Here is a 115,343-nt window from a genome sequence, read left to right on the forward strand (position 1 = left end):
GCCAGCTCCGCTGAGGTCTGGCCCTGAATTCTGCCGCTGATCAGACTGCCGCCGAAGGCACCGTGGTTTAGTCCAAAATCATAAATATGGTACACCGGAACACTGCTGCTCTTGCCCAGTTCACTTGAGAACCTGTCAAACTCAACAATCCTTCCGGTCGAGTCACTATAGTATGTAGTCATCAGCACAATACTGTCCGGAGATAGGGCGGATGCCGTTGCTTTAATTTGTTCAATAGAAAAGCGGTTCATAGGGAGGATCTCCAGCCCCAGGTTCAGCGCGTCAATCTGATCCATGACCATTTTGCCGGTCGACAATCCGCTCTCCGAATTATCAAAAACAACATAAACCTTCTTCACGGAAGGGTTGATCTCCAGCGCCATTTGGATCGTACGCGTAGGATCAATCTTCTCGATAACACCTGTGATGTTGTGAGTGTCCGGGATGCCGGCCACACCCAGCTCATTGACACCGCTGAAGATGATCGGAGCATTATCCAGAATCTCCCCTCGGTATTTCATGGCAAAGCTCAGGGCTGCATCATCTGTGGTGAGAACCGCATCAATACGGATATTCTGATACTTGAATTTGATCGTTTCGTAGAAGTGTTCGAGGTTCTCCTGATTGGGATACCGTTTCCAATCCATATACTCGGTATAGATTACGGGCAGAGCGGCTGCGCTTTTGAGGCGTTCTTCAATTCCGGCACTCTGTTCATCGCTCCAGGCAAAGCCTTTCTGATAGGAATGCAGCACCAGCACATTCTGAGCGGGAAGTTCTTCGGCGTAGGCGTGTGTGCCTTCTGTCGTACACAGTAAGATAAACAGCGGCAAGAGCAAGCTTTTTAACAACCTGAGATGAATTTTATCTACACCCATTCGCACACTCCCGTTCATCTATCTCAAAGTCAGATTTCGATTATAAAACGAGGAATTTCGACATTATACTAAATACTAATTCGTTATACCCATTTCCCATCCCTCTTTTGAGTGAAAAAAGCACCCCATTCTGCACCGGCCGGTATCAGCGTAAAAGATAAGGATAATTTATTGCATAAAGCAAATGAATTCTTATCTTTTAAATTTGCCGCTTTCTTATAATTATAGGGGGAAACGATATTTTAATAAACAACAAATAGAGCGGAGCGGCGGCCTTTGTGGACAGAGAACAGCGCTCACGTTAGAATGAATTTGCAGTTGACTGCTTAGACAGGAGGCCAGGCCATGCCGACCATCAAGGACGTTGCGCTGAAGGCTGGCGTATCGGCAACTACCGTATCCCGGGTATTGAACAACAGGGGTTACTTAAGTGAAGAATTGAAGCAGAAGGTGCACCAGGCGATGGACGAGCTCAATTACCGCCCGAATGAACTGGCCCGCTCGCTCAGCCGCTCAAAATCAAACATTATCGGACTGATTATTCCGCATGTTTCCCTGCCCTTTTTCGGGGAATTGACCAGTCATATTGAAGAACATGCCTACCGGAAAGGCTACAAGCTGCTGCTGTGCAACTCGTGGCAGGACAAGCAGAAGGAGCAGGAGTATATCAACATGCTGCGCGCAAGCCGGGTGGATGGCATTATTATGGGCAGCCACACGCTTGAAGTAGAGGATTACCGGCAGATGAACCTGCCTCTGGTTACCTTTGACCGGCAGATTTCGCCGGATATTCCGTATGTATGCTCGGATAATTACGCGGGAGGACGGCTGGCCACGACCCTGCTGATTCAAAAAGGCTGCCGCCGCCTGGCCCATATCGGCGGGCATCCCAAGCTGAATATCTTATCGCATCTGCGCTGCGTCGCCTTCGAAGAAACTGCGAAGCAGCACGGCGCCCAGTACGTTTCGCTGCATACGGACAACAACAGCTTCGACTTCGAAGCCTATGAGCTGCTGCTGGCCCAGCTGTTCCGCGAGCATCCTGAGGTGGACGGCATCTTCGCCGGCAGTGACATCATTGCCGCCTATGCCCTGAAGGCCTGCCAGATCAGAGGGCGGCGCGTTCCCGAAGATGTGCGGATTATCGGCTATGACGGCATCTCCCTCCGCAGCCTGCTGTATCCGGCCATCAGCTCTATCCGCCAGCCGATGGAGGCGATGGGCAAGCTGGCCGTCGATCTAATCCTGCGGCAGGTGCAGGGTGAGCATGTCGAATCAGCATACATCCTGCCCGTGGAGCTGGAGGAGGGCGCTACGACTTAGGGATAGATATAGATATAGGCAGAGGCATAGATATAGGCATTTCCTCCTTGGGTGCGTAACTGGTGAAACCAAGGGCACTTTTGCCCCTCATTTCCTCCTTTGGGCCACATCTGGTGGAATCAAGGGCACTTTTGCCCCTCATTTCCTCCTTGGGCCCGCAACTGGAGAAATCAAGGGCACTTTTGCCCCTCATTTCCTCCTTTGGGCCACAGCTGGCGGAATCAAGGGCACTTTTGCCCCTCATTTCCTCCTTGGGCCCACTTCAAGCGGGGATTAGAGGGATTTATCCCCTTCTTTTCCCCATTCCACCCGCTTCCGGCGGGATTAGTGGGATTAATCCCTTTCTTTTCCCCATTTCGGCCACTTCCGGCGGGAATAGAGGGAATTATCCCTTTCTTTTCCCCATTTCGCCCACTTCCGGCGAGATTAGTGGGATTAATCCCTTTCTTTTCCCCATTCCACCCGCTTCCGGCGGGATTAGTGGGATTAATCCCTTTCTTTTCCCCATTCCCCCCACTTTCGGCGGGGATTAGAGGGATTTATCCCTTTCATTTCTCCATTCCGCCCACTTCCGGCGGAATTAGTGGGATTTATCCCTTTCATTTCTCCATTCCGCCCACTTCCGGCGGAATTAGTGGGATTTTTCCCTTTCTTTTCCCCATTCCGCCCACTTCCGGCGGAATCAGAAATACAGCAATAGTTTCTCAATAGTTTCTATATAGTTTTTATATAGTTTTTATATAGTTTCTATATTTGAATTCAGGGATAAACTCCTTATCCAATCCTATTCACACTTTATAGTTGAAAGGCAGGGATGGTTCGATGCTAACGCCTACGATTGCTGAGCTGCAGCAGCTGCTGGCAGCAGTACCCGCTGCGTATAACCGTTTCACTCCAGAGGAAGCCGCCGCACCGCGTCCGGGAGGCAAATGGTCCTGTTTGCAACTACTTGGACATTTATGCGATTCGGCGATCAACAATCTCACCCGGTTTATCAAGGTCCAGTACGAACCGCAGCCTCTTCAGCTGGCTTATTACGACCCAGAATGAATGGATGTCTGCCCAGCAGTATGCCTCGGCTCCGCATGATGAAATACTGACCCTGTGGATCAGCCTGAATCAGTCGGTCCTACGCGCAGTTTCACGCATGTCTGCTGAGCAGCTGGCACTCCTCTTCCTGCGGAATGATGGCACTACGGTCACCCTGCAATGGCTGGTTGAGGACTACGTGGATCACATGAAGCATCACTTGCGGCAAATGCTCCCGGACCAGGACTGGGATAGCCCAGCGAAAAATAACCCTGACCAGTAAGAAATAGCTTTGCCGTCCTTTAATAAAGACGGTCCATTCCAGCGGGAAATAGAAGGAGAAGCAACCGTGTGTACCTTATACATTCCTGAATTTCAACAAAGACGCCCGTGTTCCCCCACCTACTGAGGAGAACACGGGCGTCTAATATCTCACTTAAATGAAAAGCGGAGCACTACAGCATACTACGCCTCCCTTTTCTTGCCGTACTTCCGTACTTCCGTACTTCCATCCTTTCCACCACCGCAGCCAAGCCTATCTGCCACTTATCTCGCACACAGCTCCAGCAGCTTCCCGGCATCCAGCGCCGAGGTAGACGGCAGCAGCAGGTCAGCCGCACCCAGCTGCGCCGCGTTGCCAATGCCTACGGCCTTCATGCCCGCCGCTTTGATCGCGGCGACCCCTGCGGCCGCATCCTCCACGCCGATGCAGTTGCCCGGCGCGGCCCCAAGCAGCTCCGCCGCCTTGAGGAAGATCTCCGGGTCGGGCTTGCCCTTCCGGAGCTCAGCCGGGTCGGCGACCGCCTGGAACCAATGGGCTGCGCCGAGGCGCTCCAGAATCAGCGGCGCATTCAGGCTGGCCGAGGCCAGCCCTGCAGAGATCCCCCGCTCGCGCAGGGAATCCAGCAGCTCAGGAATCCCCGGCAGCAGGTCAGCCGGGGTGATACGGCCGATCATCTGCTTGTAATGATCGTTCTTCTTCTCCGCCAGCCGGAGCTTCTCGGCTTCTGGCAGCAGCGCAAGTCCGCTGCCCTCCAGCACTATCTCCAGCGATTCCATCCGGCTGACCCCTTTCAGCCGTTCATTCTTCTCGCGGCTGAAGGGAATGCCCAGCTCATCGGCGAGTGCCTGCCAGGCCAGATAATGATATTCAGCCGAATCGGTAATGACGCCGTCCAGATCGAAGATTACCGCCTGAAGCCGGCCCGCAAGCGAAATCTTCACCGGCTCCTGCGGAAGCAGCCTCAGCGGCTGGTCCTTATGCAAGATCTCGAGACCTGTGCCGGCCAGTAGCGTATATACGGCATCCTCACGATCAATGAATATATCCAGAAGCTGCCCGCGCACGGTGATCTTGAAGCGGTAGCTCTCCCACTGCTCCGGCAGGGCCGGATCAAAGCTCAGCTTCCCTTCATACAGCCGCAACCCTCCAAAACCGTTCACGATCGACATCCACGAGCCGGCCATCGCCGCCATATGCAGCCCGTCCTTGGCGTTGCGGTTAATGTCATCAAGATCCATCCGCACGGTGCGGTCGAAATAGGCATATGCCCCGGTTAAATCGCCGATCTCAGCAGACATGATGCTGTGAATACAAGGCGACAAGGAGGAGTCGTGGGTGGTTAGCGGCTCATAATAATGATAGTTGCGGATTTTATCCGCCAGGCTGAACTTGTTCCCGAGCAGGAACATAGCCATCACGAGATCCGCCTGTTTCAGCACCTGGTGGCGGTAGATCACCAGCGGATGATAATTCAGCAGCAGCGGATATTTATCCGGCGGTGTGTGCTCGAAATCCCATTTCTGCTTCGCCAGGAACGTATCATCCTGGGCATAGATGCCGAGATCATTGTCAAAAGGAATAAACATCCTCTCGGCGGCTTCCCTCCAGCCCTCTGCCTCTTCCATGGACAGTCCTATAGCCAGCTGCAGGCGTTCATAGTCAGCAGGATATTCCTCCTGAAGAAGCAGGGCGGTCTCATAGGCATACATGAATTGGTCCTGAACCATGAGATTGGTATAGGCATTGTTATTCACAATCGCCGTATATTCGTCCGGTCCAGTCACAGCATCAATGCAGAAGGCGCCTCTGCGCGCCGGGTTGTAGTGACCGAGATCGGCCCAGAAGCGCGAGGTCTCAAACAGAATCTCCGCCCCTTGGGCAACCAGAAATTCCGTGTCGCCCGTTGCCAGCACGTATTGCTTCAGCCCGTAGGCAATATCGGCATTGATATGGGCCTGGGCGGTCCCGGCAGGGAAGTAGGCGGAGTTCTCCTCGCCGTCTATCGTCCGCCATGGATACAGCGCCCCCTTCTGGGACATGACCGCCGCACGCTCCCGCGCCTTGCCGAGCGTAGCATAGCGGAATTCCAGCAGCGCCCGGCTGACTTCAGGCTGGGTGAAGGTGAAGAACGGCAGCATGTACATTTCCGTATCCCAGAAATAATGGCCTTCATAGCCTTCTCCGGTTAAGCCTTTGGCTCCGATATTGGTCGCGCCGTCCCGGCCTGCCGATTGCAGCAGCTGAAAAGCATTGAAGCGTATACCCTGCTGCAGCGCCGGGTCGCCCTTGATTTCGACATCCGTATGCGCCCAGAAGGTATCCAGATATTCCTGCTGCTCCCCGGCCAGACCGGTGAATCCAAGTTCTCCGGCCATCTCCAGCACCCTGTCACTCCGGCCCTGCAGCTCCTCCTCCACGTAATCCTTGGAGGTGTGATAGGTTATATATTTGGTGAGTCTTACGGTCTCACCGCTGCGCACTGCAGCAGCATAACACACCGATATCCGCTGTCCGATCAGCTGGTTGCTCATCTCGCGGCCGGACTTTGCCTGCAGCGCATGGCTGACTGCGGTCAGCAGCGCAAACCGCGTATGCCGTGTCCGCTGCTTCATCCACAGCTTTCGGGTGGCAGCATCGTAGCCGGTATCTTCCAGCAGCAGGCTGGGCTCGGCACTGCCTGCGCCCAGCCGCGGATCATCCGTGGCCTCCGGCCGCCGGATCTCGCCGTCCACGGCAGACTCAAACTTCAGCGTGCCGGAGAAGTTCAGCGCGGTCACTGCATAGTCGATTGCGGCCAGATGCTTGTGCGCAAGCGACACCATCCGGCGGATCTCCAGCAGCACCCGGTGGCCGGCAGGAGATTCCCACTCCACCTCCCGGTGCAGAATACCACTCTGCATATCCAGACGGCGTTCATACCGGTGAACCTTCCCTTGGTCCAGCCGGAAATCATGTCCTTCAATACTGAGTTCGATCATACGCGCATCAGTCACATTCAGCATCGCCTGATTCCGGGAAGGGAACCCGAAGGCCCCTTCGGGATAGACAATCGGCTCAGAATCATAGAATCCGTTCAGATAGTTCCCGGCTACGGAAGTGCCCGCCTTGCCGTGGTAGCCTTCCTCGAAATTACCGCGCATACCTATATATCCGTTGCCGAGCGCGAATACGCTCTCGCTCCGCTGATTATACTCATCCTCGTAGTGTTCCTCACCGAGACTCCACTCGCGGTAAGGATATAATGCCGGCGGATGTTCATAGGGCTTCATCTTCATCTCTATATTCTCCTCCTGATTGCGAATTTCTCCTGACCGCCGCATCGGATCTCCGGGGGACAGACCTCCGCTCTTTACATTGCCGCCGGAAATGGCGGTACTCATGCACACCCGGTACCTGCTCTGAGCCACAGGCTCAGCCTTTCACCGAGCCGCCCATCAGACCTCTGACGAAATACTTTTGCAGCAGGAAGAAGATTGCCAGCGGCATCAGCATTGAGATAAACGCAGCCGAAGTCAGCAGATGCCAGTCATTACCGCGTGAGCCGACCAGATCGGCGATCTTCATGGACATTACCTGCACCGACGGCTGGTTGCCGATGAAGATCAGCGACACCAGATAATCATTCCACACCCAGAGGAACTGGAAGATTCCGATGGAGGCGAGCGCAGGTACAGAGAGCGGCAGAATCAGCCTGCTGAAAATGGTAAAGTGGCTGGCCCCGTCAATGAAGGCTGATTCAAACAGATCCTTCGGCAGCTGGCTGATGAAGTTATACATAAAGTACGTAACCAGCGGCAGGCCGAAGGCCGTGTGCGCCAGCCAGATTCCGAGATAACTGCCGTTGAGTCCCAGCGACGTGTAATCCTTCAGTACCGGAATCAGCGCAACCTGTATCGGAATGACCAGCATCGCGATAATGATGACGAACAGTGTTTTGCGTCCAGGGAAGCGTAGCCAGGCGAAGGCGTATGCGGCAAAAGAGGCGATCAGCACCGGAATCACCGTAGCCGGTACAGCAATCGTCAGCGTATTCCAGAACGCCTGCGATAATCCGCTGCCCTTCTGCACCGTCTCACTGCCATCGGCTTCCTTAAGCTTGTATTCCTTGCCGGACAGTACATTCTTATAATTATCAAGCGTCAGGTCAGGCGTAGTCTTCCAGCCCTGTTCCTGCATATTGACCGTGCGCGCTCTGCGGTTCTCCCACATCAGGCGGCTGTCATCCGCCTTTACACCTGCTTTGAGCTGATCATCACTGTAGGTTTTACCGTTCACCTCAATCGGCTGCCGCAGATCCACATCCTTGGACAGCTGCAGCGTTTCGCCGGCCTTCCACTCCTGATGGGGGAAGACCTTCCACCAGCCGGTGTGCAGAATATCCGCAGCCGGACGGAAGGAGGAGGCAAAGAGCCCGAACGTCGGCAGAATCCAGATGAAGCAGATGACGCCCAGTATCAGGTTAACAACGGTTTTGCTGCTTTTTCTCTTCTTTTTGCCGACCATTAGAATCCCCCCTGCTTGCGGAACTGACGCAGATTAATAAGAATAACAGGCAATACCGCGATCAGGAGTACGATAGCCAGTGTTGAGCCGTAACCGAAGTTGCGGTACATGAAGAATTGCCGGTAGAACTGTGTCGCTACTACTTCTGTATCGTATTGACCTCCCGTCATCACCATGACGACGTCAAATATTTTCAATGTAAAGACAATAATGGTTGTGGTTACCGTCAGAATGGTCGAGGAGATAAACGGAATCATGATACCGAAAAAAATCTTCACCTCACCGGCGCCATCCACCCGTGCGGCTTCCAGAATATCGTCAGGAACACCTTTGATCGCTGCAGAGAAGATGACCATGGCAAACCCCGTCTGCATCCAGATCAGGATAATAATGAGGAAGAAATTATTCCAGGGCTGCAGCATACTCGTCCAGGCCTGCGGTTCGCCGCCGAAATAGGTTACGATCGCATTCAGCAGTCCGATCTGCTCATCGCCCGGCTGATAATAATAGACAAACTTCCAGATCACGCCTGCGGCAACAAAGGATATGGCCATCGGCATGAAAATAATCGATTTGGCGATACGTTCATAACTGCTGCGGTCGGCAAGGATGGCAATGAGCAGCCCGAAGCATACACAGGCCAGCGTCCCCACAAACACCCAGAGCAGATTGTTGCGCAGTGCGGTTGCCATCAGATGGTCGCTGAAGATTGCAGCATAGTTGCTGAGTCCGACGAACTTCTCCGAAGAAGCATTGAAGAAGCTTAAGTACAGGGTCCGCAGCGCAGGCAGGATTAGCAGCCAGCCGAGGATAATAACCGCGGGTCCGACGAATACGTAGGGCAGCACTTTCCTGCGGATACGGTCGGGATATTGCTCAACCGCCCAGGTCAGAGTGTAATAGATCAGATATACACCCAGTACACCCCATAGCACGGCAAGCACCGCAGTTAGCAGCGGATTAAGCGTAGAATCGCGGAAAAACAAGAAGATCAGCCCGTTGATCACAATGTTAGCGAGCAGCACCCCCAGCGATAAAAGCACCGCCCGGCCGCTGATTCTCTGCTTGACCTGCGTACCTGGGGCACCGGCCTCCGGCTTTATTTGTGCATCCATATCAGTTCCTCCTAATAAGTTTTGCGCAGCAAAACTCTCTACATAAGCATTCTTTAACAAGTGGAAACGGCTTTGCCGTCCTTATAAGGACGGTATCGTTTCAGCGAGAAATAGAAGGATAAATTATGGTGTGAAACATATAAATTCTTATATTTCAAGAAAAAGAGGGGCAGGATTCATCACTGCTGCCCTGCCCCTCTTCATCATTTGCGTCCCCCTAAGTCCCGCTTACACGCTCCTTAGTTGTTCCAGCCGGACTGGATCTGCTCCAGTGCCTGATCCAGAGTAGCCGTTCCGCTCACATAGTCGGTCATGCCTTTCCAGAACGTGCCTGCACCCACCTTGCCCGGCATCAGGTCAGAGCCGTCAAACCGCAGGGTTGAAGCATCCTGCACCAGCTGCGCCATCCGGCGGTCGGATTCGGACTGGTACCAGTCCAGCGGGGCATCATTCATTGGCGCCACTACACCGCCGGATTGTACCCAGCTCTTGATCGATTCACCGGTGGTGAAAAATTCCATGACTGCACGTACTTCAGGACGGTCATTGAACATCGCGTAGATATCGCCTGCTACAAGAACCGGCTTGCCGTATTGCTCATCAATCGGCGGGAGGTAGAACCAGTCATAATCTACATCAACCTTGGCGGTTTCCGGGAAGAAGCTCGTAATGAAGTTCCCCATCAGGTTGAACCAGGCTTTGGGAGGATTCTCGAACATTGGTTTCGGAGCATCCCCGAAAGCCGTGGTTACGATGGATTTAGCGCCGCCGTATACATAATCCTTGTTCAGCCAGATTTTGGACATCACATCTACTGCATTCTTCACTTCAGGAGAAGTGAACGGCAGTTCTCCGGCTACCCACTTGTCATAGTTCTCAGGAGTTGTGGTACGCAGCATAATGTTCTCTACCCAGTCGGTGGCTGCCCAGCCGGTAGCCGCGCCGCTCTCAATACCGATAGCCCAGGCAGGATCACCGTCTTTGGCAATTTGCTCTGTCAGCGCCATCATCTCATCCCAAGTCTGCGGAACCGTGTATCCGGCATCATCGAATTGCTTCTTCGGATACCAGACCAGACTCTTCACATTGCTGCGGTTCCAGATCCCGGCCATAATCTTGCCGTCTTTACCGTCCATGGTGGACATATCCAGCCAGCTCTTATTGTAATTGGCTGTCAGCTTCTCCTGATCCAGCACACCGGTCAGATCGACTACCTTGCCGGTCTTCGCAATGGAAGCCAGGAGACCCGGCTGCGGGAAGTCAGCGATATCCGGAGCATTGCCGCCGTCAACACGGATATTAATCGTAGCTTCGAATTCCTTGGAGCCTTCATATTGAATATCAATGCCGGTTTTTTCTTCAAACTCTTTGATGCTGCTCTCAAATTTCACCTGGTCGGCGTCCACAAACGGGCCGAACATCGTTACCTTAGTCCCTTTATATTCACCTTTCATCGCTAAGTCCAGCGGGCTGCCGTCAGCTGTAGCCTCTGCATTATTTGTCGATTCCTGGTTGTTATCAGCTGCTGTTGCTGCCGGAGCTTCTGTTGCCGCCGGTGCATCCGTCGGTGCCGCATTATTGTTATTCCCGCCGCATCCGCTGAGCATCATGGTGAAGGATAAACACAGCACCATAGCGAGTGACAGTTTACGTCCTGGAGCTTTCTTCATTGTTTCATACATCCCCTTTAATTGTTTTTAGAGACTGCATTAGGTCAGCTTAATTCCCGGAATGACTACCGGCTGAGCACTGGACCACCTCCTTGCAAAGCTTTTCAGAGTATGATAATTTGTACAGTTTAATGTCAGGGATTCCTGAGTCAGCAACATTAATATAGCGCTTACATTTCCATAATATCACATAATGAATGCGTTTCCAATACTGCAAATTCATCTTTTCCTATGTTTTATTTTTAATTTGTGATATTCCTGCACCTTTCTACCTCTGGCAACCGTATTTATAGCGGATTCCCGTGTAAACTAACCATAATAACTTGCATTAATCTGCTGAACCCCTGTGAAAAGCTTTTCAAATTTAGAAAAAGAGACCGCTCTGCCCCTCCACAATCCAGGCAGCAGCGCTTCAACCCTGCCCGCAAGCAGATTTCATTTCTCACGTGAGGATTCTCTTACAACCAGCTTATGCTCCATCTTTTCTTTCATGACAGCCACAGAGCCGGTCGTTAATAACTCATGCAGCTTCTCTGCAGCCCGGTAACCCAGCTGATAAATCGGCTGGGCGATCGTCGTCAGCTTCGGAATGAACATGCCGGACATCCGCAGATTGTCGAAACCGATTACCGACACCTGACCCGGCACCAGAATATTGCGGTCCTTCAGATAAGAGATCGTTCCCATGGCGAACTCATCGGCTACGCAGAATACAGCAGTCAGCTCCGGATACTCACTGAACAGCTCATGCGATGCCTGATACGCCTGTTCAAAGCGGTGATTGGCGTATTTGACCTTCTCCACATTGCGCTCCAGACCGAATTCCTTGAGCGCTCTGACGAATCCGGCAACACGCGGCGGCCCGGACACCGAGTTATCATGATTGAAGCCGATCATTCCGATCTCCTGGTGACCCAGCTCAATCAGGAATTTCACCGCATCATACGCTGCCTTCTCATCATCGACCTCCACCGAAGCCACCTCATACTCATCGGAATGGGAGGAGACCAGCACGAAGGGAATTCTGCAGCCTACCAGCTTCTCATAATACTCCGGGTACAGCACATCACTGGCGAACACGACTCCGTCCACCTGCTTCTCATGGAAGGTATCGATATAAGACAGCGTCCGCTCCTTGTCACGGTCTGTATTGCAGATCATCAGACTGTAGCCGAGCTTAATGCAGGCATCCTGCATCCCCCGGATCACCCCTGCGAAATACAGGTTCTCAATATCGGGAATAAGCAGGCCCAGTGTAAAAGACTTCTTGTAAATCAAACCGCGCGCAAACGCATTAGGCTGATACTTCAGAGCTTCTATGGCTTCTATCACCCGGCTGCGTTTACTCTCAACTACTGTGTCCGGCGCATTCATTACACGGGAAACCGTGCTGATGGATACACCGGCCATTCTGGCTACATCTCTGATTGTTGGCTTCATAGCTCTGACTTCCTTTTTATAAAGATAAGAGTTTATATGCTTACGCAATAAATGTTCCTTATCTTCCTCGCTGAAACGGATACCTGCGCCGATATGTAATAGCGCTGCTCCGGAAGCATCGGCTTCCTGAAGCACAGCGTAGCCGTTTTTATTTAGAAAAGCTTTTCAAAGCGATTATAGCAAGGCTCCCGTAAATTGGCAAGACCTTTGTTATGCGCTTACATTACGCTTTCCCCGGAAGGAATTTCTGATAATTAATCCCCATCATGCTATTCACCGGCTGCGGATTTTGCCTGTTTGGCTATTGGACAACGCCTCTTTTTTAATCACCTCCGTCCATCTGAAAAGCTTCTCAATACACTTTTGCACCTTACTCCTAACTCTGCAGAACATATGTAGCTATAACACATTAATCGCTGTACCTATATGGAGTGAACTTATGTATATGGATCTAACTTGCTGAACAACGCCTGCATATCTGTTGAGAGTAGCGAGTGTGGAATGCAGCACCGCAATGAGTGTTCGCTTTAGTTGCACAAAATACAGTTAGATAAACCGCACTTGATACAAGAACCATTCAAATTACCGGTCAGTCACTGCGGGACTGGCGGAGTACGTCAATGCCTTACACTTGATTCTCCAGCGGCAGAGTGGAGACTTCTTAGGAAGCACTGTAAATACTGTAGAACTGCAGACACTGCAGAACTGCAGACAGAAATGTTGTACGTTTTACAACTTTGATTGATGGATAGCCGGGTGATCGGGCGGATTGTTGTAGGAAATACAACAATAATCCTGCTGAGCCGCTTGAACAAGGTGAAATGTTGCCTTTTGTACAACAATTTTGGATTAGGACCGATAGGAGAGGAGAAATGTTGTATTTGGTGCAGGATTTTGCAGGATTTTATAAAAAGTTACTGGATCTCTGCCCCAGAAAGCGGATAAAATCGGGAGATTCCTGCGTCATCAGTTGCCGCCTAGAAGTTCAATTCACAGAATAACGGATTAGCCAGGATTGGTTTTATGTTGGAGTTTTATGTTGGAGTTTTATGGTGAAATCTTGAGTTCAATCTAGACAATGCTTAGGATAAGGGGCCGTCGCAGCCAGCCTGCAGATCAAGCAATGAGCCCGGTGCTAATCCTGTGCTGATCCTGTACTGATCCGGAAGAATACCGGATCAAGCGATATAGATTCTTCATCCGTAATATCCCTCTATCCGTAATATCCCTTCATCCGTAATATCCCCTCTTCCTCCATACCGCTTACTTAAAGTGTGTAAATAATATTATTTCATGTTATAATTGGCGGGTAGATCAATCTATAGCTGCAAATACTGCTTACTGATGCTGAAGCATCCATTATGGGAGGGATTATGGTGAAGCAATTGCACGACATTCCGTTCTCCGTGCTGGATTTAGCCCCTATTCGCGAGGGCGGAACAGCGGCGGATTCATTTCATAACACACTTGATTTAGCACGTCATGCCGAAGAATGGGGATACCACCGTTACTGGCTGGCGGAGCATCATAATATGCCCGGCATTGCCAGCTCTGCCACGTCCCTTGTGATTGGACATGTAGCTGGAGGAACCAAGCGTATCCGCGTCGGCTCGGGAGGCATCATGCTCTCCAACCATGCACCGCTTGTTATCGCCGAGCAGTTCGGCACGCTGGAGTCCTTATATCCCGGACGCATCGATCTTGGCCTCGGCCGGGCCCCCGGCTCCGACCAGGCGGCTGCCAGAGCGCTGCGCCGTGGTCTTGGCAGCGACGGCAGCGAATTCCCCGAGCAGCTCAGCGAGCTCCGGGCTTATTTCGACGCTAACGGGGCAGGCGGCCGCCCGCTCGGTGTACGCGCCGTTCCCGGCGAAGGACTGAATATTCCGATCTGGCTGCTGGGCTCCAGCGGCTTCAGTGCCCAGCTTGCGGGCCAGCTCGGTCTTCCGTTTGCTTTTGCCAGCCACTTTGCACCGGATTACCTGCTGCCGGCACTGCATTTGTACCGCAGCAGCTTCAAGCCTTCCGCAGTGCTCGATAAGCCCCATGTCATGATCGGACTGGGAATAACCGCCGCAGATACGGTGGAGGAAGCGCGCAGACTGGCTACCTCACAGCAGCAGCAATTCCTGAATATCATCCGCGGCCGTACCGGCAAGCTCCAGCCTCCGGTGGACAGCCTGGATGGAATCTGGACACCGCAGGAGAAAGCCATGCTGCTAAGCAAACAACAATATTCCATTGCCGGCGATCCTTCGCTAATCAAAGAACGGCTGCTGGAGATTCTCGAGGAGACGGCTGCCGACGAGTGGATTATTGCATCACAGATTTATGATCACTCCGCACGCCTGCACTCTTATAAGCTGGTATCCGAGCTGCTGCAGGAGCAATAAACCGATACCGCCCATCAAATACCCGGCCCATTTAACTACACACGGAGAGATCCGTGCCTGTAGCTTAAATGGGCTATTTGTATGCAAGAAATACCGCTAGTCTCTTCATTTACATATTAACAATGAACCGTTCTCTATAAAATACTACGTATTTATTAATATACGGAGAAATAATGAGTGAACAGCAGTAAACTGTAGAAAACAAATTATAATGTGAATCAAACCTCCATTTATACCTCATTTAGACCGATTTGAATGTTTTTATTTATCTTTAAATTTGATTATACTGTAGTTATTCGTTATAACGAACAAATGCGCAATTGCATTCTTCAGGTTCGTTCTTTCGGGTACTATCGCCCTGTTTCGTAGTAGTTCTATTAAAAACCACTTTATTCGACATGACATGCGTAATAAGCATGAATTGCGGCGAATCGCGGCTGGAAACTGCAGAATTAGGCGGTTATAGGCTAGGAAATACGGGTTGTAGGCGGGCGAGTGAACTAGAAATAGAGTAAAGATGACTTCCCAGAAGAGAGGGGCGGGAATGTGAAAAAGAGCTATCGCGCGTCCTTGCTAGGCGCTTATATTCTAGTTGTTCTGGCTGGTGTCGTATGGCATGCCGGTGGGGCCAGCGCCGAGGACACGATTAAGCTGACCGTGAATTCGCATACGACCAGCACTGCGACCATGAACAACATGCAGCCGGGAGATACTATGGCTTCAGACTATACGGTGATCAACGACGGAAATGACCCGTTTGATTATTCTGTAGACTTCAAATTCCTCTCCGGGGACGCAGAATTGTACAAAATCCTGCAAATGACCCTGCAAAAAGAGGGAGTAATCATCTATACAGGGGTAATGAGCGAGGCAGAAGGCCGGGTGACTATCGGCTCGCTTGAGGGCGCTGCGCAAGAGGACATCCAGATGGATGTGTTATTCCCGCCTGAAGCCGGCAATGAATTTCAGGGGAAGACGGTGAGCGTAGCCTTTGAATTCACCGCCACGGCAGATCCTGCGCCGACAGCTGAGCCAACAGCAACGCCGATACCAACCGCTACACCAGACCCTACAGCTGAGCCAACAGCAACGCCGATACCGACTGCTACACCAGACCCTACAGCTGAGCCTACGGCAGCACCGACTGCAACGGCAACACCAGAGGGACCAGGCAGCACACCAACAGCAACACCGGCTCCGACGGATCTGCCATCCAGCAGCACGGCACCTGCCCTAACGCCATCTCCTTCACCAACCGCTGCGGCAACACCGGCAGTAGATGAGGTAGCTGTAAGTGAAGCACCGGTACCGCTGGGCGGCGGGGATAACAATGGAGGCAGCGGCCCGTCTGCTACACCAGATGCCGGAGCTGTCACCGCCGGCAGTACACCAGCGCCTTCACCGGATAACGGGGAAACCCTTACCGATGACGAGCTTCCGCTCGCCGGACCGGATGAGGACGGCAAGCTGCCGGATACGGCCGAACCTTGGTACAATCTGATTCTGGGCAGCATGGCCGTAGCCATTCTCAGTCTGATCGCCATCCGCAAGCTCGGATCGAAGAAATAATATTTCACACAAGGCTGGAGGAGAGAGTATGAAGAAGCGTTCCGGTATATCTTTAGCCGTGAAGCTGATCTTCATACTCTCTTTATGCGTCATGCTGTATTCGGCCGTCCAGATCTTCAAAGCGCCAGCAGAAGCCCGGAAAGCCCTGCAAACCTGGGAGAAAAAGAGGGAGGAAGCCCAGCCATCCCCCGCAACAGAGGAAGAGACTCCGCTGCCTGACGGCATGATCAGCCCCCCAGCAGAACAAGGCAGCGTCAACCCCGAATATACGGAGGGGGAGGTTATTGGAGAGATCTATTTTCCAAAGCTGGACAAACGGGCGGCTATTCTGGAGGGGACGGGACGGACAGCCCTAAAAAAAGGGGCAGGGCATGACGAAGGGAGTGCAGCCATAGGCTCCCCCGGCAACAGCGTACTGGCAGGACATCGCGACACAGTGTTCCGGAGCCTTGGGGATCTGGAGGTGTCCGATATCATTGAACTCGAAACGGCGGAGGGGAAGTTCACCTATGAGATCACAGGGAGCAGGATTGTAGACGCAGAAGCACGGGGAGCGATTAAGCCAAGCGAAGAAGCTGTCCTTACCCTGATCACCTGTTATCCCTTCTCCTACGTTGGTTCAGCTCCTGACCGCTATCTGCTCTCGGCCAGGCTGATTGCAAGCAAGCCGCTGGTACGGCAGCCGTAAGCAGACATTTCTCTCTTCGGAAGTCCGCACGGGGATGAGACCTCTGGCGGATCGTGATAATATAGACATACGAAGATGAAGAGGAGATGACCTGAATTGAAACAAGAGCTGATCAAGCGTTTTATTTCTTATGCTGAAATGGATACCCAATCGAATGAGGACAGCGAGACCTGCCCTTCCACACCCGGCCAAATGGTGCTTGCCCATAAGCTGGTAGAGGAGCTGCAGGAGATCGGGATGACGGAAGTCACAGTGGACGAGCACGGGTATGTTATGGCTTCACTGCCGGCGAACACGGACAAGGATGTTCCGGTAATAGGCTTCCTGGCCCATTTGGATACGGCGACTGATTTCACCGGCACGGATGTGAAGCCGCAGATTGTCGAGAACTATGACGGGAATGATATTGTGCTGAATAAGGCGCTTAACATTGTTCTGACTACGAAGAGCTTCCCGGAGCTGAGCGGCTACAAGGGGCATACCCTGATTACCACCGACGGCACTACCCTGCTGGGGGCAGATAACAAGGCTGGTATTGCGGAGATCGTTACGGCGATGGTGTATCTGCTCGCGCATCCGGAGATCAAACACGGCAAGATCAGAGTTGCTTTTACCCCGGATGAAGAAATCGGACGCGGCCCGCATAAGTTCGACGTTGCAGCATTCGGCGCTTCCTATGCCTATACCGTTGATGGCGGCCCGCTCGGAGAGCTGGAGTATGAGAGCTTCAATGCCGCTGCCGCCAAAATCAGCTTCCATGGGGTCAACGTACATCCCGGTACAGCCAAGGGCAAGATGATCCACTCTTCCAAAATCGCCATGGCCTTCCATCTCCGGCTTCCTGCCGGTGAAGCGCCTGAATTCACGGATGGGTACGAGGGCTTTTACCACCTGATCTCCATGCAGGGCAATGCCGAGCACAGCAAGCTGCAGTATATTATCCGTGACTTTGACCGCGAGAATTTCGAGAACCGCAAAGCCCATATCGCTGCCATTGTGGATGAATTCAAGTCTACTTACGGAGCAGACAATGTAGTGCTGGAGATGAATGACCAGTACTATAATATGCGTGAAAAAATCGAGCCGGTGCGCCACATCGTTGATATTGCCCGGGAAGCGATGGAGGGTCTGGGAATAGCTCCGGTGATCCGCCCGATCCGCGGAGGGACTGACGGCTCACAGCTGTCCTATATGGGCCTGCCGACACCGAATATCTTCACCGGCGGCGAGAATTTCCACGGCAAATTCGAATACGCCTCTGTAGACGTAATGCTGATGGCTGTTAAGGTTATCGTAGAGATTGCCCGTCTGGCTGAGCAAAAAGCTTAACGCCTCCTGCATAGCACAAATACCCCCGGATAAAGCGCATCCCGCTTATCCGGGGGTATTTGTGCTGCGCGGAGCTGCTTCCACGGAGTCTTCTCCGGCCCGGCCGCCGGCAGCCTGCAGCTCAGGTTCACTCTGGGCCAGCACCTCCCTGTATCCTTCTCCCCAGTGTTTAATACTAAGCAGGCCGGATTCCAGGCCCCGGGCCCACTCGGTCAGAGAATACTCTACCTTCTGGGGCACCTGCGGGTACACCTCACGATGAACCAGACCGTCACGCTCCAGCTCCCGCAGCTGCATGGCCAGCATCCGCTGGGTAATTCCCGGACATAATCTGCGCAGTTCATTGAACCGCTTTGTACCGCTGATTAGATGGTAGAGCAGGACTCCTTTCCATTTACCGCCGATGACCTCGAGCGTCCGCTGAAAAGAATCCATTTCTTCATCACGCCTCATCTCTTCCGCATCGCCGGAACTATCGTTTCTCCCCTGTACATTCATATCTGCAAACTCCTCATTGTAGGATGTTCCGTTAATTAATACGATTGTATCATATATACATTTCCACGTTTATGCCAATATGGCAAAAAACCTCTGGAAGCCTTAAATATAGGCACCCAGAGGTCATGAATAGGTTACAGGCGCAGGACAGACGCCCTCCTGCTATTTACTGCTTCACCGGCAGCCAGCCCGGCGTATGAATCAGTGCATTCCAGAGCGGGTCCGGGATTACAAGCTCAGCTTGGGCGGAAGGGTCCAGCTCAGTCTTAATCTCAGCTGCACGCCCTTCGGCAACCTTCTGAACCCAGTCCGGTTCAATCAGGAGCGGACGGCCCAGAGCGACCAGGCTGATCCCGCTGTCCAGACCCTTCAGGGCATCAGCGGCGGTATAGAGCGAGCCTACTCCAATTACCGGAGCCTTGCCTCCCACGCGGTCTACAATCTGCTCGATCCGCGGACGGCTGTCCTCGGTACCCCGGCGCGGCTGCGACCACAGCTCCATCAGGGAAGCATGCAGATAATCAAGCCCTTCCCCTGTCAGTGCATCGATTAGCGCAAAGGTATCAGCCATCGTAATTCCCGGTGTTTCCGGCTCTTCAGGCGAGAAGCGGTACCCTACAAGGAATTCCCCCTGTGCATGCTGCTTCACCGCATCCTTGACACTGCGCAGAACAGCCAGCGGGAAGGTCAGACGCTTCTGCAGATCGCCGCCCCAGCGGTCTTCGCGCCGGTTCGAATGCGGGGAGAAGAACTGCTGCAGCAGATAGCCGTTGGCACCGTGAATTTCCACACCATCGAATCCGGCTTCGATCGCCCGGCGTGTAGCTTCTCCGAAATCAGCGATAATTCCGGTAATTTCTTCATCCGTCAGTGCGCGCGGAACCGGTCCTTGCCCGCCGCCCGGAAGCTCCGACGGCACATCACTTGCGCTGACCGTCTGTCCGTCAGGCAGCTGTGCCGGGGGGCATTGGCGCCCGCCATGGAAGATCTGCAGAACCGCCTTCGCCCCTTCACCCTTAATGGCCTCGGCCAGCCCGCGCAGGCTCGGAATCAGCCCGTCATGGTCAGCACCGAATTCACCCGGGAAGCCTTTCCCGCCGCGTGATACATATACACAGGCGGTAATAACCATTCCTGCCCCTTTGGATCGGCGGATGTAGTAATCAAGCTCCGGCTCTGAGACGGTTCCATCCTCATTCGAGGAGAAATTAGTCATCGGCGCCATCACCACACGGTTCTTCAGTTCAATGCCGTTCGCGAACTTAAACGTCTCCAGCAGCGGGCTATATTCTGTCTTCAGCAGCATAATTATCAATCTCCTCCATTTGTCTAAATCTATATGAATTTCATTTCATCGATCTGTCGCGGTCAGGGTCATCTTTCCAAATGACGTTCTCCCCGTAATTCTTGCCCCAGTCATACATCATGCGCAGCACAGGCATCAGCGTATGCCCATACTCCGTCATAGAGTATTCTACTCTCGGCGGGACTTCAGCATACACCCGCCTGAATACCAGCTGATCTTCCTCCAGCTCACGCAGCTGATTGGTCAGCATTTTCTGCGTAATATGCGGAATCAGCTTCTTCAGCTCGCTGAAGCGTTTGGTCCCTTCCAGACCCAGGTGCCACAATATGATAAGCTTCCATTTGCCGCCGATGACAGCAAGCGTAAGCTCCTTCTCGCAGTTGATTTCCTTCAGATTGATACGGTCTTTAATCTCAGTCGCCAATATAAGTCCCTCCTTTCGTTCTTTAATATCATACTACAATACACCCGGGGGCTGCACATCGCCAGCAGACGCCCTGGGGCAGACCCATATAACGTAACAGACCGCAGGCCTATGGCCTGCGGTCTGTATGCTGCATGTGGTATTATTCTTCCCTTGTTATTCCTTGACCAGGCTTCCCTGCAGGCTGGCTGCACTGAAGTCCGGCTGGGCTTCAATCGTAGTGTCGCCTGCAGCTTTGGCTTTGTCCAGGGCGGCGTTATAACGCGTGTTCAGATCCTGAAGATCCTTGTCCAAATCTCCGCCGGTAAAGATATATCTGTTGAACACATCCATCTTCTTCGTTCCTTCCAGACGTCCTTCGGTAGCAGTGAACGGAGTTGCCGGATAGATTCCGTCATACTTGGTCGGCAGGAAGTCCTCAATTCCCGGGATATCCGGAGCTTTCGCTGCGGCAGCAACAGAAGGAATAACAGAAACCCCGTATCCGCCTTCCTGGTAAGCGATCTGCACCTCATCGCTGTACATCCACTCGATAAACTTCCAGGCGGCCTCTTTCTGCCCGGAGTCTTTGCTCATCGCCAGATAGCTGCCGGAGATGACCTGGCTGGCGCCGTTCTGCTGGCCGTCCACGGTTGGCGGCAGTGCTGCCGCCCAGCGGATTTCGGTCGGGAATTGAGTTTTGTACACACTAGGCTCAACAGAATGGTTGAAATACATCCCGATTTTACCTTGAGCGAACTGTGCCCGCAGCGGGTCAATATCAAGCGATTCCGAACCCGGCATCATACTGCCGTCCACTACGATCTGCCGCAGGGCTTCAAGCGTCTCCTTGTACATGCCGAAGTCGAACTTAGCGGTCTGGAAGTTGAAGCCTTCCGTTCCTTCTGTCTTACTGAGGGTTGTGATCGGATGGGCAATGCGTTCAAACCCGCTTCCGCTCTTGAAATTACCGGCGAAGCCGTAAGCACCGCTGTCTTTACCCGCCTCAGTAATCTTCTTGGCATCCTCCACCATTTCGGCAAGTGTAGCTGGCGGCTCTGTAATCCCGGCCTTCTCGAACAGATCCACGTTATAGATCAGGCGCCAGAATTGGCCAATATTCGGCAGGGTGTAGATTTTGCCGTCAACCATATTCTTCTCATTAATGAGCACGCTCTCGAACCGGCTCTTCATTTCCGGTGTGATGTAGCTGTCGAACGATTCCAGATACCCTTTCTTGACCCAGGCCGGTACATTGCCTGTATCCACGCGCAGAATATCCGGCGCCTGTTTACTGGAGAAGGCGATATCCACTGACTGGGCGTAGTTGTCAGCCATCACTTTGAATTCAATATCCACATTAGGGTTAAGCCCCTCGTACTCACTGATCTTCTGCTCAATAAAATCTGAATCATGACGGTCGATGGACCAGTAGACCAGCTTGGTTTGCTCAGCGGAGGTATCCCCGCCCTCCGCCTTTGTATTATTTGAAGCAGTTGACGAGGAGCATGCAGCCAGCGATCCTGCCAGCAGCAGCGAAGCTCCTGCCAGCATCCATTGATTTCTTTTCATCTTGAAACCCTCCCTTTTCTTTGTGTAATCGCATTCATTTCATATAAAAATTATAGAATGACTGCGCGTTTGTAAGTGAAGGAGAAAACAACTATTCAGGGGAGACGAAATCACTGTTTCCGCGCTGCACCTCCGAAGTGTATTTGGAGCGGAAGTCGGTCGGCGTCATGCCGGTATATTTCTTGAACAGTTCAGTGAAATAAGGACGGTCCTCGTAGCCCAGCGAGATGGCGATATCCTGAACCTGCATGCCCTCAAGCACCCGTTCCTTGGCCTTCTCCATTCTGCGGCTGATAATGTACTGGGCGAGTGTCATCCCCATTTCTTTCTTGAACAGATTGGAGAAATAACTGGGGCTCAGATGAACCTCCCTCGCACAATCAGCAACCGCAAGGTTGCGGTGCAGATTCTCATTGATGTAGGCGATGGCACGCTCCACCAGCACACGCGCTTCACTGAACTGGCGTATCTGCACGTAGGAGCAGCCCTGGCGGCAGAATTCCCGGATCTGACCCCGCAGCTCCTCGAATGAGGCGGAGGTATTCATATCGGCCAGCTTCTTCTCCAGCAGCTTGACCTCTGCGTCTGAAGCTTTGTCGGAGAAGACACGGTGGACCGAATGGGCCAGCTCCAGACACATCGTCTTGACGATCGCCGGATCGGGCAGCACGGGGGCACTTAGCCACTCATTCCAAATATTGTCCAGTTGCTCTTCCGCCTTAGCCAGATTAGCCGAACGCAAGCAATAGAGCAGTTCTTTCTCCTTGTCAAAAGAGTATCTAGGCAGCGCAGCATCCCTCTCCGGCGATTCCACATAGCGGTATACACTGTTCCCGCCGGTCAGGAACGTATTGGTCAGCGCAGACAGCGCCTGGGCGTAGGATACCGACAGCTGGCCTGCCTCCTCCACTTCCCCGCCGAGTCCGATTGACACGGTCTGGTACGTATGCCGGCAGACATTCTCCCGGCATTGCTCGGCCAGCTGCTCCGCATCAAGCTCCGCCGGGGGATTCATCACGATAATGAACTGATTAACACGCTCGCGGAACACGAGACCCTGCGTGTACCCGCCAATCGTCTCCTCCAGAATGTTCTGCACCGCGAATCGGATCAGCTCAACCTCAGAGACCGCCAGCGCGGCCGTACGCTCGGCAAAAAAGTCGATCTCCGCCACCATCACACAAAAGTCGCGGCTGTTCATTGTAATCGCATAGAAATCCCACTGCTGGCTGCGGTGCTGCTGCCTGCTGCCGTAACGGATCAGGAGACGCATATACTCCTGACGCAGATAAGGCATACTCTCCCGCAGCTTCTGCTCCATCCCCCGCATCTGTTCAGCCTGCGAGCGTTCACGCTCCAGCACCTCTTTGGCCTTCAGGACGGATTCAAGCACCTGCGGCTTGGTAAAGGGCTTGACGATCAGGTCAAAGGCCCCGAGCTTCACCGCCTCCTGGGCATAAGAGAAATCGGAATAACCCGTCAGGAAGATCAGCTTGATCCCCGGCTGCTCCGCCAGAATCAGCCTCATCATCTCCAGCCCGCCTACGAACGGCATCCGGATATCCGTCAGTACAATATCCGGACGGTGTTTGCGGATCTGCATCAGCCCTTCTTCCCCGTTGGCCGCCGTTGCAGCGACGGCGATCCCGTGCTCCTCCCAGGGAATCCGCTGGGACAAGCCGCGGACCACAGCCGGAATATCATCTACAATGCATATTTTTACAGGTTCAGCGTGGCTCAGGATAAACTCCACCTTCCATTGGAATTGAGAGGACCGCTTCAGTCTCTATGTGCGGACGGCTGCGGAAGGTTAACGAGGCTTCCTTGCCGTAATATAACTGCAGACGGCTGCAGATATTGGTCAGGGCATAGCCCCCGCTGCCGGCCGGCTCTTTCAGCCGGGCATTCAGCTGCTCCGCATCCATGCCCGAGCCGTTATCAGCCGCCCGGATTACGAGATGCTGCGCCTCTATGGCCACAGAGATCGTAATCATGCCTTCGCCCCGAAGCTCCTTCAGCCCGTGCAGAATGGAATTCTCCACAAGAGGCTGAATGATAATTTTCAGGACAGGCAGCTCCAGCAGCTCCGCTCCTGCGGTTATCGTATATTCGAACAGTCCCTCATAACATTGCTGCTGGAGGTTCAGGTACTGGCGGACATGCTCCAGCTCCTTGCCCAGCGTTGTAATCTCCTGCCCGTTGTTCAGGCCCAGCTGGAACAGCGCGGACAGGGAAATCACCATCTGCTTCACATCTTCATATTCGTCCATTTCGCATTTCCATAAGATTGTATTGAGCGTGTTATATAAAAAATGGGGTTCAATCTGCGCCTGCAGCGCTTTGATCTCCGCTTTGCGTTTTTCCTTCTCCGTATCCCTGACCTCAAGAATCAGCCCGCCGATCCGGTCCAGCATCTGGTTGAATTTGCGGCCCGCTTCCCCGATCTCATCCTGGAACGGACTCTCGAAGCGGGCATCCAGATCCTCATGCTCCACCCGCGACATCGTCTTCTGCAGCTTCAGCAGCGGTCCGAGCAGCAGTGCCGAGAGGTATCTCGCCAGCAGCAGCGCGATGACAATGCACACGGCCATAATCATCAGCACCAGCCACTGAATGCTGCGTACAGGCTGAAGAAGCTCCTCCTTCGACTGGTAGCTGACCAGCAGCCAGTCCCCCGCATACCGCGAGTCTGCATAGCTGACCAGCATCGTCCCGCCGCCGGCAGCATATTCGAAATTGCCGCTGTCCGCCTGAAGCAGCTTGTTCATAAATAGCGCCGAGCGGGACCAATCCGGCCGTTCCTTATCTCCGAAGACACTGGCTCCGCCCTTGTTGATCAGCAGAAACTTCGCACTGCCGAGACTCGCGCCTCCGCTGACGGTATCCTCCAGAATGTCCTCCTTCACATTAACGGTCAGGAAGACATCGGGCACATAGCTCTCCGTCAGCGGCTGCAGCAGCAGAGAAATTACATAATGCTTGCCCGCGAACAGCTCGTCCTCATGGCTCTCCACCCAGTTCGATTCCGGATTATCCTTGATCCGCTGATACAGCAAAGACTCCATAAATGGAGTCGCTGTTCTGCGCAGATTGCCGGCGGAGTAGAAATCCCCGTCCGGTGTACTGACCAGGATCGATTCAATGGAGTTCTCTGTCAGCTCCGCCTGGGTGAAGGGGCCCTGCAATAAGGAGAAGTTCGCAAAGAACCGGTCGGTATTATCCGCTTGTATATCCCGCATCGTCTGCTTATACGCTTCACTCAGCATCATGGTGGAGGACGCCACAATGATCTGCTTCAGCTTCTGATCCAGCACGTTAACGGACTGGTTCAGCACATTGCGGTTCAGGTCGATGGAGTTGCGTTCCATGGCCCGCGAAGCAATCGAATAGGCCCACAGGCCGGTGACCGAGATACAAAAGACGGTCAGCCCGGTGAATGTCAGCCATATTCTTTTCTTCAGCGAGGTCCGGTACAGCCAGGCCTTCAGCATGATTCCACATCCTTCGTTAAGACTGGCTGCCGGTGGACCGCCGCGTTAGCCTTAGCCCGTTTAGCCCTTCACGGAGCCAGCTGTCATCTGCATGAATGATTTGTTGGCAAAAATATAGACAATGATCATCGGCAGCATCGACAGGCATGCGCCGGCAAGCATTAATTGGGGCTGTGCCGCATCACCAACACCATATTTCAATCCGGCCAGGCCTACGGTGAGCGTCTGTAATCCAGGCTGCGTCATCGTAAATACCAGCGGCAGAATGTATTCATTCCAGGCGCCGCGGAAGGTCCAGAGCGCTGTGACCCCAAGGGCCGGTGTCAGGAGCGGCAAGATAACACGAAAGTATACGCTATAGAAGTTGCAGCCGTCAATAAACGCTGCCTCGTCCAGTTCCTTCGGGATTGCCCGCACAAACCCGATCAGCATGAAGAATGCTGTGGCATGACCGCTGATCAGGATGATGATGACGCCCCAGAGCGATTTTTGCAGATTCAGTGAGACCATGAGATCAAACTGTGGGCGCAGCACAACGGCACCGATGGAGATGAACAGGGTGCAGGACTGAATGACCACATACAGGCGTTTCCCGTAGAAATCCACCCTCGCTACCGCATAGGCAGCCATCGTTCCTATCAATAAAGTCCCTAACGTCGTAAAGGTGCTTATAAATACGCTGTTCCAGGTAAACCTTGCGAAATTGGCGGATGTCCAGGCCTGGGCATAGTTATCGAAGATCCATTCCTTCGGCAGCAGAGTAGTTCCTGTAGTCAGCTCCAGATTTGATTTAAGCGATCCGAAGAACGCCAATATGATGGGGAATAACGCAAACGCTGCTACGATCAGCAGGAAAATCCACAACAGTACCCGGGACAGCAGCGCCTTGTTCTTTAAGGAACGGCTGGTCTGCGCCGAAGCCATTTTCGTTTCCGCATGCATTGTGCTCACTGTTCATTCTCCTCTCTTTTAGTAGATATCATTCAGTTTCTTGGAGACATAGAAGTAAATCAGGGTAATGATGCCGACGATAACCGCCGTAGCAAATCCGACCGCGCTGCCGTAACCGAACTGCTGGATGCTTGATCCTCCGCTGGATACCGGGAAGAACAATTTATAGAGATAGAGATACATGACTTCCGTCTTGCCGTAAGGACCGCCCTCGGTAAGCACCATAATGCTCTCGTAGCCCTTAAGCGATACAGTAATCGCCAGCATGATGATCATCTGCAGCACAGGTCCCAGCATCGGGACGGTAATACTCCACATTTTGCGCAGCGGCCCGGCACCGTCCAGGGAAGCGGCTTCATACAGATCCTCCGGAATATTCTGCAGCCCCGCGATAAAGAGCAGCATATAGTTGCCGACTGCGCCCCAGATCGCGATAATAATTGCCGTGACCAGGGCATGCTTGGCGCCCAGCCAGTCTATGGGAGCGGATACAATTCCGGCGCCCATCAGCAGCTGATTCACCATTCCGTTGTAGGAGTTGAAAATAACGTAGAACACAATCGCCATTACCGAAGCACTGATTACGGTAGGCAGGAAATAAATGGCCCGCAGCAGCTGGCGCCCCTTCAAGGCGCGGTTGAGCACTACAGCCAGCACAAAGGACAGCGGGATCGTAATGATCAGCTTGCCGCCTGCGTAAACGAAGGTGTTCACCACTGACTGCCAGAAATCCTTATCCCGGAACAACCGCTCGAAGTTATCGAGGCCGATGAAGAGCGGTGTACCGAAACCCTGATAATCATAGAACATGTACTTCAATGCCCAAAAGACGGGATACACTCCAAAAATCAGCGTCAGAATCAAACTGGGTGCTACAAAGGTCCAGGCGTTTATTTGCCGTTTCGTTCCATTCATTGATTGTTCCTCCTGTCTATTCGGCTCGCGTTTCTTTCCTTAATCATAAATCCCGCTGTGCAGACACAGTTAGGGAGAAAGCAACTGCTCTAAGGGGGAGAAATTCACTTTTTCATGAAATCCGGCTTCAAAGCCGGGGGCCCTGCCTTGAAGGGTGATTTCAGTTGCTTTGTCCCCTCTCCTCCCTCCGTTTACCCATCCCGGGTCCCGTCCCCGGGCAGCTATACTTATGGTAGAAAGAAATTAAGTTAGTTTAATTAATGAACTCGCATTCACAGGGAGGCCGCAAATTTGCCTATGCATTCATCTAATCATGGCACCGCCGGTACCGGCCCCTTCGGCGGCAAGGACCAGGAGCAGCAGAAGGGGCTCCGCGCCAGAATAGAGCAGTATCCGGCGATCTCGCAGGAATATGTAAGACAGCAGCAGCTGTCCGCACAATTCGCCGCACGCGAAGAAGCGGTTCCGCTTAGCCGTCTCGGTGTATTCCGGGTGGAGCCGTTCGTCTTCAAGGTGCCCGCCCAGGCCGCTTGTCTGCAGCTGTCCGTACAGGTCCGGGGGCAGGGCGTTGCCCGGATCGGCGGTGTACAGCTGACGCATTCCCAGCTCGGCTTGCCGGTGACGCTGATTAATGGAAGCTTCCGCCAGTCGCTGAAAGGCTGGACGCAGGAGCCGGGAAGCGGCAGCAGAGTGGCGCTTGAACGGCTGGCCGGGGGCGGAAGCGGACTGCAGCCTTCCGGCGTCACTCCGGCTGGAGGTGCGCAGGAGGAGGATGTGCTCTGTGTACGCATCAGCAATGAAGCGGAGGAAGGCATTACCGTGCTGCGTTACGAAGAACGCCTGCCGGTAACCGCAGGCGATTATTACGGCATCCAGACGGAGCTCAGCCTGGAAGCTCCGCTTGGCAGCGGCGGCGTATGCACTGGAGTTACGTTCCTGGACGAAGACGGACAGCCGCTCGGGCCGGAGCAGTCCGGAGCGCTTTTCAACCGGCCCACGCTGACCAACTGGGCTTATCTGCTGGAGGCTGCCGGTGCTGACGCCAACCTGTATAGGGTGAGCGGTGAAGATCATTATGCCGCCCGGGCGGGGCGCAAGCTGCAGTACATGCTGGCCGATATGCGGCAGGGCATGGATATCTTCCGCCGGGACGGCTGGCATGATGATGATACTTATGGCGCTGTGCATATCGGACGCGGTCTGGCCGCCGTCTCGGTCATCTATGACCAGATTGCCGGAAGCGGAGTGTTAACTGCCGGGGAAATAGAGGCGCTGCTCTCCGATCTACGCTATATTGCGGCGATGATGATGGACACTGCCTACTACCGGTTCGATCTGGAGACCTTCCCTGATGAGAAGGGCGGCAAACGCAGCAACTGGAATGCGGACCGGGCGACCGGGCTTGGTGTCTATGCGCTGCTCTTCCCGCAGGAGCCTGAGAGTGCTGGCTATCTGAAGCATGCCTGCTCCGTAATTGACTGGCAGCTGACAGAGGTAGTGGATCAGGAGGGGGCCTGGCCGGAGAATGTACGTTATCACGGCGCCGTGCTGCACCGGTATTTCCTGTTCTTCGTGCTGCTGAAGCGGCTGCAGGGAGCGGATTACTTCAGGCACCCTAAGGTAAAAGCAATGTACCGCTTCCTGAATGGCATCGTCACCGCAGAGGACATCATCCAGGGCGGTCACGATGCCGGACCTATTCTGCTGACTCCTGCCGTCGGCGATGCCAATGTACAGGAGAAGTGGTTCCGCCTGCTCGGCTACGCGGCCCCGTTCTATGCAGAGGAAGATCCTCAGTTGTCGGCGGAAATGGTCTGGACCTGGAAGCACGGCGGCGCACCGGTCCAGGATACCGGGGCTTTCCCGCTGCCGCTGGTCGCCCTGCTGTATCCGCGGCCGGATCTGCCGGAGCAGCAGCCCGCCCTCCGCTCCGTGCATTATCCCGGCATCGGCTACGTCATCTTCCGCAGCGGGGAGCAGAACCTGCGGAACTATGCCATCTACGAGGCTTCGCCGCTGACCTATCACGCCCATCATGACGAAGGCCATTTCTCCATCTGGGCAGACGGGGTTCCGCTGACGCTTGATGCCGGAACCGGCGGGTACTACAACGGGGACCGGCACTGGTATGTATCAGGCGCGGCGCATAATATCGTCCAATTTGCTGATGGTTCAGGCGGCTATGCTGACGGTCCGCTGCAAAGCGTCTGCCGGGAGGTTATCTTCACAGAAGAGCTGGATTATGTCAGAAGCCTGATCCCGGATATACGTGCCGGTGAGTATGAGCGGAATTTCCTGTATATCAAGGCAGGCTTTGACGCTTATCTGGTATGGGACCGGATTGAGGGCGGAGCAGACAGCGTATGGAATCTGCATACACTGAGTACAGAGGCTGAGATCACGGGGCAGAATATTGAGGTAGCAGCCTTAGGCGGCATGAGGCTGAGTGCGCATATTGCAGAGCCGTCCAGTCCGGTCATCACTGCCGGAGAAGGTGCCGTAGGCGGAGCCTACCCGCTGGCGGCGCAGCAGCATTTCCGTGCGCACGGCAAGGCGGGCGAAGACTATGTGGTGCTGCTGCATCCGCGCACAGCAGCAGCTCCCCCGCTGCGGCTGGAGCCGCTGCTGTGCGAAGACGCCGGCGGAGGCGTGCGGGTATACAAGATTTCCCGCGCAGACGGTGCATGGTTCGTTGCCGCCATCAACGGCTCAGGGCAAAGCCGCCGCGTCCGTATTCCCGGCGGCGTCCCGCTCCGGGTACTCGGCACGGAGGGTGCGGAAGCAGAGGGCGGCGGCCACGCGGCGGACGATACCCTGATTCTTAAGCCGGGAATGATTCAGATTGCCGTTCCGCAATAAGGAATTTCCCGATTCATCTGCTATTCACGGCAGAGCTCCAGTACCTTCTATAAAATCCTGCACGGAATACAACATTTTCCTGATAATATCTGCCCAAATCCAAAATTGTTGTATAAAAGGCAGTATTTCGTCCCGTTCACGCGGCTTGGCAGAATTATTCTTGCAGTTTCTACAACAATTGTCCCGAACACCCGGCCTATCAAGGAAGCATTATTGCAAAACGTACAACATTTATGCCTATAACACTTACAAGGAGGAAATAAAGTATGAGTAATCTAGGAGTATGGGAACCGGCGGAGCCGGGCGTCAAACGCTGCATTCTGAATGCGGCAGCCAGTCTGATGATGATGGAGGTTCATTTCGAGGAAGGCGCCGAGGGCTACGAGCACAGCCATGTGCATGAGCAGATGAGCTACTGTCTGCGCGGCAGCTTCGTCTTCCGCATCGACGGCAAGGAATACGCCTTGTCCGCAGGCCAGAGCATAGCTATTCCGTCTAACGCCAAGCATGGGGTAACCGCACTTGAAGCCAATTCGGCGCTGCTGGATGTGTTCACACCGATCCGTGAGGATCTGCTTAAGCGTTAAGCTGAGTGCAGGGGCAAGGACAGGCACATCCCGCCTGCACCTGTCATAATAGACAGTGCTGCTGCCAATTCCGGCAGCAGCATTAGCATCAGCAGCGCCATCGCCTGGCACCCTTACAATGCAGACAGCCTGCCCGGAAGTTCCGGACAGGCTGTCTTTACGTTACGTTATTCCAGATTCGCATGTTTGCCGAACATCTTGCCGGTGGTCTGCCCCGTCTGCTCCATCATCCGCAGGATGACGGCATCGTAGAATACCAGCAGCGTCTGCTCAAACAAGGAGGCCATCGGCTGGATCGTAGCATAGCTCCCGCCTGTCTGATCCTTGGGCGAACCCGGCAGCTTGACGATATAATCAGCGAGACGCCCCAGTGACGAATCAGGGCTGATGGTCACGAGCACCACAGCTGCCCCGATCGCCTTGGCTTTCTCCGCCATGGATACCAGCCCCTTGGTCTCGCCGGAGCCGGAGCCCAGCACAAGCACATCACCGGGGCCGATCCCCGGGGTGACCGTCTCTCCGACGACAAACGCAGCCTGCCCCGCTTGCATCAGCCGCATTGCGAACGCCCGGCCCATCAGGCCGGAGCGGCCGGCACCGGCTACAAAGATCTGCCCGGAGCGCAGCAGCAGCTCCGCCATGGCTTCACCTTCTGCGGCGTTCAGCCCGGTGACTGAGCCCTGCAGCTCCTTCACAATTTCACGTGCGTAATCCAGCGTATCCATAGCTGCTTAGGCCTGGCTTACAAGGCGCTTCATTTCCGCCGCAGCCGCTCTCTGATCCGCTTCGCCGGTAATGCCGCCGCCCACGATTACCAGATCAGGATTCGCAGCAATCACTTCAGGCAGCGTGCCCAGTTTAATCCCGCCGGCAATCGCTGTTTTTGCTTTTGTAACCACACTCTTAATCGCTCTCAGATCCTCGAAGGAATTCTTGCCTTCTGCCTGATGATCATATCCCGAATGTACACAGACATAATCAACGCCAAGTGCGTCCACTTCCGCGGCTCTGGCCTTCAGATCCTTCACGTTGATCAGATCAACCAGGATTTCTGCACCGGTCTTCTTGGCCTCTTCCACCGCACCGCGGATCGTTGAATCATCGGACACGCCAAGCACGGTAACGATTCCCGCTCCCGCTTCTACAGCTTTCATCACTTCATAGCCGCCGGCATCCATGATTTTGAGATCGGCCAGGACCGTAAGTGCCGGAAAAGCGTCCTTGATCGCTTTTACCGCATGCAAACCTTCATTAATAACAACCGGTGTTCCAATCTCCACAATATCTATAAATTCGGCCACTTCCGCAACAATGGCCTTGGCTCCCGCAATATCCACCAGATCGAGTGCTAGCTGTAATTTCATAGGTTTAGAATCTCCTCGTCATTAATATATTTTAGTAAGTGATGTACTAAGTTTAGGGATATACTGCCGATAAGGGAAGTAGGCACTTTATTGTGATGTAGTTACCTGAAGGATACTATTGGGCGGGGGCCGGGCTGTCTGGTGCGTCTTTTTGAAAAGGAAGGTTGAATTTATTCAGGATTTTCTTAAATTTACTGCATTTTCACAAAAGCTGTGCTACCATACATTAGATTTACAAATTCTCCGGCGGCAATCCTATTTCAACAACAAGAAGGTGTACAGTTTATTATGGAAGCAAGCAAACCCAAAGAGTTCAATTTAATTAAGCTGACCTGGCCGATTTTCCTCGAGCTGTTCCTGTTTATGCTCATGGGGAGTGTAGATACATTCATGATCAGCTCCGTATCGGATGATGCAGTCTCCGGTGTCGGGGCGGCCAATCAGATTATTGCCATAGCCATTCTCGTGCTCAGTGTTATCGGGAACGGCGCGGCCATTGTCGTGTCGCAGTATCTCGGTTCCAGGCAGCCCAAAGAAGCAGCTAAGGTAACGGGCAATGCCATAACGCTCAATCTTGCGGTCGGAATTATTCTGAGTACAATTCTGCTGCTGTTCGGAGGCAGTCTGCTGAGCGCGCTGAACGTGACGGGCGAAATTCTCGTCTACGCCAAATCGTATATGCATATTGTCGGGGGCGGAATCTTCCTCCAGGCACTGCTGAACGCCCTGGCCACCACCATCCGGACGCACGGGTTCACGAAACAGACGATGGTAGTCTCTCTGCTGATGAACGTGATCCACGTCGGGGGCAATTATCTGCTGATCTTCGGACATTTCGGACTGCCGGCACTCGGTGTCGAAGGCGCAGCCATTTCAACGGTTGCCAGCCGCCTGATCTGTCTGGTCCTGTTCTTCCTGCTACTCTACCGGATCATGGATGTGCGGGTTAAATGGACCTATTACACTCATCTCTCCAAAAAATATGTGCTGCAGATTCTCAAAATCGGTATCCCGTCCGCTTTTGAATCGGTGATCTATCAGTGCTGCCAGCTGGTCTTCACTTTATACATCACTTATCTGGGTGCTGAAGCCATGGCTACCCGCCAATACGCGCTGAATATCTCCAGCTACATCTTCCTCTTCAGCGTAGCCGTATCCATGGGCACCTCGATCATTGTCGGCCATCTCGTGGGCGCAAGGCGGCCGAAGGAAGCTTACACGCGGGTATTCTCCAGTGTGAAATGGGCGCTGCTGGTCACCGTAATTATGGACGCGGTTGTTATTCTGTTCCGCGCACCGCTAATGGGCCTGTTCACGGATAATCAAACGATTATAACTATGGGCGCACAAGTGATCCTGCTCAGCTTCTTCCTTGAGACCGGACGCACCTGCAACCTGGTCATTATCAACTCGCTGCGCGCTTCCGGCGATGCCAAGTTCCCGGTCTACATGGGCCTGATCTCCATGGTCTGCATGAGTCTGCCGCTGGGCTATTTCCTTGTGTTCACGCTTGATCTCGGTCTGGCCGGAGTCTGGCTGGCCACTGCATTCGATGAATGGGTGCGGGCGGTCATTATGTACTTCCGCTGGAAGAGCAGAGCCTGGGAGAAGCACGGCTTGATCCAGCATGAACCTGCAGAACCGCTGAGCGCTGCGCCGGCGCATTAATCTGCAGCAACAAACAGGCGGTTCACCTTGATCTCTGCGACTCAGGCGGGCCGCCTTTTGAATACATAATCCTATTCATTTGGCAGGAAGGATGAGGAAGACAATGACAACGCGTCACGTCTGCCCCCCTTAATCATCCGCCTCCGCAAATAAGGGATGCCCCGGCCGTGTAATCCGGCCAATTGGCATCCCTTTGTGATAAGGATGTACGCTTATCAGGTTCCTTTGGCTACTGCTTCTTTATGCTTGGCGGCGAACTGCTCTGGTGTAATCGCTTTGCCGAACAGCGCCTGAATCATATCCAGATGGACCTGGGCGGCGTTCGGCTTCATCTGGATATCAGCAAACAGGGTGATGCTGCTCGCATGGTTTAATTCATTCAGCAGTTCGACATACAGCTGCGGCAGCTCTTCATTCGTGGTATCCACTTTGGTCGCCGGAATTACACCTGCACTGGTTACTGAGGCCTCTCCCCATTTGTATACGAAATATTCGACAAATGCTTTCGCTTCTTCCTTAACCTCGGAAGCTTCGGCTACGAACAGTCCGACACCGGGACCGCCAACCCAGCTGTTGATATTGCCCTTTCCGCCTTCCACAGTCGGGAACTTGAAGAACCCTACCTTATCCTTGAAGTCTTGCGGAATCTCCGGATTCGTTGTGAAGTTGGGAAGCTCCCAGGTACCCGTCAGATACATTGCCGCCTTCTCATTCAAGAATTCCGATTTGCCCTCATCATTGGATAGCCCGTTGAAACCGCTGTTGAAGGTGTTCATATCCACCAGCGTCTGCACTTCAGCCGCAGCCCGGACCAGGCCGGGATTATCGAAGTAGCTTGTCCCCTTCGTTGCGCGCTTCAGTGTATCACTGCCGGCGATACGGTCAGCAAGGTACATATACCATAACGAGCCGGTCCAGCGGTCCTTGTTGCCAAGGGCAGCCGGAGCCACGCCATGATGGGATAACGTTCTTACCACTTGCTTGAACTCCTCGTATGTAGCAGGCACCTGGAGATTATATTTCGCAAAAATATCCTTATTATAGTATATCGGTGAAATGTTCAGCTCAATCGGCAGTGCGTAGGTCTTATTATCGACCACGTAGGCTTCGGTAGTGCCTGTTACGAATTTACCCTTTAACCGCGTACCATTCAGGATGTCATCCAGCGGAGCGAATAATCCGCCCTTTACATAAGGCTCCATGAAGCCCGCTGCCCAGGTGATTCCTACATCCGGCAGGTCATTCGAGGCAGAGAGCACCTTCAGCTTATTCTTGTACTGTTCATTCTCCAGCACGCCCTGCTGGATTATAATATTAGGATTCTCTTTCTCGTATTCCCCGATGATCTGGCTAACCAGCTTATTCTGCTGGGCGGAGAGGCCGGCCGGCCATAAGTGCATCATATGAATCGTTATTTTTGGGGCCGAAGCATTGGTGGCTGCCGCCGCACTACTATTATCCTGTGTGAAGCTGCAGCCTGTCAGAACAAGGGCCAATGTAATTGTCAGGAACAGTCCCTTGATTATGTTATTCCTCAACATTGCTATAGCCTCCCATTTCACATTACGCGGCCTGATGTAATCGCTACCAATCAAATTTTAGCATCGTACCCGGAGGGATATAAGACTACACTTATTGGCTAAAATTCCACATTTAATGGATTTCCTGCGATCCGCCCTTCATCTTATGCCTATAGCGGCTTGGGCTTAACTGTTCCAGCGATTTAAACACCTTAATGAAGTACTTATCCGTCCTATAGCCTACACGCTCCCCGATCTCCCCTATAGACAGTGTGGTCTGCAGCAGTAATTCCTTAGCCCGCTGAATTCGCAGACGTGCCAAATATTCGCTGAAGGATACTCCGGCCTGCTCCTTGAACAATACGCTGAAGTAGCTGGCATTCAGATGGATGAGGCCCGCTACCTCTGCCATTGTCAGCTGTTCATGCAGGTGCTGCTCCACATAGGCGATCGCTTCTTTGACCGGCTGCCCCATTCGCGCCTGATCCGGGTCAATCTCCATCAGCTTATGATCCACCAGCTTCTCCAGCTTCACGTGGCGCTGCTGCTCTTCCTCCCGCTTCAGCGCATCCTCAACCACGGACAGCAGCTCGGACTTGTCCAGCGGCTTAAGCAGGTAGTTGACCGCCCCCAGCCGCATAGCCTGCTGCACATAATCAAATTCGGCATAGCCGGATATGACAATAATAACGGGCTTCCAGGCTGACTCCTGCAGGGAACGGATCAGATCCAGTCCGCTTACTTCGGGCATGCGCACATCTGTAATCAGCAGATGGACCCGCTCCTGCCGCAGCCGCTCGCGCGCCTCAACCCCGTTGTCACAGGTCTCCACGGCATACCGGCCGGCTGCCCATACTTCCAGCGTCTGCTTGATGCCCTGTCGTGTTCTCGGTTCATCATCCACGATTAGAATCGTCCTATTGCTCAGACTCATAGGTATATCCTCCATTGCTTGGAATTTCAAAAGTAATAACGGTCCCTTCCGATAATCTGCTCTCAATGATCAGACCCTCCGACTTGATGCCCTCTTGCCCGTAATACAGCTGGAGCCGCCGCTGCACATTCACCAGGCCGACCCCGTTGCCTTTGGCGGAGATCGGCGGGCCGCCCTCCAGTGTATTGCGCAGCGCCCGCAGAGTATCCTCATCCATGCCGGGACCATTGTCGGATACCTTCACCGAGGTCCAGCCGTCGCGTGGCGATGGGGTGATCGTAACCTCCACACTGCCGCTGCCGACACGGCTCTCCACTCCATGAAGAATGGCATTCTCCACAATCGGCTGAATCAGCAGCTTGGGTACCGGAACAGCCGCCTCGCGCGGGTCCAGCACAATATCCCAGGACAGGCGCTCGCCCATCCGCATCTCCATGATCTTCAGATAACGCCTGATCTGTTCAACCTCTTCACTAAGCGCAACCCACTCGTCTTTATTATTGGGACGGCCAATAATATAGCGGAACAGCCTGGACATTACTACGACCAATCCGGCCAATTCCTCCTCCCCCTTCTCCTCAAGCGACCAGTTAAAGGCTTCCAGGGTGTTGAACAGAAAATGAGGGTTGATCTGCGCCTGCAACGCCTTGAGCTCGGTCCGGCTCTGTAATACTTCCTTCTCGTAGACGACCCGGATCAAATCATTCATATTGGCCACCATGCCGTTATAGGTATAATTCAGCTCCCGCAGCTCCATCGTAGATACCTTCTGCGAGTTGGGCGTCAGCACGCCTAAGCGCGATTTGCGCATAGCCCGGATCAGATGAATAATCGGCCTCGTGATCATCGTTGACAATAGAAACGACATGATCAGGAAAAGCAGGGCTCCCAGCCCCCCTGACAGCAGCAGAACCGTCCGCAGCACAGATAACCCCTTGGTGACATAGCTGACAGGGGTCAGCACAAGCAGTGTCCAGCCGGTCTTGTCCGAGCGCAGCTTAACCTGTACATACTCCTTGCCGTGAAAGCTGACCGTCTGGTCCACACTTTCCAGCAGCGGCAGCAGGTCCGCCTCCGGTGTTCCGCTGCTGCCCAGGAGCCGGCCTTCATCATTCACCAGCAGCACAGACTCGCCTCCTTCACTGCCGGAGATCGGATCATCCAGCTGGAAGTAGCTGCGCTGGATGCGCGCCATCAGATACCCTCCCCGCGAGAACCAGCGGTCCATGAGGCTAACCTGGCGGATGGCCAACAGGCTCTGGCTGTCATGCGGATCGACGCCGATCCAGACCAGCCGCCCTTTCTGGATATTAGCCTCGCTGATATATGGCTCGTTGATTCTCGTCCCCAGACTGCCGTCCTTAATCGGGAAGAGCAGCCGGTAATCGGCGGTATACAGCTCAAGAGACCCTACGCTCGGCATATACGCCTGATAGCTGGAGATAATCTGCAGCAGCGACTGCCGCTGATTGAATGACACTTCATTGCCGTTCAGCTCCTCCAGCAGCAGCTGCTGCACCGTAGGATGATTAGCCACCTGCTCCATCAGGCTGTCAATCTGGCCAATCAGCGCATTCAGCCGTCCGTTCGCCTGAACCGCCGTCTGCTGGATATGCCGCTCGGCATTATTTTTGAGCAGAATAGATACCCGGTCATATACAAACGCCCCTGAAACCAGAAGAATGATTAGCATAACCAGCACAAAGCCGATAAATATTTGATTGCGCAGCGTGTTGAGTTCTTTGAATCTCTGGAACATCGGAATTCCTTCTTTCCTTGGCAGCGTTTCCAACTCTATTCTCCAAAAGTCCCGGGGTTTGTCAAGAGAAATTAGTTGCCCGGCACAGGGCAGCAAAGAGCCCTTAAGCAGTGCTCCTTGTTCCAGGAGCTGTTTAAGGGCTGCAGCAGAAGGGACTAGATGAACATTAGCGGAGTGATCCACTCCCGGTCCAGGGCTATCCACAGTAAGGCCAGCAGGACGGCGCCGATGCTGTACATCAGTACCTTCCGGCGGGTGGGCTCCAGGTAAATATCCAGAATAAAGATTATAATTGCTATAGCAGGTACGGCAACAAGCAAAACCGGATTGCGATATTTAATATTTACTGTATTCAAGATAACCATAATCAGAAGAAGAAGCCTAAGATATTTGTTCATAGCCATACCACAACCTCCTTGCCGTTGAGACCATTTTCCAATTATGTATTCTTCATCCTCATCTCTAATATCCCTTGATTCCCCGCTATTGTCAACCCCGGACACCCATCCGCTGCCAAGACAAAAAAAATAGCCCGTTCCCCACAGGGAACTGACTGCTATGGTGTTACTGCTATAATCTGATTCTGTACAGAGCGTTCAGGAATTGGCAGATTACCGGATGGTAATGCCCTTCTTGATCGCCTTCATGTCAAAATTCGTATTCACAAGCATAGGCAGTATCTTCATGCTTCTGGTCATCGGCGAGTTGCATTGCCAGCAGGTAGGGACATATTGGAAAGCGAAGTTGTCGCGCATCCACCCGGAGCAATCTTCCTTAGTGCAGGACCAAATGGCTGTGTCTTCTTGGGGAAGATCCTCCAGCGCTTTTTTACGAAAATACATAAGTACCCCTCCTAATAGCTTTGTTAGCATATACTTCCTGAATCGGTTCGTACAAAGCCCGCTTCGGAAGCATACCCTTCGAATAAAGACATATTTCCAGCCCAACCGGACTGTTATGGCAGGATGGTAGCTTGTTCTGGCCTGTTCAAAAAAAAAGCTGCCCTCAACTTGTGTTAAGGGCAGTCTATTTTTAATACTACAGTTTTACAACGTTTTCGGCTTGTGGTCCACGAGCGCCTTGAGTTACGTTGAACTCAACGCGTTGGCCTTCGTCCAAAGATTTGAAGCCGTCGCCAGTGATTGCGGAGAAGTGTACGAATACGTCGCTTCCGCCTTCAACCTCGATAAAACCGAAACCTTTGTCTGCGTTGAACCATTTTACTGTACCTGTTTGCATGATATTACCTCCAAGTTTTATTTAACACATGTCCTTTTATTCCTACGTATTGTACGAACAAATAAAAATTCACACATTGGAAAAGGATTCATACGCACAAATGATAACCTTTTACAATATGTGAATTAAGGGTTAAATTTATGATTGACTTCATTGTAGCACACTATTTCTCTAAAAGCAAAGGATTACTTAAAATTACTTAAAATTACTTAAAAACAAGTGGAATTATATCGTACCCGGCGCACGGTGCTCCATGAACAACCGCACCGCGCACCCGGCAGCTGCAGGGTTTAGTCGATATATCCGGCCAGTCCCTTGTCCATCAGATAGTCCATTTCCGCATCGAGAATAGTCTCTACAGTCAGCTCATCCAGCTTAACATCGCGCTGCGCAGTAACATAATCGACCAGATCATCATTATCAATATCAATCTCGCCCTTGGCATTGGCCTTGGCTTTGTTGATGAAGGCCTGCTCATGCTTCAGCACCAGCCGGATCACGGCTGCATCCACCTTCGTCTGTGCAGACAATACTTCCACCAGTTCCTGCTCGTTCACTTCGTTACTCATATTCGTTAGTCAGCTCCTTGGCATTTATGCACAATGATTGTACCACAAGTCCCTTCCGGCCGCGCAGCCTCATCTCCACCAGGGAAGAGCAGGATACTCCGCAGCTCCGGCCACTACAGTCTCCCCTATTCTTGGTGTAGCCAGCCGTACCCCTTTAGCTGCAGCCGCAGCTGCAATGCGCTCCACCGGATCGGTCCAGTCATGCATCGACAGGGTGAACGCCCCCCAATGAACCGGAATAAGCAGACCTCCCCGCACATCTATATGTGCTTCAACCGTCTGTTCCGGCAGCATATGGATATCGGCCCAGCGCGGATCGTATTGGCCGCATTCCATCAGCGTGAGATCGAATGGGCCATACTTGCGTCCAATCTCGGCAAAATGCGGCCCGTAGCCGCTGTCCCCGCTGAAGAAGAGCTTCGTATCCGCTCCTTGGATTATCCATGAACACCACAGTGTGGTGTTGCGGTCCAGCAGACTCCGGCCGGAGAAATGCCGGGCCGGCGCGCTGGTAAAGGTCAGGCCTGCATACGCAAGCTCGTCTCCCCAGTCATGCTCGCGGATCTTCTCTCCGCTTACCCCCCAGCGGCGCAGATGGGCGCCGACACCGAGCGGCACAATGAACAGGCCTACCTTATCCTTAAGCTTGCGGATGGTGCCGTAGTCCAGATGATCATAATGATCATGGGAGAGCACAACCGCATCAATCTGCGGAAGCTGGGAAATCTCCAGCGGCAGCTGCTTGCTGTAACGGCGGCCGCCGATGAACGGAAACGGAGACGGGGCGTTACCCAGCATAGGGTCCAGGAACAGTGTAACCCCGTCCATCTCCAGCAATACCGCAGAGTGGCCGAACCAGGTAACGCGGGTGCCCGGGCCTTGGCCGATGGATGCAGGCGGCAGCGGCAGCGGCTGCAGGGGCTCGGCCGGTCTGGACCGGGGATTGCCTTTAATGAAATCCTTCAGAATGGACAGGCCGCTACCGCCAGCTCTCTCGCCGATGAGTTCAGCCGTCTGCGGATAAGCGAATTTGCCCTTGCTATAATTAAGCGAGCGGCTGTTCAGCGCCTTTTCCTGCTTCCCCGCCCTCCGTCCAAACGCCGGATAGAGGGTCATAAGCAGATACGCCGCTGCAACAAGTATCACCAGTGAAGCTGCAATATCTAAAATAATCAGAGTCATGCGGTAAACCTTCTTTCTGCCAGTTCATTTCTACAGGCTCCAGCCCGGAATTTTGCGCAGATCCCCATCCCAGATCTGCACCGTGCTCTTCACCGGAACGTTATCCGGAGAGGAAGCTGTATGAATATAACACGAATCCATGCCGATCGTGTCCGCTCCGGCCATATCCGTACGCGGATCGTTACCGATCATAATTGCCGAACTTAGCTCGGCACCATAGTTATCTGCTAAATACCGGTAAAATAGCGGGTCCGGCTTGCTTACGCCGGCTTCGGAGGAAATGGCTATCCCATGGAATAAATGCAGAATGTTCAGCATGGTTAATTCTGCCTCAATGAAGGTCTTCTGGCCATTCGAGAGCAGATAGACCTTCTTGCCGTGCGACCGCAAGGTCCGGAGAATCTCCGGGACTCCGTCATAGAGCGCGATATGGTTCATGGATAAGGTCCGCAGCCAGCGGACAGTCTCATGCAGCCAGGCCTGCCCGGGATTCCCGCCTAAGTCACGGGCCACGGCACGGAAGACCTCTTCCATGACGAAATCGGGAAACTGGCATTTCTGTGCAGCAGCTTGAAGCTGACGATCACGCTCGGCAAGGAAACGGGACTGCAGCTCCGCCCCTGCCGTGCGCAGCCCGTGATAGCTGAAATGAAGCGCCAGCCGCTCCCATACCTCCGGATGCTCTTCATCTGTCTCAATATCAATTAAGGTTCCGTATAGGTCAAAAATATAAGTCTGGTACATAGATCCGGCATCCCTTCCTATTTAGTCCGGCCCAGCTTACGGGCCACGATGAGAATAAGCAGCAGGGAGACCGCGATAATAATAAGGTTGAATCCCCATTCACTCTGAAACCATCCGCCTTGTGCCGGAGACTCTGACGGTGCTTCGGGTATCATATTCTCTGCACCAAGCGTAGCTGTAACCCGCTTGTCCCCGGCAATCTGGTCTTTGAAATTAATAATATCATACTGCGGAGCAAGTGCCAGGGCATTGCCGTAGATCAGCGAATACGTTCCCTGCTCCTGCTCTCCTCCTGCAAAGACAAGGCGGTCCACCAGATATTCTATTTTCAGGCCGGTAATTGATATCGGGGTATCATCCAGATTATAGATTATAATCCGCAGGGCAGCCGAAGAGGAGGCCTGAAGCGGCTGGATGTCCGTCCGCGAAATCCGGGTATCCTTGAAATCGAGCCGGTACAGCTCCCCGCTGCCCGCCACCGGCAGCCTTATACCGTCACTGTCATACAGCTCATACCGCCGCGAGAAGTTCCCGGTGCTGCCGAGTGTCAGCCTGGCAATCTTCAGCCGGTCCTTGTTGCTGATGACGATCTCGGTGCGGTTCTCCACCTGGCGGATCTCATACTCCGGCGTCTTCTGCCTCATGAATCCGGCCATCTTCACCTCCCGGCTACTGTCCACCAGGGTCAGGCCGGGAAAATCCAGCCTCTCCGGATTACTCTTTACCACGAGCCGGTAAAAGCTGAACTTGTAGCTGCCTTCCAGCTCAATGCTGTCCGCACTTAACCCGTTCGTAGCGTACAAATCCCCTGTGGCCAGCGGCTCCCAGGCATTCCCGTCATAACCTCCCCACACCTCCACATGCTTCAGGAAAGACTCATCCGGAAGCTCAAACACCAGCTTGTTCCCCTGAATATCCACATGCTCGGCAAGCGGTGTAATCCGGTAATCCAGCAGGGTGTCCGGCCCTTGATCCGCGTGGCGGATCAGGATCGATGAATAGGCGGTGCTGCGCTCCTCTACCGTTCCCTCTCCGCTCTCCAGATAATAAGGAACCGGCTTGCCGGCGCTGCCGGTAATACGCAGATCGCGCAAATCCTCTGCTGCCGAGCCATACACGCCTTCATCCAGATATACCTCATAATAAGGGGCCGGCTCCGGAATTCCGATGGCCCGCGAGAACTTCCACTGCCCGCTGTCAGCCTTCTCCGCCAAGCCACCTGCTGCCGCTGCCGTGCCCTCCGCCGGATAAGCGGAGGTGAACAGCAGAAATCCTCCCAGCCCCGCGAGCAGCACTGCCGCCCTAGCTCTCCGGCTGGTCTTTCTCTGCGAGCGCATAGGCTTCCTCCATTCTGGCCGATATCCGCTGATAGAGATACGAAATCCCCAGCAGGCAGAGTCCGAAGCTGAAATAAGCGATGATCTTGCTGCCCGTGTTCAGCAGGGTCAGATCATAGAGCAGCAGCTTGCCGGTTGCCAGCAGTGACAGACCCAGTCCGAAACGGCGGATGTACAGGTACCGCTTGCGGAAGCCGTATATAATGAACAGCACCGAGAGCAGCAGGTAGACCAGACTGAAAGCCAGCCCGCCATCATGCAGCCGGATCTGCACACCCAGGAATGCAGTAATCATCACCAGCAGATAGATGCCCATAGCGACCGGGACCAGCTCCATATTCTTGTAGTCGCGCAGGAGCGTTGTCCGCAGCAGTCTTCCGCCGCTGAACCACACGAACAGATTGAAGAGGATAAGCAGACCCAGCACCAGAAGATCTGCCCCGGAGCTTCCGGACAATCCGCCTTGCAGGCTGGGCATCCCGAGCGTGATGCCGATGCAGATAGCATAAGTGATCCCGTACATCAGCATAACCACGTAGCCGACCACCGCATCATAGAGCACCTTAACCTTCGGCAGCACATAGGCAAGGCCGGCCGTGAGCAAGGCTGCCAGCAGCAGCTTGTAGAATGTACTGTGTGCCATATCTTCCGGGACTGCACGGTCGTACAGACGTAAGGCTTCATACACCAGATATACATAGAAATTCAGGATCGCCGCATATTTGAACCAGACTACACCCTGCACCTCGGCAGGTGAGCTGCGGAGCAGAATCTCCTCCCGGGAATGGCGGACCGCATAGAACAAGGCTACAGTAGCCATCCCCGCAGTAATAAAGGTATATTTCAGCTCAAAATACGGATTGCTGTAGTTGACCACAGGATTAAGCTCGGACACGCGCAGCAGCCCGTCGATGCCGAAGAACGTCCCCAGGCAGAGCAGGAGAATCCCCCAGCCCGAGCGTTCCACTGCCTTGAAGCGGTACAGCTGGCCGTAGACCGTCAGAAGCACTCCCTCAATCAGCCAGCCGATGGACCACCAGGCCGTTCCTAACTGGAACGGGATCATCAGTACAGCAAAGGTCAAAGAGGTGGCGTAGAAGAGCAGTCTGCTCTCCCGTTCCTGCGGCATCCGCTTCTCCAGCAGAACGCCAAGCCCCAGGTACATCAGACAGAAGAACAAGGCAAGCGCGCCTTTGAACTCGCCCAGACCTGCATCCAGGAAAAGAATATACAAGGTTGCGCAGCTGATGGCCGTATTGCAGCCCAGCAGGCAGAAATCCAGCCAGGCGAGCTTCGACTTGTATTTGAACGGGTACCAGAGTGTGATGCCCAGATACATGACAAAGGTTAATATAGCGCAGAGCATGCCCGCTGCACTGCTGTCCGACAGATTAATCAGCAGCAGCATGGAGGGTATATTAAACAGGAAGCTGATGTAATTGACAATCACCCAGCGCTTGCGCAGGGAGACCAGCAGAATGAGCAGGTTCAGCACGAACAGATAGCCCATAGCCGCGTACACTGCGCTGCCTTCCAGCCCGAACGCCCCTATATAAGAGAACAGCGGCAGATAACCGCCGACAAGCCCCATGGAACAGATCGTCCGCGACTCATAGCGCAGCGATAACAGCACAGCGGATAGAGTGACCAGTACGGATAGACCGATCCCGGCCCATAAACCGATAATCTCCAATAAAAAATAGCTGTAAAAGACCGAGCCGTAGAGTACGGATACCCCGCCTCCGATCAGACCCAGGGCAAAGGCTCCCCTGCCTTTGCGGAACAGCCACTCGCCGCCGCCCAGCATGATAGCGCCAAGCAGAAAGAAGGCGCTGCCCTTCATATAGTCATTGAACCAGGTGGAATAACTGTATCTGAACCCGGCCCCCACTGCCAGAATCAGCAGCAGAATCCCCAGGCGGTTGATCCAGTTCAGACCGATCTTCATTTCAATCCGGTTCTGCTTGCGGCGGCGCAGCAGCGTTTCCTCGCTGACCCCCTCAGCGGCAAAGACATCCATACGGCTGTCAAGCGCCCCTGTCAGTGACTGCTCCACCTCACGCTGCCGCTTTCTGCGCAGGAGAATACTCTCATTCAGCCTCCCTTGCACTTCTCCCAGCATGGCGGCTATCTGCGCCTGGTCTTGCCCCAGCTCAGCTTTGGCACGTCTGAACGTGACATCAATACGCTGCCTGGTCTCCAGCTCGAAGGAAGTCAGCCTGTCGAGGTAGGCATTATTCTGCGAGCCAAAGTAGGTCTGCAGCTTCTGCCGCGATACCCGCAGAATACCCAGCTTCTCATCCAGAATCTGCTCCGTCAGTGCCGTCCGCAGCTCGGAGTTATCCTGCCGCAATATTGAAGCCTGAATTTTCAGTTCCCTGAGGATCAGCTTGTTCTCTTCATTCTCCTTCTTCAGCGCTTCATTCTCATGAACCAGATCGCTGCTCTCATATTCCTCAATCAAAGCCTGGTATTCTTTCAAAAGCCCGTCCTGCTGCTGCTGTACAGCCCTCAGCCGATCTCTGAAATCCTCCATAGCGCCCCCCAGTGCCTGCTATCAGCAATTGTTAATATTTTCATTTTACTATATCTGCCCAGGTATTCCAGTGCAACATAATGGGTCCAACCGGCGTTAGAGAAATAACACATACTTACCTACTAACATAACCAAAGGAGCTGTCCCATGAAAACTTCTCTCAGAACAAGCGCAGCGCTCCTGACGCTGTCGCTGGCCCTCACTACCGGAGTGGTCTCCGCTGCCCCTGCAGCAACCAGTTCAAACCAGACCAAGGCTGCCCAGAAAAAAGCCGGCGCCTCACTAAGCACGTACGCCATTGCCATTAACGGTACAGCCATCACAGAGACCGGCTTTCTGCCTTCCGGCACCAAGGAGCCGCTGATTCCGCTGCGTACCGTCGCTGAGTCACTGGGCTTCAAGATAACCTGGAACACGGCAACCAAAGCTGTCGACTTGAATAAAGGAAATATATACACAGCTGTGAAGAGCGGCGAAGACCGCTATGTGATCAATAAAATGTACACCTCACTCGGAACGGCTCCGCTGACTAAGGCAGACAAAATGTATGTCCCCGCATCCTTCGTAAGTGAGGTACTGCATCAGACCGTTAGTGTGGAGGGGAAGAATATCGTGATCACTTCAGCCGCAGAGCATGTCCTTGAGACCGGCGTCATCACCGCCATCCGGAATTCCGGCGGCACTTCCTCCATTCAGATCAAGGGTACCGGAACCGCAGGGCTCGTACTGAATGTCAGCGGAGATACGGTATATGAGAAGACCGACGGCACCAGGCTGGCCTTAGCCGATCTTCAGATCGGTATGACGGTAGAGGCCGAGCACGCAGTGTTCTCCACCCGCAGCCTGCCGCCGCAGACGCCCGCTTACCGGATAACGGTCCAGGATACCAAGGCTCAGGCTGATATGCTGGGTACGGAAGGCACTCTTGAAGAGATCATCAAGGCCGAAGACGGCTCACTCAGCCTCCGTATCAAGGGCAGCGCCCTCAGCGATCTGTCGCAAAGCGAGATCGTGCTTCGCCTGACGGAGGATACTCTGCTGGTGAACGCGAGCGGAGAAGCTGTAGAACAGTCTGCTCTGGTGCAGGGCGCTACGGTTATGGGCTTCTACTCCCCTGTAATGACCCGGAGTCTGCCGCCAATCGGAACCGCGCTCAAAGTTGTTGTGGAGACCGTTCAGCCTTAACTCAGCCACCGCACCTGTAAAACTAAGTGGATTTATGACATCTATTGCTCTCGCCGCAGCATCTTTTTGGATAACAAGTGGATTTATGGCACCTAATTCACCCCAAATGTCCACCTTAAGCTGATTAGGGCAGAATTAAATGTTCTTTTTCCAACTAAACCACCCAAATCAGACATTTCACATGAAATAGATGTCATTTATCCATCTGCTGCTTAACTGTATGGCAGAGGAACAGGCCTCTCGGGAGTGCGATCCATCGCAGTGACTAATCACAACAACAGAGCATCCCTCCAGCCTACGGAGAGATGCTCTGTTTGTATTTATCCCGAACTAACCCTTGGCCGCCTGCCGCACGACAGGCTGCCGGCCGAGGGTTACTCTGTTCTTGCCCTTAGCCTTGGACTGATACAGGGCTTCGTCCGCCTCGCGGTATAGATCCTCGAAGGTCACATCGCTGCGCTCAGTGAAGGCGATGCCAATGCTGACGGTCAGCTGGATGCTGTGCCCCCCGTCCAGCAGGACGATGTGCTCGCCCAGGGAAGCGCGGAAACTCTCCGCTTCTCTCAAGGCCTCGGCCTCGCTGCCGGCAAAGAAGCAGACCGCGAACTCCTCGCCCCCCACCCGGCCGGAAATCCCGTTATGTTCGTACACCTTCATAATCTTCCGGGACAAATCTACCAGCGCCTGATCACCGGCCAGATGTCCGTATGTATCATTAATTAACTTGAAATCATCGATATCGAACAGCAGCAGCGCCATTCCCGCCCCGTGCTGCGCAGAATAATTCTGCACCAGCCGCATGAAATGCCTGCGGTTGTACAGGCCGGTCAGATCATCAACGGTAGCCTGATGCAGCAGCTCGCGTTCATACCTCTTCTTCTCACTAAGATCACTGAAGACCATCAGCATGCCTGTGTTCTCTGTGCGGGTCCGCTCCGTGGCAATAAGTGCGACGCCGAAACAGGCACCGTCCTTGCCGGAAGGCTCGATCTCGAACTGGCCTTCCAACCGCTTGGCATAATGGTCCGAAATCTGCCCGTACTGCTTCAGCAGCAGATGTATGCTTCGGCCCCTCCAGGTGTCCGCCTTCTCTTCCAGCAGCCCGGAGAGCATCGCATCCGCAGCTTCATTGACATCAATGATATGGTCATAGCGGTCCGTCAGTACAATGCCGTCTTTCATATTCTCGAAGATTTTATTCTTGGCAAGCGGATACAAGGAGAGCCGTGGATCACGGAACAAGGAGAGGTACGCCACGATGATGGGCGGAAGATAGGTAAACGCTGTGAACCCGGTAATCGTAATTTTGAGCAGCGGAAGCAGAAGGACCGTCAGTACCGGAATTACCAGCCCGAGCAGCAGCATCAGATTACGGCGGAAATAATATGCAGGAGCATTCAGGAGGGAGATCGCCAGTAAATAGACTGCATACAACCCGAACAGCTGGTCATATGCAATAAGGATCATGCTTAACACTGTAGGCTTCACTGCAATTCCGGTAACATCTGCCACTGTTGCGAGCCCAACCTCACTGCGCATCAGATGATGATAGGAATCGGTGAAGATCAGCACAACATCGAGCACGACCGGAATACAAAAGAAAATAAGCCTCTTGGCCAAACCCTCAGAGGAACGGGAAACATACTCTTTAATAACGGCATAGGTAAAGATAGCACTCAAAAAAAGCGGGCCCTGCTGCAAGTTCTTCCACCATAGCTTGGCTTGAAAGGAATCCGACAGAATCTCTCCGGCCGTAGCCGCGAATATCAGGCTGACCAGCAGCATCAATATCCATAAATAGCATCTTCCCGGTGTGTGGCGGTGCTTGAAAGAACCGATGCCCATGTAGAGACTTAGAACGCTGCCCATTACTAAATAATAAGGATAACCCTGCATCCACGGCATGTCATATTTCTCCTATTTTTGAGATAACTTTGCCTTATTATATCCTACTCTTTCGTACAAATGAATCTTTCTTCCAAAAATACTATCTGTACCCAAGGTATAGGCGTCCGCCCGCCGTTCCATGGAGATGCCTGAACATACACGAAGACCCTACGGGCAGCCCGTAGAGTCTTCAAAAGGTGAGAAGCGAATTTATAGTTATGCAGGATTCCAGTTGCTAGGGTGCTAAACCGGAGTAGAATCGGCGTAATCTCGATCTTCTCCGTCTTTTCAAGTAGTACATGGGTTAATCAACTACCTTTCGGAAAACACGCAGGCATGCCCTTCCAAACGTCTAATTGATACCTTCCACTTCCCACCTAAGCATTAATACCCCCTACGCAGGCCGCTTAAACAGGCGTGCATAAACAAAACAAAGAGGATACTCCTTCACCATCTGCATGGATGCGGGAATATCCTCTATAGTAGGAATACCATTATTTCTTCTGTGCCAACCGTTGTTTGAACTTGTCAACACGGCCGCCAGTTTCGGTATCTCTTTGTTTACCTGTGTAGAACGGGTGGGATGCGGAGCTGGAGTCTACACGGATCACTGGATAAGTGTTGCCGTCTTCCCATTCCATCGTTTCACCGGAAGACTTGGTGGACGAGCTCAGGAATTTGTAGCCTACGCTTGCATCGAAGAAGATAACCTGGTTGAACTTAGGGTGTATGCCTTCTTTCATTGTAATAACCTCCTTTCCGTACTAATACAACTTCTATGGTATTATGAAGCCATCTCTTGGTCTATTTAATAATTCCGGTTAGACGAAGGGAGATGCGTAAATCTTCCGATTTTTACACGCCATACTATCATACGTGAAAGCGGGCCTGGAGTCAACCTTTTGAGCCGGAAAAAAGGGGGTTTGTCACCCTGCAATCAGGCACCGCGGACCGGGTTGTCCTGCAACCGGCTTAGGGATGAACGTTAGAGCGATTTCACCATTCCGCCGTCGATAAGCAGGGATTGGCCGGTAATATAAGTATTGGCAAAAGAACCGAGAAATACTGCCGCTTTACCGAACTCCTCCGGGGTTCCCGTTCTGCCGAGCGGAATCCCCTTCAGCGCCTCCGCCTGGACTTGCTCAAGCGAAGTCCCCAACGCTTCCGCCCGTTTGCCGTCGAGCTGGAGAATCCGGTCTGTACCGATGCGTCCGGGCGCCAGACTGTTGATCAGAATGCCTTCGGGTGCAAGCTCCGTGGCCAGGCTCTTGTTCAGCGCGTTCACCCCTGCGCGGAACACATTCGAGAGAATCAGCCCCTGGATCGGCTGCTTGATCGAGACCGAGCTGATGCTGACAATCCGCCCTCCGCCAGCGCTGCGCATATGCGGCAGCGCTTCGCGGATCAGGCGGACCGTGCTCATCAGCGTAAGCTCGAAGCCGCCGCTCCAGTCCGCGTCGGCCATATCCCCGAAGCTGCCGCCCGGAGGCCCGCCGGCGTTCGTGACAAGCACATCGAGGCCGCCTCCATATTCGGCGGCCGTCCGGACCGCCCGTTCAATATCCTCCGGGCGGGTCACATCCATCTCCGCCACGGCAACCTCTTGCCCCGTGGCCTCCAGAATCGCCTGCCGCGCCGCCTCCAGCTGCGGCAGGCTCCGGCTCGCGATCGTCACGCGCGCGCCTTCACGCGCATATTCCAGTGCGGTTGCCAGCCCCAGCCCTTTGCTGGCGGCGGCTACGAGCACTGACTTTCCTCCAAGACCCATATCCATGATAATGTCCTCCTGTCAGATTGGATTGAAGCAAGAACCCTAATCTGCATTATACATCGTATTCAAGCTGATTTTTGGCTTGAACAATGAAATCGAGCGGATTCTCAATCTTGTCCGCCTCATACTCCACTGCCCCAATCTTCAGCCCCAGGTTCACTTTATACTTGCCGGAGAACTCGGTATCATTCAATTCCTGCAGCCGGAGCTTGATCCGCTCAATGACAATCTTAGCCCCTTCACGGTCCGTGAAGAGCAGGAGCCCCCAGGTAGCGTCCTCCTTGTCCAGCAGATACAGCGCATCATTGGTGCGGATACTGGACTGGCTGAGCTGGGAGACATCATAGATCGCTTCGGACAGCTGCTCTTCCGGAATCAGACGGCGGATCTCATTCCAGTATTTCACCTTGACGACAAGCAGTGTAAGCGGAATGTGATACCGTGTCGATATCCCGGTGAACAGGCTGGCATCCTTCTGAAAAGAGATACTGTTGCGCAGATCCGTATTCTCATCCACCGTGGCGAGATTGGCCGTCCGCTTCTGCAGGCGCTCATTCTCGGCCTGCAGCTCACGGCTGCTGGACGTGAACACCCAGAGGACGACTGTAATCAGCGGAGTCATAATCAGCCAGAAGTACGTATTAACGCCAATAGATGCCCCTTCGGACACCGTTTGATAGACCACGAAGAAGCCGTAGCCGAAGATAAACGCCAGATTCAGCGTCAGTCCCGCAGTTACCGTGGTGAAATACGTGACCAGCGCCAGCAGGAAGGCCACATTCAGAATAATGATGTTCTGGATATAGTGATCCGGAGAGCCGGCAATGAATACGGTGCAGGCAAACATCAGGACCAGGAAGGCCAGAAACCCGAGATCAGAGATTAGGCTGCTGCGGTTACGTCTCACGCTTATCACCACGTTTCTTCATATGTTTGCGGAGCAGGAGCAGCAGCGATACAATGACCAGCGTGATCATAAGAACAGCCGCAACCACAAAGCCCAGCACATCTGAACGCTCAATAATCTGCGCCACTGTTGATTCTTTCGCCGCGCCTGAGAGGGTTTTGAAGCGGTACGCGTTAACCTGGCCGTCTTTGTCTGCAACCACACCGTCCCCATAGACCTTCCAGCGGTCTTTCTCGCTGGCAATCAGCTTCGAGACCAGGTAGTAGCTCTCCGAGCTGACCGCTGTAACCGCAAGCAGGCCCCGTCCGCTCTCATAGGGTGAGTCCAGCAGCTGCAGCGTACCGATGCCGGCACCGTACTGCTCCTCAATCGCTATTTTCTCATTGGACAGCAGGGTCGAGCCGTCTTTGTTGTATTTGAAGAAAAGCTTATCGTTGTTGTCGCGGATCACCTTGTTGTTCTTATAAGTACCGATGGCAATGATATTGTTGTCCTTCAGATTATCCGCAGCTACATCATCGCTGTAATAATGGACATCCCCGGTGTTGCCTCCGGCATATTGGCCAAGCATGTTGAAGATATTGCCCAGACTCTGATAGGCATAGTCATCCATCTCCTGCGGGAGAACGACCGCCACACGGTTGAAGATGCCGTCGCGCAGGAACGGGTACGGATAGTTGCTCAGCAGCAGCTCTGTGCGGTCCTTCGTGTTCAGGCGCATCATCGATTCCTTGCTGACATAGGCCCAGGGCATCTGCTCCGTATTAGGGGTACAGATGGCATTCGCCATCTCCAGATCAAACGCCACCGTGATCGAGAAGTTGCCGGAGATGTTCAGGCTCTGCGGCACATCCAGAGTCAGCACATCACCGTTAGCCAGCTCCTTCGTCAGCTTCTTGCTGCCGACCGGCGTATTATTGATGCTCACCGTCACCAGTGAACGCTCAAAATCCAGATTCCCCGCATAGCGGAAATCGAGGCTGATTTTGCCGTCATCCGCAATCGAGCGGTTGGACGGCAGCGAAACGAAATAAGTCTGCTCCTGATGATTCGGTCCGGTCAGCTTATCCCCGGTCTCCGTGAACGTAACATTGGAGCTGATGGGCGGCGCCGGGTCTGCTACATCGGTAGCATCATCCACAAGCTTCAGGTCTTCGCGGATCTGGCTCAGCAGCTCCCCGCTGGCCATGAAGCGTCCGGCCTTGATCAGCAGGCTCTCATCCCTGGAGGTAACCACCAGCACCGGTGAGGAATCCTTGTTCACCAGCTGGATCACGGCATGGGTGCTGAGATCAGCTGTAGTGCTTACCAGATTCTTCAAGGTGGCCGGAAGATGGTCATACATCGCTACAAGCACCACTGCACGCTTGTCCTTCAGGGTATCCTCACGGTAGGGCAGCAGCGGAATCGTCTTATCGTTCAGCGTATTGCCTTTGGCGAAGCCCGACAGGGCGTAGGTCGCGCTCTCCAGTTCAGAGCCGGTGGCATTCTCCGGCACGGCCAGCAGGCTTTGTCCTCTTTTCACCGTATCCATTCCCGAGAATCTGGCACTGAAATCCGCAATCCCGCCCGTAATCGCCTTAGGCGCGTACTTCACGGATATATTGGAGGTATTGAACAGATGCAGCCAGCTGTCCTGCGTATTGTCTACACTGCAGAGCTGATAACCCTCCGTATCGGTCTTCAGATTCCCCTGGATACTCAGCGTGTTGCTGCCTTCCTTAAGGAAGCCCTTAGGCGCCGGAACGCTCAGGCTCTGCTCCCCGTTATTCTCAGCGGACGGTCTGAAGGAGTAGAACGGAATGCCGTTAAGCGACAGTGTCACACTTGACTGCTGTTCCGCATTAATCTGTGACACCTGAAAATGCAGCCTGATGTTCACCGCATCGACGTTCCAGTAATCCATGACTGTGAAATACTGCTGCTGGGAGCTTGTCCCCGTTAGAGAGATCTCGCTGCCCGTAAATGAAGTCTCGTAAGTCATCGTGGCGTCACCGGGAAGCACTGCTGCTGCCAGTGCCGCAGGAATTTGAACCAGGAAAAGGGAGAGGCAAATCAGCCCTATCATTATCTGTTTTTTCATCATGTTCCGTATCTCCTGTATCGCTTATTTCTTCTCCTCCGGCGCTTCAGTAGCGCTCGGTTTTGTACCATTTGGCTTCCCGTTTGAAAATGACGTCTTTGAGATAGTTATACAGTCCATAAGCGGCGACCACCATCCACAGCTGGCAGTACGAAACATACATCAGCAGAATGATCCACAGGTTCGACAGGCTCATCTCGCCTTTCTCCGTAGTCAGCGTAACGAAGATTCCGACCACGAACAGAACAATGGCGAGCAGCCACAGGAAGCTGCTGAGCCCGGCAATGGTCGTATGGACATACCCCATCGCATGGAGGACAAGCAGAACATCAGAGGTGACCAGCGAGATCAGGAGCAGGAAATAGATCGACACATAATACAGGATATCGAAGCGGATCTTCGCCGCCTTCCGGTCGAAGAGGAGCGGAAGATTCTTCACAATGACATAGATATTCCCCTTCGCCCAGCGTGTCCGCTGCTTGAACCAGACCTTCACCGTCTGCGGCTCCTGCTCCCAGGTGACCGATTTCGGCTGGAACTTGATCCGGTACCCCATCATATAAATGCGGAAGCTAATCTCCGTATCCTCGGCAATTGCCTTGACATCCCAGCCGCCGATACTCTCTACAATAGACCTGCGCATAATGAAATTCGTTCCCGGAATCGTACAGAGCTTAAACAGCTTCCAGCGGCCGGCCTGCGCCATCCATTGAAACGACAGGGTCTCAATATTAATAAACCGGGTCAGCAGGCTTGCATCGCGGTTGCGGGTTCTGAACTTGCCGATCACTGCTCCCAGGGTGGAGTCATTCATGATCTCAGCCACAAGATAGCGCAAAGCGGTACGTTCCGGTGTATTGTCGGCATCATAGATGGCAATGAGCTCCCCCTTGCTGCGGGTGAAGCCGATGTTCAGCGCATTGGATTTTCCTTTGCCGCCGGTAATAGCATCCGTATTAATGATGATCAGATTGCGCTGCGGATTCCTCCGCTGGATATCGCCCAGCAGCTCCGCGCTGTTATCCGAGGAATTATCGTTGATGACGATGATCTCATACCGGTCATGCGGGTAATCCAGCGCCAGCAGGGATTCCACGGTTTTGCTGATGACCACGCCCTCGTTATGCGCAGGGACCATAATCGTCACCATCGGATACTCACCCCTGATCTCCGGCACTGCCTTATTTTCAGTTTCAATATAGTACAGGTAGCCCGCTATAATCAGCGCTACATTCACCAGCAGCAGTGACCAGATGCAGATCACCGCAATGACCATCAGCACGTCTGAGACCGTCATATTATTCTCCTAATGTTGTTTGATTTTTCCGGGTTCCTTATTTCAAATATTTCCTCCGGTAGAGCCTGTAGCCGATCGTAAGCAGCCCTCCGAACAAGAGCAGTGCAATCAGGATCACAATAATAAAAAACCGGTTCTGCACGCTGAACAGCCTGTTGAAGCTTGTAGCCTGCTTCTCCTGGTACTGGTAATCGGCTGCGACTGTCTGCGGGGTATAGTCAACATTCAGATTGTTGCCGTTAATGTAAATTACCCCATCCGCTGATTCGATGGTATTGATGTCTGTAACAACGTTATGGGCCTCTCGTTTATAGTCGGCGAACGTATACCACTCTTCCCCCAGATTCTGCATCAGACTGTCCAGTGCAGCCTCATCCTCAGGCAAGTCGACAGTAACTGCCGCATTCAGCGGAAGCTCCGGCATCGCCTTGCCGGTCCTGCTGATCCCTTGCAGGAATTCCAGCGGCAGACTGTACAGGGTGGACGGGAAGGTCACCGAGGTGTCCGTCTGTTCCATATATCTGGCTTCTTCATCCGCGTAGAGTACCGCCGAGTCGAAGAAGCCCATACCCGCCGTAGAATACTCCTTGTCATACGTCCAGTAGCCTTCTGCAGCCATACCCAGCGGAGCTACACCGCCCTCTGCCAGCACATTGATGAAGCTGTTCATCTTGTCATGCAGCGACCGGTCACTAAGGCTAATCGGCGGTCTGACCGCCGGAGCATTGACTACAATGCTGCCGTTGCGGGACTGCACCGTTCTCAGGGCTTCCAGATACCGCTTCATCGCCGGAAAATCAGTATTTCCGAATACCGGCCGGACACTGGCGATGAATGGAATTCCGCTCTGGTACAGCCTGTCTGCCGTTTGCTCAAGCAGCTCGAGATCAGAGAAGGGATAGATCTCCTTGAGCACCAGATACGTACGGGGCCGGGCGGAGGATTTCAGCCAATCCTTCAATACATAAGCCGCGGCCATGCTGCTTAAATCGCCCTGCTTCAGATAGGGCATATAAGTAAATTCGCCGCGGCTTACCGCGTAGGGCATTTGCACCCCGCCATCTTCAAAAGACCACCCGCCGTACGTACGGCCGCCCTGTGAAGCAGTAATATAAGGCATTTCTTCCACTTCCAGCGGAATGCCGGTGAACCCGCCGATGGAGAGGCTTGCGCTGGCTCCATGCCAGATGTCTGTCTTCAGCTGCAAGGCTTGCTGCACGCGGTCCAGCGGCCGGTATCCGACATACATCACAGATCCTTTATAGCCCGCTGCGTCCTGCAGATAAGCGCTATTCGTAATCTTCAGCTCCGCACTGTTAATGACGGTGATCATTCCGGAGTAGGCAGTCAGGCTGCCTTGCTCATAATCGGATATATTCTTAAGCGTAACCTGTGCACTGTAGGCGGCAAGCAGCCGCTGCAGCTCTGCCACATTCCCTTCCTTCCCCGTGCCTTTCGCCAGGCTGTCATAGAGCAGCAGAATATGCTGCGCAGCGGCAGGTGACGCGGCGGCGGCAGGTGACGCGGCGGCGGCAGGTGACGCGGCGGCGGAAGCCGCCGGGGCGGGCAGCAGGAGGTTCCCTGCCAGGAGCAGCAGCAGAACGATAATTCCTCCGCGTTTCAAATACTCACCCCATTATTCAGGGCAGCGTATTCTGGGGCCGGCACGGAAGGCGGTGCAGCCGGCATGGATTTCCGGGAGGAGATTCCGCGGCCAATGACGCTCGATATAACCTGGAAAGTGATCAGGTCAAAGGCTAAGGTAAACAGGAATTCATGCTTCGCAATATCGGCATCGCCTGCTCCGATAATGGAGACTACAATGCCGGACAATCCGACTAGCATTGTAGCCAGAATCACGAACAACCGCTGCATTCCCCGGTAGTCCCGCGCCCGGACCGCGCTCACGAAGGAAGGCATATAGACACCTGTAATCACAGCCATCCAGAGGAGGATGAAGGCAAAGGTGCGGGGAGCCAGCTTCTCCTTCAGCGTACTGTACACGTTGAAGAAATGACTCTGCGCCCGAAACTCCTTGCCAGCAGATTTCTCATAATTCCCCATCGCCGCCGGCTTGATCGTATAGGCGCTTTCGGCAGCCGTATCGAGAATCGAGCCCAGCTGGTCCGGATGCGTAACATAATATTTCAGAATCGAGACAAAACCGTATTGGCTGTAGAAATCCTTTTCCAGCAGATCCGATTTCACATCCACGGTCCCGTATTGGTCATAATAGGTATTCTCTTTGAGGATTGCGTACTGTTCATTAATCCCGAAGGATTGAAGCGCGGTCTCCGGATTCTCTGATTCCATCAGTACTCCGCGGGTCATGGCATGATACTGGTTAATATTCACGAATTCTTTGGAGATATTAAGATAGGTGGCAATACCGGCGAACATCATCAGGGCTGCGGACAGGAGAGTGACCCAGCGGAACAATTTATCCCGGCGGATCCAGACAAGTGAGATAGAGAGCAGGGAAATCACCATGCCCACAGGAGCATTTTGCTGCTTGGAGGTCGTTAGGATCAGCGTGCTGACCAGAAGTACCGCCAGCATGGCGTAATCGTTGTATCGTTTGCGGTACAGCAGCAGCCATGAAGCGAACACCAGAATCATCGTGACCATTACCAGGCTTTCGCCGAAGAACGAATTGAAGTAGGCGGTATATCCCGTGTCCCCGAAGATAAAAACTGCCAGAGCCGCAACAATCATCCCCCGCTTCCGGGACATCTTGAACGTAACGGCTTCAATGAGCAGGTAGACAGCAGCCACATACAGGAGCGTATAGATCGCGGCCTGAAACCGGATATCGAACACTTCCTTGCTGAATACCAGCTTATTGACGAACAGCGCCAGCTTGATAAACAGGGACTGGGAGGAGACCAGCATCGAGCTGTTCTCGTTATAGTATTGGTAGATTCCAAACTGCTTGATGAAATACCCGAAATACTGGCTGTCATAATCCGGGAGGTTGAAGTACAGTCCATTGCTATATATAATCCGGAAAAAGTCACCGTTATCTGCCATTCCCACATAGGGAGCGGTAAAGAGCGCGATGACTGTTACGAGCAAGACGCCAAAAGCCGCGGCAAACGCCGGGGTAATCCGAAGGCTGGCAAGGGTTATGCCGGGCCGGGTTGATGTTTTCACTGGGTTGTCTATCATACCGATTCACCTTCGTTACTATAGTTGTTGGTTGGAATAGGAATAAGCGAGGAGCGCCATCAGATTGTCAAAAGAATATGCCTGCCCGGCAGCCTCATCACCGAATCCGCCATACAGCGGACTTGCAGCATTCACGGCTCTGAATTCATTCATCCGTTCAATACTGGCCGTATAGAGAGACTGATCGCCCAGCACAGCACCGATCATGGCCGTGAGCGCATAAATCGCCGTAGAATGGATATCATTCGTCCGCTGGCCGTCACGTGTATACTGCCCGTACAGTGTGCCCGCCGTAACCTGCTCTTTGATATAACGGATGCTCGCCGGCTTCTGCCGGTTGCTCTCGGCCAAATGAAGAATGGTCAGCAGCGACTCTACGGTGTTGATGTGTTCGGAGCTGTACTGGCCAGTCTTGTAATCGAACCTTGTCTCATAGAACGGGAAGGAGTCAGACAAATATCCGTCTTCCAGAATCCCGCCCATATTATTCAACAATATCCCGCTTAATTCGCTAGATATCGACAATTTTCGCAACACACTCAGATCAATATAACACAAAGTTACGAACCCGTTGGTGGTTTTGAAAATATTGTCATAAAAATCATACATGTATCCATCTTTTACATTATTATCATAGAATCTCCGGCTATATTTATCGGCTGCTTCCGTGTACTCCGGCTGATGAAATGCCTGTCCTGCTTCATACAGCGCGCCGATCAGCCGCAGGTCGTCTACCGCTGCGTTCACAGTGTATTGCTTCTGCTGCTTGGGACTGAACCGGTAGCTGAAACCGCCCTCCATATCGAAGGTATCGCGGGCCAGCGTCCACTGCTGGTCAAATCTCTCCTGATCGCCGTTAAGCACGGCCGCCCTCATCAGAAGCGAGGCCGATTCGCTCAGAACCTCATGGCCTGTAGCCATCTCCGCCGCTTCACCGGTTTCCTGCAAATTCGTATATACCCCATAGGGTCCCGTGAGCTGCGTATCTATGAATTTCAGTAATTGCTGTTCTTCGTCCGCTGTGTCAAGCAGCGGCTCCTCCGGCACGTTCGTTCCCGCAGGAGTAACTGCCGGAGAAGAAGTAGCCGCGGAAGGTACGGGCCGGGCCTGATTACTGCTGCATGAGGTGATTAGAAGCAGCGATATACCCACTGCAGCCGCCTTGCTGAGTGTACTCCCCAATTCATCACATCCTTAAAAGACAAGTCCTTATATTGGCCATAATAATATAACGGTAATTTATGTCACATTGTTTACTGTTTCTGCGAACATTATGTGTCTAATTCATAAATTATGCCATTTCTTCAAAAAAAGCAGAGCTGCCCGGATCATTCCGATCCGGGCAGCTCTGCTTATGGTATATAGTTCAGCCTCTTGTGATCCTGCGGTAAGTCTCCTCATCGGCGACGATATAAAGCCTGGCATCATCCGGGATCGGCTGCCCCAGCTTACGGTTAATGCCAAGGTCACCGCGGTCGGACAGCAGGGTAGCCCCCTGCCGCAGCAGATCCTGAAAGGCATCTCCATAGGTATTCCACGCACGGCTGCGCGGAATCTCATAGATATCATCACCATGCTGGCGGCTGAGCAGCTGGGTAATCACTTCAGAATTGCCTTCCTGCAGGGCAGATCTTACCGCGAGTCTGGAGATGGCATCATGGGAGAGTACGAACTCGTTCACCTGAACATGCTTGAAGTTCTGAATGTTCTTCTCCTGCATGATTTCTACGGTGGTATGTACTTGCGGGGCGATCCGCTCAATACTGGAGGCGATCAGCAGCGTCTTGCCGTCGCTCAGCGAGGCCTCGTCTATACGGGTATCGCCGAACACAATTGCCGCTCTGGCGCTCCCGATATTCGCCTTCAGCAGGATATCATCACTGGAGGCATCACCGTTAATAAAGTGGACCTGCTCCAGCTGTTCCAGCGGATGACGGCCGTTCTCATCGATAATTACGATCTTGCAGTTCCCGTCATAACACAGAATTTCATCCACAGCCGCCTGTGTTTTGCGGTTCCAGTTAATCAGTACGACATGATTATGCCCGTGAAAGCTCAAGGTTCCGGCTCCTCTCCTGCGCTGCATCTCTCCCATGGCATCGATAATCTTACCGATAACCAAACTGAGCAGACCGATGCCAAAGATATATAAAAATATCGTAAACACCTTGCCGGTGACTGTAGTAGCGAAATAATCACCGTAGCCTACGGTTGCCATGGTGGTCATCACCCAATAAAAGGCGTTGAACCAGCTATGAAAAGTATCCGGCTCCAGCAGGAAGGCAGTGGATGCACTCAGAATGACAAAGGCCAGGATGATCAGACCTATAGACTTCTTTTTTAGATGAAGCAGCTTACCGGAAATTCGGATTAGAAAGTGCAACGCTCATCCCTGCTTTCGGGTAGTTAGCTTAAACCGGCCGGGCAGCTGCTGCCAGAACATCCGAGGCACGGCAGCTGCCCTGCTGTCTGGCCGGTCCTTTTAAATAATCAGGCTGCTGACCGCAAACGCTGTTCCAATGAATACCATGCAGAGTGTTACGCCTACTGCAACATTCCCCTTCTGTAGCTGTTCCGAAATCCGGAAGCCCGGAGTGAACAGCTCAAAAATCCAGTAAGAGGCAACTAGACAGACATAGCCTACCGCAAACCAGAGCATCATGAACCAGATGGAGGTATTGGTATATGCCGCTACGCCGAGAATGATCGCCGTGGCCAGGAACTTGCCGCCAAAGGCCAGCGATACAGCGACATTCCCCTTCTTCAGCTCTTCCATATCCTTAAAAGGAGTCATCAGGGTGAATATAACCATACCCAGCACCTGAAGCAGAACAATGGTCAGAATACTAACCACCAGATTAATAACGATCGTCAATTAGCCCACCCCCGGAATTTCGCATAGGCCGAATCATAGTCGGCGAAATCATGTACTTCCTCCAGCACCACGGAGGCTGTTTTTTGTTTCTCCAGCGCGGTATAGCGCTTGTCATCAATCGGCTGCTTAATCCGGTTGCCGGAAGGCAGCTCGAGTACGGCAAAGTTTCTGGTTTTGTCCTGATACTGGGTTTTGTACACCCCGACAAGATCCACATCCGTTGTGATGGACACCTTCAGATTCGCCAGATCCTCCGTTGCCGTCTTCTGGTCACCGTATGATTTCAGCGTGGTCCAGGAGGACAGCCGGATCTCATTCTTCTGATCAGCATCTGTTACCAGCTCCGCATCCATGAACTGCAGTGTCCATACGGTGTCGCCTGTAGCATAATTGCCGTCGTTCGGCAGCAGCTCGTTATCCGGCAGTACGGTCATGTCGCTGCCGATCAGATCACCCACCTTGCCTTCGACTACCCGGTAATCCCACGGCACCCGCGACACGCTGTCCGTTGTTTCGGTATCGGTGTGGAACACACTGTTACTGTTTCCCGAGCATGCGCTTAGCAGCATGACTGCCAGAAGCAGCATTGCAGTCAGCGCCCCGGCCCGGAATCTGCGTCCGGCGGCACGTCCCTCTCTACCCTTGTTCATCTTCAAGCCCCCTCACTCCTAGCGCGATAAAATGACTGGCATTGCCTGTAATCGGTCCGCCAGCCCGGCCGAGCAGCCCGCAGGGCTTCCCGTTAATCACGAACATACCGGTCAGCAGGTGAAGCTCCCCTTCGCTGGTCTGAATCCGGGCCATTTCGGCTCTTTTTTGATAGACCACCGGGAACAGCTGACTGCTGTCATACCCTTCCTCATCCTCTATTTCAAGCGTTCCGCTATCATCAAAAATCCGCACGGACCCGCCTTCCCGGCCGAAGACAGACTTGGACACAAAGCTTTCGGAGAATACCGCCTTATTGTACGTAGGCAGTATGTAACGGGAGATGACCTGGCGTTCCTCTTCGCTGAACAGCAGACCCAGCTCATACATCCCCCATACCGCAGCAATCAGCCCCTTGGATTGCAGGATAATACTATGCGGCCCGTTGAACAGCTGTAGCTTCCCGGTCTCGATGGCGTAAGCCAGGGCGTCGCCGCCTTCATCCACTGCCATCCACTCCTTCGGATAGAGCGCGAACATCCGCTCAATGATCCGGTCCTCTGCGTCCTTCACTACACCTTCATCAATCCACAGGTCCAGACAATCGACGCAGCGGATATCCAGTCCGCTATGCGCTGCAAGGGCATCTATCGTTCCGGTATCCTCCTGATGGCTGCCATAGGCAACACAGGCTGCCGTATCCGGACGTTCAGCGCCCCAGGCTGCTGCAAGCTGCTGCTTCATTGCGGCATTCGGATTCCCGATACCCGCCTCTGCGCAGATCCACGGCGTGGCGATAGAGGCCTCCACATAGCCGGTCGGTGTATCCGCATTCAGCTCCAGCAGCTTAATGGTTCCGTCGCCGGCTACAGCAAAGTCAAATCGGGCATACCGGCTGATCAGCCCCGGCTCCGGCACAGGACAGTCGTCGAGCATCTGCCACAGCACCGGGGGAATTCCCAGCAGATCATACAGGTCATGCTTAAGATGGACGTAGCGGACCGCCTTATCCAGAATCATCCACAGTCCTGATGAGGCATCCTTCAGTTCCCGGTAGGTCTCACCGCGCATCACAGCTATAGCATCCAGCCAATATTCCTCTTCCTCCAGGTCAGCCCAGGTGAAGCCCAGCTCATGCAGCTGCTGTACCCGGGGTGCCCGCTCCAGAGCGGACTGGTCCAGATATTCGAAGACGCTCTCTGCCGGGATCATCCGCCGAAGCCGCTCTTGCTTGAGCTTTTGCCGGAGCTTTTACTGGAGCTGGATTTGGACGTGGATGAGCTTGATTTGCCCGAGCCCAGCCCGCTGGAGGTGCCGCCGATTCCGCCTGATTTCGAAGAGGTTTTCCTTCTGGTGATGGAGCCGGTCGATGAAGTCGAGGTCTTCGGTTTCACCACTGATCCGGCTACAGGCTTGTTCTGGAAGCTGCCGCTGCTGTAGGTTGGCGGCTTATAGGCAGTGCGTGTGCCTCCGTAATAAGTCGGCCGGTCATTGTACCACCCTCTTGAAGAGTAGAAAGAGCCGCTGTTGAACAGCATGTGGTACAGAAGCACATCATCCCAGCCGAATCCCGAGTTATAACCGCCATAGTTGTTGATTACTGTTGTCCCGCCTGATGTTACCGCTCCCTGTCCTTCCTGGACAGTCTCTTCCTGATTCTCATCCGGATAGGGAATATTCCAGTCAACATTTTTGTCGAAATAATTCTTAACTTCCTCGGTAGACCAGGACACCAGCTTCGGTTCATCCCCTGTACCGCCGGTACTCCCGCTGGCACCAGCGCCTCCGGGAATAAATAACGCATTGGCCAGCAGGGCAATGCCGAGCGAGGTCGACAATACGCGGATCGGCTTGCCGTCAGGGGTGAACAGCCTGCTTACAGCAGGTTCTTTAACATTTTCGTCTTTTGCCAACTTGGGCCCTCCTTTCCTGATAATGTTCTTTAACCTTCGGTACGCATCGGAACCAGCAGAAGCTCAAGCTTCCCTTCGTCCACATTCAGCCGGCCCTCTACCGCCTCGAACTCACGGCCGCCTACGACTATATAATTCACATGCTCCAGGGCCGTAATCATGTTCATGCTCCAGACGCGCTCCTCAATAATCTGCAGCTCGCCTTCGGGCATCTTCTCAAACAGGATGACATTCATTCCATTATCCACTCCATACCAATCCCTTCTGAACGATCTTATGCTTCTGATACGCTGCCGCTATTATTTCGTTTCAACTCGCGCAGCCTGGAATATCTGTACCACAGCACCAGGCTTAATGAACATAAACTCACCACAAACAGCAGAATGTAAACATGCTTGTAGGCGGCGGCAGGCTCCAGGTTCCGCTTAGCATGCAGCAGCAAGCCGAGGGCGGCGACAGAAACGGAGCCGCCGAAGAACTGGATCAGCTGCAGCAGCCCCATGCCGGAGCCGATCCAGCTGCGGGGAAGAATGCCCGACGCCTCATTGTTCAGGGAAGCCATGGTCGCCGAGAATGACGGCGAGAAGCACAGATAACCCGCGAGCAGAATGAACGGGGAAACGGACAGCTTCATGGCAAAGACGGCCAGGACAGCGGCAAGCACCCCGTGGCCGATAACCAGGAACCGGAGGTTGCCGTAGCGGTCTATCCAGTGGCCGACGTAGCGGGTCAGAATCGCGGACAGAATCGCTCCGGGCGCAATGAACAAGCCGATGCTCAGCGCCGATTCATGGAATAGGCCCGCCAGGGCAAGCGGCATGAGGAACAGATTGCCGAGGTTCAGCACCAGAATGCAGAACCCGATCGCAGTCAGCTTCAGATACCCGGGCATGCGCAGCAGCTGAGGGTTAATGAAGGAGTTCTCCGCTTGGGCCAGATGGCGGGCATGAATAAGCAGCGACACTACACTGGCCGCAAGCCACAGGTAGGACTGGCTGGTGACCGCCAGCAGCAGGCTGCCTGCGTTAAGAACCGTCAGGGCCGCCCCCGTCACGTCAAAAGCGGCAGGCTGGGGCTGTTCCTTCGGCAGCAGATGCAGCAGCACAGGCAGAACGATCAGCACGAGGCAGGTGATGCCGAACAGGCCGTTCCAGCCGAAATACTGGCTGATCAGACCGCCGATAATCGGCCCGAGCCCGAATGCCATCGCGCTGCCTGCGGAGATCATGGCGATAGCTGCGCCGCGTCTCCCGACAGGAACATAGCGGCTGGCCAGCACAAGTCCGAGGCCTGCCATAACTCCTGCTCCTGCAGACTGCAGGATACGGGTCAACAGCAGGATGCTGAAGCTGTGCGCGAATAATCCGCAGACGGAGGCCAGACCCAGCGTAGTCAGGCCGATGGTCAGCAGTCTGCGGATCGGCACCAGGTCAGATAGCCTGCTGTAGATTACAGTTGACAGGGCATAACCGATGGAATAGCTCGATATGATCCACGAGCCCAGGTCCGCTGATATCTGCAGATCCTGAATAATTGTGGGCAGCGATACATTAAACATAGTGGTGTTCATAACAACGATAAACAGGCAAAAGGTCCATAGGGGCATTACAACTTTGTCGTTCATTACTCCATCCCTATCTATATTATCTGTTCAGGCTCAACTAAATTCTATGCCTAACAAATAATAATGGCAATGTCCTTAGGATGAATGCCCCCGGCTGATTTATAGCACCTTCTGGACCCAGCTGTCTATGACATGATCCGGCCGGATGCCTAAATCCCGCTGCAGCAGTTCCTTATATTTATCATAGTGTTTCCTAAACCCGATGAAATCTCCCAGGTCGGCGTAACTTCTCAGCACCAGCCGGCAGATTTGATCGGAATACGGGTCCAGTGCCTGCAGAACCAGCAGCCTGTCCAGTGCCTGCCGGGGACGTACGGAGGATAATTCATATTCGGCCGAATGCAGCGACATGCGGATGAAGCGGACCTGCAATTCCTTGCGCCGCGTTTCTGCCCAGTCATAATGATGTTCTTCCAGATAATCTCCGCGGTACAGACTCAGCACCGCTTCTCTGCGCACCCATTCCTCTTCCGATTCCACAGAGGTACTGCAGTATCCCTGCTCGAACTCTTCCAGATCAAGCAGCACATTCTCCTTGGTCAGCCTGTACCGCTCCTGCGAGAACTCAACCTGCACGTCCATATCCCAGGCCTTAAGCAGTTTACGGATATGGTACACCGTTGTATGCAGGTTGGTTACTGCCTTCTCCGGTTGGAAGTCCGGCCAGACCCAATCCACAATGGTATCCTTAAGAATCCATTGGCCGCGGTTATGGAGCAGCAGGGCGAACACTTCCTGCGCTTTGCTGGTTCTCCACTGCATCTTGCGCCCGGGCTCCGTGCTGTCCATGAACTCGAGACGTTTGAAGCAGAGAATCGAGAGCTGCTTGACGGCAGCTGCAGGCTCCGGGAGCGTCTCCACACGCGCTTCATTCTGCTCTATGCGAACCTCCAGGCGTTCGAGCGTCTTGCTAAGGCGCTGGGAGGTTACCGGCTTCAGCAGATAGTCGGCGGCGTTCAGTTCAAAAGCCTCAATAGCATACTCACTGTATGCTGTGATATAGACAATCCGCGTGCTCCGGTCCAGACCGGCAATATATTCGCCGGCTTCCAGCCCGTTCATCTCCGGCATGCCTATATCCAGGAAGACGATATCCGCCTTCTCCTGCTCCAGATGCTCCAGTCCCCGTCTAGCCGACGTATACTTGCCGGTAATCTCCAGACGTCCGTCTTTCAGGAGCAGGCGCTCCAGATGCTGCAATGCAGGCTTTTCATCATCGATTAGTATCGCTTTCATTGAAAGGACTCACCTCATGTCATCGTTCTCGAGTTGTCAATTACCTGGGAATTGTATAAGATATCGCTGTCCCCTGGCCGGGCACACTGTGAATACTAAGGCCTGTTCCGTACATTTTGAGCAGCCGGCGCTGAATATTCCGCAATCCGATGCCGCCCTCTGTCCGCTCTTCTGACAGAACCTCCGCTATCCGCTGCGGAGACATCCCGACACCATCATCTTTGACGGCAACTACAAGCTGGCCGGGCAGCAGCTGAATCGACAGCCGCACTGTCCCTCCAGCCTCCTTCTGCATCAGCCCGTGGTTGACGGCATTCTCTACAATCGGCTGAATGCTGAGCGGCGGAACCAGCCCCATAATATCGTCCGGGACATCGAACTCGATATTCAGCCGCTCGTCAAACCGCGCCTGCTCGAGGGCAAGATAGGACTGAACCAGCCCCAGCTCCTTCTCAACAGGAACGGTCTGTCCCCGGTTCTGGAAGTCAAAGCTGCTCCGCAGGTACTGGCTGAGATCCAGCAGCAGATCAGTGGCCTTATCCGGGTCTACCGGACATACGGAGATGATCGCATTGAGCGCATTATACAAGAAATGCGGTTTGATCTGGGCCTGCAGGAAGGCAATCTCCGCCTGAACGGATATCCGGACAGACTTGCGCATATCGAGCAGTGTCTGCACACGCGCCCTGAACTCGCGCAGCTCCACCGGCTTACTCAGATAATCATTGGCTCCGGCCTCGAACGCAGCCTGGATATCCTCGGGACGGCTGCTCGCCATCAGCACCAGAATCGGCAGCTCCGACAGAACAAACCGTTCACGGATCGTTTTGCATAATAACAATCCGGGTATTTCCGGCATCACCCAGTCTGCAATGACAAGATCGAGTTCAGGGTACTGCTGTATTTTACTTATAGCTTCGGCCCCGCTGCTGGCCGTAATCACCGAATGATTCTCCAGCTGCAGCACATTAACCAGCACCTGAAGATTGACAGGATCATCATCCACAACCAGAATGAAGCAGCATTCCGCAGGCGGCGGAAGGACCGGCTCTTCTCCCGGCAGCTGGACTGCCGCTGCCGTCTCCCAGCCGGTAATTTCCAGATACTCCTGCTCCAGCAGAGCTTGGCTTCTCCGCAGGATGGGTTGCGTGAAGCGGAAGACAGAGCCTTGCCCCAGCTCCGAATGCACCTCTATCTCTCCTCCGGCCAGCTCAACCAGCCTCTGGGTAATGCTGAGACCGAGGCCGTTTTCCCGGTAGGCCTTCTGGGCTGCGGGTCCGCTTGGATCATAGGCATCAAAGATGGAATGCAAACGCTCAGGAGCAATCCCCTGCCCCGTATCCGTGATAAGAATGGCAACATACTCTTCTTTAACCTCTGCAGACAGCGTTATCACGCCCTGAGGCGTATAATTGACGGCATTTGCCAATAAATTATGCAGAATTTGAGCAAGGCGCTGTTCATCCGTCTCCAGCAGGGGAAGATTGCCGGGCAGGTCCAGGCGGAATTCAAGATTGTCCTTTCCGTATACCTGGCGCGTCACCTCCATAATGGAGACAGCCGCGGTGCGGAGATCCACCGCCTGCCGGCGCAGAAACAGCGAACCGTGATTCAGCTTCGCGAAGTCAGACATATCATTGATTAAGGCAGACAGCCGCTTGCCCGTCGAGACAATCATGAGCAACTGCTCACTCTGGGCACTGCTCACGGAACCTGCCGCACCCTGCGCCAGTGTCTGGGCCATGTTGACCATTCCCTGCAGCGGCTTGCGGAGCTCATGGGAAGTATCGGAGATGAAGTCGTCCTTCAAGCCATCCAGTGTCTGCAGCCTGCGTGACAGCTGCCCCACCTCAAGGAAAGACGACGCATATTGCCGGGTCATAACAATCGCCTGAACGAATCCGAACAGGACAATTTCATAAGAGATTATAAAATAGCTGAATGACAGGTTCATAAAACTGACCAGATAGCAGATAATAACGACGCTGAGACTCTCAATGCTGACCATCATCAGGAACATATTTTTCGGATTCCGTCTTGTCCCCTGAACCATAGAGTAGAGCACAAAGCCGATACTTACCGAGCCCCAGGTCAGCAGCAGGCCCTCCAGATAGCTGAACAGATAGGCCGGCATGAATATAGAGATCAGCAGCAGCACGCTCGTAATCATTTTAGAGGCCTTAATGACTGCAATAGACATCGGGTAATTCACGGAATTGGCGACATAGCGCAGCAGATAATAGTAGACCAGCGTGGAAGAAGCCAGCTGCAGCTTGAGCACAACTTCATACGGAAGCCCGGGAAGCCCAGCCGCGATCAGCTTCTCGCCGTGGGTCAGAATGTAGACAAAGGCCGCCATGCAGAATAGACCCAGATAGAGGGTGACCCCCCGGCTCTCTCTTACCTTGGAGAACATCAGCAGGAATAAAGAAAGAATAATAAATCCGAACAGCGCTCCGCCGTCTACAAACAGCGCAAATTCGCGGTGCTTCAGAATAGAGGCCTGATCGCCGATGACAATCGGCAGAACGATACCGCCGGAGGAGTAACTGTAATTCGCCACCTGTACAATAATCTCCATGGTATCTCCGGTCACCGAAGCAAACCCCGTATAGGGTATATTATTCTGCCTCCCCTCAGAAGCCATGGGGGCGGGGCTGCCGCTGCTGCCAATCTCCTGCCCGTTCACGAAGACCCGGCTTGCCGTACGGATGTTGCTGGTGCGCAGACCGTATATTACGGCTTCCCCATAGGCAATCCTGGCCTGCAGACGGTAAGTGCCGTACCCTTTGGCTGCGGGTTCACCGGTGACGGATATATAAGGATTCCATTTCCCGGGAACATGAACCATTCCGGACACGGCAGGCATGACCGGGTTCCTCCGCTCCGGGGAGAACGCCTCAGGCATAAGCAGCGCACCGCGGTACAGCTCCCATTCCCCGTTCAGCTTCACAACACCGTCTTTGCGGAAGTCCCAGCTGCGCAGATCGATCATCCCTTGCCGGGCTTGCGGCATTCCGCGGTTTATATGGAGAGTCTGGAGGATAGAGAGCAATGGAATGATCAACACCAGCACCAGACTGCCTAGAATACTAAGCCAATATTTTTTCATGCCCCATGCCATTCCCTTCTAGCTGTCATTGTATAAATTATACATTAAATTCTGTTTATTTAAGTGCAATAAAAAAAGCCGATTCCCATTTATTTCGGAATCGGCTGCTTATCTTATTAGGTTAAAATTTTAGGAATATTTTACTTTACCTCCGGAGCGGCGACTGCGGAAGCTGTGCTCTCCTGGGTTTTGGACAGAAAGATATTAAGAATAATTGCTGTCAGAGATCCGGAGACGATCCCGTTCTGCAGCAGCATTCTGGCGAACTCCGGCAGCTGGTCGAACATAGACGGCAGCACAGCAGAGCCGAGACCGACAGCAATACTGCAGGCGGCAATCAGCAGATTGCCGTCCTTACGCAGGTCAACATCCGAGAGAATCGACATGCCGGATGCAGCAACCGATCCGAACATGACAATCATCGCCCCGCCAAGCACCGCGTTTGGCACGACTGTAGTCAGCGCTGCCAGCTTCGGCAGCAGCCCGAGCACGATCATAATTCCGCCGGCGGCAAAAATAACATTGCGCGTCTTCACCCGGGTCAGCGACAGCAAGCCGACATTCTGGGAGAACGCCGTATAAGGGAACGCATTAAACAATCCGCCGAGCATGATGGCAAGCCCTTCAGAACGCAGGCCGTTCACGATCTGCTTCTGTTCTACCTGCTGATCCGTTGCCTTGCCCACGGCAAAGTACACACCCGTCGATTCCACCATGGACACAATATTAACGATAATCATCGTGAAGATCGCCGTAATACTGAACTGCGGCCAGCCGAAGTAGAATGGCTGGGCCACACTCACCCAAGAGGCCGTAGTCACTGTAGAGAAATGTACGATGCCCATGGCATAGCCGATTACGGTTCCGACAACCAGACCTACCAGTACAGATACGGAACGCAGGAAACCTGTAGTCAGGCGGTTCACCGCCAGAATTACGAGCAGTGTAATCAGGGCCAGCAGCAGATTGCGGGGCTGGCCGAAATCAGCGCTGCCCTGTCCTCCGGCCACATTATTCATCGCTACCGGGATCAGCGAGAGCCCGATGATAGTTACTACGGAGCCGGTTACTACTGTAGGGAAGAATTTCAGCAGCTTCCCGTATATCGGGGCTGCCAGTACAACGAACAGACCGGAGATAATAATAGCCCCGTACGCTGTCGGGAGATTGGAGCCTGAAGCGATAGCGATAATCGGGCTGACTGCGGTAAAGGTACAGCCGAGTACAACGGGAAGGCCGCTTCCGAAATACTTGCTGCCCATAATCTGCAGCAGCGTTGCCAGTCCGCAGGTGAACAGATCCGCTGCGATCAGATACGCCATCTGCGTTCCGTTCAAATTCAGTGCCCCGCCGACCACCAGCGGCACAATCACAGCTCCGGCATACATAGCCAGCACATGCTGAAGCCCGAGGGCGAATATCTTCTGTTTGCTTAGCATCCTGCACTCTCCTTAATTAATTCTTCCGCACGGGCAGTGCCGGTGCAGGGATTATCTATAAAGTGAATTTCCCCCGGAGACATCGAAGCAATCCGCGCCAGGGCATGTACCGGAATTCCGCGCTGCTCCAGCAGGCTGCGTCCTTCCTGGAAGCTCTTCTCAATGACACAGCCGACTCCCATCAGCTGCGCCCCGGACTCCTCCACGATATCGCAAAGTCCTACAAGCGCTGCGCCGGTAGCCAGAAAGTCATCGACAATCAGCACGTTGTCGCCAGGTCCGAGATACTTCTGCGAGATGCTGATCAGGTAGTCTTCCTGACGGGTGAAGGAATGCACCGGTGCGGAATAGACTGCCTCGGAGAGGGTAACAGCCTTCTTTTTCTTGGCATAAATAAACGGCACACCCAGCGCAATGCCTGCAGCCATGGCGAACTGGATGCCGCTGGCCTCTACAGTCAGCACCTTGGTGATGGGCTGGTCTCCGAAGATAGCTTTGAATTCCTGCCCGATTTGCAGCGCAAGCTCCGTGTCCACCTGATGGTTCAGAAACGAATCTACCTTCAGCACAGTCTCCGATAGAATTAAGCCTTCTTGTCTAATGCGTTCCTCCAGTACTTTCATTACAGCGATTCTTCCTCCTTTAAAATAAAAAAGACAGATCCCCTTGAGTGTTTCTCTCAAGTGAATCTGTCCTTCTGGGTTTTTGTCCCTTAGTGGTGTAACACATAAGCGTGTCCGCATCGCTTGGACCAGTCCTTCCCCTGCCGCAGCACAAGAAACGGAACCCTAGATGCGCTATTTCACTCATAGTCGGATAATTACAGTGGTCATCCGGTAGAAACTTATGGGCCATATTCCCAAGATTATATGAGGTATTATGATAAGTCTGTTTTTAAAAACCTTCGTATATCTTACACGCTCTGTATGATCCTTACAAGCAAAATTTTAAGTATATTTGCTGTGAATTTCAAAGTGTTTCATGAAATACACGCGTATTTCATCATCGATTCTCCCTGCTCACTAGGCAACCGTTTGTTTATGGGGGGACAGCGCCTGTATTCCTCACCCTTCCTTCCTCTGCGCATTAATGATAAGGAAAACCTGTGCAGGGAGGCATGATACGAATGGCTAAGCAAAAAGACCGGATAACTGTCATTATTCAAAAAGGGAAGCAGCGGATTGTTACCCGCACCCCGCTGGCCGGCATCAGCCGGCTGGTGTTTGTTATCAATAACCAATATACCAACGCAGCCAATACCACACAGATTGCCAGCGGCGCCGGCCGGAGCAGCGCAGCGGGCAGCAATGCTGCCATTGCTTCGCCCTATACCCGCCAGCAGGAGAGTGTCGGAGCCGGGGGGACGGCGGCGAACATAGGCAGCAGGGGCAGTAAGGGCAATAAAGGCTGTAAGGGACAGCGTGGCAGACGACATCACGCCCCCCTGATTCATCCGCACGGCTGGGGGAAGGAGATTGTCATCGTCGTGAACAACCAGACCGTGAAGCTTCCGGGGGGCAGCAGAAGCTCCTCGGCCACACAGGTCGGCAGCGGCAGCGGAACCTACAGCTCGGGCGGAACCAATGCCGCCATCGAGAGTCCCGGATCCAAGCAGCAGCAGGCGGTCGGCGGCGGTGCAGGCGGCCTTGCTTCGAACCGGGCTGCTGCCCGGCGGCGTCAGGGCGGCAGGCGGCGGCGCTGACGCCGCCGCCTGCCGGGAAATGCAATCACGCTTAAACTGGCAAATAACACCGGAAACCTTGTAAAAACCAGGTTTTCCGGTGTTTTCTCTGTGTCCTCTATATCGCCGGGCGTCTATTAAAAGTATACTTATATATATTTAGTAGTATTAACTGAACAAAGGCGGCGAACTATGAGGATTAAACAACAGGTTTGGTTAGCAACATCGGTTACTATACTGCTGCTGGGCAGTATGATTATTATATCTTCACTCTATTTGGAAGGCATTCCGCGTATCTTCATTAATGGATTAAGCGGGGGCGGGATTCTGATTGGAATAGGCCTCATCTTCAGCATTCACCGGAATATTGACCACGGGCTGGACCGGATTACGAACATCTCCCGGGATATCGCCGACGGGACAATTAATCCTGCAGCCGCGGCAACCGTACGCAAGGATGAATTCGGACTGCTCGCAGCTTCTTACTACAAGCTGGCAGCCGATCTTCACCACAGGTCCGCTGAAGAACGCGAACTGCGCATGAAAGCGGAGGAGCAGGCCTGGATTAATACGCAAGTGTCAGAGATGGCAATGCAGCTTCAGGGATCGGTGCATCTGCAGACGGCAGCGCGTGTATTTATCGGCAGGCTGGCTGCCGCTGTCGGCGGAAGCTATGGAGCCGTATATTTGAAGCAGGGCGGTCAGCTAAACTTCGCAGCCGGCTATGCCTTTGACGAATCGGCAGGCCGCCGCGAACCCATTCAGCTGGGCAGCGGACTGGTCGGACAATGCGCGGTGGATCAGCAGACCATCGTGCTGGAGGATCTTCCGGAGCATTATATCAAAGTCCATTCCGCGCTGGGTGAAGCTTCCCCATCTTCGCTTATCGTAGTTCCGATCATGCATGAGCGGGAAGTGGTCGCCGTAATGGAGCTGGCCGCTTTGCACCCGTTCGGTTATAAGGAGCATCAGCTGATCGAGCGGGCGGGTCAAAACATGGGGGTGCTGATCAATACTTTGGCCGGCGTGGCCAGAATTGAAGAGCTGCTGAGCGAAACCCGGCTGCAGAAGGACGAGCTGGAAGCGCAGACCGAGGAACTGACGGCACAGACCCAAGAGCTGGAGGCACAGACCGAAGAGCTTATGGCCCAAACCGAGGAGCTGCGGCTGCAGACGGATCAGCTGCAGGATCAGGGAGAAGAGCTGAAGATGCAGGCCGAGAGCCTGCTGTCCTCCAATGAAGAGCTTCAGGCGCAAATGGAGCTGACAGAGGAACAAAAAGCCGAGATTGAAGCCCAGGCCGATGAGCTGAGGCAGCAGACGGAAGAACTGTACGCCTCCAATCTGGAGCTCCAGCAGCAAATGGAGATTACCAGCCGGCAATCGACAGAGATCAAGGCACAAGCCGATGAATTATCGGCCGCGAACCGCGATATGCAGAAGCAGCTCCAGCTTACAGAACGCCAAAAAGCCGAGATTGCCGATCAGGCTGAAGAGCTTCAGGCCCAAACGAATGAACTTCTGGATCAGAAGGAAGAACTCCAGGCACAGACTGAGGAGCTTCAAGCTCAAACGGAAGAACTCCAGGCCCAGACCGACGAGCTCCAGGCCCAGACCGACGAGCTCCAGGCTCAGGCCGACGAGCTTCTGACCCAGAAAGAAGAGCTAGCGGCCTCCAATGATCAGCTGCTGCTCCAAGTCCGGCTTACCGAGCAGCAGAAGGAAGAAATTCAGGCGCAGGCCCAGGAAATCTTCATGGCTGCCCAGTATAAATCGGAATTCCTCGCCAACGTATCGCATGAACTGCGCACACCGCTGAACAGCCTGCTGATTCTCTCGCAGATCCTCGCCGAGAACAAGGAAGGCAATCTTGAGAAGAAACAGCTGGAATATGTGCATACCATCTTCTCAGCAGGCAAGGATCTGCTGCAGCTGATCGATGAGATTCTCGATCTGGCCAAGCTGGAGGTCGGCAAAATGACTCCTGTTCTTGAACCGGTCTCTTTACAGGACCTCAGCAACCATATTTTCCGCCATTTTGAACAGCAGGCCAAGAAAAAGAATCTCCGGTTCGATGTCCATTCAGACAACAGGCTGCCTGACCATCTGATGACCGACGGCCACAGACTGCAGCAGATTATGAATAATCTGTTGTCCAATGCTATTAAGTTCACCCCGGAGCAAGGCTCCGTTTCCCTGTCCATCCGCACCAGCGGCGAAGAAGTAGTCTTCGCTGTCAGCGATACCGGCATCGGCATTGCCGCCTCCAAGCTGGGGAGCATCTTCGAAGCGTTCCAGCAGGCGGACGGCACCACCAGCCGCAAATACGGCGGCACCGGTCTTGGACTTACGATCTGCCGCGAGCTGGCTACCCTGCTGGGGGGAAGAATTGAAGTGGATTCCGTTGAAGGCAAAGGCAGTACCTTCTCGCTGATCATTCCTGCAGTTGAGCCGGGAGAGGACGCACAGGCGCTGGCTGCCGCTACCTTTGCAGCCGCAGCCACTGCGGATATGCCGGGTTCCGAGACCGGCAGCCGGGAGAATCCGGCTTTCCGGGAATCGTTCGTTCCCGATATTTCCATCACCAATCCGAAGCTGCTGCAATATGCCGAGATGGAGGATGACCGCGGCAATCTGCTCCCCGGCGACACTCTCCTGCTGATCATAGAGGAGGATGCGGAATTCGCCACTATGCTGCTTGAACTGGCGCGCAGCCGGGGCTTCAAGGCGATCGTTGCCTTCCAGGGCGATCAGGGTCTGGCGCTGGCACATGCCTACAAGCCCGATGCCATCCTGCTGGATCTGCATCTTCCCGTTCTGGACGGCTGGTCGATTATCAGCCGGCTGAAGAGCCGGCCGGAGCTGCGCCATATTCCGGTGCATGTCATCTCGACAGCCGAGGAGAATCAGCAGAGCCTGGCGATGGGCGCCTTGTCCTTCTGGAAGAAGCCAAGTGATTATGCCGAACTGGAGGCAGCCTTCCTGCAGATTGAGACGTATATCCGCCGTCCGGTGAAGAGCCTGCTGATTGTTGAAGACAACAAGATTCTGCGCAGCAGCCTTGTCGAATTCATCGCGCATCCCGATGTGAACATTATTGCGGTCGGCACAGGCAGGGAAGCTATGGAGCATCTGGCCAGTCATCATTTTGACTGCATGGTGCTGGACTTAGGCCTGTCGGATATTTCCGGCTTCGATCTGCTGGAGCAGGTCAAAACCAACCGTAAGCTGCAAACCCTGCCGGTCATTATCTATACAGGCAAGGATCTCAGCAAGACCGATGAGCAGCGCCTCAAGCACTACGCCGAGAGCATTGTTATCAAGAATGTACGGTCTATGGAACGGCTCTACGATGATACAGCCTTATACCTCCACCGCAAGCATGCTGACCTGCCGCTGGATAAGCAGCAGCTGATCGAGAATCTGCACAATCCGGAGTCGGCCTTTGCCGGAAAAAGCATTCTGCTTGTGGATGATGATATGCGTAATATTTTTGCGTTATCCAGTGTGCTCGAAGGTTATAATATGGAGATCAGCTTTGCCCAGAACGGTAAAGAAGCCCTGGAGCATCTGGAGACACACCCGGGCGTTGAGCTCGTATTCATGGATATTATGATGCCTGAGATGGATGGTTACGAGACCATGAAGCATATCCGGCTCAGACCGGAGTATGACCAGCTGGTAATTATCGCGCTGACCGCCCGCGCCCTGGAGGAAGACCGGGTCAAATGCCTGCAGGCCGGAGCGAACGATTATATATCCAAACCGATCAATACGACACAGCTGGTGAGTGTGCTGAAATTATGGTTGATTCAGTAGGAGGAATTATGGAGTACCCTATTAATATTTTACTTGTCGATGACCGGCCGGATGAGCTCCTGTCTATGCAGGCTTTGCTGGCCGACACACCTTATCAGCTGATTGGTGCAACCTCCGGCATGGAGGCCCTGAAATGTCTGCTGGAGCAGGAGTTCGCCCTGATTATTATGGATGTGCTCATGCCGGACATGGATGGATTCGAAACGGCGAAGCGGATCAAAGCGCGTCAAAAGTCACGTGACATCCCGATTATATTCCTCACCGCGCTGACTTCAGAGCTGGAGAACTATATGATGGCCTATTCAGCCGGAGCTATAGATTTCCTGACCAAGCCTTTCCATCCGATCGTGCTTAAGAGCAAAATTGACGGCTTCGTCCGCCTCTATCGGACCCGCAAAGAGCTGCAGCTTAAATCCCAGGAGCTGGAGGCGGCGAATAGTGTTCTGACCGAGCTGAAGGACACTGCCGAAGTCGCTCTAAGGATCAAAAGCGGCTTCCTCGCCATGATGAGCCATGAAATCCGCACACCGCTGAACGGAATTATTGCCATGTCGGATGTGCTGCGGACCTCTGAGCTGGCGGCGGATGATCTGGAAATGGCCGAAATCATTCATACAAGCGGCCACGCGCTGGTGTCTGTCATTAATCATATCCTGGACTTCACCAAGATCGAATCCGGCAAAATGGAGCTGGACTATGAGCTGTTCAACCTCCACTCCTGCATCAAGGAAACCGTTGATCTCTTCCGGGCACTCGCCAAGGAACGCAATCTGGTCCTGGAGACCTTCATTGATCCAGCCATTCCCGCACTGCTCATAGGCGATCCCAACCGTCTGCGCCAGGTACTGAACAACCTGATCGGCAATGCAATCAAATTCACCTACTCGGGCGGCGTTAAGGTAGGGGTTCATCTCCGGCAAGCGATGGATAGGGTAATGGAGCTTGAGTTCATTATTGAAGATACCGGCATCGGCATTCCTGCGGACAAAATGAAATACCTGTTCCAGCCGTTCACCCAGATCGGCGCTACGATCAACCGTAAGTTCGGGGGTACCGGACTCGGGCTGTCCATCTGCAAAATGCTGGTCGATCTGATGGGCGGAACAATCTACGCTAAGCCGGATGTTGAGCAAGGGGCCGTCTTTATCTTCACGATTCAGGTCAGTGAAGGACAACCGGATTAGCGCCTTGTCCAGCTGTTTATCTCGGCAGCTGGCCGGACACCAGGCATATCAAAGAACCGCAAGCCTTCGGGGCTTGCGGTTCTTTGTGTACGGTCATAGGTCTGCTGCGCCTTATTCCACGCCGCCGGGCAGCAGCTCCACCTTCTTGTTATTCAGCACATTGTCCTCAAGCACGGCGAATTTATCGCCATACTCTTTAATAATATGCTGCTCTCCCCATGCGCACAGGGAGTCCAGAATGGAGCCGAGTGTCTGTCCGTATTCACTCAGCTCATATTCCACTTTGGGCGGAACCTGATTATAGCTGATCCGGTTGACAATGCCGTCCTGCTCCAGCTCGCGGAGCTGCTGGGTCAGCATTTTCTGCGTAATATTCGGCATATGGCGCTTCAGATCACTCGTCCGCAGCTTGCCATGCGTCAGATGGCAGAGAATAACGCATTTCCACTTCCCCCCGATGACCTCAAGCGTAGCCTCGACTGAAATATTATATTTTTTAGCCATTATAATGCCTCCTGTATGCTCACTTTACATCCCTGTATGTGTCTCCCAGCGGGTAGTTATGGGTACTTTTTGGTACCTATAGTACTTTAAAGTACGTACTATCCATTTGCGTATCTGTACTCCATAATAGCACTTACCGGCCGGTGATTACCATAGTAGGAGTGAAGAACATGTCTCTGGACACAAAAAGAAGTACCCTCGCGCTGCTGGCTCTGGCGATCAGCGCCTTTGCGATAGGAACAACCGAGTTTATCAGTGTCGGGCTGCTGCCGCTCATAGCTGATGACCTGAATATATCCGTGACCACCGCCGGATTAACCGTAACTCTGTATGCGCTCGGCGTAACCTTCGGTGCGCCTGTGCTAACCTCGCTGACCACAAGAGTCTCCCGCAAAACACTGCTGCTCCTGCTGATGCTCGTATTCATCGCCGGTAACAGTCTTGCAGCCGCTGCTGGCGGAATCGGCACCCTGCTGGCCGCCCGGGTAATATCCGCCCTCTCGCATGGCCTGTTCATGTCGATCGCCTCCACCATCGCCGCCGACCTGGTGCCTGAGAACCGCAGGGCCAGCGCCATCTCCATTATGTTCACCGGCCTTACCGTAGCCACGGTCACTGGCGTGCCGCTCGGCACCTTCCTCGGACAGCAGCTGGGCTGGCGGGCTGCCTTCACCGCCATTGTGGTGATCGGCATTCTAGCGCTGATCGCCAATCTGATTCTAGTGCCCGCCGGACTCCGCAAGGGGACCCGCACGCCGCTGCGCGAGCAGGTCAAGCTGGTGACGAACGGCCGGCTGCTGCTGGCTTTTGCCATTACAGCCCTGGGCTACGGCGGAACGTTCGTCGTCTTCACTTATCTCTCCCCGCTGCTGCATGAGATCAGCGGCTTCCAGGAGAAGACGGTCGCTGTGATCCTGCTCGTCTATGGCATCGCCATTGCCATCGGCAATGTGATCGGCGGCAGAGCAGCGAACCGCAAGCCGATGAACGCCTTATTCTATATGTTCGCCCTGCAGGCCGCCGTGCTGCTGATCCTCACCTTCACGGCTCCGTTCAAAACCGCCGCCCTGATCACCATCTTCTTCATGGGGCTGCTCGCCTTTATGAACGTCCCCGGGCTGCAGGTCTATGTAGTAATGCTGGCTGACCGGTTCGCGCCCGGCGCCAGAGATGTCGCCTCTGCTGTCAACATTGCCGCGTTCAACGCAGGCATTGCCATCGGAGCCTACCTCGGCGGCCTGGTCACCGATCATATGGGACTGATTCACACCGCCTGGTTAGGCGCTGTCATGGTGTTCGGGGCCGTTCTGCTCACGGCTTGGAGCCGGGCGCTGGAGAACAGAGACGAACGTATGCAGCGGGCGGAAGCTGCTTAAGCCTAAGTGCTGTGTATGCCGCAAAAGGCAGTGTGCGCAGTCAAGCGGTATGCATGGTCTGATTATAGGCTATAGCTGCCGCAATCCCTTTCTCGTAATACCTCGCTGGCTGTGACGGGGAGAGCATCTTGCTTCTTAAATTCCTGCCCATAATACAACATTTCCCTCTTTATTCCGGGCAAATTTTAGGATTGTTGTATGAAATGCAGCATTTCTTGTCTTCTAAGCGGCTTATCGAAGAAATTATTGTATTTAATACAACAATCCTTTAGTAAATCCGGATATCAAGGAATCAAAGCTGCACTACGTACAACATTTTGCCCGTAACTACACTATTCCTTCAGGAGGTCATTCGATATGGCACAGCATTTACAAGATAGAACAATACTTCAGGGCGGCGTGAGTATGCCGTGGGTCGGACTCGGAGTTTTTCAGGTAGAGGACGGCGACGGGCTGGTGCAGGCGGTGAAGTCCGCAATTGCCCACGGCTACCGCAGTATTGATACAGCCGCAGTCTATGCCAACGAGCGCGGGGTCGGGCAAGCAGTCAAGGAAGCTATGGCCGGAAACAAGCTGGCCCGCGAAGAGCTGTTCATAACCTCCAAGGTCTGGAATGCAGACCTTGGTTATGAAGAGACCCTTGCTGCTTACGAGGCCAGTCTTGAGAAGCTGGGTTTAGAATATTTGGATCTGTATCTCATTCACTGGCCGGTGAAGGGCAAATACAAGGAGTCCTGGAGAGCGCTCGAAGCCCTCTATAAAGCAGGCCGCGTCAAAGCCATCGGCGTCAGCAATTTCCAGATTCATCATCTGGAGGATATCCTGCAGGATGCGGAGATCAAGCCGATGGTCAATCAGGTTGAGCTGCATCCTTATCTGTCCCAGCAGCCGCTGCGGAGCTTCGCTAAGACGCATGGCATCCAGATCGAAGCATGGGCTCCGCTGATGCAGGGCCAGTTGCTGGATCAGCCGGTGCTAACGGAAATCGCCGCCAGCCACGGCAAGTCCGTTGCCCAGATCATCCTGCGCTGGGATCTGCAGCATGGGATCGTCACCATTCCGAAATCAACCAGAGAGCAGCGGATCATCGAGAATGCCTCCCTATTCGATTTCGAGTTGAGTGACGCCGAAATGGACCGCATTGACAGCCTCAATCGTGATCAGCGGACCGGTCCCGATCCGGACAATTTCGATTTCTAAGCGGTTGGCGTTCCGCCTGGTGTCCAGCTTGCGATATATCTGTCAATAGAAGAAGCTCCAGCCTTCACACTCTGAAGACGGGAGCTTCTTTTGCTCTTTGTACTTTACTCTTACTCCTTACTCCTTACTCTTTACTCTTTACTCTTACTCTTTACTCTTTACTCTTACTCTTTACTCTTACTCCCACTCTTACTCCTACTCTTACTCCTACTCTTACTCCTACTCCTTACTGTCACTCTTTACTCTCAATCTTTACTCTTACTCCTTACTCTCACTCCTTGCCCCGTTTTCCCCTTCGTTGCCGTCTCTGCAACCCTAACCGCCCACCATAGCAATAAGCACAGGTAGAGCCAGGAAGGATGCCAGCGTAGTCCAGACAATACAGCGCGAGACCAGTGATGGCGAGCTGCCGAAGCGTTCGGCCAGCACCACGGAATTGACGGCTACCGGCATCGAGGCCAGAATCAGCAGCACCGAGAATAAGGTGCCCGTAATGTTCAGCGCGAGCAGCACCAGTGCGGCCAGCAGCGGAGCCAGAAGCAGCCGGACGGTCAGCCCCGTCCAGAATGCAAGCTGCACGTTGCGCTCCGTATGCGCAGCCCGGACCTTCACCATCTGCGAGCCGAGGATCGCCAGCACTACCGGCGAGTAGGCTCCTGCAGCCATCGATACGCCCGAAGCCAGCTCATGCGGCATATGCAGGCCGAGCGCCCGCAGCAGCAGGGCCAGAATGGCCGCATAGATGGCCGGCAGTGAGAAGACTGACTTCACGGCGCTGCGCACCGAGAACTGTGATCTGGCGGCAAAATACACGCCGATCGTATTCACAATCACCATCTGGGCGATGACATAGACCGATGCCTTGTCCAGGCCCAGCTGGCCGAAGGCCAGCAGCACTAGCGGCAGACCGTAATTGACGCTGTTCGTGAAGGTGGAGATGAGCGTCAGGCCGGCGGCTTCCGGCGGAGCCAGCTTCAGGATTTTACCGATCAGGGTAGCCAGCCCCCATAAGAGAAACAGATTCAGCAGCGAGAATGCGAGCGTCTTATAGACATCATCGAAGGAGATTTCAGCCGTAGCAAGCGTATCCAGGATAATTGCCGGACTGAGAAAATACAGGTACAGCGTCAGCAGGGGCTTCGTGTCAAGATTCTTATAACGTCCGAGCAGCGCCCCGGCGGCCACCGGAATGGACAGCGGCACAATAACCTCTACAAGTGTCGATAGTACAGTCTGAATCACAAGCCAGGACCCCTCTGTTCCTTAGTTACTCCCTACTATAACCTTTGGGGCAAAGAGCGTCTAAGACCGGGAATCAATATCCTTAATAGAAACTGCCTATGGCAGCCCGCCGCTTGCAGTCTTTGCAACAAATGCCGCCCGAAGGGCAGAGTCGGCACCTTACCAAGGGATAGATTAGACCTCACTACCCTGCTCTGCCAAGGTGCATGACATTCACCTGGAATTGACGGCATAGGCATCCCACTCTGAGATAATAGTTGGAAAAACGTATCTTAATTCGGCTTTTTATGATCCTTTGCCGCAATTAAGTGGATTAACGTCATTTAATTTCCTGCCTTTTCTCTTTTCTGATTTATATGCAGCCTATTAAGTGCTGATTTTACAACTATTGTCCGGCAGGTAATCTTCCGCTCATAAGCAAGTGGAGAAATTCCATATATTTCGATCCACTGGCTCTACCTCCACCACCGGTTATCAGGCGCAGCGTATAAATTCTTATCTTTAGACAAAAAATCCTGTACCCTTATCAAAGCAGGGTACAGGATTTAAGAATTACAGGATTTAAGATTTATAGCATTTTAATCTCAAGCAGCTCATATTTGATGACGCCCATTGGGGCATTAACGCTGATAATGTCGCCCACTTTTTTGCCGATCAGCTCTTTGCCGAGCGGACTTTCGTAAGAAATCTTGTTGTCCAGCACATCAGCCTCTGCGGGACCAACCACTCTATATTCAATCTTTTCGGAGTATTCCACATCATTCAGAATGACGATGCAGCCTACGCTGACTGTGCTCAGATCCATATTGCTTGAATCCACAATCTGCGCCTTGATCAGCATCTTCTCCAGAATCATGATCCGTGTCTCCATGAAGGATTGATCCTCCTTCGCGGAGTGGTATTCGCTGTTCTCCTTCAAATCGCCGTAGCTGATCGCCAGCTTAAGCCGGGCTGCAAGCTCCTTGCGCCCTGCTCCCTTAAGTTCTCTCAGCTCATCCTCGAGTTTGGCCAAGCCTTCTTTCGTCAAAAACACTTCGTCATTGTTGGACATGTATACAACTCCTATTATTTGCTCGCTTTATTGTATTCTAACTCATATTCGCCCAACATGCGAAGAGAAAGCGCTACAGCGGCAAATCGCCACAATTCCAGCACAGCAAAAATAACCCATTATCATTTACAATAGGGACAGATTCCAAATCCAACCACAGTCAGGAGCACTTAGAATTGATGTTTATGCAATCCTCTAAAGTATACCGCTTTACAATCTGCTTGGCCGCCGCACTGATTCTGCTCTCGGGTTCGAGCCTGTCCATTACAGCTGCAGCAAAGCCATCGTCCTCTTCACCAGCGGCTCCAAGCTATGATATCGTTGTTATCGGAAGTGAAATTCAAGGTGTACTGCTCGCCAAGGAAGCCGTTAAGGCGGGCCTGAAGGTGCTGATGCTTGATCCCCGCAGCAAACCGGGCGGTGAATTGATCCAAGGACAAATGTTCTTCCTCGATGACGTGAACGACAATAAGCAGCGAAGTCTTGTTCAAGGCGAAATCAAGAACCTGTTCAACGGATACAAAGCCGGAACCATCCGCAAGGCAGCGGATTTCCAGACGTATTTTGACAAGATCATTCAAGGAATTCCGCTGAAAAGCGGGGTCGTTCTGGATCATGTAGACATTAAGACAGCAGGCAGCGGCAAAACTCTTAGCTCGCTTACGTACCACGGCAAAGACGGCAACAAAGTTACAATTCAATCCCGTTACTGGGTGGAGAATACGGATTACAACGCCCTAAGCAGTCAGCTGAAGGAAGCCCGGATTCCGGGAATGGAAACTATATATAACGGTAAGAAACCGGATTATATGGCCGCTACCTATATGCTCAATTTCAAAAATGTAGATTGGAATCTGCTGCACCAGCGTATTCTGGAGGATTATCCGCTTACGAATGTGCGCAAGAAATATGGCCCCAATACCTATGTGGACTGGCATTTCGCTACCGGGTTCAGCAATATTACCAATACCTACATCACTAAGGACAAGCAGCTGAGGCTACGAGGATTGAATGCCACCTACCAAAAAAACGGCCAGGTAATCATCAACGGGCTGCTCATTTACGATGTAAACCCCTCAGACCCCAAATCCGTAGCGTCCGCAGTTCAGAGGGGGCAAGCTGAAGCACCTTTCATTCTAAGCTTCTTGCGCAAGAATATTCCCGGCTTCGCCAAAGCAGAGCTGAATGGCTTTCCGGAGTACCTCTATATTCGTGACTATAACCGGTATGAGACTAAATATGTCCTGGATTACCCGGATCTGATGAATAGCCGGATGTTCTGGGATAATGTAAGTATCGGCGGCTACTCCATAGATTTGCAGGGGACCCGGGCGATTCCGACCGGTATTGGCTACGGCAAGCCGGACCGTTATGGACTGCCGCTGCGCTCCTTCGAGTTGAAGTCTTATGACAATGTGCTGGTGACCGGAAAAAATGTCGGTGCCAGCATCAAGGCCTACGGCAGTGCACGAATCATGCCGACCACCGCACTGGCAGCACAGACCATCGGCATCATTCTTGGGCGGGAACGCAACAAGCCGCTGGCTAACCTTACGGAGGCGGATTTCAAGCGGATTCGAGCCTATCTGAAACAAGATTATCAGATTGTCCTACAGTAGAAATTTTCTATCTATATTATGTATACACAGCAAACCGCCATTCTGATCCGCGAGAATCTGGAGTGACGGTTGTTTGTATATCCAGCGGCAGCCCTTTTACCTGTTCGCCCTCTGCTTCCCGGCCCCGGCCTGCAACACAGGAGCTGCCGCTGCCTTGCCGTTTCCGCTTCTCAGCAGAAAGGTCAGCGGAATCGCCAGCAGTCCAACCACCGTAGCGATCAGGAAAATATCCTGTACGCCCAGGGTCATTCCCTGCGCCTTGATCAGCGCACCTGCCGCAGAAGCTCCGCCGCTGAGTTCCTGCTGATGGGCGAGTGATCTGGAGGCGAGCAAGGAGCTGAACACCGCAATGGACAACGCGCCTGTAGCCTGGCGGACCCAGTTCGTCACAGAAGAAGCATGCCCTGTGATCTGCTTGGGTACGGCTGACATCCCGGCATTCGTCACCGGCATGAAGGCCAGGGCAATGCCAACATTGCGCAGGGCCATCAGCATCGCCACACGGGTATGTGTAACGGCCAGCGTAATATGGCTAAGCTCCCAGGTTGAAGCGCTCAGCAGCAGAATACCGCTGAGAATGAGCCAGAACGGGCCGATCCGGGAATACAGCTTGCCGACGACCGGCGACATGACCGCCATCACGATTGAGCCCGGCAGCAGCACCAGCGCCGTCTTCAGCGGAGTGGACTGCTGGATATCCTGCAGGAAGACCGGAATTAGGAAGGTCCCCGAGTATAACGCAACGGTAATAATACAGTTGATGATCAGACTGTAGGTGAACCGGCTCTGCTTGAATACCTTAAGGTTCAGCAGCGGCTCCTGCAGAGACAGCTCCCGGCGGATGAAGTAGGTTAAGGCCGCTGCACCAATCAGCAGCAGGGATAAGGTCTTCCATGAGGTCCAGCCCCAGGCATTCCCCTTATTGAAGGCGAGAATAATAAAGGCGCTGCTCAGAATCACGGTTACGAATCCCGGCAGATCGAAGCTTCTGCTGCTGGCGGTTTGACGCTGGTACGGCAGGCATTTCAGCGCTACCACAATCGCGATGATGCCGATCGGCAGATTGATCATGAACAGCGATTTCCAGCCGAAGTAGCCGGTAAGCCAGCCGCCGAGCGTTGGCCCGAAGGCAGGAGCCAGCATGGAGGACAGGCTCCAGAGGCTCATGGCGAAAGCCTGCTTCTCTTTCTCGATAAATTGATAAATCATCGTCATCGTCGTCGGGATAATCAGCCCGCCGAATATTCCCTGCACAATCCGGAAAATAATCAGGGAATGAATACTCCAGGCCACGGTACACAGCCCGGAGAACAAGGTGAAGCCCGACAGGGCAAACACATAGAGATATTTATAGCTCCACTTGTCGCCGAAATATCCTACGACCGGAGCAATTACGCCGGTAGCCAGCAGATAACCCGTAATCATCCATTGCACCGTGCTGATCTCTGCATGGAAGTCTTTCAGAAACACCGGGAACGCAACGTTAATCGTTGTTGTACTGAGAATGGCCATGAAATTACCGAAAAAGATGGCCAGAATAATAAGCCAGAATGATGAATTTTTTGCCGTCTGATTACCCAAGTATGCTCTCTCCTCTGCACTGCCACCACTATAAACATTAGCTTCACACTAATATAGGTGTATGATACAATCATTTCAATATACGTGTATTATACAACTATCATCCTGGAAGTCAATATGACTTATTTCATTAGAGTTTCATTATGCTTTCATAAATAACCGCAGCTTTCGCTTAGGGCTGCATTATCACTTATAATATGGAGACATATAAGGCTGGACCTTAAGAATTACTCAATCATAAAGGACGGATACTAACTATGGCTGATGAACAGACTGATAAAAACCTCGAAACCCTGAACCATGAGCTGATTACGCTAATCCGCCTCGGTTCGCTCGATAAAAAACATGGCGGCCTGGACCGCTCCTCCTACACCCTGCTCCACCATCTGTCGAACCACGATAAGGTAGGCGTTAAAGCGCTCGCCGAAGAATTCGGCCTCGATACCTCTACCATCAGCAGGCAGACGAGCGTCCTTGAGGCGAAGGACTATGTGGTAAAGGTGCCTGATCCGCAGGATGGAAGATCAAGCTATTTTCAGATTACCGCGCTGGGTACGCATACGTTTGCCGAGGCCCGGGACATCCGGCTGCAGCGCTATGAGCAGATTTTTGAAGACTGGTCTCCCGGGGACTGCCAGACCTTCAGCGGACTGCTGGCCAGGCTCAACCGGAAACTGCAGCAAAAGCCAGACTAAGGATTGACGAATAATGACGAAACTGGTAGATTGAATTAATCATACAATTTAACTCGGAATTATATTTTAGCCAAAGGGGCTGGTTCTGCATGAATTTTATCTTCTTTTCCCCGCATTTCCCTAAGAACAGCGCTGATTTCTGTACCCAGCTGCAGCAGCAGGGGGCGACGGTGCTCGGGATTGGCGATGCCGAATATGACCAGCTGGAGGACAAGCTGAAGTCGGCACTGACGGAGTATTATAAAGTAAGCAATCTGGAGAGCTACGAGGAGATCCTGCGGGCCGTTGCTTTTTTCACCTATAAATACGGTAAGATTGACCGCTTCGAGTCGCTGAACGAATACTGGCTGGAGCAGGATGCCGCTATCCGCACGGATTTCAACATTTACGGCACCAAGTCCGATTTCGTCTCCAACCTGAAGCAGAAATCCAAGATGAAAGAATTCTTCCATAAAAGCGGTGTAAGCACCGTTCAGTTCTCCACCGGGACTACGCGTGAAAGCGTGGAGAGCTTCATCCAAAGCGCCGGCTTCCCGCTGGTGGTTAAGCCCGATCTCGGCTCCGGTGCCAGCAATACGTACAAGATTAATAACGAAGAGGAGCTGCAGCACTTTTTTGACACCAAGCCGGAGGATGTAGCCTTTATTATTGAGGAATTCATCGATGGCGTTATCCTCACCTATGACGGGCTGGTGGATATTGACGGTAATGTGCGGTTCGCGGTCAGCCACCTGTTCGAGAATAGTGTCATGGAGGTCGTCAACACGGATAACCACCTCTACTATTTCTGTCTGAGAGATATCAGCCCCGAGGTAGAAGAGGCCGGGAAGAATATTCTGAAGGCTTTTGACATCCGGGAACGGTTCTTCCATATCGAGCTGTTCAAATCACACAAGGATGGCCGGATCATTGCCCTGGAAGTGAATATGCGTCCCCCGGGCGCCTGGATGACCGATGCCATTAACTTCGCATACGATGTGGATGTCTATAAAGAATGGGCCAGCATGATCGTACACAATGAGGTCGGCGGTCCTTACGAAGGCAAATATTACACCGGCTATGCCAGCCGCAAGAATCATAAGCATTACGCTCACAGCCACGAGGACATCTACCGCACATTCGGCGGGCAGATTGTGAATTATGCCGAGATCGAAGAGGTATTCAGCAGAGCGATGGGTAACAGCGCTTATCAGTTCCGTTCTCCCGAGCTTTCGGAGGTCAGGGACATCAGAGGTTATATTCACCAAGAAGAGGGATAGGATGTGTTAACGGATGAGGATAAGCTACCATAAGGAGTACAGCCACAACCTGGGCAGAGACATGGAATATAAAATATACGGCCACGCCGGCAAACCGATGCTCGTCTTCCCCACGTCGCTTGGACGCTTTTATCAATATGAGGATTCGGGCATGATTGACACGCTCTCCTCCTTCATTGAAGCGGGCAAGCTGCAGATATGGGCCTGCGACAGTATTGATGAAGAGACCTTCTTCTCCACTCACTGGAATAACGAGGACCGGGTGCACCGCCATGAGCAGTATGATAAATATATCGCGCATGAGCTGATTCCCGGCATCCTCCACCAGAGCAAGCAGAACAACGGCGGGACCGATCAGCGCATTCTGATCTCAGGCTGCTCTATGGGCGCTTATTACAGTGCCAGCTTCTTTTTCCGTTATCCGCAATATTTCGATACCTTAATCGCCCTGAGCGGCGTCTATTCCACCTATTATTTCTTCGGCGACTATATGAGCGAGCAGATCTACCTGAATTCACCGCTGCATTATCTGCCGGGACTGACGGATGATTATTATCTGAACCAGTACCGCAGCAGCAACATCATCGTCTGCGTCGGACAAGGCGCGTATGAGGATGAAATGCTGCATGAGACCCGGCTGCTTCAGGATGTGCTCGGACGCAAAGGCATTCCCGCACGGATCGACTACTGGGGGCATGATGCCGGTCATGACTGGCCGTGGTGGAACAAGCAGATTCATTATTATGTGGAAGGCTGCCTATAGCACGTTTATAGATAAAAAGAACGGGACTGTCCAGCCATCATTGCAGATGACTGCGGCAGCCCCGTTTTTGGCATGCGTTCACCCGGTTCACGGCAATAAAAAAGGAAACCGCCAGGTTCAGCAGTTTCCTTCCAGCACTTACAGCCGAGTCTTATTCAGGCAAATGCTCTGAACAGAACAGAACCAGTGCTGCTTCCTCGTCCTCTTCCATATCGAAATCGAGCAGCTGGCCTGACGAGGTTTCCTGCAGATCGTAGCTGACAATGCTTGTCTGCTCTTCTTCCACTTTCACAATTACGCGGGCCGAAACACCGTTCTCTACGTATAGCTCATCATCTTCCGGCACATCCAGGTTAATGACGAACTCATATCGCTTGCCGCTTAGTATTCCAAAAGGATCTCTTACGTTCTCCACGGTGTAGCTTGTAAATGTCAACACGTCGCATTCCTCATTTCTCAAATCACTGCCAGATTATTGTAACACAAGTAGAAACGCCTTTGCTTCCTTTTACAAGACAGCATCGTACTTATGATGACAAACTGCTGCCTAATTTATCCGGGAAACTGCGCTGCCGGCACCTCTGCCTTGCCTTTGGTCTTCTTGATCTGCTTGCTGCGAAGCTGTCCGCAGGCCGCATCAATATCGACTCCGTGCTCCAGCCGGGTGCTGACGCTGACGCCCTGCTTCTTCAGCGTGTCGAAGAACGCACGTACGGATTCCCGCTCGCTCCGCTGATACTGGCTATGCTCATCTACCGGATTATAAGGGATCAGATTCACATTCGCCAGCTGACGCCGGTCTCCGATTAACTCGGCCAGCTCCAGGGCATGCTCCTCACGGTCATTGATATCCTTCAGCAGGATATACTCCAGGGTAATTCTCCGGTTGGTCTTCTCCAGGTAGTAATCAATCGCCGGCATTAGCTTCTCTATAGGAATGGCACGGTTGATCTTCATGATCTGTGTCCGCAGCTCATTATTCGGCGCATGCAGGGAGATCGCCAGATTGACCTGCATATTGGCGTCGGCGAATTCTCTGATTTTGTCAGCCAGACCGCTGGTGGATACGGTAATGCCTTTGCCGGCAATGGCCAGACCCTTGTGATCCTTGATCGTAATCAGGAAATTCAGCAGATGCCGGAAATTATCGAACGGCTCACCGATGCCCATTACGACTACATGGCTGACCTTTTGCCCAAGACCGGCCTGATCCAGATCAAGCTGAACCTTCATAATCTGCTCGACAATCTCGCCGCTGGTGAGATCGCGGCTCTTCGCCAGCAGCCCGCTTGCGCAGAAGCTGCAGCCGATATTGCAGCCGACCTGAGTGGTGACGCAGACGGACAGACCGTACTTTTGCCGCATAAGCACCGTTTCAATCAGGTTGCCGTCTTGTAAGCGGAACAGGAATTTGACAGTGCCGTCAGCCGATTCCTGCTTCACATGCTCTTCCATCGTCTGAAAGACATAATGCTCTTCCAGCAGCTGTACACAGTCCGGGTTCATCCCCGTCATTTCTGCAAAGCTGGTAACCCGCTTGCGGTATAGCCATTCCCAGACAGCGGATGCACGGGATTTCTTGTGCCCATGCTCCAGCAGCCAGGCGGTCAGTTGTTCCAAAGTCAATCCATAAATGGATTCTTTATTCATTTCATATCCTCTTTTCAAAACTTTAAAGTTCAATCAATCTATTCTACCTTGCGGGGGACATTAGCAACAACAATAACTTATTGTCTCAAATTTTGTTTATTAAAACAAGGGGAAACGCTGCCGATTCCGGGTCATTTCCGTGCACATACGCAGAAAAGCGCACCCCGCGATCCGGGATACGCTTCCTGTTTTTATTTGAAGACGGCGAACTTCAGTCCCTGTGCCTGAAGATACTCAATAATCTCAGGAAGTGCCTGGACCGTAACTGCTTTTTCGTGCAGCAGGTAGATGCCGCCGGACGGGTCCGTTGTATGGAAATAACGGAGGACCTGCGGGGCATTATCGGCTTTCCAATCCTCGGGGTCCCGGTTCCAGAGCAGCAGCTTCATATGCTGCCGCTTCGCCTCAGCGGCCAGCTCATCATTAACTGCACCATAAGGCGGACGGAAGATAGTTACCGCCGAGTTCATGTTCGACTCCAATTCCCGGCTGGCCCGCTCCAGATTCTTGCGGTTCTCCTCAGGGCTGTTCCGTGTCATATCACTGTGATCCCAGGAGTGGCTGCCTACTGGCATGCCATGCTCATTAGCATAGCTGACCTCTGCCGGGCGGCTGCTGGCGTTCTGTCCAATAAAAAGGAAGTTCGCCGCCACACCATACTCGTCCAGAATATCTACAATCTGCCTTGTGTACTGCGAGGGCCCATCATCGAAGGATAAGGCCACATACCCCTGAGGCAGGCTGTATTCATAGCTGTTCCCGTCCAGTTCAATCTCTTCAACCGAAGTCTCCGGAGCCGCTGCAGACGTATCTTCCGGGGTATCTTCCAGGGGATCTTCCGGAGCCTCTTCCGGGACTGCCTGGACTTCGCTGCTCTGGTAGGCCGCCGTCTGGATCACCGGTATAACATTAATAAGGGGACTACTGCTGACGTCCGCAGCTACGGCCGCCTGCAACGGGTCCTCATGGGCTTCTGCGCTGTTGCTGAACAGCTTGCCGTCCATGCGCAGCAGGAACAATGCGATGAGGCAGCTGAACAGAATACCGCGCAGCAGTATGGCCCGGACAGGCCGCAGGCTGCGGCTGCGCTTCAGATGTCCAGGTCTGTGCTGCGGCAATTCAAGTGACGGTACCTGAGCAGCAGGCCCGGGCCCGGCTGGACGTTCTTCCTCCTGCCGCGCCTTTACAAGCTGCGAGGCATACTCCTCAGAGCAGGCATAATACAGCGTTTCGCTAAACGTCTGGTTCATTTTGATCAGGGAGCTGAAAAAGCTGCGGCGGAAGGGGTCCCATTTGGGATAGAGAGACAGACGCACACGCTGACCCGCGAAGGGGCCAAGCATACTCAATTGCACATATGTATATTCATCGATGATTAGTATATGGCGGGCGGAACCGCTGCTGTGGGTTAAACCTACCTCCATCTGATAGACGCCCTGCCTCTGCTCAAGGGACAGCAGCTCTACCATCCGAGCAGTGTTCGCCGGGTGTACTGGCATAAGTCCTATGTATCTCCGTTGCTGTCGTTACGCTCTGCCGGCGGAGTGCTTCCGCCAAAGGGTACGGTCATGCGGTTGGTGAAATCGCTGATCATGCTGGAGAGGTAGGTTTTCTCCTGCCGGACCGTATCGTATTTCTGTTTCAGGTGACTGTTCTCTGTCTCCAGGCGCCCGATCTTCTCTTCGAGCTCATTCATCCGCTTCAGCTTCTCCGAGATGGCATCATTATGTTTTTGTACAAGATTGGCATATTTCTGCTGCTCCAGATCAATGGTGCTCTTGAGCTCATCCATTTCTCCTGACAGGGTCGTGTGCAGCTCACGGTAATCCTCCAGTACCTGGTCCACCTTCAGATTCTTCTCCACCAGCTTATGCTCTAGCTCCAGGATGCTCTTCTCCCGCTCTTCAATTACCTTGTTCAGGTTCCTCAGATCCCGTCCCAGCCTCTCCACATGACTGCTGGAATGATTCAGCCGGTCCTGCAGCTCATGGTTGTTCGTTTCAGCATGCGCTCTGGCCTGAATCATCTGCTCTACTGCGAAGACCAGATCCAGCGACTTTTTATCCAGCTGCGCTTTGCCGACGGACACGAGGCCGGGGGCACTTTCAGCCTTCTCATAATTATCGCTATCTTCGGGCGGAGGTTCGGCCAGTTGAACCTTTTGAACCATACCCGGTTTGGCCGTTTTGTCCACAGCTTCTTTCTTCTTAAAAAACGGAGCCGCCATCTATATAATCACCTCATTATAAATGTCAAAATATGTCGAGCATGTACGAGTTTATTATAGTTGATTTAGCGGATGCGTTAGTGAGCCTTAGTATCTAACTTTACTAAATGTATCCAAAGGCCCAAGTTGCGCCAGCAAGCTGCTGCCTGGCCCATTTCAGGATGAATTACCCCTGCCATTTGTACTGGGCGTTCCCGAAAAACAAGGACCACAACGCGCCTGAAAATCCCGGATTACTCCTGCGTGTTGTCATAGCATCCTAAGGCCAGAGTAATACATCTCCCGGTTCAAATCCGGGATTTAACGCTTAACTGTACAGCAAACAGGCACCATCCTGACCGGACGGCACCTTCATGCATCATTATCCAAGTTACATCGGGAACCCCGCCTGCAAAAGGTCAAACAGCATAATTTCCTGAACAACAAAAAAACGCAGTCCGCAGAAGCAGGGACCACGCTTTTCATCCAAACCATTATTTATACAGTACTTTCTCCACATTGTATTTCGCCTTAAGCTTGTTCACAATGTAAGTCTCATAAATTTCTCTGTCGACCGGGTCTTCCACGAGGCAGACTTCAATCTTGGTAACTTCATCACGGTGAGGCTTCATGACCGATACGTTATCTTCGAAGTGCTTCTTGATCCGCGGTCTAAGCTTGCGTGCCTTGCCTACAAACAGCAGCTCATCCTTGTCATTGTAGAACATGAAGATGCCGCCGGCTTCGCGGGTAATCAGGTGAAAATCCGTAAATCCGTAAATATGGCTGAGCACAGGGTTCTCCTGCTTAAAAATAGTAACTTCCGGTGCCGGAATGGTAATGCTGATCATTAAGCTTCACTTCCTCATTGTATATAGAAATAAATAGTATCACAGATTGGGAAACCTGACTATTTCTATCTTCTGCAGATTACTCCTGTTTTATGAGGGGATTTGCACATTTTCAGCTGCACGGTTCTGGAGGGAATGGATCGTCGCTGTTATCCCCTGTTCAAAAGGCGTGGCCGGAACCGGCCCGGCTACCCGTTCGTACTTCGCACCGCTGAGCCGCAGCGGCTCCTTCGTCAGATACAGCATCTCGACAATCTCTTTCATTACCGGTACAAACAGGCCGAGCAGTGACAAGCCTGCTGCGCCTAAGGGGATAACCAGTTTCGAGCTTCCGGCGGCTTCGCGGGCAATCCGGACGATCTCTTTGCCGGAGATCACGCCGGCTCCAGGAATATTCCAGTTCTGCCCGTAGGCCTCCTCGCGGAGGGCAAGCTCCACCATCATCACTGCCGCATCCGGCAGATAGACGTATTCGCGCGGAACGTTCATATTGCCGATGAACACCGCAGGTCTACCGGCAGCTATGGCTTCCAGCGTCGATCCGAGGTAAGAGGCTTCATTGGCCGTGGGGCCGTAATAATCCGGCAGGCGGACAATCATTCCCTTCATGCCGCTCCAGCGCGGGCTGAAGAACATCCGCTCGAATTCCAGCTTTATTTTCCCCTTGCGGGTATGCGGATTCTTCGGATAGTTCTCGGCAATCGGCTGCTCATTCACTCTTCTGCCATACGGATAAATCCCGTCCACAGCCACTACCTTCGCCCCCAGCCGGTTCGCGGCCTCCATCACAGCTTCACCCATCGGCAGCAGCTTCGCGTCCATTTCGTGATAAGGCACCGATGCACTGTGAAAAATAACATCAGCCCCGCGCGCGGCCTTGAATACATCATCCGCACGGAACACATCTCCGGTCTGCAGGCTCAGCCCTGCCGGATTCCCGAGCTTGGCCGCGAGCTGTTCCAGCTTCGGCATGGAGCGCCCAAAGGCTACAGTCCCGATCCCTCTTCGAAGCAGCTCGGCAATAATCACCGTTCCTGTCCCTCCGGTTGCTCCCAGTACCATCGCTTTGTTTATCATTTGAAATTCCTCCTGGTATAATGAATTTTTATTTATTGTTAATTTTTATTAGTGATTGATCACTAACTAAATAATAAAAATAAAAATAAATGGTATATAGCCGAACTAAATTTAAGCTGTTAACTGAAATCCTGTACGAAATACAACATTCTACCCATGAAATCGGGCTAAATTGAAAATTGTTGCACAAAAGGCAGCATTTCCATCTGATTCAAGCCGCTAAGCGGAACAATTCATGTATTTCGTACAACAATAATTACGAATCCCACCATATTCATGAGCTCAAGTTGTAATACGTACAACATTATCTATTCATGGCCGATTACCTGCGTTCATAATGAAAATGATGGACACGTACCACTATTTCGTTTCGTTCAAGCTTTGCTTGTTCTTTGCTTAATTCTTTGCTAGTTATCCATTGCATTACTAAGTTATTGATCAGTCACTACTCGAAAACTGAAAAAATGATGATCCGGCTGGATCGGGAATTATGCAGCTGACTCTTGCCTGTGGCTGTAAATTTTGCTTAATCCTCCTCCCGCGCTTGTTGCACCGTTACTCCCGATCATCCTCCTGCCCGCACCGGTGCTTACAGATGCTTCGGTTTCAGCTCCGGCATTCCCAGCGTGAGGGCGATATTGCAGAGCATACCGTTAGCCATGAAGGTGCTCACCTCCACCTCCGGGTGCGCAAACCCTGCTGCCGAGAACTTGCTCTCCATCAGACGGGTTACCTCCAGAATACCAGCCTGCATCGACTGGCGGATAGCTTCATCCCGGATGCCGATGGCCTGCACCTGCAGAATAATCTCATTCGGATGGGTCTCCATCAGTTGCTCGTATAGCTGAATGGCCTCTGCAAGCAGCTGGTCTGCGGGAGCCTGAAGCCCTGAGAAGGTGCGGAGAATCCGTTCAAAAGCCCGCTCCAGCGCAGCAATGAACAGCTCTTCCTTATTCTTAAACAGCTTGAAGATATACGGCTGGGATATCCCCACCTTCTCGGCCACCTGCGCGGTTGTAGCCCGGTAATAGCCATGTTCTGCAAACACAACCACAGCCGACTCCAGAATCTGCTCCCTGCGGTTTACCGGAATGGTCTCCTCTCCTTTGGAACGGATAGTGCCCGATTGCTTGTTCATATAGGTCTCCCTTTCTGCCGGAATGTTAGGTGATCGTCTGGCTGTCTTTAGGTTATTGATCAATCACTCTCTTGTTTAGCAGTATATACTTCTATCTTTAAATAATCAACCACAGCCTGAAAAATAATAATTACTGAACAAAATCTCCCGGAAGGCGAATCAGCACGAATCAGCACCAATCAGCACCTCCCTAAGGTTAATTTAGACCTCACTCACCATTCCGGCTAAATTTCACTTTGGATTAGCAGCTGCAAAAATGAAAACAAAAGCAACTATTGCCGGCCGCCATACTGCCAAGCCCTTTCGCCTAGACAGCCGTGCCGCCTGAATCAAATCGCGCATCGCCGCACCAGCCCCCCTTTCAACCGCGTGCAGAGAGATTGCACGCGGCGCTAAGCCAATTATTTCCCATATAATTATTTATTTTGCCGGACCGGACGCCGGACCGGAGTTAGTGGAGGTGATGGAAAGGACATGTCATCGCTTCGGCAGCGCCCTGTTGCTCAGACTCTGCTGCCGGATCATCCGTCCCCGCATGCAACGAGGCAGAGCCGCCAGCTTCACTGGATGGACCGGCTGCTGCATCTAACCTGTCCGCGTACGCCTTCTGCTGGTACATGAAGCGCGGACTTAGATGCAAATCTCTCAAGGTGTTATCGTTCCAGATCGGCGTGGACGAAGGCGACATCGGGGGGATCAGCCAGCCCCATTTGCCTGATACTTCACGCCCCTGCCGCTTCTCCTGTTCCTGGAAGCGGACGAACTGATCTGCCGCTGTATGGTGATCGACAATACTGACCCCGGCCTGCTTGAAGGAATGCAGTACCGCGCGGTTCAGCTCCAGCAGCGCACGGTCCTTCCACAGCGAGGTATTAGTCGAACGGTCCAGGCCCAGCAGATCGGCCACTGCCGGCAGGCGGTTATAACGTTCTGTATCCCCCAGATTCCGGGAGCCGATCTCCGTTTCCATATACCAGCCGTTGAAGGGCGCCGCCGGGTAACGGATGCCGCCGATCTCCAGGCACATATCCGAGACAACCGGAACGGGGTACCAGCGCAGGCCCAGCTCTGGGAACCGTCCGATCTCCGGATGAGTGAGCGGAATCTCCTGCACAAGTCCCGGCGGGACGGGGAACCAGCGGGGTTCCTCCCCGCCGATGCTGATGACAAGCGGCAGAATATCGAAATCCCCGCCTGTCCCCTGCCAGCCCAGCTCCCGGCAGACCGCAGTGAACTCATCTGAAGCCGGATCACCGGCACGCGGCTGCTCCCCGTCCCCGGGATAGCCGGCATAACGGATCAGTTGGTGATTCCAGATCCGGATAGCTCTATCCGGCTGCTCTCCGCTGCGGAATACGGTTATGACCGGCCGGATCCTGCCGCCGTTATTCGCATGCTCCACATGCCGGAATAGCGCCTCGGCCACCTCCTCCGCAGTCTCTGCCCCGCGCGCGTCAAGCACTGTAAGCGAATGCCAGAACAGCCTTCCGATACAGCGGCTGTTATGACGCCAGGCCATCCTCGCCCCATGGGTTAGTTCTTCCTCCGTATGTATATAGGTGCCCGTAAGAATCACTTCTTCGCGTATATTTGCAAGACGCCGCTCCCGCTCACTCTCTGACTTGTCCAGCTCCTGGTAACATGCAGTGATGAAGGCTTCCGCCTGCCCGATTAATTCATCAATGTTAGGCTGCTGATCTATTCGATTCATTCTTTCCCTCCTTGTTTCTGGTAAAATAATGTTGATCAACTCCGCTATTGGAGCGGATAACTACATGCTGGGGTGATGAGGTTGAGCAAATTCGGAATGTACGCGAAATTCACCGCTAAACCGGGTGAACGGGAGGCATTGGCTGCCATTCTGCTGGAAGCCGCAGCGGCGGCTGAGCCTGTCCAAGAATGCGAGCTGTATATCGTGAACCTCTCGGAATCCGAGGCGGATATCCTCTGGGTCACAGAAGTATGGAGCAGTGCGGAAGCCCATGCTGCTTCCCTTGCCCTGGAGGCCACCCGTGCCACGATCCAGCGGGCCATGCCGCTGATTGCCGGAGTCGAGCCGGTCAAGCTAATACCTGTGGGCGGAAAAGGGCTGGCGTTCGGTTCAACTGCCCCATAGGCGGCTGAACCCTTATACCTTTCCTGAAATAGAGGCAAGGAATGCAGCCCCAGGGCAGTAATCCTTGCCTCTATCTCATGATGCCCGCCTTGCCGGCAGCCCCGCTGCCATCCATGCGCAGTTCCGCTTCAATCAGAGCACTTATTTCAGCTCCAGCTCAGCCAGCCTGGCGATAATCCGTCTTTTGCGGTATAGCATACGGGCAGCCTCCGTCACATCCTCCAGCGTCTTCCGGTTGAGATACGCGCCAAAGAACATGCCTGCAACCGGAACAGTCTGGAGCAGCTTTTTCCAGCCCCAATTGTCACGGTATACCATAACAACCTCTTTCCAGCCCTGAATCTTCGAGACTGCCGCGTTCGTTCCGGCAATGATGTTGCCATCCCCGCCGGCCTGCAAATTCAGCTCCCGCAGAATCGTCCGCTTGCCGACAATATCGGAGGATGCGAATTGCATCACCTTCACAGTGAATATCCGTTCCGCCTTATCTGTCGGATCGTAGCCATAGCATAGGCCAATCTCCTGGATGGCCTTCAATGAAAGGCCGAGCACAGCCGGAATATCGGCAGCAAGGGTGAAGATTCCGCCGAAGCCGGTAGTTGCCCCTTGGGCAGTTGCCGTATTCCGGCTCCTCTCTGAGAGCCGGAGCGCTGCCGCATCCATTACAGCCAGCGGATACGGCCCGTTGCCCGTCCCCCCGGCTGCCACGCTTGCCTCCCCGATCAGCGTGCCTACCTTGCGCCCGGCAACCAGATAGTTGCCGCCATTCTGGATGTAGCTGCCCAGCTCATCCAGCAGCTTGCCTACCTTCTCATGAATAATCTTCGGTGTGATTTTATCAAGCAGCTTGAACGGCAGACGGGTAATCCGGTCCCAGATCATCAGCTTATTCTGCTCTTTCTCCCACTTGGCAATCCGGGCAAGCTCGGCATGCAGTATCTCCGGTGTCTCCAGCGGTACCCGTGAATCATTAGCTTCCGGCATATTTATGCCTCCCTTAAATGATGGTCTTGTCATGTTTGTTGCGTCTGCGTCTTAGTGGTATTACTACGTAGCCTTCCCCTGATCCGGTTCACGTAAATTATAGATGTGCCTGATACCTTATAACCTTATTCACTCCGAATGATTGCACAAGTTTGTATATGCTGGCCCCGAATTAGATAAATATATAAGACGCACTTAAGATTTGAACGTGAAGCTTAGTCGTCACTGCGTGAACATTTGGACTTCCGGCCGCTGTTGTCCCCAGATTTCTTGATTATTACCGCTGTTCGCAGTGGAAATCCGGTGACTGGGTATGCTTCCGTAGCGAGCTTTCCTGCGGAAAGCTTTCAGGCGGGCGCTATCGCTCCTACAGTTCCAAATTTCCCCTCCGCTTCTTTCGCTTTTTGTTATTTTTTTAGTGCTTCTTATATAGCAAACAGGCATTCCCGGAGTAAATCCGGAAATGCCTGTTGCAGCAGTAACGCAGGTGCTTAATAGCCTGCCGAATTCAGGCCGGCTTCAGACTCGGTGCAGATCACGCTGGGCTATTGCTCAGGCTTTAGCTCTGGCTTTAGCTGCGGGCCTTGGCGCCAGGTTCGTCCAGTGAAGCGAGTCTGCGTTTCTCTTCGGCCAGCCTGTCTTCAGTCAAGTCTACACCGTGTCCGCCGACCGATCCTTCGGGAGCATGGCGAACGGCTTCCTCGGCATGCTCCAGGCTATTCTCCGCCTGGTCAATCATCTGCTCCGTTGGATGGCTTAACGCCTGAGTTACAGCGTTGTGCAGCTTGGTCACAGAATCCTGTGCCTGATCCACCGTGCTGTTCGTCCGCAGACTGGATTCGTAATGCTTCATAAGAATACTTCCCCCTCAATCACGGTTTCTGTTCTTCTCTAGGATGGATTGGGGGCGTGGATCTTATGCAGACATCTCCTACACCAGAAACATGGCGGTGAGAGTCATCGCCGCCAGACCCAGCAGGACCGGCTTCAGATTGCGCCGGGCCAGCTCGAAGGGGCTGACGCCGCAGATCGCCGCGGCGGGAATGAGCGCCCACGGGATCAGGGTGCCGCCGCCGACCCAGATGGCGGCTACCTGCCCAAGGGCAGTGAGGGTCGCCGCGCCGGAATGGATCGCGGCGGCGAACAGCCCGGCAATCGAGCCGGCCAGCGAGATGCCGGAGAAGCCGGAGCCGTCGAGACCGGTGATCGCGCCGATCACCGTCAGCGTCACGGCTCCCACGGCGCCATTAAGCGGCACGTGATCCGCCAGGGCAACGCCCAGGTCGTTCACGATGCCATGCGAGCCGTCCGGCAACACCTGGCCGAACAGTTCGGTGAAGGCCGAGTCGCCAAGATAGAAGAAGGCTGCGATCGGGATGACCGGTCCAAAGACCTTGAAGCCGAATATGAATCCTTCAATGAGATAGGCCGTGATTTTCTCCAGCCCCTGTCCCTGGCTGCGGTGGGCCAGCAGGGTAACGACAATCAGGATCAGCACGGCGGTTCCGCCGACCAGAGCTGTAGCATCACCACCCTGCAGGTGCAGCATGAACATGGCTATCACATCCAGAAGGAAGAGCAGCGGGATGGCGATGGCCAGCGCTTTTCGAAGCCCGGCGCTCATGAGTACCGTCCCGTCATCGCCCGTCCCGGCTGCAGACAACGGCCCTGCTGTGCCTTGGGCAGTGACCACCAGGCCGTCTCTCCACGTTCCATTCTTCTGGTCTCTGCGCATCATCCAGAAGGCAGTGACAGTAGTTACAACCCCCATCACGATAACCAGCGGAATACTAGCCTGCATGACGCTGGATACCGGAAGACCCGCTGCATCCGCAGTCAGCTTCGGCGCTCCCTGGATAATATAGTCGCCGGAGAGGGCGATCCCGTGCCCGAACAGATTCATTGCCACCGCTGCACCAAGTGCAGGCAGGCCGACCCGGACAGCGACAGGCAGCAGGACTGCACCGACCAGTGCCACCGCAGGGGAAGGCCAGAAGAAGAAAGAGGTCACCATCATGATCAGCCCGATCCCCCAATAGGCCATCGCTGGTGTGCGCAGAATCCGGGTGAGCGGGGATACCATCGTCTCGTTGATGCCTGTAATAATCAGAATCCGGCTCATCGCCACAATAATGGAGATAATCATAATGGTGCCGAGCAGCTCTTTGGTAGCATATACGAAGGAGTTGAAGATTCCCGATACCGACCCGCTGAGCGTAGCCGTTGCCAGCAGACCCAGCGCCAAAATCCCGGTCACGCAGATCATTGTCGTATCACGCCGCCGGATCAGCAGCGCCAGAATGAACACAATAAACACTAAGTACACCCAATGAATCGCCGTAAGCTGGATACCCATTATCCTGCGCGCCCCCTTTCCACTTCCTTATAGCAAGCTCAGTGCTATATGCTATGCAGGGGCATAGGCTGGTGTTCGTACAACCGGGCACGGCTGCGCCATCTTATAAAAAAAAGATCCCGGAATCCACGCAAACCAAGGATTCCGAGATCAATATACAGGTGTTTCCTATTAAGGCTGCCGGTTTGCCCTCCGCGCCCGGATGAAGGCCAGCTGCTGCAGCCGGTCCTGGGTGGAGATTCCGCTCCACAGGCCAGGTTGCCCGGCAGGGCCCCCGCTGCTCTTCCCTGCTTCTTCCGGTGAAGGGGCAGAAAGGGACAGGGTACAAGTACCGTCCCTGTAGATGATTAGGCTATGATCAGCAGAGAGGTGATCTTTGGCGACATACTCATCAATGTAGCCGTATATTTTTCTTAAGGTCACAGGATCTTTGCTCATCTGCTGCAGGATATTCGGGGCAATCACAATCTCCCGCACATCATCCCTGGCTCCCTTGCCGGCACTGTCCGCACCCTTGCTCCCGTCCTTGGACACCGCTGTGATCCGGACAGGCAGGCCGTATTTCTTCCTGATTCTGCGTGCCTGATCTTCAATGGCCGCAGCAACAGCTGCCAAAGTCTCCGAGAAACTAAGCACAGACGACTCTGCCGGAGCATGGGCCTCCTGATGCGGTGAACGGGTCAGTGAAGCGGCTTGAATCCGGGAAATGGGAATATACATCGAACATTCCTCTTCTCGATAAAAGTTCAGGACAACTCTTTATCGGTGAAAAGAAGAAGATTGCTTAAACCGTTCTATTTTGTGCCCAGTGCCCCGGCTGCTGCATCCTCGCCGCCAAGCCGCCCGGAGGTGAAGGAATACCCCAGTCCGACGCCATTTCCTACATAAGTATCGTTAAAGAGTACACCTTCGGACTCCACGCCCACGGCATATAATCCCTTGATGGGCACACGCTTGTCATTCAGCACCTGAAACTTGGTATTTACAAGCAGGCCGCCCACCGAGCAGAGATTATTGATCTCGGAAATAATTGCATAATACGGGCCGCTCTCACCCATCGGAAGCAGATATTCCTTCGCTTTGCCGAACTCGGTATCGATGCCGGTCTTCGCCGCTTCCTGATACAGCTTAAAGTCAGCAGCGAATACCGCAGCATCCATACCCGCATTTTTTGCCAATTCCTCAATGGTATTACCCTTGAAGCCGTCACCGTTGGCAACCATGGACTCGAAGACTTTATCCGCATCCTTCCAAGGCTGGTCCAGCGTGAATTTATCGGCAAAAGAAGCATAGAATTCCGGCGGCATTCCCGGCAGTCCGGGTGCTTTCAAGCCATGCATTCCCTTGGTCTTGAGGGCATCAATCTGCGCCTGCGAGAGAATGACCAGATGATAGGCTCCGTTAAAAGCACTCGTGTTCGCCGCTGCTACTGCGGTTAGTGTTGCCGCCTCATCCCGGAATCTCGCCCCGGAAGGGCCGACATTCATCAGCGTTGGCAGGTAGGAGAGCATCAGCGGATAGCTGGCTTCGAACGGCTCATACTCCGCCTTCAGCTTGTCCGTTGCTCTGGCCAGGGTCTGGTGAAGCATTTGTCCCCCGAAGTTATCGGGAACCTTCGCCCCAATATCCCAGGACATTTGCAGCCCTTCGCCGATATTCTGTCCTAGTCCGCCATTGACGCCTTCGAAGCCGAAGGCTTCCTTGACCATCTCTTTGTTGCCGGCATAACCGCCGGTAGCCATGACAATGCTTTTGCCGGTGATCTCAAGCACAGTTCCATCCGCCTTCCCGGCAACCACTCCGGTAACCTCACCATTGCTGCCTGTAATCAGCTTCTGGGCTGTTGTTTCGGTGATTACCTGTCCGCCGCCCTTTTCCACGGATTCTGAAAGCATCGCCTTCAGCAGATCCTGGCGGGTGTCATAGGCCGGTAACATATGCAGCTGTTCTCCGCCAAAGTTAAGGAAGGTAGTGGTGTAGCCCTTGCCTGTCAGCCAGTCATAGGTTTCACCCGACTTGGTCACGTACTGGCGGATTGCCGCTGCGTCTACTCTCCAGTGATTATTAACGATCCAGTCGGCAATCTCCTTCTCTACTTCCACTTTAAGTCCGCTGCTGACAGCGGCTGAAGAGTTGTAGAACTTACCTGCCCAGGACAGATTGCTTGCTCCGCCAATCGTAGCTGTTTTCTCAATAAGAATGACCTTTGCGCCTTTATCGGCTGCTGAGACTGCTGCAGATACGCCGGATGCGCCTGCACCCACGACAACGACATCCGCAGACAGCTGCTCCGTCTTGCCTTCTCCCGATTTCACTACAGCCCTCGATTTAAAAGCCTCCACGTTGCCGCCCGCCTGCTTCACCGCATCTTCAACGGCTGTCAGGATCGCCGTGCTCGACTCCGAAGCACCGCTGACTGCATCTATGGCCAGAGTCTGGCCGGCAATAATCTCTTCCTTAATCTTATTAATGGCCTCCACGCCGATGCCGGCCGTTTCGTTCTGGCTGACCACCTGGATATCCGTGATTACGGATTCGGCGTCGAGTGTAACCTCAACCTGAATCTTGCCGTCTTTGCCGTCAGCTTCCGCTTTATAGGTTCCCGCTTTAAAAGCATCCGGTACCGCACTTGTATCCGCCGGCTGCGTAGCCTCCGGTGATGCTGAAGGCTGCTCCGATGCTGCCGGTCCGGCTGAATTATTGCCGCTGCAGCCGCTGATGAGCGACAGAACCAGGATCAGACATACGCTTACTTTTAACAACGGCCGTACTGCTTGCTTATGCATTATTTCTCCCCCTGTGTGGTTAGTGCAGCCCCGCCTCTCTCTCTCTCTAAGAACTGCTGACTACGCACAGAGTGTAAACCTTGGTACAGCACCAAGGTCAATGAAATATATGTGAAATATTTCTCAAAGTATAAAAGCGGGCGGCTCCGTTTCTGTTTGTTTTGCCGGAATATTGATCTCCAGATAGGTTTTGTTGCAGCTGTTCGTGCGCTCTGTAAACAGGATTTTACCGCTGATATCCCCGCTGACTGTATACTTCTGCGCCTTCGCATAATCCAGCATGAATCCGAAGGACTCCCGTTCGAGGTATTCCTCATAGGTGCTGACAATCACTGCAGAGATGCAGGTTGCCGGCTCCAGATACTCCACACTGTCATTCAGGCAAACCTCAAGCTTCTGCTGATCCTCTTCCAGCAGGGCAAGCCCCCAGCTGTAATCCAGCTCTTCGGCTCCATAGATGCATTCTGTATTCTCAATACGGAAGGAATAGAAGGTGAACGGCAGCAGCTCCATCCAGGACTGGACGGTTCTTTTGAGACCATCCTTCTGCAGCAAATGGTTCTTGTTCGTCTGCTGAATCCGGTACATACCCGGCACTTGCTTGATTCTGCAGGTATAAAAGGATTCGCTGATCCCCCCAAGCTCGGCATGAATCTCCTGAATCTTATTCAGCAGCAGCGTGCTGCGGCGTATCTCTTCTTCCAGCTGCATTCCGGCAGCCGCTATCGACTCTACCACTTGCTCGGAAGGTGCGTCTTTAATCAGTCCGGCCACATCCTGAAGCGGAATCTGCATGCTCCGGTACCATCTGCTCGACAGTAAATTGCGCGCGTCCAGATCATTGAAATACCGGTAATTGTTATGCTGATCCTTCACCGGCCGGACAATATCATGTTTCTCATATAAGCGCAGTGTATCTGCCGTCACCCCTAGAATTGACGCGAATTCACCGATAGAATATTTCATCAGCAGCCCCCCAGCTTACTTGATCCCATTCTTTCATCAGTTCAATGATAGAGGGTTTGGCCGGGAGACTTTGTGGATTATGTCACACGGGTGCTACTGCGCCTTGCCTTCGCTCAGGCTTGCCATCGTCTTATTGAGCCGCCGCTGCCGCGTTTCTGCCGTCTTGGCATCCTCAATCGAGAGGACAAACCGCCGTTTATTCGTGTAGGATAATCCGTCCCAGAACTGCTTCGCTCCGGCATGCTGCTCCAGCTCCGCAGCCAGATCAGCCGGTACCTCCACTTCACGCGGCCGGGTATCCAGCGCAAGCTCTACTTCGATCTCATCACCGGCACTGACACCGGCGCCCTTGCGGTGCTCCGCGCTGAGCGGAATCATGAACTGTCCGCCCATCGTCGCTACCGTGCTGGAATAGCTATATTCCCCGATCGTTACCTTCACCGCCGGCTTCTTGCTTGTCCCGAGCTCTGCTACCGCCTCCGCAGGAACAGGGATCCCCGTGGCCGTCTTGCCGCCCAGTATAACGGTTGTCCGGAATTTCATATTTATTACCTCCTGGATAGGCGCTTAGCCATTTTTATTCCCATTGTAGTGCAGGGAATGGGGCTTTTCCAGTCGCCGGTGAGGGCGGCATGGTTTATACTTAAAGGTACTGAAGAATGTGACGAACGGAGGCGGCTGCCATGCCCGCGAATCTAACAGAAAAGGTAGCAGACCTCCCTTTATCGCCTGGCGTGTATCTGATGAAGGACAGTCTGGGACATATCATCTATGTCGGCAAAGCGAAGCAGCTGAAGAAGCGGGTCCAGTCCTATTTCTACAATAACAAAGGACACTCGCCCAAGGTGAAGCAGCTCGTCAAGCATATCCGCGATCTCGAATACAGGCTGACCGATACGGAATTCGAAGCCTTCATGCTGGAATGCCAGCTGATCAAAGAGATCAAGCCGATGTACAACCGCAAAATGAAAAATCCGCTCGCCTACAGCTATATTTCCATCGTGGGTACTGCGCCGTACCGGCAGATCGAAATCGGCTATGAGCCCAGCACACAGGCAAATAGTCTCTCCTATGGTCCTTACACCAGCCGCAGCACTGTGGAGCGGGCTGTACAGGGCATTAAGGAATCGCAGAGAATTCTCTGCAGCAGCCCCCATTCCCGGACCACCCGCTGTCTCAACCATTCGCTGGGCTTATGCATCGGCATGTGCGGGGGCGGTGAGGCTCTGAAGCGGTATGAGGAGATTATCGGGCAGATCATTGCACTGCTGAACGGGAGCGGCAATTCAATCGTAAGCGGACTGGAAGCCCGGATGGAGGAGGCTGCGCTGCGGTTTGACTTCGAAGCAGCTGCCAAGTACCGTGATTACCTCGGGGCGGTCCACTCGCTGCTGCACAAGGAGCAGGTGATCGGCTTCACCGGGGAGAACAAGAATATTATCGTGCTGGAGCCGGTGGACGGGCAGTCCCACAAGCTGATTCTCATCAAGGGCAGCGTGATTCTCTACCGCACCCGGCTGGCGACTGAAGCGCTGGACAGCGGACAGCTTACCAAGATGATTACCACTGCCGCATTGGAGCATTTCCGCAGCAGCAGCCTGATTGCGGCTACAGAAGAAATGAGCCGTCATAAGATCGATGAGGCCCAGATCATCTACAGCTATCTTAAGAGCAGCTCCGGCAATTATCTGCTGGTTCCGCAGGAATGGCTGGAGGATAAGGATACCGCCGGGCTGGAGGAAGGGATTAACGGGCTGATCGGGAGCGCATTATAATCAGCGCTGATACCGGCTCTCCAGGTGATTCAGGAATGGACCGTTAACCTACTCGCGGTAACAATAAATCGCTGCAACAATAAACCAGGACCTCTGCATGCAAGCAGCGGTCCTGGTTTCTAATATAGAGGAGCATTCGGCTGCAGCCTTCCTCTGCTCGAGGGCCGCAGGCAGTCCTGACTAATAGGTTACACTTGCGCAGTAGGACGGATCACGATCTCGTTCACATCGATATTATCCGGCTGTTCAATCGCGTAGGCAATGGCACGCGCTACTGCATCCGGTGTCATCGCCAGCTTATCGCGGACGGCGGCAAGCTGATCTCTCACTGCCGGGTCTGTCACACTGTCCGTGAAGCCGGTCTTGACGATACCGGGCGAAATGATGGTGACGCGCAGCTTGTCGCCCGCCTCCTGGCGCAGTCCCTCCGAGATGGCACGCACGGCGAATTTCGTTCCAGAGTAGACCGACTGGTTAGGAACCGTCTTGTGTCCCGCTGTAGACGCAGTGTTCACGAAATGTCCGAAGCCCTGCTCACGGAAGACCGGCAGCGCTGCGGCAATACCATACAGAACACCTTTGATATTAACGTCAATCATGTCCTCCCAATCCTCGACGCGCAGGTCGTCGAGCGGGGAAATAGGCATCACTCCGGCATTGCTGACGAGCACATCTATCTTCCCGTACCGCTCACAGGCAAGTGCAACGAGTCTGCTTAGATCCTCCCGCTGTCTCACGTCCGTGCTTGCATAAACGGCTTCGCCGCCATTGTTCACAATGCGTGCTGCCAGCGCCTCCAGGCGGTCTGCTCCGCGCGCTCCAAGCACTACCTTTGCCCCGCGCTCCGCAAGGAGCAGCGCTGCCGCTTCCCCGATCCCGCTGCTCGCACCCGTAATGACGACAACTTTATTCTCAATGCTCATACTGCATCCTTCTCTCTACGGTCTAATGGCCTTGCCTGTTCATTGTAAGTAAACAGCGGCCCAATCAGGTAGACAGATCGCCTCCGATCCTTGCCTAATCCTCTCCGGTGTATATATAATTAGCCATTAGACCTACGTGTAAAGGAGCAGTGAAGCATGAACGACATCTCCTCCCTCTCTACTCTCCCTGCTCATTTACAAGAACTGATTCTGCTTATTCAGCGTCATGCGCCTTCAGAAGGAACACATGCTTCAGACGTGCCGGAGCTATGCTTCAGACGCGCAAGCCAGGTGTCCGAGCCGAGACATTCGGTCAATACGCCTTCGTTATACGTGATTGTACAAGGCTCCAAGACAGCTTCGCTGGCGGGAGATACTTACAGATGCAGTCCGGGCAGCTACATGGTCAGCCCGGTGCATCTGCCTGTAGTCGGGATGATTACGGAAGCCACGCCGGAGCTTCCCTATCTGAGCCTGCAGTTATCTATTCGTCCGGAGGTCATACTGGACATCATCCACAGCAGTGGTCCGCAGCGGGAAGCAAAGACGGAACGCGGGATCCTGCTTGGCCAATCCGATACACCGCTGCTGGAGGGGCTGGTCCGCCTGGTCCGTCTTCTGGATACCCCTGAGGATATTGAGTTCCTCGCACCGATGATGATCCGCGAGATTCTGTACCGTGTGATGAAAGGGGATCATGGGGCTATCCTCAGCCAATTCTCCATTGCCGGCAGCTATTCGTATAACATTTCCAAAGCTATACATCTGATTAACCGCGATTACTCCAAGCCCCTTGTGATTGAAGAATTGGCGAAGGAAGCCAATATGAGCCCTTCCTCCTTGCATAAGCATTTCAAAAAGGTCACAGCAATCAGCCCCCTGCAGTATCAGAAGTCCATCCGGCTGCAGAACGCACGCCGTTTGCTGCTGTCAGAGGGATTAGAAGCCGCTGACGCGGGCTTTCGCGTGGGCTATGAGAGCCCTTCCCAGTTTAGCCGGGAGTATGTCCGCATGTTCGGGCGTCCGCCCATGAACGATGTTAAGCATCTGCGCAATACCTTAAGTGTTCACGCGGATGAATAGGCGAACTGCCGCAGGACAGAAGCCGCTGAATTCATTATGAGTTTTGGAAGCAAGAATCAGAGATTCTGCAGGACAGCCGTTACGAGAAGACGAGCTATCTGGCGCCGGTTCTTCAGATACACATTATTTCAGCAGATTGTTTAAGAAATATGAGGGCTTGAGTAACCTTATTACGGTATATGCGGTAGGCTTAATTGCACTTTGTACAACTAAATCGGCTGATTTATAAGCGATTATCCGTTTAGTTGTATTTCGTACAATTAAACTGCCATTTTAACCTTGATTCTCCCCTTTAGGGCAGATTTAGTTGTACAGACTGCAGTTATATGAGGCAAGCAACCCTTTTCGCTGTTTATAATTGTACAAAATACAACTATCATTAAGCGGACTTTTTAACAACGGGAATCCAGACTTCCATTTCATACATGTTATTGCCCCGGTCATACGTCATTTCAAACTCAGGACCCTCTGTGGCTTCATAATTCGAGCCCGGGAACCATTCCCCCCAAATACGCTTCCATAAATCATGAATATCGCTTTCACCATCAGGATAAACGCCGGTCGTGAAAATTGCGTAGGTTTGCGGAGGGATATGCAGCTGTTCAAAGCCTTCCGGCAAGCCGCTTTCGGGTACAAAATATCCGATCATGTATGAAGATTTCTCACCCTGCTTGTTATACATTACCGCATGAATTTGGCCGTTCTCCCCCAGTCCTGCCGCAGCCCGAATCCGGCCCACATCTCCGCCAGCAATACACCGGGTCCAAAAGGCAGGGATTTCAATAAACGGATTCTCGCCATCGGCATTAATTACAGTAGATACGCCAAACATTTCAACAGCTTGTTTTTCTTCGATTTTATAGTTCACTTCTACATCTCCCCGAATTGAAAGTTGAAAGGATAACCGGGGGATAAGCCTTAAGTGAGACGCCCTTGTCGCGCGCTGACATTGGCATTACACCATGCATTTTTTTGAACGCTCTGGAGAAGGCTTCGGGCGATTCGTAACCATACTTCATAGCGATGTCGATAATCCGGGTTCCGCCTTGCTGCAGCTCAAAGGCTGCAAGGGTCATCCTTCTGCGCCTGATATACTCCGAGAGCGGCACATCAGTTATGAACGAGAACATCCGCTGAAAATGGTACGTTGAGCAGCAGGCAATCCTGGCCGCCTGATTGAAATCAATCACATCCGCCAGATGTTTTTCTACATATTCCATTGCGTTATTCATGCGGTCCAGCCAATCCATACCGGTCCCTCCTTTCAAGTCTGATTATAGGGGAGGATGAGACAGGAAACCTTGCAATCCATGCACCGAAATATCATGTTCGATATTGCTTCTATAGAATCCTCTAACCGGGACGTTTATTCCAGCCGCAAGGCTAGGGCGTTATTTTGTCGTATCTTTTTCAAAAATTTAGCCGGCAATGTCACAATATGAACAGATGGTTCGTTGTACAGAGCATAAAGGGGGTGAGAAGCTTGGAGAACGCCGATCTGCAGGAACGGATTGCAGCCGTGCTGGCAGGGGATATCCAGAAATTCGAGGCCATTATGAAGGCTTATCAGCGGCCGATTTTCTTCTATTGCTATCATATGCTGGGCCAATATAACGAGGCTGAGGACTGCGGACAGGAAGTATTCCTGAAGGCATACCGCTCTTTGGGACAATATGATCCTAATCTCCCCTTCGGCGCCTGGCTGTACACCATTGCCTATAACCAGTGTATTGATGTGATCCGCAAGCGCAAGCTGACGAAATACTTGAGTCTGTTCTACCGTGATGACCAGGAGAACCGGCCGGTCGATCAGTATATGGAGGCTAATTACCCGGACGCTGCGGTGCAGCAGGCGATGGCTATGTTAACGGCTGAGGAGCGTAACTTACTGCTGCTGCGCACCGTGGAGGAGCTGAGCTATCAGGAAATCAGCCGGATGCTTCACCAGAATACCGCGCGGCTGCGCAAACGGTATGAACGTTCCGCCAGGAAATTCAGGAAGTATTACGCTCAGGCGAAAGGAGTGAAGCATTATGGATACGGACAAGGATCAGGAGCTGAAGGAACTTCTTCATAATCCGCGCTTTTCCCATCCGGATATATCCGGGGAAGTGATGAAGAGGTTAGAGACAGGACATCAAGTGAAGGGGGTCTTCTGGATGAAACATAAAATTAGCTTATTGGTGGTTGCGGGCATGCTGCTCACAGCTTCCACCGGATTTGCAGCCGTTCAATATCAGTCGCTGAAGAACAAGCAGGGTGAGGTTGTATATCAGGTCAAGCCCGCGAAGGCGTTCCCTGCCTATGAGGAGGAGGAGCTGCAGCGCTTGAACCTCAGCCATGAATTAGGCGAAGCTATGCTTGAGAAGGGTACCGCTGCTATCTTCTACGTCTTGGACCATAATCCGGACGGGAAGCTGGATACGGAGTACAAACCGTTAGTCTATACCGACCTGTCTTCGCTCCGCAATAAGTTATCGGCTCAATCTTTGACCGTAGCCGACAAGCTTCCGGGAGGTTATGAATTCCAGACAGCCACCGCTTACTTCAAACCGGTCACCCTGCTCCACCCGCCTACCCCGGACGAAGAAAAGGCTATCGCTGATCAGCTGCGCAAGCAGGCCGAGGCAGCGGGCAGAAACTACGGGATAATGCCGGTAGAGCTGTCGGACCAAATCCTTAATTTAACTGCGGTCTATAGGCAGGGAGAACAGGAAATTACGGTGACAACAACAAGAAGCGAAGGCGAATTCACGGCTTATGTAGATGAACAAGTAGATTTCACCGCAGAAAAAGCCGTTGTCAACGGCACTGAAATGATCTACACCAAGTATAAAGGCGGCAATAGCCTAACGTGGTCAGCCGCGGTTCCGGGAAGTAGGGACACCTACCAGTACCAGATTGACGAGATGAGCGGACAATTCTTAAGCAAAGAAGCACTGATCGCCATCGCGAAGCCGCTTCTGCATTGAAAGAATACGAATTCTTTTCCCGGATGAACCTCCAGGTTTCCGCAAACTATTTAAGAAATACTCTACCTCCAGCCTCCGGCCGAATCATGTCATAATACGTATAGGGGCTGCCTCTTGGGGTAGCTCCACACGATATATAGGAGGGCGCTAGATGAATATTGAAATAATCAATCCGGAAGAAGACCAGTACGGCAACTGCAGAGAGAATATATTTATTGCATTCGGTGAACATGGGGACTACTTAGGGAGCGCCTTTACGTATCCGGCAATCAATCATCATCAGACACCCGATACCCCTTATCTGATTTATATAAGTGTGAATCCCGCTGATCATTTAGCCGAATCACAGAATAATGAGGTTAGCCAGCGGCTATTTGACGGAGTGCTTACAAGGGCTAAAGAGCTGCGGAGGCTGCGGCCGGATCTAACCGCCAGAATATACGCCGGATTTGAACCGGATCAGGAGAAACTGCGCTTCTATATGGGCAACGGGTTGGAGGCCAATTACAGCGTTGTTATGGAGGCTTCCATTCAAGATGGCTTCACCTATACCTTGCCGGAAGATATAGAGGTTACACCGGTGAACCTTAATTCTGACCAAGAGCTTACGGAGTATAAAGAGCGGTATGATGAGATCTTTGTTACGCCGCTGAATCTGGACGCACTTGCGGAACAAGGCAGCTCCCCCCATTTCCACAACCTCTCGTTTCTAAAAGAAGGCAAACTGCTGGGAGGCTGCACCTTTTTCGCGAAGGATGGCTGCGGTCATATTGAAACGGTATATGTGTCGCCCGACGTCCGCGGAACCGGGATCGCCAAAGTGATTTTGAATTACATATTCAGATATTTTTTAGCTTACGATTTGAACATAGCCCGGCTTGAGGTCTGGGAATTAAATACCCGCGCAGCCGGGCTATACAGATCCTTGGGATTCACCGAGGTGGAGCAACGGACAATGTTCCCGGGGTTCACCTTATAGCCGCCGCTGCATTACCATCAATACACCGCCTGCGGCTCAAAGCGGCCGGTATCTTTTAACGTATAATCAAAAAACTGCAGAATCAGCGCATTCATCGTCTCAATGCAGTAATACTTATCGATATCTGCTTGCCCGCGTTGCAGCTTATTCGCCAGGATCGGCGAGAACAGCGGAAGATCGGTCAGGCTTAAGTGCTTGGCGCCTTGAAAATGAACGGCATACGCATCCTTAAAGTTTGGATTATCGGTCTTGTTCGCCGCGTAAGCCGAGTTCTTCCCGAGCTGTCTCCATACATCGTCCGTGTAAATGTTCAGCAGCGGTACGTGATACGGTTCATTTTTTGCCGCCAGATCCTTAATCTCAGGGTCATACACAAGCTCGCTGAAGAATGGGGCATCGAGATTCACGACGGCATCCACATCGCTGCGCTCCCGGCCGAGCGCCACGCTTGCCGCACCACCCATGGAGTGGCCGAATACGCCAATGTGCTCAGTGTCGATCCGTTGGTACACAGGGTCCTGCTCACTTACTGCCTTCTCCAGGATCGTATCGATCACGAAATTCATATCCCCGGTCCGCAGTTTCATCCATTTTTGCGTAAAGCCGTACAGCTCTTCCATGGTGTAAATCCCGTCTTTGTTGGAGTCGTTAAACTCCCGCAGATAATCTGCATTAATCATAGTGATCTTCCCGTCCACGCTCTGTGTATAAAAGGAATGGTAAGGATGATCAATGGAAACCACTACATAGCCGTGACTGGCCAGCTCCGTAAAGGTTGAATTGTTGCTCTCCCTGATTCCGAAGGCCCCATGGGAAAAGACCACCAGCGGATAGGTTCCCCCGGCATTGCCCGGATACCAGAATTCCACATTCACAAACCGGTTGTCCCCGGTATCCGTGAATTCTTCAATCCGGTTAGGGTCCGTATATGTGTAAACAGCCGTTCTGACCTCATATTCCCCGGTCACTTCAGGTGCCCGGTACTGCGGGAATAGAATGGGCGGTATAAGTGCGATTAGCAGTGCCACAGCGGTTATAATGATTTTCAATACCCTGAATGAACGTTTGGGCGTACTTGGATTCGCCTTCCTTCGGATAAGATCAATTGAACCCTTCAGTGCAAAAATGAACAGCAGTGCCGCCAGCAGTACCCAGCTGAAGCTCCAATCGATAACGGGAGACAGTGTCAGTATAACGAATACGATAAAAAGGGTGATTCTAATCCAGCTTTTGAGCTTGCCAAGGCTGTGCATAGGGGGATTCTCCTCTTCCAGTTAAGTTATGAACTCATCATAAAAAACTGCGAAAAGGGTGTATATAGATTTACGGTAAGCTGTAGCTACAGGGCAATAAGATGCAGAATAACCCCACAAAGTGGGGCACTGGCTCCGGGATTATTCGTGAATTTCTTGCTTAACAGCCTTAAGTCTCTCGTTAATTTGCTCTGCTTCCTTCTTATCCTTCCCATAAGACAGCACGCGGACTACGGCATATACCACGGCAATTTGGAGTGCAAGAAGGAGTGCGCCGGGCACACCAGTCACAACTCCGATCAGGCTGGCAAGGGAGATCAACAGAATCTCCAGGGTGAGAAAATGAACAACGATTCTAACACGCATGGCCCGCTCGCTTATCTCATGTGGAGTGTACCAGATGATTCCCGTTAATGCCCCAAGCAGGGAAAAGCCCATAATCGTATAGATCGATATCAGGTCAAATGCGAGCTCCGGGATATACATCTGCCGCAGCACTGTAATGATAATCATGATGGATGCGAAGGTGATCAGAAAATCGCGGATGATGTCTTTGACAAATTCAGATAACTTCATGCTGTGATCCCTCCCCCTATAATCCAAGTCTTTGTTTGAGTGCCGGCACATACTGTCTTGATATCACTACACGTTCCCCGTTATCAAGCAAAGCTGTGAACCGGCCGCTGAGGGACGGACGCACACTGGCAATCTTGGCGATGTTTAGAATCGTAGATTTGGAGGCGCGGAAGCAGTTCTTGTCTCTGCATAGCTCCTCCAGTTCATACAGCTTCTGCTTCACTTCATGGACCTGGTTCTCGCTGTAGACAAATACTTTGCCGTCCACGGCTTCAAAATAATAGATATCACTGAGCTTGATACGGCTGAGCCGGTCCTCCCGATATCCCAGGATGATCAGGGTTTCTGTCTTCAGCTTATTTACGATTTCAGAAATCTCTTCATCGACTTCATGGCACCGGATGCGGATCTCCTCTTCTTGCTCCCTGCTGATTTGCTCGATGGAAATTTTGATAGGATCACCTACAATAGTTCAGATTCAATTCCCGTTGCCTGTTTCATTCTCATGATAAGGGAACGGTCTTACGGCTACAAGGGGAAGGATACACAAAAAGCTGTCCTCCGGTTTGACCGGTCGGACAGCTTGGTATGAAACGGGGACCTGCCAGGGATGTGAGGCCTGCCAGTCCCTTACTTTAGAGCATTCGCCTGCTTATCATGATACCGTCCTCTGGGTACGACCAGCGGAGAGCCCGAGACAGGGTCTGCGATTACCGTGCAATCCAGCCCGAAGATCTCTTTGACCCGCGTGCTTGTAATCACCTCTGCAGGCGTACCGGCAGCGACAAGCTTACCCGTGTGAAGCGCAAAAATATGGTCGGCATACCGCGCGGACAGGTTGATATCATGCAGCACCATTACAATTGTCGTTCCGTGCTTGCG

Annotated in this window: 100 protein-coding genes and 1 riboswitch (2 of these 101 cut by a window edge); of the genes, 27 read left to right on the forward strand and 73 right to left on the reverse strand. The window is 53.2% G+C overall.

Going from position 1 to position 115,343, the window contains the following annotated elements:
* Positions 1-878, reverse strand: partial view of an ABC transporter substrate binding protein gene (locus P40081_RS36900; protein ID WP_052422152.1) — the 5' portion only. 2,077 nt of this gene lie to the left of the window's left edge; only the first 878 of its 2,955 coding nucleotides appear in the window; its start codon is at positions 876-878; its stop codon lies beyond the left edge, outside the window.
* 345 nt (positions 879-1,223) lie between these two features.
* Between P40081_RS36900 and P40081_RS34510 the strand changes: the two genes are divergently transcribed.
* The 3 genes from P40081_RS34510 to P40081_RS39645 all read left to right on the forward strand — a co-directional run bounded on the left by P40081_RS34510 (position 1,224) and on the right by P40081_RS39645 (position 3,513).
* Positions 1,224-2,201, forward strand: a complete 978-nt coding sequence (locus tag P40081_RS34510) for a LacI family DNA-binding transcriptional regulator (protein ID WP_042140369.1) — start codon at positions 1,224-1,226, stop codon at positions 2,199-2,201.
* Positions 2,202-3,023: 822 nt separating this feature from the next.
* Complete coding sequence (locus P40081_RS39640) at positions 3,024-3,251, forward strand: DinB family protein (RefSeq protein WP_231575249.1); 228 nt, start codon at positions 3,024-3,026, stop codon at positions 3,249-3,251.
* Positions 3,252-3,255: 4 nt separating this feature from the next.
* Positions 3,256-3,513 (forward strand): DinB family protein, encoded by a 258-nt coding sequence (locus P40081_RS39645; protein WP_231575250.1) that lies wholly within the window; start codon positions 3,256-3,258, stop codon positions 3,511-3,513.
* A 263-nt stretch (positions 3,514-3,776) separates the two neighbouring features.
* On the opposite strand, the gene pgmB is transcribed toward P40081_RS39645, so the two are convergent.
* The 5 genes from pgmB to P40081_RS34545 all read right to left on the reverse strand — a co-directional run bounded on the left by pgmB (position 3,777) and on the right by P40081_RS34545 (position 12,241).
* On the reverse strand, positions 3,777-6,893 hold the full coding sequence (gene pgmB, locus P40081_RS34525; RefSeq protein ID WP_231575251.1) for a beta-phosphoglucomutase: 3,117 nt from the start codon (positions 6,891-6,893) through the stop codon (positions 3,777-3,779).
* A gap of 31 nt (positions 6,894-6,924) precedes the next feature.
* The gene (locus P40081_RS34530; protein WP_042140371.1) at positions 6,925-8,016 is read right to left on the reverse strand and encodes a carbohydrate ABC transporter permease; all 1,092 of its coding nucleotides are present in this window, start codon (positions 8,014-8,016) and stop codon (positions 6,925-6,927) included.
* Entirely contained in the window at positions 8,016-9,131 is a 1,116-nt protein-coding gene (locus P40081_RS34535) for a carbohydrate ABC transporter permease (protein WP_042140372.1), read from the reverse strand. The genes P40081_RS34530 and P40081_RS34535 overlap by 1 nt, the downstream gene beginning before the upstream one ends.
* Before the next feature lie 239 nt (positions 9,132-9,370).
* A complete protein-coding gene (locus P40081_RS34540; RefSeq protein WP_042140373.1) occupies positions 9,371-10,801 on the reverse strand; it encodes an ABC transporter substrate-binding protein in 1,431 nt (476 codons plus the stop codon).
* 435 nt (positions 10,802-11,236) lie between these two features.
* Positions 11,237-12,241, reverse strand: a complete 1,005-nt coding sequence (locus tag P40081_RS34545; RefSeq protein WP_042141790.1) for a LacI family DNA-binding transcriptional regulator — start codon at positions 12,239-12,241, stop codon at positions 11,237-11,239.
* 1,373 nt (positions 12,242-13,614) lie between these two features.
* On the opposite strand from P40081_RS34545, the gene P40081_RS34550 reads away from it, so the two are divergent.
* The 4 genes from P40081_RS34550 to pepT all read left to right on the forward strand — a co-directional run bounded on the left by P40081_RS34550 (position 13,615) and on the right by pepT (position 18,217).
* Positions 13,615-14,631, forward strand: coding sequence for an LLM class flavin-dependent oxidoreductase (locus P40081_RS34550; protein ID WP_171719127.1), 1,017 nt, complete (start codon positions 13,615-13,617; stop codon positions 14,629-14,631).
* A gap of 546 nt (positions 14,632-15,177) precedes the next feature.
* Positions 15,178-16,200, forward strand: a complete 1,023-nt coding sequence (locus tag P40081_RS38875; protein WP_042140375.1) for a hypothetical protein — start codon at positions 15,178-15,180, stop codon at positions 16,198-16,200.
* A gap of 28 nt (positions 16,201-16,228) precedes the next feature.
* Positions 16,229-16,888: a class D sortase gene (locus P40081_RS34560; RefSeq protein ID WP_052422153.1), complete on the forward strand. Its 660-nt coding sequence runs from the start codon at positions 16,229-16,231 to the stop codon at positions 16,886-16,888.
* Between the two features lie 96 nt (positions 16,889-16,984).
* Entirely contained in the window at positions 16,985-18,217 is a 1,233-nt protein-coding gene (pepT, locus tag P40081_RS34565; RefSeq protein ID WP_042140376.1) for a peptidase T, read from the forward strand.
* 45 nt (positions 18,218-18,262) lie between these two features.
* Here pepT and P40081_RS34570 read toward each other — a convergent pair whose 3' ends face one another.
* The 8 genes from P40081_RS34570 to P40081_RS34605 form a co-directional block, all read right to left on the reverse strand.
* A complete protein-coding gene (locus P40081_RS34570) occupies positions 18,263-18,670 on the reverse strand; it encodes a winged helix-turn-helix transcriptional regulator (RefSeq protein WP_063779850.1) in 408 nt (135 codons plus the stop codon).
* A 211-nt stretch (positions 18,671-18,881) separates the two neighbouring features.
* Complete coding sequence (locus P40081_RS34575; RefSeq protein ID WP_042141793.1) at positions 18,882-20,015, reverse strand: NADH-dependent flavin oxidoreductase; 1,134 nt, start codon at positions 20,013-20,015, stop codon at positions 18,882-18,884.
* Between the two features lie 46 nt (positions 20,016-20,061).
* Positions 20,062-20,445 (reverse strand): winged helix-turn-helix transcriptional regulator, encoded by a 384-nt coding sequence (locus P40081_RS34580; protein WP_042140377.1) that lies wholly within the window; start codon positions 20,443-20,445, stop codon positions 20,062-20,064.
* A gap of 156 nt (positions 20,446-20,601) precedes the next feature.
* On the reverse strand, positions 20,602-21,996 hold the full coding sequence (locus tag P40081_RS34585) for an ABC transporter substrate-binding protein (RefSeq protein WP_042140378.1): 1,395 nt from the start codon (positions 21,994-21,996) through the stop codon (positions 20,602-20,604).
* 91 nt (positions 21,997-22,087) lie between these two features.
* On the reverse strand, positions 22,088-23,749 hold the full coding sequence (locus P40081_RS34590) for a response regulator (protein WP_052422154.1): 1,662 nt from the start codon (positions 23,747-23,749) through the stop codon (positions 22,088-22,090).
* The gene (locus tag P40081_RS34595) at positions 23,724-25,487 is read right to left on the reverse strand and encodes a sensor histidine kinase (protein ID WP_042140379.1); all 1,764 of its coding nucleotides are present in this window, start codon (positions 25,485-25,487) and stop codon (positions 23,724-23,726) included. Before P40081_RS34595 ends, P40081_RS34590 begins: the two co-directional genes overlap by 26 nt.
* Before the next feature lie 60 nt (positions 25,488-25,547).
* Positions 25,548-26,411, reverse strand: a complete 864-nt coding sequence (locus P40081_RS34600; RefSeq protein ID WP_042141795.1) for a carbohydrate ABC transporter permease — start codon at positions 26,409-26,411, stop codon at positions 25,548-25,550.
* Positions 26,412-26,456: 45 nt separating this feature from the next.
* The gene (locus tag P40081_RS34605) at positions 26,457-27,353 is read right to left on the reverse strand and encodes a carbohydrate ABC transporter permease (protein WP_042140380.1); all 897 of its coding nucleotides are present in this window, start codon (positions 27,351-27,353) and stop codon (positions 26,457-26,459) included.
* Between the two features lie 297 nt (positions 27,354-27,650).
* Between P40081_RS34605 and P40081_RS34610 the strand changes: the two genes are divergently transcribed.
* Positions 27,651-30,212 (forward strand): heparinase II/III domain-containing protein, encoded by a 2,562-nt coding sequence (locus tag P40081_RS34610; protein WP_231575456.1) that lies wholly within the window; start codon positions 27,651-27,653, stop codon positions 30,210-30,212.
* Between the two features lie 266 nt (positions 30,213-30,478).
* A complete protein-coding gene (locus tag P40081_RS34615) occupies positions 30,479-30,799 on the forward strand; it encodes a cupin domain-containing protein (protein WP_042140382.1) in 321 nt (106 codons plus the stop codon).
* Positions 30,800-30,966: 167 nt separating this feature from the next.
* Here P40081_RS34615 and hxlB read toward each other — a convergent pair whose 3' ends face one another.
* Both hxlB and hxlA read right to left on the reverse strand, forming a co-directional pair.
* Positions 30,967-31,524: a 6-phospho-3-hexuloisomerase gene (gene hxlB, locus P40081_RS34620; protein WP_042140383.1), complete on the reverse strand. Its 558-nt coding sequence runs from the start codon at positions 31,522-31,524 to the stop codon at positions 30,967-30,969.
* Between the two features lie 6 nt (positions 31,525-31,530).
* A complete protein-coding gene (gene hxlA, locus P40081_RS34625; RefSeq protein ID WP_042140384.1) occupies positions 31,531-32,163 on the reverse strand; it encodes a 3-hexulose-6-phosphate synthase in 633 nt (210 codons plus the stop codon).
* A 288-nt stretch (positions 32,164-32,451) separates the two neighbouring features.
* On the opposite strand from hxlA, the gene P40081_RS34630 reads away from it, so the two are divergent.
* Positions 32,452-33,831 carry an MATE family efflux transporter gene (locus P40081_RS34630; protein WP_042140385.1) on the forward strand — a complete coding sequence of 460 codons (1,380 nt, stop codon included), beginning with the start codon at positions 32,452-32,454 and terminating at the stop codon, positions 33,829-33,831.
* A gap of 215 nt (positions 33,832-34,046) precedes the next feature.
* On the opposite strand, the gene P40081_RS34635 is transcribed toward P40081_RS34630, so the two are convergent.
* From P40081_RS34635 to P40081_RS34685, 11 genes are all read right to left on the reverse strand, one after another.
* Positions 34,047-35,372, reverse strand: coding sequence for an extracellular solute-binding protein (locus P40081_RS34635; protein WP_042140386.1), 1,326 nt, complete (start codon positions 35,370-35,372; stop codon positions 34,047-34,049).
* A gap of 112 nt (positions 35,373-35,484) precedes the next feature.
* Positions 35,485-36,285, reverse strand: a complete 801-nt coding sequence (locus tag P40081_RS34640; RefSeq protein ID WP_042140387.1) for a response regulator transcription factor — start codon at positions 36,283-36,285, stop codon at positions 35,485-35,487.
* Complete coding sequence (locus P40081_RS34645; protein WP_042141796.1) at positions 36,269-38,044, reverse strand: cache domain-containing sensor histidine kinase; 1,776 nt, start codon at positions 38,042-38,044, stop codon at positions 36,269-36,271. Before P40081_RS34645 ends, P40081_RS34640 begins: the two co-directional genes overlap by 17 nt.
* Positions 38,045-38,199: 155 nt before the next feature.
* Positions 38,200-38,448 (reverse strand): hypothetical protein, encoded by a 249-nt coding sequence (locus P40081_RS34650; protein ID WP_042140388.1) that lies wholly within the window; start codon positions 38,446-38,448, stop codon positions 38,200-38,202.
* Positions 38,449-38,655: 207 nt separating this feature from the next.
* Entirely contained in the window at positions 38,656-38,886 is a 231-nt protein-coding gene (locus tag P40081_RS34655) for a cold-shock protein (RefSeq protein WP_039304815.1), read from the reverse strand.
* A 196-nt stretch (positions 38,887-39,082) separates the two neighbouring features.
* A complete protein-coding gene (locus P40081_RS34660) occupies positions 39,083-39,283 on the reverse strand; it encodes a cold-shock protein (RefSeq protein ID WP_019914790.1) in 201 nt (66 codons plus the stop codon).
* Positions 39,284-39,573: 290 nt separating this feature from the next.
* A complete protein-coding gene (locus P40081_RS34665) occupies positions 39,574-39,852 on the reverse strand; it encodes a hypothetical protein (RefSeq protein ID WP_042140389.1) in 279 nt (92 codons plus the stop codon).
* A 69-nt stretch (positions 39,853-39,921) separates the two neighbouring features.
* Positions 39,922-41,034, reverse strand: coding sequence for an MBL fold metallo-hydrolase (locus P40081_RS34670; RefSeq protein WP_042140390.1), 1,113 nt, complete (start codon positions 41,032-41,034; stop codon positions 39,922-39,924).
* A gap of 30 nt (positions 41,035-41,064) precedes the next feature.
* A complete protein-coding gene (locus P40081_RS34675; RefSeq protein ID WP_042140391.1) occupies positions 41,065-41,778 on the reverse strand; it encodes an HAD family hydrolase in 714 nt (237 codons plus the stop codon).
* A 17-nt stretch (positions 41,779-41,795) separates the two neighbouring features.
* Entirely contained in the window at positions 41,796-43,115 is a 1,320-nt protein-coding gene (locus P40081_RS34680) for a hypothetical protein (RefSeq protein WP_042140392.1), read from the reverse strand.
* Positions 43,081-45,651, reverse strand: a complete 2,571-nt coding sequence (locus P40081_RS34685; RefSeq protein WP_042140393.1) for a DUF2339 domain-containing protein — start codon at positions 45,649-45,651, stop codon at positions 43,081-43,083. Before P40081_RS34685 ends, P40081_RS34680 begins: the two co-directional genes overlap by 35 nt.
* A gap of 147 nt (positions 45,652-45,798) precedes the next feature.
* Between P40081_RS34685 and P40081_RS34690 the strand changes: the two genes are divergently transcribed.
* Entirely contained in the window at positions 45,799-46,836 is a 1,038-nt protein-coding gene (locus P40081_RS34690; protein ID WP_042140394.1) for a copper amine oxidase N-terminal domain-containing protein, read from the forward strand.
* Between the two features lie 330 nt (positions 46,837-47,166).
* Here P40081_RS34690 and P40081_RS34695 read toward each other — a convergent pair whose 3' ends face one another.
* The 20 genes from P40081_RS34695 to P40081_RS34790 all read right to left on the reverse strand — a co-directional run bounded on the left by P40081_RS34695 (position 47,167) and on the right by P40081_RS34790 (position 71,419).
* Positions 47,167-48,741 (reverse strand): histidine kinase N-terminal 7TM domain-containing diguanylate cyclase, encoded by a 1,575-nt coding sequence (locus P40081_RS34695; RefSeq protein WP_042140395.1) that lies wholly within the window; start codon positions 48,739-48,741, stop codon positions 47,167-47,169.
* Between the two features lie 476 nt (positions 48,742-49,217).
* Positions 49,218-49,466, reverse strand: coding sequence for a type B 50S ribosomal protein L31 (locus tag P40081_RS34700; RefSeq protein ID WP_039304788.1), 249 nt, complete (start codon positions 49,464-49,466; stop codon positions 49,218-49,220).
* 242 nt (positions 49,467-49,708) lie between these two features.
* Positions 49,709-50,497 carry an SDR family oxidoreductase gene (locus P40081_RS34705; RefSeq protein WP_042140396.1) on the reverse strand — a complete coding sequence of 263 codons (789 nt, stop codon included), beginning with the start codon at positions 50,495-50,497 and terminating at the stop codon, positions 49,709-49,711.
* 49 nt (positions 50,498-50,546) lie between these two features.
* The gene (locus tag P40081_RS34710; protein ID WP_042140397.1) at positions 50,547-51,401 is read right to left on the reverse strand and encodes a diguanylate cyclase domain-containing protein; all 855 of its coding nucleotides are present in this window, start codon (positions 51,399-51,401) and stop codon (positions 50,547-50,549) included.
* On the reverse strand, positions 51,391-53,487 hold the full coding sequence (locus tag P40081_RS34715; RefSeq protein WP_052422155.1) for a cellulose biosynthesis cyclic di-GMP-binding regulatory protein BcsB: 2,097 nt from the start codon (positions 53,485-53,487) through the stop codon (positions 51,391-51,393). The genes P40081_RS34710 and P40081_RS34715 overlap by 11 nt, the downstream gene beginning before the upstream one ends.
* A gap of 43 nt (positions 53,488-53,530) precedes the next feature.
* Positions 53,531-54,781, reverse strand: coding sequence for a glycosyltransferase family 2 protein (locus tag P40081_RS34720; protein WP_039304777.1), 1,251 nt, complete (start codon positions 54,779-54,781; stop codon positions 53,531-53,533).
* 37 nt (positions 54,782-54,818) lie between these two features.
* Complete coding sequence (locus P40081_RS34725; RefSeq protein ID WP_042140398.1) at positions 54,819-56,405, reverse strand: hypothetical protein; 1,587 nt, start codon at positions 56,403-56,405, stop codon at positions 54,819-54,821.
* A complete protein-coding gene (wsfD, locus tag P40081_RS34730) occupies positions 56,402-57,949 on the reverse strand; it encodes a glycan biosynthesis hexose transferase WsfD (RefSeq protein WP_042140399.1) in 1,548 nt (515 codons plus the stop codon). Before wsfD ends, P40081_RS34725 begins: the two co-directional genes overlap by 4 nt.
* 18 nt (positions 57,950-57,967) lie before the next feature.
* Positions 57,968-59,131, reverse strand: coding sequence for a glycosyl hydrolase family 8 (locus P40081_RS34735; RefSeq protein WP_042140400.1), 1,164 nt, complete (start codon positions 59,129-59,131; stop codon positions 57,968-57,970).
* Positions 59,132-59,315: 184 nt separating this feature from the next.
* Positions 59,316-60,332, reverse strand: coding sequence for a potassium channel family protein (locus P40081_RS34740; RefSeq protein WP_042140401.1), 1,017 nt, complete (start codon positions 60,330-60,332; stop codon positions 59,316-59,318).
* A gap of 99 nt (positions 60,333-60,431) precedes the next feature.
* Positions 60,432-60,824 (reverse strand): DUF350 domain-containing protein, encoded by a 393-nt coding sequence (locus P40081_RS34745; RefSeq protein ID WP_042140402.1) that lies wholly within the window; start codon positions 60,822-60,824, stop codon positions 60,432-60,434.
* Positions 60,821-61,474: a hypothetical protein gene (locus P40081_RS34750; protein ID WP_042140403.1), complete on the reverse strand. Its 654-nt coding sequence runs from the start codon at positions 61,472-61,474 to the stop codon at positions 60,821-60,823. The genes P40081_RS34745 and P40081_RS34750 overlap by 4 nt, the downstream gene beginning before the upstream one ends.
* Entirely contained in the window at positions 61,461-62,684 is a 1,224-nt protein-coding gene (locus P40081_RS34755) for a glutathionylspermidine synthase family protein (RefSeq protein WP_042140404.1), read from the reverse strand. The genes P40081_RS34750 and P40081_RS34755 overlap by 14 nt, the downstream gene beginning before the upstream one ends.
* A complete protein-coding gene (locus tag P40081_RS34760) occupies positions 62,681-63,385 on the reverse strand; it encodes a hypothetical protein (protein ID WP_042140405.1) in 705 nt (234 codons plus the stop codon). The genes P40081_RS34755 and P40081_RS34760 overlap by 4 nt, the downstream gene beginning before the upstream one ends.
* Positions 63,386-63,414: 29 nt before the next feature.
* On the reverse strand, positions 63,415-63,621 hold the full coding sequence (locus tag P40081_RS34765) for a hypothetical protein (RefSeq protein WP_042140406.1): 207 nt from the start codon (positions 63,619-63,621) through the stop codon (positions 63,415-63,417).
* A gap of 38 nt (positions 63,622-63,659) precedes the next feature.
* The gene (locus tag P40081_RS34770; RefSeq protein WP_042140407.1) at positions 63,660-65,009 is read right to left on the reverse strand and encodes an MFS transporter; all 1,350 of its coding nucleotides are present in this window, start codon (positions 65,007-65,009) and stop codon (positions 63,660-63,662) included.
* Between the two features lie 99 nt (positions 65,010-65,108).
* The gene (locus P40081_RS34775; RefSeq protein ID WP_042140408.1) at positions 65,109-66,245 is read right to left on the reverse strand and encodes a response regulator; all 1,137 of its coding nucleotides are present in this window, start codon (positions 66,243-66,245) and stop codon (positions 65,109-65,111) included.
* Between the two features lie 40 nt (positions 66,246-66,285).
* A complete protein-coding gene (locus tag P40081_RS34780) occupies positions 66,286-69,357 on the reverse strand; it encodes an ATP-binding protein (protein ID WP_042140409.1) in 3,072 nt (1,023 codons plus the stop codon).
* Positions 69,358-69,497: 140 nt separating this feature from the next.
* Positions 69,498-70,796: a nucleobase:cation symporter-2 family protein gene (locus tag P40081_RS34785; RefSeq protein ID WP_039304744.1), complete on the reverse strand. Its 1,299-nt coding sequence runs from the start codon at positions 70,794-70,796 to the stop codon at positions 69,498-69,500.
* Positions 70,790-71,419, reverse strand: coding sequence for a xanthine phosphoribosyltransferase (locus tag P40081_RS34790; protein WP_042140410.1), 630 nt, complete (start codon positions 71,417-71,419; stop codon positions 70,790-70,792). Before P40081_RS34790 ends, P40081_RS34785 begins: the two co-directional genes overlap by 7 nt.
* Positions 71,420-71,585: 166 nt before the next feature.
* Positions 71,586-71,689: riboswitch (purine riboswitch) on the reverse strand.
* A gap of 233 nt (positions 71,690-71,922) precedes the next feature.
* On the opposite strand from P40081_RS34790, the gene P40081_RS34795 reads away from it, so the two are divergent.
* The 3 genes from P40081_RS34795 (at position 71,923) to P40081_RS34805 (ending at position 77,480) form a co-directional block, all read left to right on the forward strand.
* Positions 71,923-72,498, forward strand: coding sequence for a hypothetical protein (locus P40081_RS34795; RefSeq protein ID WP_063779814.1), 576 nt, complete (start codon positions 71,923-71,925; stop codon positions 72,496-72,498).
* A 171-nt stretch (positions 72,499-72,669) separates the two neighbouring features.
* On the forward strand, positions 72,670-76,296 hold the full coding sequence (locus P40081_RS34800) for a response regulator (protein WP_231575252.1): 3,627 nt from the start codon (positions 72,670-72,672) through the stop codon (positions 76,294-76,296).
* 8 nt (positions 76,297-76,304) lie between these two features.
* The gene (locus tag P40081_RS34805) at positions 76,305-77,480 is read left to right on the forward strand and encodes an ATP-binding response regulator (RefSeq protein WP_042140411.1); all 1,176 of its coding nucleotides are present in this window, start codon (positions 76,305-76,307) and stop codon (positions 77,478-77,480) included.
* A 111-nt stretch (positions 77,481-77,591) separates the two neighbouring features.
* Here P40081_RS34805 and P40081_RS34810 read toward each other — a convergent pair whose 3' ends face one another.
* Entirely contained in the window at positions 77,592-77,984 is a 393-nt protein-coding gene (locus tag P40081_RS34810; protein ID WP_042140412.1) for a winged helix-turn-helix transcriptional regulator, read from the reverse strand.
* Between the two features lie 170 nt (positions 77,985-78,154).
* On the opposite strand from P40081_RS34810, the gene P40081_RS34815 reads away from it, so the two are divergent.
* Complete coding sequence (locus tag P40081_RS34815; protein ID WP_042140413.1) at positions 78,155-79,360, forward strand: MFS transporter; 1,206 nt, start codon at positions 78,155-78,157, stop codon at positions 79,358-79,360.
* Positions 79,361-79,717: 357 nt separating this feature from the next.
* Positions 79,718-80,560 (forward strand): aldo/keto reductase, encoded by an 843-nt coding sequence (locus tag P40081_RS34820; protein ID WP_042140414.1) that lies wholly within the window; start codon positions 79,718-79,720, stop codon positions 80,558-80,560.
* A 315-nt stretch (positions 80,561-80,875) separates the two neighbouring features.
* Here P40081_RS34820 and P40081_RS34825 read toward each other — a convergent pair whose 3' ends face one another.
* Both P40081_RS34825 and greA read right to left on the reverse strand, forming a co-directional pair.
* A complete protein-coding gene (locus tag P40081_RS34825; protein ID WP_042140415.1) occupies positions 80,876-81,802 on the reverse strand; it encodes an AEC family transporter in 927 nt (308 codons plus the stop codon).
* A gap of 568 nt (positions 81,803-82,370) precedes the next feature.
* Complete coding sequence (gene greA / locus P40081_RS34830; RefSeq protein ID WP_042140416.1) at positions 82,371-82,853, reverse strand: transcription elongation factor GreA; 483 nt, start codon at positions 82,851-82,853, stop codon at positions 82,371-82,373.
* A gap of 185 nt (positions 82,854-83,038) precedes the next feature.
* On the opposite strand from greA, the gene P40081_RS34835 reads away from it, so the two are divergent.
* Positions 83,039-84,472 carry an FAD-dependent oxidoreductase gene (locus P40081_RS34835; RefSeq protein WP_438825791.1) on the forward strand — a complete coding sequence of 478 codons (1,434 nt, stop codon included), beginning with the start codon at positions 83,039-83,041 and terminating at the stop codon, positions 84,470-84,472.
* 96 nt (positions 84,473-84,568) lie between these two features.
* Here P40081_RS34835 and P40081_RS34840 read toward each other — a convergent pair whose 3' ends face one another.
* Positions 84,569-86,053, reverse strand: coding sequence for an MDR family MFS transporter (locus P40081_RS34840; protein ID WP_042140418.1), 1,485 nt, complete (start codon positions 86,051-86,053; stop codon positions 84,569-84,571).
* Positions 86,054-86,310: 257 nt separating this feature from the next.
* Between P40081_RS34840 and P40081_RS34845 the strand changes: the two genes are divergently transcribed.
* The 3 genes from P40081_RS34845 (at position 86,311) to P40081_RS34855 (ending at position 88,770) form a co-directional block, all read left to right on the forward strand.
* On the forward strand, positions 86,311-86,748 hold the full coding sequence (locus P40081_RS34845; protein WP_042140419.1) for a MarR family winged helix-turn-helix transcriptional regulator: 438 nt from the start codon (positions 86,311-86,313) through the stop codon (positions 86,746-86,748).
* Between the two features lie 89 nt (positions 86,749-86,837).
* On the forward strand, positions 86,838-88,007 hold the full coding sequence (locus P40081_RS34850) for an ATP-grasp domain-containing protein (RefSeq protein WP_042140420.1): 1,170 nt from the start codon (positions 86,838-86,840) through the stop codon (positions 88,005-88,007).
* A gap of 13 nt (positions 88,008-88,020) precedes the next feature.
* Positions 88,021-88,770 (forward strand): esterase family protein, encoded by a 750-nt coding sequence (locus tag P40081_RS34855; protein WP_042140421.1) that lies wholly within the window; start codon positions 88,021-88,023, stop codon positions 88,768-88,770.
* A gap of 151 nt (positions 88,771-88,921) precedes the next feature.
* On the opposite strand, the gene P40081_RS34860 is transcribed toward P40081_RS34855, so the two are convergent.
* From P40081_RS34860 to P40081_RS34895, 8 genes are all read right to left on the reverse strand, one after another.
* Complete coding sequence (locus P40081_RS34860) at positions 88,922-89,209, reverse strand: DUF6509 family protein (RefSeq protein WP_042140422.1); 288 nt, start codon at positions 89,207-89,209, stop codon at positions 88,922-88,924.
* A 113-nt stretch (positions 89,210-89,322) separates the two neighbouring features.
* Positions 89,323-90,420: a dual-specificity RNA methyltransferase RlmN gene (gene rlmN / locus P40081_RS34865; protein ID WP_039294932.1), complete on the reverse strand. Its 1,098-nt coding sequence runs from the start codon at positions 90,418-90,420 to the stop codon at positions 89,323-89,325.
* A 191-nt stretch (positions 90,421-90,611) separates the two neighbouring features.
* Positions 90,612-91,919 (reverse strand): polysaccharide deacetylase family protein, encoded by a 1,308-nt coding sequence (locus P40081_RS36905; protein ID WP_081970345.1) that lies wholly within the window; start codon positions 91,917-91,919, stop codon positions 90,612-90,614.
* A 5-nt stretch (positions 91,920-91,924) separates the two neighbouring features.
* Positions 91,925-92,647: a hypothetical protein gene (locus P40081_RS34875; RefSeq protein WP_042140423.1), complete on the reverse strand. Its 723-nt coding sequence runs from the start codon at positions 92,645-92,647 to the stop codon at positions 91,925-91,927.
* A 473-nt stretch (positions 92,648-93,120) separates the two neighbouring features.
* Entirely contained in the window at positions 93,121-93,477 is a 357-nt protein-coding gene (locus P40081_RS34880) for a nucleotide excision repair endonuclease (RefSeq protein ID WP_042140424.1), read from the reverse strand.
* A gap of 90 nt (positions 93,478-93,567) precedes the next feature.
* Positions 93,568-94,554 carry an NAD-dependent epimerase/dehydratase family protein gene (locus P40081_RS34885; protein ID WP_042140425.1) on the reverse strand — a complete coding sequence of 329 codons (987 nt, stop codon included), beginning with the start codon at positions 94,552-94,554 and terminating at the stop codon, positions 93,568-93,570.
* A 589-nt stretch (positions 94,555-95,143) separates the two neighbouring features.
* Positions 95,144-95,692, reverse strand: coding sequence for a TetR/AcrR family transcriptional regulator (locus P40081_RS34890; protein ID WP_042140426.1), 549 nt, complete (start codon positions 95,690-95,692; stop codon positions 95,144-95,146).
* A 451-nt stretch (positions 95,693-96,143) separates the two neighbouring features.
* A complete protein-coding gene (locus P40081_RS34895) occupies positions 96,144-97,403 on the reverse strand; it encodes a nitric oxide synthase oxygenase (protein ID WP_081970347.1) in 1,260 nt (419 codons plus the stop codon).
* 81 nt (positions 97,404-97,484) lie between these two features.
* Here P40081_RS34895 and P40081_RS34900 point away from each other — a divergent pair, with 81 nt between their 5' ends.
* The gene (locus tag P40081_RS34900; RefSeq protein WP_039294950.1) at positions 97,485-97,808 is read left to right on the forward strand and encodes a putative quinol monooxygenase; all 324 of its coding nucleotides are present in this window, start codon (positions 97,485-97,487) and stop codon (positions 97,806-97,808) included.
* Between the two features lie 141 nt (positions 97,809-97,949).
* On the opposite strand, the gene P40081_RS34905 is transcribed toward P40081_RS34900, so the two are convergent.
* The 7 genes from P40081_RS34905 to P40081_RS34935 form a co-directional block, all read right to left on the reverse strand.
* Entirely contained in the window at positions 97,950-98,792 is an 843-nt protein-coding gene (locus P40081_RS34905; protein WP_042140427.1) for an EcsC family protein, read from the reverse strand.
* Positions 98,793-99,363: 571 nt separating this feature from the next.
* Complete coding sequence (locus P40081_RS34910; protein WP_042140428.1) at positions 99,364-99,645, reverse strand: hypothetical protein; 282 nt, start codon at positions 99,643-99,645, stop codon at positions 99,364-99,366.
* Between the two features lie 78 nt (positions 99,646-99,723).
* Complete coding sequence (locus tag P40081_RS34915; RefSeq protein WP_042140429.1) at positions 99,724-101,148, reverse strand: hypothetical protein; 1,425 nt, start codon at positions 101,146-101,148, stop codon at positions 99,724-99,726.
* 171 nt (positions 101,149-101,319) lie between these two features.
* Complete coding sequence (locus P40081_RS34920) at positions 101,320-101,868, reverse strand: hypothetical protein (RefSeq protein WP_042140430.1); 549 nt, start codon at positions 101,866-101,868, stop codon at positions 101,320-101,322.
* Between the two features lie 74 nt (positions 101,869-101,942).
* Positions 101,943-103,934, reverse strand: coding sequence for an FAD-dependent oxidoreductase (locus P40081_RS34925; RefSeq protein WP_042140431.1), 1,992 nt, complete (start codon positions 103,932-103,934; stop codon positions 101,943-101,945).
* Between the two features lie 123 nt (positions 103,935-104,057).
* Entirely contained in the window at positions 104,058-104,900 is an 843-nt protein-coding gene (locus tag P40081_RS34930) for a MerR family transcriptional regulator (RefSeq protein WP_042140432.1), read from the reverse strand.
* Positions 104,901-104,993: 93 nt separating this feature from the next.
* Complete coding sequence (locus tag P40081_RS34935; RefSeq protein WP_042140433.1) at positions 104,994-105,443, reverse strand: YdeI/OmpD-associated family protein; 450 nt, start codon at positions 105,441-105,443, stop codon at positions 104,994-104,996.
* A 140-nt stretch (positions 105,444-105,583) separates the two neighbouring features.
* Here P40081_RS34935 and P40081_RS34940 point away from each other — a divergent pair, with 140 nt between their 5' ends.
* Positions 105,584-106,675 (forward strand): GIY-YIG nuclease family protein, encoded by a 1,092-nt coding sequence (locus tag P40081_RS34940; RefSeq protein WP_042140434.1) that lies wholly within the window; start codon positions 105,584-105,586, stop codon positions 106,673-106,675.
* Between the two features lie 188 nt (positions 106,676-106,863).
* Here the strand turns inward: P40081_RS34940 and P40081_RS34945 are convergent, their stop codons facing one another.
* Entirely contained in the window at positions 106,864-107,598 is a 735-nt protein-coding gene (locus P40081_RS34945) for an SDR family oxidoreductase (RefSeq protein WP_042140435.1), read from the reverse strand.
* 156 nt (positions 107,599-107,754) lie between these two features.
* On the opposite strand from P40081_RS34945, the gene P40081_RS34950 reads away from it, so the two are divergent.
* Positions 107,755-108,681, forward strand: a complete 927-nt coding sequence (locus P40081_RS34950) for an AraC family transcriptional regulator (RefSeq protein WP_042140436.1) — start codon at positions 107,755-107,757, stop codon at positions 108,679-108,681.
* Between the two features lie 379 nt (positions 108,682-109,060).
* Here the strand turns inward: P40081_RS34950 and P40081_RS39950 are convergent, their stop codons facing one another.
* A complete protein-coding gene (locus tag P40081_RS39950) occupies positions 109,061-109,549 on the reverse strand; it encodes a GyrI-like domain-containing protein (RefSeq protein WP_331281695.1) in 489 nt (162 codons plus the stop codon).
* Positions 109,539-109,931: a helix-turn-helix transcriptional regulator gene (locus tag P40081_RS39955; protein WP_331281696.1), complete on the reverse strand. Its 393-nt coding sequence runs from the start codon at positions 109,929-109,931 to the stop codon at positions 109,539-109,541. Before P40081_RS39955 ends, P40081_RS39950 begins: the two co-directional genes overlap by 11 nt.
* 224 nt (positions 109,932-110,155) lie before the next feature.
* Here P40081_RS39955 and P40081_RS34960 point away from each other — a divergent pair, with 224 nt between their 5' ends.
* The 3 genes from P40081_RS34960 to P40081_RS34970 all read left to right on the forward strand — a co-directional run bounded on the left by P40081_RS34960 (position 110,156) and on the right by P40081_RS34970 (position 112,632).
* Positions 110,156-110,758, forward strand: a complete 603-nt coding sequence (locus P40081_RS34960) for an RNA polymerase sigma factor (RefSeq protein ID WP_231575253.1) — start codon at positions 110,156-110,158, stop codon at positions 110,756-110,758.
* On the forward strand, positions 110,715-111,653 hold the full coding sequence (locus P40081_RS34965) for a hypothetical protein (RefSeq protein ID WP_042140438.1): 939 nt from the start codon (positions 110,715-110,717) through the stop codon (positions 111,651-111,653). The genes P40081_RS34960 and P40081_RS34965 overlap by 44 nt, the downstream gene beginning before the upstream one ends.
* A 151-nt stretch (positions 111,654-111,804) precedes the next feature.
* A complete protein-coding gene (locus P40081_RS34970) occupies positions 111,805-112,632 on the forward strand; it encodes a GNAT family N-acetyltransferase (RefSeq protein WP_042140439.1) in 828 nt (275 codons plus the stop codon).
* A 17-nt stretch (positions 112,633-112,649) separates the two neighbouring features.
* Here the strand turns inward: P40081_RS34970 and P40081_RS34975 are convergent, their stop codons facing one another.
* From P40081_RS34975 to P40081_RS39650, 3 genes are all read right to left on the reverse strand, one after another.
* Positions 112,650-113,885: an alpha/beta hydrolase gene (locus P40081_RS34975; RefSeq protein WP_052422157.1), complete on the reverse strand. Its 1,236-nt coding sequence runs from the start codon at positions 113,883-113,885 to the stop codon at positions 112,650-112,652.
* A 141-nt stretch (positions 113,886-114,026) separates the two neighbouring features.
* Positions 114,027-114,461, reverse strand: a complete 435-nt coding sequence (locus P40081_RS34980) for a DUF3021 family protein (protein WP_042140441.1) — start codon at positions 114,459-114,461, stop codon at positions 114,027-114,029.
* Between the two features lie 16 nt (positions 114,462-114,477).
* Positions 114,478-114,729 carry a LytTR family DNA-binding domain-containing protein gene (locus tag P40081_RS39650; protein WP_231575254.1) on the reverse strand — a complete coding sequence of 84 codons (252 nt, stop codon included), beginning with the start codon at positions 114,727-114,729 and terminating at the stop codon, positions 114,478-114,480.
* Between P40081_RS39650 and P40081_RS39655 the strand changes: the two genes are divergently transcribed.
* Complete coding sequence (locus P40081_RS39655; RefSeq protein ID WP_042140442.1) at positions 114,688-115,053, forward strand: hypothetical protein; 366 nt, start codon at positions 114,688-114,690, stop codon at positions 115,051-115,053. The two genes, P40081_RS39650 and P40081_RS39655, sit on opposite strands and share 42 nt — an antisense overlap.
* A 38-nt stretch (positions 115,054-115,091) precedes the next feature.
* On the opposite strand, the gene P40081_RS34990 is transcribed toward P40081_RS39655, so the two are convergent.
* On the reverse strand, positions 115,092-115,343 hold the 3' end of the coding sequence (locus tag P40081_RS34990) for an ABC transporter ATP-binding protein (RefSeq protein WP_042140443.1). 567 nt of this gene lie beyond the right edge of the window; 252 of the gene's 819 nt are visible here — the last part of the coding sequence; its start codon lies off the right edge, out of view; it ends in the stop codon at positions 115,092-115,094.

This window comes from Paenibacillus sp. FSL P4-0081 (assembly GCF_000758565.1).
Lineage (GTDB): Bacteria > Bacillota > Bacilli > Paenibacillales > Paenibacillaceae > Paenibacillus_AQ > Paenibacillus_AQ phytohabitans.

What these genes read in the sequence shown, in the direction of transcription:
- P40081_RS34700 (WP_039304788.1), bottom strand. Translation starts at nt 49,466, where the DNA reads ATGAAAGAAGGCATACACCCTAAGTTCAACCAGGTTATCTTCTTCGAT.
- P40081_RS34775 (WP_042140408.1), bottom strand. Translation starts at nt 66,245, where the DNA reads ATGAAAGCGATACTAATCGATGATGAAAAGCCTGCATTGCAGCATCTG.
- P40081_RS34750 (WP_042140403.1), bottom strand. Translation starts at nt 61,474, where the DNA reads ATGAACAAGGGTAGAGAGGGACGTGCCGCCGGACGCAGATTCCGGGCC.
- P40081_RS34785 (WP_039304744.1), bottom strand. Translation starts at nt 70,796, where the DNA reads ATGCTAAGCAAACAGAAGATATTCGCCCTCGGGCTTCAGCATGTGCTG.
- P40081_RS34635 (WP_042140386.1), bottom strand. Translation starts at nt 35,372, where the DNA reads ATGTTGAGGAATAACATAATCAAGGGACTGTTCCTGACAATTACATTG.
- P40081_RS39645 (WP_231575250.1), top strand. Translation starts at nt 3,256, where the DNA reads ATGTCTGCCCAGCAGTATGCCTCGGCTCCGCATGATGAAATACTGACC.
- P40081_RS34950 (WP_042140436.1), top strand. Translation starts at nt 107,755, where the DNA reads ATGAACGACATCTCCTCCCTCTCTACTCTCCCTGCTCATTTACAAGAA.
- P40081_RS34530 (WP_042140371.1), bottom strand. Translation starts at nt 8,016, where the DNA reads ATGGTCGGCAAAAAGAAGAGAAAAAGCAGCAAAACCGTTGTTAACCTG.
- P40081_RS34885 (WP_042140425.1), bottom strand. Translation starts at nt 94,554, where the DNA reads ATGATAAACAAAGCGATGGTACTGGGAGCAACCGGAGGGACAGGAACG.
- hxlA (WP_042140384.1), bottom strand. Translation starts at nt 32,163, where the DNA reads ATGAAATTACAGCTAGCACTCGATCTGGTGGATATTGCGGGAGCCAAG.
- P40081_RS34665 (WP_042140389.1), bottom strand. Translation starts at nt 39,852, where the DNA reads ATGAGTAACGAAGTGAACGAGCAGGAACTGGTGGAAGTATTGTCTGCA.
- P40081_RS34570 (WP_063779850.1), bottom strand. Translation starts at nt 18,670, where the DNA reads ATGAGGCGTGATGAAGAAATGGATTCTTTTCAGCGGACGCTCGAGGTC.
- P40081_RS34715 (WP_052422155.1), bottom strand. Translation starts at nt 53,487, where the DNA reads ATGATGAAAAAACAGATAATGATAGGGCTGATTTGCCTCTCCCTTTTC.
- P40081_RS34610 (WP_231575456.1), top strand. Translation starts at nt 27,651, where the DNA reads ATGCATTCATCTAATCATGGCACCGCCGGTACCGGCCCCTTCGGCGGC.
- P40081_RS34920 (WP_042140430.1), bottom strand. Translation starts at nt 101,868, where the DNA reads ATGTATATTCCCATTTCCCGGATTCAAGCCGCTTCACTGACCCGTTCA.
- P40081_RS34645 (WP_042141796.1), bottom strand. Translation starts at nt 38,044, where the DNA reads ATGTTCCAGAGATTCAAAGAACTCAACACGCTGCGCAATCAAATATTT.
- pgmB (WP_231575251.1), bottom strand. Translation starts at nt 6,893, where the DNA reads ATGAGTACCGCCATTTCCGGCGGCAATGTAAAGAGCGGAGGTCTGTCC.
- P40081_RS34940 (WP_042140434.1), top strand. Translation starts at nt 105,584, where the DNA reads ATGCCCGCGAATCTAACAGAAAAGGTAGCAGACCTCCCTTTATCGCCT.
- wsfD (WP_042140399.1), bottom strand. Translation starts at nt 57,949, where the DNA reads ATGATAGACAACCCAGTGAAAACATCAACCCGGCCCGGCATAACCCTT.
- P40081_RS34640 (WP_042140387.1), bottom strand. Translation starts at nt 36,285, where the DNA reads ATGAGTCTGAGCAATAGGACGATTCTAATCGTGGATGATGAACCGAGA.
- P40081_RS34930 (WP_042140432.1), bottom strand. Translation starts at nt 104,900, where the DNA reads ATGAAATATTCTATCGGTGAATTCGCGTCAATTCTAGGGGTGACGGCA.
- P40081_RS34820 (WP_042140414.1), top strand. Translation starts at nt 79,718, where the DNA reads ATGGCACAGCATTTACAAGATAGAACAATACTTCAGGGCGGCGTGAGT.
- P40081_RS34805 (WP_042140411.1), top strand. Translation starts at nt 76,305, where the DNA reads ATGGAGTACCCTATTAATATTTTACTTGTCGATGACCGGCCGGATGAG.
- P40081_RS34605 (WP_042140380.1), bottom strand. Translation starts at nt 27,353, where the DNA reads ATGAATGGAACGAAACGGCAAATAAACGCCTGGACCTTTGTAGCACCC.
- P40081_RS34595 (WP_042140379.1), bottom strand. Translation starts at nt 25,487, where the DNA reads ATGCTGAAGGCCTGGCTGTACCGGACCTCGCTGAAGAAAAGAATATGG.
- P40081_RS34545 (WP_042141790.1), bottom strand. Translation starts at nt 12,241, where the DNA reads ATGAAGCCAACAATCAGAGATGTAGCCAGAATGGCCGGTGTATCCATC.
- greA (WP_042140416.1), bottom strand. Translation starts at nt 82,853, where the DNA reads ATGTCCAACAATGACGAAGTGTTTTTGACGAAAGAAGGCTTGGCCAAA.
- P40081_RS34935 (WP_042140433.1), bottom strand. Translation starts at nt 105,443, where the DNA reads ATGAAATTCCGGACAACCGTTATACTGGGCGGCAAGACGGCCACGGGG.
- P40081_RS34905 (WP_042140427.1), bottom strand. Translation starts at nt 98,792, where the DNA reads ATGCCGGAAGCTAATGATTCACGGGTACCGCTGGAGACACCGGAGATA.
- P40081_RS34780 (WP_042140409.1), bottom strand. Translation starts at nt 69,357, where the DNA reads ATGAAAAAATATTGGCTTAGTATTCTAGGCAGTCTGGTGCTGGTGTTG.
- P40081_RS34810 (WP_042140412.1), bottom strand. Translation starts at nt 77,984, where the DNA reads ATGGCTAAAAAATATAATATTTCAGTCGAGGCTACGCTTGAGGTCATC.
- P40081_RS34695 (WP_042140395.1), bottom strand. Translation starts at nt 48,741, where the DNA reads ATGCCGTGGATGCAGGGTTATCCTTATTATTTAGTAATGGGCAGCGTT.
- P40081_RS34615 (WP_042140382.1), top strand. Translation starts at nt 30,479, where the DNA reads ATGAGTAATCTAGGAGTATGGGAACCGGCGGAGCCGGGCGTCAAACGC.
- P40081_RS34675 (WP_042140391.1), bottom strand. Translation starts at nt 41,778, where the DNA reads ATGTACCAGACTTATATTTTTGACCTATACGGAACCTTAATTGATATT.
- P40081_RS34790 (WP_042140410.1), bottom strand. Translation starts at nt 71,419, where the DNA reads ATGAAAGTACTGGAGGAACGCATTAGACAAGAAGGCTTAATTCTATCG.
- P40081_RS34540 (WP_042140373.1), bottom strand. Translation starts at nt 10,801, where the DNA reads ATGAAGAAAGCTCCAGGACGTAAACTGTCACTCGCTATGGTGCTGTGT.
- P40081_RS34875 (WP_042140423.1), bottom strand. Translation starts at nt 92,647, where the DNA reads ATGGCGGCTCCGTTTTTTAAGAAGAAAGAAGCTGTGGACAAAACGGCC.
- P40081_RS34910 (WP_042140428.1), bottom strand. Translation starts at nt 99,645, where the DNA reads ATGAAGCATTACGAATCCAGTCTGCGGACGAACAGCACGGTGGATCAG.
- P40081_RS34630 (WP_042140385.1), top strand. Translation starts at nt 32,452, where the DNA reads ATGGAAGCAAGCAAACCCAAAGAGTTCAATTTAATTAAGCTGACCTGG.
- P40081_RS34770 (WP_042140407.1), bottom strand. Translation starts at nt 65,009, where the DNA reads ATGAACGACAAAGTTGTAATGCCCCTATGGACCTTTTGCCTGTTTATC.
- P40081_RS34980 (WP_042140441.1), bottom strand. Translation starts at nt 114,461, where the DNA reads ATGAAGTTATCTGAATTTGTCAAAGACATCATCCGCGATTTTCTGATC.
- P40081_RS34915 (WP_042140429.1), bottom strand. Translation starts at nt 101,148, where the DNA reads ATGGGTATCCAGCTTACGGCGATTCATTGGGTGTACTTAGTGTTTATT.
- P40081_RS39655 (WP_042140442.1), top strand. Translation starts at nt 114,688, where the DNA reads ATGGACCTGGTTCTCGCTGTAGACAAATACTTTGCCGTCCACGGCTTC.
- P40081_RS34720 (WP_039304777.1), bottom strand. Translation starts at nt 54,781, where the DNA reads ATGACGGTCTCAGACGTGCTGATGGTCATTGCGGTGATCTGCATCTGG.
- P40081_RS34895 (WP_081970347.1), bottom strand. Translation starts at nt 97,403, where the DNA reads ATGAATCGAATAGATCAGCAGCCTAACATTGATGAATTAATCGGGCAG.
- P40081_RS34765 (WP_042140406.1), bottom strand. Translation starts at nt 63,621, where the DNA reads ATGAATGTCATCCTGTTTGAGAAGATGCCCGAAGGCGAGCTGCAGATT.
- P40081_RS34965 (WP_042140438.1), top strand. Translation starts at nt 110,715, where the DNA reads ATGGATACGGACAAGGATCAGGAGCTGAAGGAACTTCTTCATAATCCG.
- P40081_RS34600 (WP_042141795.1), bottom strand. Translation starts at nt 26,411, where the DNA reads ATGGCTTCGGCGCAGACCAGCCGTTCCTTAAAGAACAAGGCGCTGCTG.
- P40081_RS34975 (WP_052422157.1), bottom strand. Translation starts at nt 113,885, where the DNA reads ATGCACAGCCTTGGCAAGCTCAAAAGCTGGATTAGAATCACCCTTTTT.
- P40081_RS34680 (WP_042140392.1), bottom strand. Translation starts at nt 43,115, where the DNA reads ATGCGCTCGCAGAGAAAGACCAGCCGGAGAGCTAGGGCGGCAGTGCTG.
- P40081_RS34585 (WP_042140378.1), bottom strand. Translation starts at nt 21,996, where the DNA reads ATGAAAAGAAATCAATGGATGCTGGCAGGAGCTTCGCTGCTGCTGGCA.
- P40081_RS34970 (WP_042140439.1), top strand. Translation starts at nt 111,805, where the DNA reads ATGAATATTGAAATAATCAATCCGGAAGAAGACCAGTACGGCAACTGC.
- P40081_RS34535 (WP_042140372.1), bottom strand. Translation starts at nt 9,131, where the DNA reads ATGGATGCACAAATAAAGCCGGAGGCCGGTGCCCCAGGTACGCAGGTC.
- P40081_RS36905 (WP_081970345.1), bottom strand. Translation starts at nt 91,919, where the DNA reads ATGCCAGTACACCCGGCGAACACTGCTCGGATGGTAGAGCTGCTGTCC.
- P40081_RS34690 (WP_042140394.1), top strand. Translation starts at nt 45,799, where the DNA reads ATGAAAACTTCTCTCAGAACAAGCGCAGCGCTCCTGACGCTGTCGCTG.
- P40081_RS34685 (WP_042140393.1), bottom strand. Translation starts at nt 45,651, where the DNA reads ATGGAGGATTTCAGAGATCGGCTGAGGGCTGTACAGCAGCAGCAGGAC.
- P40081_RS34800 (WP_231575252.1), top strand. Translation starts at nt 72,670, where the DNA reads ATGAGGATTAAACAACAGGTTTGGTTAGCAACATCGGTTACTATACTG.
- P40081_RS34945 (WP_042140435.1), bottom strand. Translation starts at nt 107,598, where the DNA reads ATGAGCATTGAGAATAAAGTTGTCGTCATTACGGGTGCGAGCAGCGGG.
- P40081_RS34655 (WP_039304815.1), bottom strand. Translation starts at nt 38,886, where the DNA reads ATGTATTTTCGTAAAAAAGCGCTGGAGGATCTTCCCCAAGAAGACACA.
- P40081_RS34560 (WP_052422153.1), top strand. Translation starts at nt 16,229, where the DNA reads ATGAAGAAGCGTTCCGGTATATCTTTAGCCGTGAAGCTGATCTTCATA.
- P40081_RS34510 (WP_042140369.1), top strand. Translation starts at nt 1,224, where the DNA reads ATGCCGACCATCAAGGACGTTGCGCTGAAGGCTGGCGTATCGGCAACT.
- P40081_RS34845 (WP_042140419.1), top strand. Translation starts at nt 86,311, where the DNA reads ATGGCTGATGAACAGACTGATAAAAACCTCGAAACCCTGAACCATGAG.
- P40081_RS34755 (WP_042140404.1), bottom strand. Translation starts at nt 62,684, where the DNA reads ATGATCCCGGCAGAGAGCGTCTTCGAATATCTGGACCAGTCCGCTCTG.
- P40081_RS34880 (WP_042140424.1), bottom strand. Translation starts at nt 93,477, where the DNA reads ATGATCAGCATTACCATTCCGGCACCGGAAGTTACTATTTTTAAGCAG.
- P40081_RS34850 (WP_042140420.1), top strand. Translation starts at nt 86,838, where the DNA reads ATGAATTTTATCTTCTTTTCCCCGCATTTCCCTAAGAACAGCGCTGAT.
- P40081_RS34795 (WP_063779814.1), top strand. Translation starts at nt 71,923, where the DNA reads ATGGCTAAGCAAAAAGACCGGATAACTGTCATTATTCAAAAAGGGAAG.
- hxlB (WP_042140383.1), bottom strand. Translation starts at nt 31,524, where the DNA reads ATGGATACGCTGGATTACGCACGTGAAATTGTGAAGGAGCTGCAGGGC.
- P40081_RS34835 (WP_438825791.1), top strand. Translation starts at nt 83,039, where the DNA reads ATGCAATCCTCTAAAGTATACCGCTTTACAATCTGCTTGGCCGCCGCA.
- P40081_RS34650 (WP_042140388.1), bottom strand. Translation starts at nt 38,448, where the DNA reads ATGGCTATGAACAAATATCTTAGGCTTCTTCTTCTGATTATGGTTATC.
- P40081_RS34925 (WP_042140431.1), bottom strand. Translation starts at nt 103,934, where the DNA reads ATGCATAAGCAAGCAGTACGGCCGTTGTTAAAAGTAAGCGTATGTCTG.
- rlmN (WP_039294932.1), bottom strand. Translation starts at nt 90,420, where the DNA reads ATGAATAAAGAATCCATTTATGGATTGACTTTGGAACAACTGACCGCC.
- P40081_RS39955 (WP_331281696.1), bottom strand. Translation starts at nt 109,931, where the DNA reads ATGGATTGGCTGGACCGCATGAATAACGCAATGGAATATGTAGAAAAA.
- P40081_RS34815 (WP_042140413.1), top strand. Translation starts at nt 78,155, where the DNA reads ATGTCTCTGGACACAAAAAGAAGTACCCTCGCGCTGCTGGCTCTGGCG.
- P40081_RS34660 (WP_019914790.1), bottom strand. Translation starts at nt 39,283, where the DNA reads ATGCAAACAGGTACAGTAAAATGGTTCAACGCAGACAAAGGTTTCGGT.
- P40081_RS34855 (WP_042140421.1), top strand. Translation starts at nt 88,021, where the DNA reads ATGAGGATAAGCTACCATAAGGAGTACAGCCACAACCTGGGCAGAGAC.
- P40081_RS39640 (WP_231575249.1), top strand. Translation starts at nt 3,024, where the DNA reads ATGCTAACGCCTACGATTGCTGAGCTGCAGCAGCTGCTGGCAGCAGTA.
- P40081_RS34705 (WP_042140396.1), bottom strand. Translation starts at nt 50,497, where the DNA reads ATGGATATGGGTCTTGGAGGAAAGTCAGTGCTCGTAGCCGCCGCCAGC.
- P40081_RS34890 (WP_042140426.1), bottom strand. Translation starts at nt 95,692, where the DNA reads ATGAACAAGCAATCGGGCACTATCCGTTCCAAAGGAGAGGAGACCATT.
- P40081_RS34550 (WP_171719127.1), top strand. Translation starts at nt 13,615, where the DNA reads ATGGTGAAGCAATTGCACGACATTCCGTTCTCCGTGCTGGATTTAGCC.
- P40081_RS34670 (WP_042140390.1), bottom strand. Translation starts at nt 41,034, where the DNA reads ATGACTCTGATTATTTTAGATATTGCAGCTTCACTGGTGATACTTGTT.